118 protein-coding genes, 1 tRNA gene and 1 pseudogene are annotated in these 104,489 nt (G+C 63.4%); 87 read left to right on the top strand and 33 right to left on the bottom strand.

Going from position 1 to position 104,489, the window contains the following annotated elements; genetic code table 11:
* The first annotated feature begins 408 nt into the window (after nt 1-408).
* The 5 genes from BW994_RS02880 to BW994_RS19025 all read left to right on the top strand — a co-directional run bounded on the left by BW994_RS02880 (nt 409) and on the right by BW994_RS19025 (nt 4,766).
* Entirely contained in the window at nt 409-822 is a 414-nt protein-coding gene (locus BW994_RS02880) for a hypothetical protein (protein ID WP_029312035.1), read from the top strand.
* Between the two features lie 131 nt (nt 823-953).
* The gene (locus BW994_RS02875; RefSeq protein WP_051657365.1) at nt 954-2,021 is read left to right on the top strand and encodes a methyltransferase; all 1,068 of its coding nucleotides are present in this window, start codon (nt 954-956) and stop codon (nt 2,019-2,021) included.
* A 177-nt stretch (nt 2,022-2,198) separates the two neighbouring features.
* Nucleotides 2,199-2,549, top strand: coding sequence for a hypothetical protein (locus BW994_RS02870; RefSeq protein WP_217696427.1), 351 nt, complete (start codon nt 2,199-2,201; stop codon nt 2,547-2,549).
* On the top strand, nt 2,546-3,124 hold the full coding sequence (locus BW994_RS02865) for a hypothetical protein (RefSeq protein ID WP_029312038.1): 579 nt from the start codon (nt 2,546-2,548) through the stop codon (nt 3,122-3,124). Before BW994_RS02870 ends, BW994_RS02865 begins: the two co-directional genes overlap by 4 nt.
* A 1,144-nt stretch (nt 3,125-4,268) precedes the next feature.
* Nucleotides 4,269-4,766: a hypothetical protein gene (locus tag BW994_RS19025; protein ID WP_139333950.1), complete on the top strand. Its 498-nt coding sequence runs from the start codon at nt 4,269-4,271 to the stop codon at nt 4,764-4,766.
* Here the strand turns inward: BW994_RS19025 and BW994_RS02860 are convergent.
* Both BW994_RS02860 and BW994_RS19020 read right to left on the bottom strand, forming a co-directional pair.
* Nucleotides 4,681-5,307 (bottom strand): REP-associated tyrosine transposase, encoded by a 627-nt coding sequence (locus BW994_RS02860; protein WP_076454340.1) that lies wholly within the window; start codon nt 5,305-5,307, stop codon nt 4,681-4,683. The genes BW994_RS19025 and BW994_RS02860 overlap by 86 nt on opposite strands.
* A 166-nt stretch (nt 5,308-5,473) precedes the next feature.
* Nucleotides 5,474-6,034, bottom strand: a complete 561-nt coding sequence (locus BW994_RS19020) for a hypothetical protein (protein ID WP_029312040.1) — start codon at nt 6,032-6,034, stop codon at nt 5,474-5,476.
* Between the two features lie 331 nt (nt 6,035-6,365).
* On the opposite strand from BW994_RS19020, the gene rplK reads away from it, so the two are divergent.
* From rplK to rpoC, 6 genes are all read left to right on the top strand, one after another.
* Nucleotides 6,366-6,800: a 50S ribosomal protein L11 gene (gene rplK, locus BW994_RS02855; protein WP_029312041.1), complete on the top strand. Its 435-nt coding sequence runs from the start codon at nt 6,366-6,368 to the stop codon at nt 6,798-6,800.
* Between the two features lie 2 nt (nt 6,801-6,802).
* Nucleotides 6,803-7,495, top strand: coding sequence for a 50S ribosomal protein L1 (rplA, locus tag BW994_RS02850; protein ID WP_029312042.1), 693 nt, complete (start codon nt 6,803-6,805; stop codon nt 7,493-7,495).
* Between the two features lie 424 nt (nt 7,496-7,919).
* The gene (gene rplJ / locus BW994_RS02845; RefSeq protein WP_029312043.1) at nt 7,920-8,456 is read left to right on the top strand and encodes a 50S ribosomal protein L10; all 537 of its coding nucleotides are present in this window, start codon (nt 7,920-7,922) and stop codon (nt 8,454-8,456) included.
* Nucleotides 8,457-8,678: 222 nt separating this feature from the next.
* Nucleotides 8,679-9,056 (top strand): 50S ribosomal protein L7/L12, encoded by a 378-nt coding sequence (gene rplL / locus BW994_RS02840; RefSeq protein WP_029312044.1) that lies wholly within the window; start codon nt 8,679-8,681, stop codon nt 9,054-9,056.
* Between the two features lie 199 nt (nt 9,057-9,255).
* Complete coding sequence (gene rpoB, locus BW994_RS02835) at nt 9,256-13,437, top strand: DNA-directed RNA polymerase subunit beta (protein ID WP_408734949.1); 4,182 nt, start codon at nt 9,256-9,258, stop codon at nt 13,435-13,437.
* 66 nt (nt 13,438-13,503) lie between these two features.
* Nucleotides 13,504-17,670 carry a DNA-directed RNA polymerase subunit beta' gene (gene rpoC, locus BW994_RS02830; RefSeq protein WP_029312046.1) on the top strand — a complete coding sequence of 1,389 codons (4,167 nt, stop codon included), beginning with the start codon at nt 13,504-13,506 and terminating at the stop codon, nt 17,668-17,670.
* Between the two features lie 114 nt (nt 17,671-17,784).
* Here rpoC and BW994_RS18795 read toward each other — a convergent pair whose 3' ends face one another.
* Nucleotides 17,785-18,759 carry a GNAT family N-acetyltransferase gene (locus BW994_RS18795; RefSeq protein WP_162176799.1) on the bottom strand — a complete coding sequence of 325 codons (975 nt, stop codon included), beginning with the start codon at nt 18,757-18,759 and terminating at the stop codon, nt 17,785-17,787.
* A gap of 353 nt (nt 18,760-19,112) precedes the next feature.
* On the opposite strand from BW994_RS18795, the gene rpsL reads away from it, so the two are divergent.
* From rpsL to BW994_RS02645, 36 genes are all read left to right on the top strand, one after another.
* The gene (gene rpsL / locus BW994_RS02820) at nt 19,113-19,484 is read left to right on the top strand and encodes a 30S ribosomal protein S12 (protein ID WP_029312048.1); all 372 of its coding nucleotides are present in this window, start codon (nt 19,113-19,115) and stop codon (nt 19,482-19,484) included.
* Nucleotides 19,485-19,496: 12 nt separating this feature from the next.
* Nucleotides 19,497-19,973 (top strand): 30S ribosomal protein S7, encoded by a 477-nt coding sequence (gene rpsG, locus BW994_RS02815; RefSeq protein ID WP_029312049.1) that lies wholly within the window; start codon nt 19,497-19,499, stop codon nt 19,971-19,973.
* Nucleotides 19,974-20,037: 64 nt separating this feature from the next.
* Complete coding sequence (tuf, locus tag BW994_RS02810; protein WP_029312050.1) at nt 20,038-21,225, top strand: elongation factor Tu; 1,188 nt, start codon at nt 20,038-20,040, stop codon at nt 21,223-21,225.
* Nucleotides 21,226-21,326: 101 nt separating this feature from the next.
* Nucleotides 21,327-21,635, top strand: coding sequence for a 30S ribosomal protein S10 (rpsJ, locus tag BW994_RS02805; RefSeq protein ID WP_029312051.1), 309 nt, complete (start codon nt 21,327-21,329; stop codon nt 21,633-21,635).
* A 17-nt stretch (nt 21,636-21,652) separates the two neighbouring features.
* The gene (gene rplC / locus BW994_RS02800; protein ID WP_029312052.1) at nt 21,653-22,327 is read left to right on the top strand and encodes a 50S ribosomal protein L3; all 675 of its coding nucleotides are present in this window, start codon (nt 21,653-21,655) and stop codon (nt 22,325-22,327) included.
* 4 nt (nt 22,328-22,331) lie between these two features.
* Nucleotides 22,332-22,991: a 50S ribosomal protein L4 gene (rplD, locus tag BW994_RS02795; protein ID WP_029312053.1), complete on the top strand. Its 660-nt coding sequence runs from the start codon at nt 22,332-22,334 to the stop codon at nt 22,989-22,991.
* Between the two features lie 41 nt (nt 22,992-23,032).
* Nucleotides 23,033-23,329, top strand: a complete 297-nt coding sequence (locus BW994_RS02790) for a 50S ribosomal protein L23 (RefSeq protein ID WP_175612079.1) — start codon at nt 23,033-23,035, stop codon at nt 23,327-23,329.
* 10 nt (nt 23,330-23,339) lie between these two features.
* Complete coding sequence (gene rplB / locus BW994_RS02785) at nt 23,340-24,173, top strand: 50S ribosomal protein L2 (RefSeq protein WP_029312055.1); 834 nt, start codon at nt 23,340-23,342, stop codon at nt 24,171-24,173.
* A 3-nt stretch (nt 24,174-24,176) separates the two neighbouring features.
* Nucleotides 24,177-24,455 carry a 30S ribosomal protein S19 gene (rpsS, locus tag BW994_RS02780; protein ID WP_029312056.1) on the top strand — a complete coding sequence of 93 codons (279 nt, stop codon included), beginning with the start codon at nt 24,177-24,179 and terminating at the stop codon, nt 24,453-24,455.
* A gap of 1 nt (nt 24,456) precedes the next feature.
* Entirely contained in the window at nt 24,457-24,936 is a 480-nt protein-coding gene (rplV, locus tag BW994_RS02775; RefSeq protein ID WP_051657367.1) for a 50S ribosomal protein L22, read from the top strand.
* Complete coding sequence (rpsC, locus tag BW994_RS02770) at nt 24,936-25,613, top strand: 30S ribosomal protein S3 (protein ID WP_029312058.1); 678 nt, start codon at nt 24,936-24,938, stop codon at nt 25,611-25,613. Before rplV ends, rpsC begins: the two co-directional genes overlap by 1 nt.
* A gap of 15 nt (nt 25,614-25,628) precedes the next feature.
* Nucleotides 25,629-26,045, top strand: a complete 417-nt coding sequence (rplP, locus tag BW994_RS02765) for a 50S ribosomal protein L16 (protein ID WP_029312059.1) — start codon at nt 25,629-25,631, stop codon at nt 26,043-26,045.
* 1 nt (nt 26,046) lies between these two features.
* On the top strand, nt 26,047-26,253 hold the full coding sequence (gene rpmC, locus BW994_RS02760) for a 50S ribosomal protein L29 (protein WP_029312060.1): 207 nt from the start codon (nt 26,047-26,049) through the stop codon (nt 26,251-26,253).
* A gap of 13 nt (nt 26,254-26,266) precedes the next feature.
* Nucleotides 26,267-26,542 (top strand): 30S ribosomal protein S17, encoded by a 276-nt coding sequence (rpsQ, locus tag BW994_RS02755; RefSeq protein WP_029312061.1) that lies wholly within the window; start codon nt 26,267-26,269, stop codon nt 26,540-26,542.
* 1 nt (nt 26,543) lies between these two features.
* Nucleotides 26,544-26,912, top strand: a complete 369-nt coding sequence (gene rplN / locus BW994_RS02750) for a 50S ribosomal protein L14 (protein WP_029312062.1) — start codon at nt 26,544-26,546, stop codon at nt 26,910-26,912.
* A gap of 1 nt (nt 26,913) precedes the next feature.
* Nucleotides 26,914-27,234 (top strand): 50S ribosomal protein L24, encoded by a 321-nt coding sequence (rplX, locus tag BW994_RS02745; RefSeq protein WP_029312063.1) that lies wholly within the window; start codon nt 26,914-26,916, stop codon nt 27,232-27,234.
* A gap of 10 nt (nt 27,235-27,244) precedes the next feature.
* On the top strand, nt 27,245-27,799 hold the full coding sequence (gene rplE / locus BW994_RS02740; protein ID WP_029312064.1) for a 50S ribosomal protein L5: 555 nt from the start codon (nt 27,245-27,247) through the stop codon (nt 27,797-27,799).
* A gap of 118 nt (nt 27,800-27,917) precedes the next feature.
* A complete protein-coding gene (gene rpsN / locus BW994_RS02735) occupies nt 27,918-28,223 on the top strand; it encodes a 30S ribosomal protein S14 (protein ID WP_029312065.1) in 306 nt (101 codons plus the stop codon).
* Between the two features lie 12 nt (nt 28,224-28,235).
* Nucleotides 28,236-28,634 (top strand): 30S ribosomal protein S8, encoded by a 399-nt coding sequence (gene rpsH, locus BW994_RS02730; protein ID WP_029312066.1) that lies wholly within the window; start codon nt 28,236-28,238, stop codon nt 28,632-28,634.
* A gap of 12 nt (nt 28,635-28,646) precedes the next feature.
* The gene (gene rplF / locus BW994_RS02725; protein WP_029312067.1) at nt 28,647-29,180 is read left to right on the top strand and encodes a 50S ribosomal protein L6; all 534 of its coding nucleotides are present in this window, start codon (nt 28,647-28,649) and stop codon (nt 29,178-29,180) included.
* The gene (gene rplR, locus BW994_RS02720; RefSeq protein WP_029312068.1) at nt 29,180-29,542 is read left to right on the top strand and encodes a 50S ribosomal protein L18; all 363 of its coding nucleotides are present in this window, start codon (nt 29,180-29,182) and stop codon (nt 29,540-29,542) included. The genes rplF and rplR overlap by 1 nt, the downstream gene beginning before the upstream one ends.
* 12 nt (nt 29,543-29,554) lie before the next feature.
* Complete coding sequence (gene rpsE, locus BW994_RS02715; protein WP_035228985.1) at nt 29,555-30,127, top strand: 30S ribosomal protein S5; 573 nt, start codon at nt 29,555-29,557, stop codon at nt 30,125-30,127.
* Complete coding sequence (gene rpmD, locus BW994_RS02710) at nt 30,120-30,329, top strand: 50S ribosomal protein L30 (RefSeq protein WP_029312070.1); 210 nt, start codon at nt 30,120-30,122, stop codon at nt 30,327-30,329. Before rpsE ends, rpmD begins: the two co-directional genes overlap by 8 nt.
* On the top strand, nt 30,326-30,811 hold the full coding sequence (gene rplO, locus BW994_RS02705) for a 50S ribosomal protein L15 (protein ID WP_029312071.1): 486 nt from the start codon (nt 30,326-30,328) through the stop codon (nt 30,809-30,811). The genes rpmD and rplO overlap by 4 nt, the downstream gene beginning before the upstream one ends.
* A gap of 165 nt (nt 30,812-30,976) precedes the next feature.
* Complete coding sequence (secY, locus tag BW994_RS02700) at nt 30,977-32,326, top strand: preprotein translocase subunit SecY (protein WP_029312072.1); 1,350 nt, start codon at nt 30,977-30,979, stop codon at nt 32,324-32,326.
* Nucleotides 32,323-33,006, top strand: coding sequence for an adenylate kinase (locus BW994_RS02695; RefSeq protein ID WP_029312073.1), 684 nt, complete (start codon nt 32,323-32,325; stop codon nt 33,004-33,006). Before secY ends, BW994_RS02695 begins: the two co-directional genes overlap by 4 nt.
* A gap of 231 nt (nt 33,007-33,237) precedes the next feature.
* Nucleotides 33,238-33,615 (top strand): 30S ribosomal protein S13, encoded by a 378-nt coding sequence (gene rpsM / locus BW994_RS02690; protein WP_029312074.1) that lies wholly within the window; start codon nt 33,238-33,240, stop codon nt 33,613-33,615.
* A gap of 80 nt (nt 33,616-33,695) precedes the next feature.
* Complete coding sequence (gene rpsK, locus BW994_RS02685; protein ID WP_029312075.1) at nt 33,696-34,088, top strand: 30S ribosomal protein S11; 393 nt, start codon at nt 33,696-33,698, stop codon at nt 34,086-34,088.
* Between the two features lie 110 nt (nt 34,089-34,198).
* Entirely contained in the window at nt 34,199-35,218 is a 1,020-nt protein-coding gene (locus tag BW994_RS02680; RefSeq protein WP_029312076.1) for a DNA-directed RNA polymerase subunit alpha, read from the top strand.
* Nucleotides 35,219-35,252: 34 nt separating this feature from the next.
* A complete protein-coding gene (gene rplQ, locus BW994_RS02675) occupies nt 35,253-35,687 on the top strand; it encodes a 50S ribosomal protein L17 (protein WP_029312077.1) in 435 nt (144 codons plus the stop codon).
* A 256-nt stretch (nt 35,688-35,943) separates the two neighbouring features.
* Nucleotides 35,944-36,261, top strand: coding sequence for a hypothetical protein (locus BW994_RS02670; protein ID WP_029312078.1), 318 nt, complete (start codon nt 35,944-35,946; stop codon nt 36,259-36,261).
* A 455-nt stretch (nt 36,262-36,716) separates the two neighbouring features.
* Entirely contained in the window at nt 36,717-38,396 is a 1,680-nt protein-coding gene (locus BW994_RS02665) for an ABC transporter ATP-binding protein (protein WP_342667842.1), read from the top strand.
* 14 nt (nt 38,397-38,410) lie between these two features.
* On the top strand, nt 38,411-40,072 hold the full coding sequence (locus BW994_RS02660) for a M3 family oligoendopeptidase (protein ID WP_029312080.1): 1,662 nt from the start codon (nt 38,411-38,413) through the stop codon (nt 40,070-40,072).
* Nucleotides 40,073-40,114: 42 nt separating this feature from the next.
* Entirely contained in the window at nt 40,115-40,510 is a 396-nt protein-coding gene (locus BW994_RS02655; protein WP_029312081.1) for an MAPEG family protein, read from the top strand.
* A gap of 216 nt (nt 40,511-40,726) precedes the next feature.
* Nucleotides 40,727-42,982, top strand: coding sequence for a heavy metal translocating P-type ATPase (locus tag BW994_RS02650; RefSeq protein ID WP_029312082.1), 2,256 nt, complete (start codon nt 40,727-40,729; stop codon nt 42,980-42,982).
* Entirely contained in the window at nt 42,979-43,671 is a 693-nt protein-coding gene (locus tag BW994_RS02645; protein WP_029312083.1) for a DUF4396 domain-containing protein, read from the top strand. Before BW994_RS02650 ends, BW994_RS02645 begins: the two co-directional genes overlap by 4 nt.
* A gap of 13 nt (nt 43,672-43,684) precedes the next feature.
* Here BW994_RS02645 and BW994_RS02640 read toward each other — a convergent pair whose 3' ends face one another.
* Together BW994_RS02640 and BW994_RS02635 are read right to left on the bottom strand one after the other, a co-directional pair.
* On the bottom strand, nt 43,685-44,908 hold the full coding sequence (locus BW994_RS02640) for a DUF1501 domain-containing protein (RefSeq protein ID WP_245594129.1): 1,224 nt from the start codon (nt 44,906-44,908) through the stop codon (nt 43,685-43,687).
* A 6-nt stretch (nt 44,909-44,914) separates the two neighbouring features.
* Nucleotides 44,915-46,246 carry a DUF1800 domain-containing protein gene (locus tag BW994_RS02635; RefSeq protein WP_029312085.1) on the bottom strand — a complete coding sequence of 444 codons (1,332 nt, stop codon included), beginning with the start codon at nt 46,244-46,246 and terminating at the stop codon, nt 44,915-44,917.
* A gap of 180 nt (nt 46,247-46,426) precedes the next feature.
* Between BW994_RS02635 and BW994_RS02630 the strand changes: the two genes are divergently transcribed.
* The gene (locus BW994_RS02630) at nt 46,427-46,795 is read left to right on the top strand and encodes a hypothetical protein (RefSeq protein ID WP_029312086.1); all 369 of its coding nucleotides are present in this window, start codon (nt 46,427-46,429) and stop codon (nt 46,793-46,795) included.
* A gap of 37 nt (nt 46,796-46,832) precedes the next feature.
* Here the strand turns inward: BW994_RS02630 and BW994_RS02625 are convergent, their stop codons facing one another.
* The 4 genes from BW994_RS02625 to BW994_RS02610 are packed head-to-tail and all read right to left on the bottom strand — an operon-like array spanning nt 46,833 to nt 50,775.
* The gene (locus BW994_RS02625; RefSeq protein WP_245594130.1) at nt 46,833-47,792 is read right to left on the bottom strand and encodes a sterol desaturase family protein; all 960 of its coding nucleotides are present in this window, start codon (nt 47,790-47,792) and stop codon (nt 46,833-46,835) included.
* Nucleotides 47,792-48,862, bottom strand: a complete 1,071-nt coding sequence (locus tag BW994_RS02620; protein WP_029312088.1) for a YncE family protein — start codon at nt 48,860-48,862, stop codon at nt 47,792-47,794. The genes BW994_RS02625 and BW994_RS02620 overlap by 1 nt, the downstream gene beginning before the upstream one ends.
* The gene (locus tag BW994_RS02615; protein WP_051657368.1) at nt 48,859-50,184 is read right to left on the bottom strand and encodes an O-antigen ligase family protein; all 1,326 of its coding nucleotides are present in this window, start codon (nt 50,182-50,184) and stop codon (nt 48,859-48,861) included. The genes BW994_RS02620 and BW994_RS02615 overlap by 4 nt, the downstream gene beginning before the upstream one ends.
* Before the next feature lie 24 nt (nt 50,185-50,208).
* Nucleotides 50,209-50,775, bottom strand: a complete 567-nt coding sequence (locus BW994_RS02610; protein ID WP_245801498.1) for a class I SAM-dependent methyltransferase — start codon at nt 50,773-50,775, stop codon at nt 50,209-50,211.
* 250 nt (nt 50,776-51,025) lie between these two features.
* Here BW994_RS02610 and BW994_RS02605 point away from each other — a divergent pair, with 250 nt between their 5' ends.
* Nucleotides 51,026-51,784, top strand: a complete 759-nt coding sequence (locus BW994_RS02605; RefSeq protein WP_029312091.1) for an alpha/beta fold hydrolase — start codon at nt 51,026-51,028, stop codon at nt 51,782-51,784.
* A gap of 174 nt (nt 51,785-51,958) precedes the next feature.
* Here the strand turns inward: BW994_RS02605 and BW994_RS02600 are convergent, their stop codons facing one another.
* Both BW994_RS02600 and BW994_RS02595 read right to left on the bottom strand, forming a co-directional pair.
* On the bottom strand, nt 51,959-52,387 hold the full coding sequence (locus BW994_RS02600; protein WP_029312092.1) for an EVE domain-containing protein: 429 nt from the start codon (nt 52,385-52,387) through the stop codon (nt 51,959-51,961).
* An 8-nt stretch (nt 52,388-52,395) separates the two neighbouring features.
* The gene (locus BW994_RS02595) at nt 52,396-52,689 is read right to left on the bottom strand and encodes a YciI family protein (protein ID WP_029312093.1); all 294 of its coding nucleotides are present in this window, start codon (nt 52,687-52,689) and stop codon (nt 52,396-52,398) included.
* A 140-nt stretch (nt 52,690-52,829) separates the two neighbouring features.
* Here BW994_RS02595 and BW994_RS02590 point away from each other — a divergent pair, with 140 nt between their 5' ends.
* From BW994_RS02590 to BW994_RS02545, 10 genes are read left to right on the top strand one after another with little or no spacing between them, the layout of a single operon-like run.
* Entirely contained in the window at nt 52,830-53,642 is an 813-nt protein-coding gene (locus BW994_RS02590) for a heme ABC transporter permease (protein WP_051657369.1), read from the top strand.
* Nucleotides 53,639-53,812 carry a heme exporter protein CcmD gene (ccmD, locus tag BW994_RS02585; RefSeq protein WP_139333949.1) on the top strand — a complete coding sequence of 58 codons (174 nt, stop codon included), beginning with the start codon at nt 53,639-53,641 and terminating at the stop codon, nt 53,810-53,812. The genes BW994_RS02590 and ccmD overlap by 4 nt, the downstream gene beginning before the upstream one ends.
* Nucleotides 53,809-54,330, top strand: a complete 522-nt coding sequence (ccmE, locus tag BW994_RS02580) for a cytochrome c maturation protein CcmE (RefSeq protein WP_051657370.1) — start codon at nt 53,809-53,811, stop codon at nt 54,328-54,330. The genes ccmD and ccmE overlap by 4 nt, the downstream gene beginning before the upstream one ends.
* 33 nt (nt 54,331-54,363) lie before the next feature.
* Nucleotides 54,364-56,337 (top strand): heme lyase CcmF/NrfE family subunit, encoded by a 1,974-nt coding sequence (locus BW994_RS02575; protein WP_029312096.1) that lies wholly within the window; start codon nt 54,364-54,366, stop codon nt 56,335-56,337.
* Nucleotides 56,338-56,344: 7 nt separating this feature from the next.
* Complete coding sequence (locus tag BW994_RS02570; protein ID WP_029312097.1) at nt 56,345-56,905, top strand: DsbE family thiol:disulfide interchange protein; 561 nt, start codon at nt 56,345-56,347, stop codon at nt 56,903-56,905.
* A complete protein-coding gene (locus BW994_RS02565; protein ID WP_029312098.1) occupies nt 56,902-57,366 on the top strand; it encodes a cytochrome c-type biogenesis protein in 465 nt (154 codons plus the stop codon). Before BW994_RS02570 ends, BW994_RS02565 begins: the two co-directional genes overlap by 4 nt.
* Nucleotides 57,363-58,115 (top strand): c-type cytochrome biogenesis protein CcmI, encoded by a 753-nt coding sequence (gene ccmI, locus BW994_RS02560; protein ID WP_051657371.1) that lies wholly within the window; start codon nt 57,363-57,365, stop codon nt 58,113-58,115. The genes BW994_RS02565 and ccmI overlap by 4 nt, the downstream gene beginning before the upstream one ends.
* A complete protein-coding gene (locus BW994_RS02555) occupies nt 58,112-58,246 on the top strand; it encodes a DUF1674 domain-containing protein (protein ID WP_076454336.1) in 135 nt (44 codons plus the stop codon). The genes ccmI and BW994_RS02555 overlap by 4 nt, the downstream gene beginning before the upstream one ends.
* A gap of 10 nt (nt 58,247-58,256) precedes the next feature.
* The gene (locus BW994_RS02550; protein WP_051657372.1) at nt 58,257-58,766 is read left to right on the top strand and encodes an OsmC family protein; all 510 of its coding nucleotides are present in this window, start codon (nt 58,257-58,259) and stop codon (nt 58,764-58,766) included.
* A 2-nt stretch (nt 58,767-58,768) separates the two neighbouring features.
* Nucleotides 58,769-59,638 (top strand): NAD(P)-dependent oxidoreductase, encoded by an 870-nt coding sequence (locus BW994_RS02545; protein WP_029312101.1) that lies wholly within the window; start codon nt 58,769-58,771, stop codon nt 59,636-59,638.
* Between the two features lie 2 nt (nt 59,639-59,640).
* Here the strand turns inward: BW994_RS02545 and BW994_RS02540 are convergent, their stop codons facing one another.
* Nucleotides 59,641-59,838 (bottom strand): EexN family lipoprotein, encoded by a 198-nt coding sequence (locus tag BW994_RS02540; protein ID WP_029312102.1) that lies wholly within the window; start codon nt 59,836-59,838, stop codon nt 59,641-59,643.
* 137 nt (nt 59,839-59,975) lie between these two features.
* Between BW994_RS02540 and BW994_RS18790 the strand changes: the two genes are divergently transcribed.
* From BW994_RS18790 to rlmN, 4 genes are all read left to right on the top strand, one after another.
* The gene (locus tag BW994_RS18790) at nt 59,976-60,764 is read left to right on the top strand and encodes an OmpA family protein (RefSeq protein WP_162176800.1); all 789 of its coding nucleotides are present in this window, start codon (nt 59,976-59,978) and stop codon (nt 60,762-60,764) included.
* A gap of 106 nt (nt 60,765-60,870) precedes the next feature.
* The gene (locus BW994_RS02530; protein ID WP_217696426.1) at nt 60,871-61,113 is read left to right on the top strand and encodes a hypothetical protein; all 243 of its coding nucleotides are present in this window, start codon (nt 60,871-60,873) and stop codon (nt 61,111-61,113) included.
* A 47-nt stretch (nt 61,114-61,160) separates the two neighbouring features.
* Nucleotides 61,161-61,694, top strand: a complete 534-nt coding sequence (locus tag BW994_RS02525; RefSeq protein WP_029312104.1) for an invasion associated locus B family protein — start codon at nt 61,161-61,163, stop codon at nt 61,692-61,694.
* Nucleotides 61,695-61,697: 3 nt separating this feature from the next.
* The gene (rlmN, locus tag BW994_RS02520) at nt 61,698-62,858 is read left to right on the top strand and encodes a 23S rRNA (adenine(2503)-C(2))-methyltransferase RlmN (RefSeq protein ID WP_029312105.1); all 1,161 of its coding nucleotides are present in this window, start codon (nt 61,698-61,700) and stop codon (nt 62,856-62,858) included.
* A 99-nt stretch (nt 62,859-62,957) separates the two neighbouring features.
* On the opposite strand, the gene BW994_RS02515 is transcribed toward rlmN, so the two are convergent.
* From BW994_RS02515 to BW994_RS19535, 3 genes are all read right to left on the bottom strand, one after another.
* Nucleotides 62,958-63,914, bottom strand: coding sequence for a LysR family transcriptional regulator (locus BW994_RS02515; RefSeq protein ID WP_245801496.1), 957 nt, complete (start codon nt 63,912-63,914; stop codon nt 62,958-62,960).
* Entirely contained in the window at nt 63,841-64,491 is a 651-nt protein-coding gene (locus BW994_RS02510) for a peroxiredoxin-like family protein (RefSeq protein WP_029312107.1), read from the bottom strand. Before BW994_RS02510 ends, BW994_RS02515 begins: the two co-directional genes overlap by 74 nt.
* 102 nt (nt 64,492-64,593) lie before the next feature.
* The gene (locus tag BW994_RS19535) at nt 64,594-64,830 is read right to left on the bottom strand and encodes a hypothetical protein (RefSeq protein WP_035228988.1); all 237 of its coding nucleotides are present in this window, start codon (nt 64,828-64,830) and stop codon (nt 64,594-64,596) included.
* Between the two features lie 195 nt (nt 64,831-65,025).
* Between BW994_RS19535 and BW994_RS02500 the strand changes: the two genes are divergently transcribed.
* The 4 genes from BW994_RS02500 to BW994_RS02485 all read left to right on the top strand — a co-directional run bounded on the left by BW994_RS02500 (nt 65,026) and on the right by BW994_RS02485 (nt 68,813).
* A complete protein-coding gene (locus BW994_RS02500; RefSeq protein WP_029312108.1) occupies nt 65,026-65,649 on the top strand; it encodes a cytochrome b/b6 domain-containing protein in 624 nt (207 codons plus the stop codon).
* 4 nt (nt 65,650-65,653) lie between these two features.
* Nucleotides 65,654-66,376 carry a molybdopterin-dependent oxidoreductase gene (locus tag BW994_RS02495; protein WP_029312109.1) on the top strand — a complete coding sequence of 241 codons (723 nt, stop codon included), beginning with the start codon at nt 65,654-65,656 and terminating at the stop codon, nt 66,374-66,376.
* Nucleotides 66,373-67,080 (top strand): DUF1223 domain-containing protein, encoded by a 708-nt coding sequence (locus BW994_RS02490; protein ID WP_029312110.1) that lies wholly within the window; start codon nt 66,373-66,375, stop codon nt 67,078-67,080. Before BW994_RS02495 ends, BW994_RS02490 begins: the two co-directional genes overlap by 4 nt.
* A 134-nt stretch (nt 67,081-67,214) precedes the next feature.
* Entirely contained in the window at nt 67,215-68,813 is a 1,599-nt protein-coding gene (locus BW994_RS02485) for an L-lactate permease (RefSeq protein WP_029312111.1), read from the top strand.
* A gap of 79 nt (nt 68,814-68,892) precedes the next feature.
* Here BW994_RS02485 and BW994_RS02480 read toward each other — a convergent pair.
* Nucleotides 68,893-68,978, bottom strand: a tRNA-Tyr gene (locus BW994_RS02480).
* 198 nt (nt 68,979-69,176) lie between these two features.
* Here BW994_RS02480 and rlmB point away from each other — a divergent pair.
* Entirely contained in the window at nt 69,177-69,980 is an 804-nt protein-coding gene (rlmB, locus tag BW994_RS02475; RefSeq protein ID WP_029312112.1) for a 23S rRNA (guanosine(2251)-2'-O)-methyltransferase RlmB, read from the top strand.
* On the opposite strand, the gene pqqE is transcribed toward rlmB, so the two are convergent.
* The 8 genes from pqqE to BW994_RS02435 form a co-directional block, all read right to left on the bottom strand.
* Nucleotides 69,962-71,050, bottom strand: a complete 1,089-nt coding sequence (gene pqqE / locus BW994_RS02470; RefSeq protein ID WP_051657375.1) for a pyrroloquinoline quinone biosynthesis protein PqqE — start codon at nt 71,048-71,050, stop codon at nt 69,962-69,964. The two genes, rlmB and pqqE, sit on opposite strands and share 19 nt — an antisense overlap.
* Entirely contained in the window at nt 71,047-71,322 is a 276-nt protein-coding gene (gene pqqD, locus BW994_RS19860) for a pyrroloquinoline quinone biosynthesis peptide chaperone PqqD (protein ID WP_029312114.1), read from the bottom strand. Before pqqD ends, pqqE begins: the two co-directional genes overlap by 4 nt.
* Nucleotides 71,319-72,059, bottom strand: a complete 741-nt coding sequence (gene pqqC / locus BW994_RS02460; RefSeq protein WP_029312115.1) for a pyrroloquinoline-quinone synthase PqqC — start codon at nt 72,057-72,059, stop codon at nt 71,319-71,321. The genes pqqD and pqqC overlap by 4 nt, the downstream gene beginning before the upstream one ends.
* On the bottom strand, nt 72,056-72,979 hold the full coding sequence (gene pqqB, locus BW994_RS02455; RefSeq protein ID WP_029312116.1) for a pyrroloquinoline quinone biosynthesis protein PqqB: 924 nt from the start codon (nt 72,977-72,979) through the stop codon (nt 72,056-72,058). The genes pqqC and pqqB overlap by 4 nt, the downstream gene beginning before the upstream one ends.
* Before the next feature lie 59 nt (nt 72,980-73,038).
* Nucleotides 73,039-73,116 carry a pyrroloquinoline quinone precursor peptide PqqA gene (gene pqqA, locus BW994_RS02450; protein ID WP_076454351.1) on the bottom strand — a complete coding sequence of 26 codons (78 nt, stop codon included), beginning with the start codon at nt 73,114-73,116 and terminating at the stop codon, nt 73,039-73,041.
* A 142-nt stretch (nt 73,117-73,258) separates the two neighbouring features.
* Nucleotides 73,259-74,002, bottom strand: coding sequence for an FkbM family methyltransferase (locus BW994_RS02445; RefSeq protein WP_029312117.1), 744 nt, complete (start codon nt 74,000-74,002; stop codon nt 73,259-73,261).
* 67 nt (nt 74,003-74,069) lie between these two features.
* Nucleotides 74,070-74,477, bottom strand: a complete 408-nt coding sequence (locus BW994_RS02440) for a type II toxin-antitoxin system VapC family toxin (protein ID WP_029312118.1) — start codon at nt 74,475-74,477, stop codon at nt 74,070-74,072.
* The gene (locus BW994_RS02435) at nt 74,474-74,713 is read right to left on the bottom strand and encodes a type II toxin-antitoxin system VapB family antitoxin (protein ID WP_029312119.1); all 240 of its coding nucleotides are present in this window, start codon (nt 74,711-74,713) and stop codon (nt 74,474-74,476) included. Before BW994_RS02435 ends, BW994_RS02440 begins: the two co-directional genes overlap by 4 nt.
* Before the next feature lie 120 nt (nt 74,714-74,833).
* On the opposite strand from BW994_RS02435, the gene BW994_RS02430 reads away from it, so the two are divergent.
* The 3 genes from BW994_RS02430 to BW994_RS02420 are packed head-to-tail and all read left to right on the top strand — an operon-like array spanning nt 74,834 to nt 77,272.
* The gene (locus tag BW994_RS02430; protein ID WP_029312120.1) at nt 74,834-75,547 is read left to right on the top strand and encodes an SDR family oxidoreductase; all 714 of its coding nucleotides are present in this window, start codon (nt 74,834-74,836) and stop codon (nt 75,545-75,547) included.
* The gene (locus tag BW994_RS02425; protein WP_051657376.1) at nt 75,537-76,028 is read left to right on the top strand and encodes a PRC-barrel domain-containing protein; all 492 of its coding nucleotides are present in this window, start codon (nt 75,537-75,539) and stop codon (nt 76,026-76,028) included. The genes BW994_RS02430 and BW994_RS02425 overlap by 11 nt, the downstream gene beginning before the upstream one ends.
* The gene (locus tag BW994_RS02420) at nt 76,025-77,272 is read left to right on the top strand and encodes an MFS transporter (protein WP_076454332.1); all 1,248 of its coding nucleotides are present in this window, start codon (nt 76,025-76,027) and stop codon (nt 77,270-77,272) included. Before BW994_RS02425 ends, BW994_RS02420 begins: the two co-directional genes overlap by 4 nt.
* Here BW994_RS02420 and BW994_RS02415 read toward each other — a convergent pair.
* Entirely contained in the window at nt 77,218-79,335 is a 2,118-nt protein-coding gene (locus BW994_RS02415) for an amylo-alpha-1,6-glucosidase (RefSeq protein ID WP_035228991.1), read from the bottom strand. The two genes, BW994_RS02420 and BW994_RS02415, sit on opposite strands and share 55 nt — an antisense overlap.
* Before the next feature lie 378 nt (nt 79,336-79,713).
* Here BW994_RS02415 and rpmB point away from each other — a divergent pair, with 378 nt between their 5' ends.
* The 3 genes from rpmB (at nt 79,714) to proC (ending at nt 81,513) form a co-directional block, all read left to right on the top strand.
* Nucleotides 79,714-80,016 (top strand): 50S ribosomal protein L28, encoded by a 303-nt coding sequence (rpmB, locus tag BW994_RS02410; protein ID WP_029312124.1) that lies wholly within the window; start codon nt 79,714-79,716, stop codon nt 80,014-80,016.
* A gap of 181 nt (nt 80,017-80,197) precedes the next feature.
* Nucleotides 80,198-80,701, top strand: coding sequence for a type III secretion system chaperone family protein (locus BW994_RS02405; protein WP_029312125.1), 504 nt, complete (start codon nt 80,198-80,200; stop codon nt 80,699-80,701).
* Entirely contained in the window at nt 80,698-81,513 is an 816-nt protein-coding gene (gene proC, locus BW994_RS02400) for a pyrroline-5-carboxylate reductase (RefSeq protein WP_029312126.1), read from the top strand. Before BW994_RS02405 ends, proC begins: the two co-directional genes overlap by 4 nt.
* A 282-nt stretch (nt 81,514-81,795) precedes the next feature.
* Here the strand turns inward: proC and BW994_RS02395 are convergent, their stop codons facing one another.
* Entirely contained in the window at nt 81,796-83,088 is a 1,293-nt protein-coding gene (locus BW994_RS02395) for a hemolysin family protein (RefSeq protein WP_029313456.1), read from the bottom strand.
* Nucleotides 83,089-83,293: 205 nt separating this feature from the next.
* On the opposite strand from BW994_RS02395, the gene BW994_RS02390 reads away from it, so the two are divergent.
* From BW994_RS02390 to serA, 4 genes are all read left to right on the top strand, one after another.
* Nucleotides 83,294-86,020: a glycosyltransferase family 2 protein gene (locus BW994_RS02390; protein WP_029313455.1), complete on the top strand. Its 2,727-nt coding sequence runs from the start codon at nt 83,294-83,296 to the stop codon at nt 86,018-86,020.
* A 119-nt stretch (nt 86,021-86,139) separates the two neighbouring features.
* Nucleotides 86,140-87,309, top strand: coding sequence for a phosphoserine transaminase (locus tag BW994_RS02385; protein ID WP_456303716.1), 1,170 nt, complete (start codon nt 86,140-86,142; stop codon nt 87,307-87,309).
* On the top strand, nt 87,306-88,196 hold the full coding sequence (locus tag BW994_RS02380; RefSeq protein ID WP_029313452.1) for a PhzF family phenazine biosynthesis protein: 891 nt from the start codon (nt 87,306-87,308) through the stop codon (nt 88,194-88,196). The genes BW994_RS02385 and BW994_RS02380 overlap by 4 nt, the downstream gene beginning before the upstream one ends.
* A 28-nt stretch (nt 88,197-88,224) precedes the next feature.
* Entirely contained in the window at nt 88,225-89,811 is a 1,587-nt protein-coding gene (gene serA, locus BW994_RS02375) for a phosphoglycerate dehydrogenase (RefSeq protein ID WP_029313451.1), read from the top strand.
* A 242-nt stretch (nt 89,812-90,053) separates the two neighbouring features.
* Here serA and BW994_RS02370 read toward each other — a convergent pair whose 3' ends face one another.
* Together BW994_RS02370 and BW994_RS02365 are read right to left on the bottom strand one after the other, a co-directional pair.
* Entirely contained in the window at nt 90,054-90,863 is an 810-nt protein-coding gene (locus BW994_RS02370; protein ID WP_029313449.1) for a transglutaminase-like domain-containing protein, read from the bottom strand.
* 27 nt (nt 90,864-90,890) lie between these two features.
* Complete coding sequence (locus tag BW994_RS02365; RefSeq protein ID WP_029313448.1) at nt 90,891-91,814, bottom strand: transglutaminase family protein; 924 nt, start codon at nt 91,812-91,814, stop codon at nt 90,891-90,893.
* Between the two features lie 235 nt (nt 91,815-92,049).
* On the opposite strand from BW994_RS02365, the gene BW994_RS02360 reads away from it, so the two are divergent.
* Both BW994_RS02360 and BW994_RS02355 read left to right on the top strand, forming a co-directional pair.
* Nucleotides 92,050-92,916, top strand: coding sequence for a transglutaminase family protein (locus BW994_RS02360; RefSeq protein WP_051657593.1), 867 nt, complete (start codon nt 92,050-92,052; stop codon nt 92,914-92,916).
* Between the two features lie 260 nt (nt 92,917-93,176).
* The gene (locus BW994_RS02355; RefSeq protein WP_029313445.1) at nt 93,177-96,473 is read left to right on the top strand and encodes a transglutaminase family protein; all 3,297 of its coding nucleotides are present in this window, start codon (nt 93,177-93,179) and stop codon (nt 96,471-96,473) included.
* A gap of 271 nt (nt 96,474-96,744) precedes the next feature.
* Here BW994_RS02355 and BW994_RS02350 read toward each other — a convergent pair whose 3' ends face one another.
* The 5 genes from BW994_RS02350 to purQ all read right to left on the bottom strand — a co-directional run bounded on the left by BW994_RS02350 (nt 96,745) and on the right by purQ (nt 101,460).
* On the bottom strand, nt 96,745-97,827 hold the full coding sequence (locus BW994_RS02350; protein WP_245594207.1) for a glycosyltransferase family 4 protein: 1,083 nt from the start codon (nt 97,825-97,827) through the stop codon (nt 96,745-96,747).
* 115 nt (nt 97,828-97,942) lie between these two features.
* A complete protein-coding gene (gene grxD / locus BW994_RS02345) occupies nt 97,943-98,293 on the bottom strand; it encodes a Grx4 family monothiol glutaredoxin (RefSeq protein ID WP_029313442.1) in 351 nt (116 codons plus the stop codon).
* Between the two features lie 29 nt (nt 98,294-98,322).
* A complete protein-coding gene (locus tag BW994_RS02340; RefSeq protein WP_029313441.1) occupies nt 98,323-98,556 on the bottom strand; it encodes a BolA family protein in 234 nt (77 codons plus the stop codon).
* A gap of 19 nt (nt 98,557-98,575) precedes the next feature.
* Nucleotides 98,576-100,768, bottom strand: a complete 2,193-nt coding sequence (gene purL, locus BW994_RS02335) for a phosphoribosylformylglycinamidine synthase subunit PurL (protein ID WP_029313440.1) — start codon at nt 100,766-100,768, stop codon at nt 98,576-98,578.
* Nucleotides 100,768-101,460 carry a phosphoribosylformylglycinamidine synthase subunit PurQ gene (gene purQ, locus BW994_RS02330; protein ID WP_029313438.1) on the bottom strand — a complete coding sequence of 231 codons (693 nt, stop codon included), beginning with the start codon at nt 101,458-101,460 and terminating at the stop codon, nt 100,768-100,770. Before purQ ends, purL begins: the two co-directional genes overlap by 1 nt.
* A 187-nt stretch (nt 101,461-101,647) precedes the next feature.
* On the opposite strand from purQ, the gene BW994_RS02325 reads away from it, so the two are divergent.
* The 7 genes and pseudogenes from BW994_RS02325 to BW994_RS19530 form a co-directional block, all read left to right on the top strand.
* Nucleotides 101,648-101,899, top strand: a complete 252-nt coding sequence (locus tag BW994_RS02325) for an AbrB/MazE/SpoVT family DNA-binding domain-containing protein (protein WP_029313436.1) — start codon at nt 101,648-101,650, stop codon at nt 101,897-101,899.
* Nucleotides 101,890-102,273 carry a type II toxin-antitoxin system VapC family toxin gene (locus BW994_RS02320; RefSeq protein ID WP_029313435.1) on the top strand — a complete coding sequence of 128 codons (384 nt, stop codon included), beginning with the start codon at nt 101,890-101,892 and terminating at the stop codon, nt 102,271-102,273. Before BW994_RS02325 ends, BW994_RS02320 begins: the two co-directional genes overlap by 10 nt.
* A 183-nt stretch (nt 102,274-102,456) precedes the next feature.
* Nucleotides 102,457-102,636: a type II toxin-antitoxin system HicA family toxin gene (locus tag BW994_RS02315; RefSeq protein WP_029313434.1), complete on the top strand. Its 180-nt coding sequence runs from the start codon at nt 102,457-102,459 to the stop codon at nt 102,634-102,636.
* Nucleotides 102,637-102,645: 9 nt separating this feature from the next.
* Nucleotides 102,646-103,038, top strand: a complete 393-nt coding sequence (locus tag BW994_RS02310; RefSeq protein WP_029313433.1) for a type II toxin-antitoxin system HicB family antitoxin — start codon at nt 102,646-102,648, stop codon at nt 103,036-103,038.
* A gap of 146 nt (nt 103,039-103,184) precedes the next feature.
* A complete protein-coding gene (locus tag BW994_RS02305; protein ID WP_029313432.1) occupies nt 103,185-103,658 on the top strand; it encodes a nuclear transport factor 2 family protein in 474 nt (157 codons plus the stop codon).
* Between the two features lie 3 nt (nt 103,659-103,661).
* Nucleotides 103,662-104,231: a TetR/AcrR family transcriptional regulator gene (locus BW994_RS02300; RefSeq protein WP_029313431.1), complete on the top strand. Its 570-nt coding sequence runs from the start codon at nt 103,662-103,664 to the stop codon at nt 104,229-104,231.
* 68 nt (nt 104,232-104,299) lie between these two features.
* Nucleotides 104,300-104,489, top strand: a pseudogene (locus BW994_RS19530) (hypothetical protein); the annotation flags it as partial.

Here is a 104,489-nt window from a genome sequence, read left to right as displayed (position 1 = left end):
AGCGCTCGGACGGGTCGGCGGGCATGAAGGGCGCGTTCGAGATCATGGGGGGAGATAAACATAGAGGGTGGGGGGTGAGAAAGGGTTTTGTTAGGCGGCGCGTTAGAATTTAGGTTGTTGGGTGTGGCGGGGCTGGATTGCCGCGCTGCGCTCGCAATGACGTTGTGGGGTTGGGGGCTGGGGTGATGGGTATCGGGGGATGCAAATCCTGCACGCGCTGCGCTTGCGGGGGCGGGGTGGTTGGATTGGGAATATGAGATTGGATGTTTGGGTGTTGAGACGTTGTAATTTCGGGGACAGGACTGTGTGGTTGTAATGGATGGGTGGCACTCCGAACTCGGTATTCCTAACAGTTGCCTGTGAGAGCAACGGTTTTATGGAAAACGCAGTTTTTATACGGAGAGTAGAATGAACAGGATTGTCAAAACCGGAATTCTGGCCGGCGCGGTACTTTTGGGTAGCTATGGCGCTGCCATGGCCGACAGCGGGACTGGCAGCCACAAGCTTGGTGGCATGCTGACGATGACGCACGGGATGTTGCGGACATCGGGGCTCGATGGCGCCACGATTTACAACGACAAAGGCAAGGATCTTGCGACGTTGAAGAACATTCTGGTCAGCGACAGCGGCGGACCGACGACGGTGGTGGCTTCGGCGGATGGGCGGATGGTTTCGTTTCCGCTGAGCAAGCTGAAATTCCAGAAGAGCGACCCGAACTCGACCGCCAAGCAGCCGGATTACAGCGTGGTTTATCCGGGTGCATCGGAATCGACGTTCAAGACGATGCCGAAGTTCCATTACGATAGCGGCAACCAGGGCTGAGTTTGGCCTCGGCCGGTGGGTATGCCACCGGCCGATGGTTTGTTGTGCTGAGATAATTTGTTCGATTGTGCTTTGCTTTTGCGGTCGCTGGTTTATTCGAGAGTATCGATTGAACGGGAGCGGGCAGGGCGATGGACGAGGCGACGGGCGGTGCGGATGAGGCCGGGCATTCAATTGGGGATGCGCGGCGGTTGTTGTTTGGCGCGGTCGATGGGTTGATCCTGGCGCAGATGGTCGGGGCGGCTTGTGAGGTTGGGCTGGCGGATGCGCTGGGGGCTGATGAACTGGCGCCGGTCGGGGCGCTCGCGCCGCGGCTTGGCTGTGACGAGGGGGTTTTGTTCCGCCTGGTGCGCGCGCTGGCGGCGCAGGGTATTTTCACGATCGATGCGGGGCGGATGGTGGGGCATTCCGAGGCGTCGCGCTTGTTGCGGCGGGATGATGCGCGCTCGCTCGCCTGGTTCATGCGGTATTGGACGATGCCTTCGATCTGGGCGGCGTGGGGTGGGTTGAGCCATTGTGTGCGGACGGGGGCGGCGAGCTTTCCGGTGGCGAACGGGCGCGGGTTTTTCGAGCATATGGACGCGCATGCGGAGGATCATCGGGTGTTTTCGTCGCTGATGAGCGTCGGGTTCGCGGGGCGGCATGCGGCGCTGGCGGCGGGGCTTTCGTTTGCGGATGGGGAGGTTGTTGTCGATGTCGGCGGTGGGGCGGGGGCGCTGCTGCGGGAGATTTTACTGCGAAACCCTGGCGTGCGCGGCGTGTTGTATGATCTGCCGAGTGTGGTGGCGGGGGCGGGGCAGTGTATCGATACGGAGGATTTGCGGGCGCGGTGCGTGGTCGAGGGGGGTAGTTTTCTGGAGCGCGTGCCGCAGGGCGGGACGAGTTATGTTCTGTCGTGGATTTTGCACGATTGGCCGGATGCGGGGGCGATTGCGATTTTAAAGGCGGTGCGGGCGGCGATGACGCCGGGGGCGCGGTTGATCGTGATCGAGGAGGTGCTGGCGGCGGAGGTCGGCGCGGGGGATGCCGGCACCTATGTCAATGATTTGAATATGCTTGTGCTGTTCGGGGGTAGCGAGCGGACGATGGCGGGGTTCAATGCGCTGATGGCGGCGGCGGGGTTTGGGGATGTGACGCGGATTGGGGATGCGGGGGGGATGGCGGTGCTTGAGGCGCGGGGCGTTGATCGGGTTGGGTGATGGCGTTGGGCGCGATGGGCGGGGGGGAACACAAGAGTGATGGGCATCAAGGGATGCCAATCGTAAGATTGGTGAGCTGATACGACGACGAGCACGAACATGCTTTGGCCAGCGGGCCAACTCAGCTTTGTTCACACGAAGTTGATGGGCTTCGCGAGGGCTCTGCCCATCCTACGCTTGCTGATGGGATATCTTGCCAATCCGGCCAATCGATGGAGCAAAGTCCGGGATTACGCTGAGGCCTCGGCTCTGGCTGATCGTGGCGTGGTGGTGGTAGGCGGTTTGGCGGAACCCGGCGGGCATGGCCATGTTATTGTTGTTTTGCCGGGGCGTTGGAGGCCGAGCGGTGGATATAAAGTGGATGGCAGGATGATGCCGTCGCACGGGATGTTTCCGCCGGCGATGTCGACATCGCTCGGGCCATGGCCTGGTGCGGTTAGCGATGGCGACAAGACGGTGTTTGACCCTTGGGATAATGTGCAGGTGTTTAAGCATGTTACTTTCTGGGCGTGGCAGAAAAAATCATGATTTCGCGGATCGTTTTGTTCGGTGTTGCATGGCTTGCTCTGAGCGGTTGGGCGGTGGCGTCTCCGCCGGTTAAGTTAGCGCTGGCCGATTGCGGTGCGATTTCTGGGGGGGTGAGCGCGAAAGCGGAGGTTTGGTTTGGTGCTCATGCGGGGGCGTATCGGCCGTATTTGACCGAGTGCCGGGTGCGTGATGGGCGGGGGCGAGTTGTTTTGAAAATTGTGGCGTTGCGCCAGGATGCGGCGGCGCGACATCACCGTCTCTATTTTTATCATGGTAAGCCTTGGGATGGGCAGGACAGCACGGCGCTGATGAACGCCGACCCGGTTCCGTTGCCGGTTATTCTGACGCCGGGTGATCGGGCTGTTGGGCATCTTCAGGAAGGATTGTTTGGCGAGGGGCCTGGGACGAAGTCGGTTTCATTCGAGGATTGGCGGGGTGACTGGCCGCGGCGGATTGTGATGCGGGTGGCGGGTGCGGCGGTGCTGGGCACGTATTGTACGCCGCCGTTGATTTGGAACGCTGGTCAGGATGAATTCGTGCAGTCGAAGGGGCCTGCTTACACGGGATGTAAGTGAAGGGGGATGGGGGGTGGACGACGGGCGTTGTGTGTTCGGCGGCGGATATTGGCAACCGTTATTGGTCGATCAAGTGTGGGGCGTTCGTTTATGGCGGCTGTGGTGAAGGTTGTTGCTTGCGATCGGCTGGACAATTTGCCGGGGTGAGGGATCGGGTGGGGTGAGCGCGTTGGTGGCGTGTTGTTGTGATCATCGCGGCGGCAGAGGCTGGGGCACGGAAAGATGGCGGATTGCGCTGCGCTTATCCGCCCTACGGTTCACTCCCATCGTCGCGGTTTTAGCCGTTCCGGCAACGGCGGCCCGTGCGTCGGCCTCCGCCCCGACGCTCGATGCGATCGCTGCTGCTGCCAAGATTGCGCAAGCGACGCATTGCACGACGGATGGTTGTGTTGCCGATATCACCATCGACAGGGCTATGAATATTTTTCTGGATTCGCAGAGTACGGACCAGGGATTGACGAGCCCAGCGACAAAGGATCGTGACGTGGTTGCGTCCGGTCGGCTGCGATCGGTCCTGCTTGGGCATCGGCACATGTTTTCGGTTGTTTGCCATCGGTTAAGGGGGCTTGCGGCGCAGTATCCGCCTGGGGATTTGTTTGTGGCAGTTGGCGTCATTCATCTTGCTTTGTTGATGGATCGGCCGTCGGGTGGGTGCTTGCCTGCGGTACTGGCTGCGTTTCCGCCATCGGCGCCGGGGCGGACTGCGATCGGCAATGCGCGGATACTTTGTTTGAACGAATGGCGGCTTGGTGCGCGGTATTGTGCTCGGATTGAGCAGAAGCCTTAGTTGCGCGTTGGTGGGGTCATCGAGATCGAGGCGGATGGGGTCGATGTGTTCGGTTAGGAGCGTCAGCCGGCGGTCGTGGAGGTTTATCGTGAAGACATAGGTGGCGCTGGGGACGCGGTTGCGGTGAATTTGGTGGGGTGGTGCGGATCGTGTGTTATTGGTTTGGTTGATGGTGTTTGGGTGATGTGGCGGGGGAGACGATACGTATGATGGCTATCGAGGATACCGAACATACGATTGATGTGCTGATACGACGACGAGCATGAACATGCTTTGGCCAACGGACCAACGCAGCTTTGTTCACACGAAGTTGATGGGCTTCGCAAGCGCTCTGCCCATCCTACGCTTGCTAGGCTGATGAAGATTTTTGTTTTAGTGGCCGGGCTGGTTGTACTTTTTGCACAGGTTTCATGGGCTGAATCACATTCGTCGGCTCCGAAATGGCTGATTGGCAAATGGGTTGTTACTAAAGTTTTAGAGGTGAGCCCTTCCGGGGGATATGTCGATCCGCCGGTCGAGCCGAAAGTCGCTTATGCCGGGAGGGTTATGACAATCTGTGCCGATGCGCTCAGCCTGACCGACGAGACGTGCAAAATGCCGGTGTTTGACAGTGAAACGGGGCGTTTGTCGAATGCGATTGATATGATTATGCCTTTCAACACTCTGCACGCGCTGGGCATGCATGATAAAATTATCCATTATTGGTCGATCAAGTGCGGGGCGTTCATTCATGGTGGTGATGATATCGGCAGTGATTATCGATGGGTGATTATTCCGAAAAATGCTGATCGCATCGATCTGCCGTTTCTGGCCGGGGGGTATCTGGAGCTTTCACGGGTTGGTGGTACGTCGTGACGGTTGCGTGAGTGGTTCGAGTGAGGGGGCGGGCGGTGTTTGCGGCGGGGTGCCAGGTTGCGGGGTACAGGCCTTTGGCGACCGCTTGGTGGAAGGTTGAGTAGGGCCATGCGGCGGGATTGGCCGCGTGGCCGTGTTTGACCGGGTTGAAGTGGATGTAGTCCATATGGGCGGCGTAATCGGTATCGTCGCGGATGGTGTGTTCCCAGAAGCGGCGTTGCCAGATGCCGCGTTCGGCTTTGGCGGTGCGGCTTGCGGAGCGGGGTTCGGATTTCGGGATGGTTCGGGAGAATTCGGCTTTGATGATTTGCCAGCGGGTGGCGAAGTTGGAGTCGCCTTCGGGCAGGGTCCAGAGGCAGTGCGTGTGGTCGGGCAGGACGACCCAGGCGTCGATGTGGAAGGGCAGCCGGGCGCGGGTTTTGCGGATGGCGGCGCGGAGGGATTCGATGTTCTCGGTTAGCAGGTTTAGCCGGCGGTCGTGGAGGTTGACCGTGAAGAAATAGGTGCCTCCGGGGACGCGGTTGCGGCGGTAGTCGGTCATGATGGGGAGGATAGGTGGGAATGTTGGGGAAGGGTAGCGGGAAATTTTGTGGGGTGGCGCGGGTTGTGTGTTATTGTTTTGGTTGATGGTGTTGGGGTGGTGTGGCCTTGTGTTGTTGGATGGCCGGGTGGGAGAGAAGAATGATGGGTATCAAGGGATACCCATCCTACGATTTATTGTTATTCGACGGGTCGGGCTTAATATTATTGAGGGCGCAATCCTTTGTAACCGTCGACATTGCAGCAGTCGAGCCCGAGACGCCAAATGTGTCGCTTTGCTTGCTTCCCATGAGGTCGGCGCCGACACTCACATTTGTCTTGGCCGTAGCGAGTGATTTTATGATATCGAATAATTTTGTTCGTCGACCGCTAGTTACGATACCGAGGTAAGTATTATTCCACATCTTCAATTCAGCTTTGAATTTAACTACAGGGTTACTGTCAATTTTCATCAGCAGTGTCACCGGTATACCACTGTCCGCCTGCGACATTTCATTTAGTTCGGACTTCCTACCGGGTATGATGTAGGCGATGTAGAGTGAATGCTTGTTGTCACACTGAATAACTAGACCGTCTTCGGAGCTGTTTCCGGTCGCCGCGACTACAGTAGTTGCACCAAATACGTCAGGTCCTTGAACCCTCGCGCCCCATTGTGCGAGTGCAACCTGGGACGAAAACAAGTAAAATCCCGCAATCAAAGTTGCCTTTTTTAAGAATGCGTGCCTCATTAAAAATCCTCCCTGATTTTCGTAAATCAAAATTTGCAATTATTTGTTATTGCTAAAATAAATTGGCAGGAATGTAAATCGTTTTCATAACGAACTCCTTCGGCCATTTCTAAACACGTTGTTCTCAAAAAACAGCTTGCCTCATGAAAGTTTTTTGGTTCTTTTTTTCAAAAAAGAACGGCTTGCTTCCTTTCGGCTTCCCGACTCGACAATTCGGGCGGGGGGCGATATAGGCGGGGTACACAGAACGCGGGAGGCTGGGGCGTGGTGCTCTGGCCGGTTGGACCGCGGTCTATTGGCGTTTTTGCGTCAGCGGATGGGAGTGCGCCTTATGGCGAAGAAGATTGTTGGCTATATCAAGTTACAGATACCGGCGGGCAAGGCTAATCCGTCGCCGCCGGTTGGGCCTGCTTTGGGGCAGCGCGGGTTGAATATCATGCAGTTCTGCAAGGATTTCAATGCGGCGACGCAGGGTATGGAAGTGGGCATGCCGGTGCCGGTGGTGATTACCGCGTTTGGCGATCGGACCTTTACCTTTATCACCAAGACGCCGCCGAACACGTATTTTCTGAAGAAGGCGGCGGGGATTACCAAGGGGTCCACGACGACCGGCAAGGGTGCGACCGTGGGTAAGGTGACCATGGCGCAGTTGCGGGAAATTGCGGCGACGAAGATGGTTCATATGAACGCCAATGATGTCGATGGTGCGGTGCGCATGTTGATCGGGTCGGCGCGGTCGATGGGTCTTTCGGTGGTGGAGGGCTGATCATGGCGAAGAACAAGCGTTTGGTTAAGGCGACGTCCGCGGTCGAGGCGAACAAGGCCTATGCGTTGGACGAGGCGATGGCGTTGGTGAAGACCAATGCGACGGCGAAGTTCGATGAGACTGTGGAATTGTCGTTGAATCTCGGCATCGATCCGCGTCATGCCGATCAGATGGTGCGTGGGTTGATTTCGTTGCCGAACGGCACGGGCAAGACGCTGCGGGTTGGCGTGTTCGCGCGCGGGCCGAAGGCGGATGAGGCGCGGGCGGCGGGTGCGGATGTGGTGGGTGCCGATGATCTGGCCGAGCAGGTGCAGGCGGGCAACATTGCGTTCGATCGTTGCATCGCGACGCCGGACATGATGGCGTTGGTCGGGCGGCTGGGGAAGATTCTTGGGCCGCGCGGGCTGATGCCTAATCCGAAGCTGGGCACCGTGACGATGGACGTCAAAGGTGCGGTGACGGCGGCGAAGTCGGGCCAGGTGGAGTTTCGGGCGGAGAAGGCCGGGATTATTCATGCGGGGATCGGCAAGGCGAGTTTTGATGCCGGGTTGCTGATCGAGAACGCGAAGGCGTTGGTCGATGCGATTCAGAAGGCGAAGCCGGCCGGGGCGAAGGGGACTTATTTGCAGAAGGCGGCGTTGTCTTCGACGATGGGACCTGGGGTTCGGGTTGATGTGAGTACGCTTTCGGCTTGAGGGAGTTAGGGGAAGGGAAGGCTTCTTTTTTGTAAAAAAGAAGCAAAAAACTTTTTGACTCTGGGGCACGGGCGTTTTCAAAGGCGCGGGCCTAGATTATCAAAGTTTTCTTGCTTCTTTTTGTTCACAAAAAGAAGACCTTACCTGCCTTTGGTGAGTTTTTGAGAATGTGCCGGGCTTCAGTTCGGCCATGACGGGATTGCCGGCTATGCTGGCGGTTCCGGACCTGTCCAAGACGGTTTGTAGTCCTTTCGGACTTTAATGGGTGTGAGCCCGCAGGCCGTAGATGGGGTGTCGGAGGTGTTGAGGCACCGATGGTTCCAATCACGGACAGGCGAACATGCGGCTGGGATGGTCCTTGCCGCTTTGGGAAAACCGGTGTTGCGCGGTCCAAACGCGTGATGCCTGACGAGTGGAGACCGAATTGGATCGCGCACAGAAGCGTGAGTTCGTGGACTCGCTTGCGACCGTGTTCGCTGAGACGTCGATGATCGTGGTGACCCGCAATGACGGGTTGACGGTTGCCGATGTGACGGCGTTGCGCGTGCGGATGCGGGCGGCGGGCGCACAATATAAAGTGGCGAAGAACCGTTTGGCCCATATCGCCTTGGAAGGCACCAAGTTCGACGGGCTGGTGCCGCTGATGAAGGGTCCGACCGCGTTGGCGTGGTCGCATGATCCGGTAGCGGTGGCAAAGGCTGCGGTCGAGTTCGCCAAGACCAACGAGAAGTTCGTGCTGGTCGGTGGCGCGTTGGGGACTCAGATGCTCGATGCATCGGGTGTTCGCGCGCTGGCCGAACTGCCGTCGCTCGATCAATTGCGTGGCAAGCTCCTGGGTCTGATCCAGGCGCCGGCGACGCGGATTGCGGGTGTGCTGCAGGCTCCGGCTGGGCAGCTTGCGCGGGTTTTCGCGGCTTATGCCAAGGCGAATGGGGCTGAGGATAGCGCTGAGGCGGCGTGAGGGGAGGAAGAAGGCTTCTTTTTTGTAAAAAAGAAGCAAAAAACTTTCTTGAATTTGGTGCACGGGCGTTTCAACGGTACGGGCTAGATTCATAAAGTTTTTTTGCTTCTTTTTGTTCACAAAAAGAAGACTTCTTTTACGCCTTCAGCGTCGCCGTGAGCGAGCCCGAACGGTTCGGGCTTGCATGGAACCATCACAACGACTATTATAGGAACTGACGAAATGGCTGATCTCGCAAATTTAGTTGACCAACTCTCTTCCCTCACTGTCCTCGAAGCAGCGGAGCTTTCCAAGCTGCTCGAAGAGAAGTGGGGTGTTTCGGCTGCGGCACCGGTTGCGGTCGCTGCTGCGGCGGCGCCAGGCGCTGCTGCGGCTCCGGTTGAGGAGCAGACCGAATTCACCGTCGTGCTGAAGGCCGCCGGGGACAAGAAGATCAACGTGATCAAGGAAATCCGGACGATCACCGGTCTCGGGCTGAAGGAAGCCAAGGACCTCGTTGAAGGCGCGCCGAAGACCGTGAAGGAAGGCGTGAACAAGGACGAGGCCGAGAAGATCAAGAAGGTTCTGGAAGAGCAGGGCGCATCTGTCGGCATCGAATGATTTACCGCGACGCCGCGTGAGGCAACTCACCGCGGCGTTTTCGACCTGACTTCGGCGGAGTGCCCTCGGGCACTCCGCCCGTTTGCTGTTGCGCCTGATGGGCGAGATTTGGACTGATACGATACGGCATCGCTGTCGGGCGATGGTTCGTTACTGAATTATTGATTGGGGTATGGGCATGAATGCGATTTCGGGTGGCATGAACAAGATTTCCTTTACCAATCGCAAGCGCATCCGCAAGAGCTTCGGGAGAATTCCCGAAACCACGCCGATGCCCAACCTGATCGATGTGCAGCGCGCGAGCTATGACGCGTTTCTGCAGATGAACGTGTCGCCGGATTCGCGTTCGGTGTCGGGTTTGCAGGAAGTGTTCAAATCGGTGTTCCCGATCGATGATTTCGCCGGGCGGGGCCGGTTGGAGTTCGTTTATTACGAGCTCGAAGACCCGAAATATGATGTGGAAGAGTGCATTCAGCGCGGGATGACGTATGCGGCGCCGCTGAAGGTGGTGCTGCGGTTGATCGTGTGGGATCTGGATGAGGATACCGGGGCGCGCTCGATCCGCGACATCAAGGAACAGCCCGTTTATATGGGCGACATGCCGCTGATGACGGATAACGGCACGTTCGTGGTCAATGGGACCGAGCGGGTCATTGTCAGTCAGATGCATCGCAGCCCGGGCGTGTTTTTCGATCACGACAAGGGCAAGACCCATGCTTCGGGCAAGTTTTTGTTCGCGGCGCGGGTGATTCCGTATCGCGGATCGTGGCTGGATTTCGAGTTTGATGCCAAGGACCTGGCGTATGTGCGGATCGATCGGAAGCGCAAGCTGCCGATTACGACGTTGCTGTATGCGCTGGAGAGCAAGGCGACCGAGGCGCTGCGGGCAGCGCGGACGGCCAAGGGCGAGACGCTGGAAATCGGTGAAATCAAGGGCATGGATGCCGAGGAGATCCTCAGCACGTTCTATGGCCAGGTGCCGTTTACCCGGACCAAGGATGGGAACGGCGAGAGCGCGTGGGCGCGGCCGTTCGAGCCGGAACTGTTCCGTGGCGCGAAGCTGGTTGAAGATCTGGTCGATGCCGAGACGGGCCAGGTGGTGGCCAAGGCCGAGGAGAAGCTGACGGCGCGGGCGGCGCGCAAGATTGGCGAGACGACCAAGCATGTGCTGGTCAGCCGGGCCGATCTGGTCGGGCGGTATGTTGCCGAGGATTTGTACGATCCGAACACCGGCGAGATTTTCGCCGATGCCGGCGAGGAGATCGCCGAGGCGAAGCTTGCGGTGTTCGAGGCGGCCGGGCTGGATGTGATTCCGACGCTGGCGGTGGATCAGACCAAGGGGCCGTGGATTCGCAATACGCTGGCGGTGGACAAGAATTCGAACCGCGAGGATGCGCTGGTCGATATCTATCGGGTGATCCGGCCGGGCGAGCCGCCGACGAGCGAGACCGCCGAGGCGTTGTTCCGCGGGTTGTTCTTTGATTCGGAGCGCTATGATCTGTCCGCCGTGGGGCGGGTGAAGATGAACATGCGCCTGGGCATCGAGTGCGATGACCAGATGCGGGTGCTGCGCAAGGAGGATATTCTGCGCACGATTCAGATCATGTGCGATCTGAAGGATGGGCGCGGGCAGATCGACGATATCGATAATCTCGGCAACAGGCGGGTGCGTTCGGTCGGTGAGCTGATGGAGAATCAGTATCGGGTCGGGCTGCTGCGGATGGAGCGTGCCATTCGCGAGCGGATGGGCTCGGTCGATATCGACGGGGTGATGCCACATGATCTGATCAATGCGAAGCCGGCGGCGGCGGCAGTGCGGGAGTTTTTCGGCAGCTCGCAGCTGAGCCAGTTCATGGATCAGACCAATCCGCTGTCGGAAGTGACGCATAAGCGGCGCCTGTCCGCGTTGGGACCGGGCGGGTTGACGCGCGAGCGGGCCGGGTTCGAGGTGCGCGACGTGCATCCGACGCATTATGGCCGCATCTGCCCGATCGAGACGCCGGAAGGGCCGAACATCGGGTTGATCAACTCGCTGGCGACGTTTGCCAAGGTGAATAAGTACGGATTTATCGAGACGCCGTACCGGATGGTAACCAACGGTAAAGTTTCCGATGACTATAAGTATTTGTCGGCGATGGAAGAGGAGCGGTTGACGGTGGCTCAGGCGGATGCGCCGAAGCTGGAAGACGGCACGCTGACCGAGGATTTGGTTTCGGTGCGGCGGAACGGCGATTTCCGGCTGGTGCGGCCGGAGGAAGTGACGGCGATCGACGTGTCGCCACGCCAGCTGGTTTCTGTTGCTGCGGCGTTGATTCCGTTTTTGGAGAACGATGACGCCAACCGCGCGCTGATGGGCTCGAACATGCAGCGTCAGGCGGTGCCGTTGATCCGTTCGGACGCGCCGCTGGTCGGCACCGGGATGGAAGCGGCGGTGGCGCAGGATTCGGGTGCGACCATCGTGGCGCGGCGCGCCGGTATCATCGACCAGATCGATGGCGCGCGGATTGTTGTGCGGGCGACCAATGATGATGGCACGACGATGGGTGTCGATATCTATCGGTTGCGCAAGTTCATGCGGTCGAACCAGTCGACCTGCATCAACCAGCGGCCGCTGGTGCGGGTGGGCGACCGGGTTGGCGCGGGGGATATCATTGCCGATGGGCCGTCGACCGAGTTGGGCGAATTGGCGCTGGGGCGGAACATTCTGTGCGCGTTCATGCCGTGGAACGGGTATAATTTCGAGGATTCGATCCTGATTTCGGAGCGGATTGCGCGCGAGGACATGTTCACTTCGATCCATATCGAGGAATTCGAGGTGATGGCGCGCGACACCAAGCTGGGGCAGGAGGAAATCACGCGTGATATTCCGAATGTCGGCGAGGAGGCGTTGCGCAATCTGGATGAGGCTGGGATTGTCTATATCGGCGCCGAGGTGAATCCGGGCGATATTCTGGTGGGCAAGGTGACGCCGAAGGGCGAAAGCCCGATGACGCCGGAAGAGAAGCTGCTGCGGGCGATTTTCGGTGAGAAGGCATCCGACGTGCGGGATACCTCGCTCAAGCTGCCGCCGGGGGTTTCGGGCACGATTGTCGATGTGCGGGTCTTCAACCGGCGTGGTGTTGATAAGGACGAGCGCGCTCTGGCGATCGAGCGGTCGGAGATCGAGCGGCTTGCCAAGGATCGGGATGACGAGCGGGCGATTCAGGAGCGCGCGTTCCTGAACCGGTTGCGCGAGAAGCTGCTCGGGCAGCTTGCCGGGTCGGGCTACAAGGGCGTGCGGTCGGGCAGCGAGATCAATGCCGAACTGCTCGCCGAAGTGCCGCGCAATGCCTGGCGGAATCTGACCGTGCAGGACGATCATGTGATGGCCGAGATCGAGACGCTGAAGCGCGAATTCGATGCGGCGGTGCATAAATTGCAGGCGCGGTTCGAGAGCAAGGTTGAGAAATTGCAGCGCGGCGACGAGATGCCGCCGGGCGTTATGAAGATGGTTAAGGTCTTCATCGCGGTGAAGCGCAAGCTGCAGCCGGGCGACAAGATGGCCGGGCGCCATGGCAACAAGGGTGTGGTCTCGAAGGTCGTGCCGATCGAGGACATGCCGTTCCTGGAGGACGGCACCGCGGTCGATATCGTGCTCAACCCGTTGGGTGTGCCGTCGCGCATGAATGTCGGTCAGATTCTCGAGACGCATCTGGGATGGGCGTGCGCCAATCTCGGGCGGCAGATCGGTGAGCTGGTCGATAACTACCGGCGCACCGGGCAGGAGCGCGAGCGGCTGCATGCCATGCTCAAGGATGTGTATGGTGAGGAGATCTACACCAAGCAGATCGAGATCATGGACGATGCCGATGTTGCCGAATTGTGCGGCAATATCCGCAAGGGCGTGCCGATCGCGACGCCGGTGTTCGATGGCGCGCGCATCACCGATATCGAGGATATGCTGGCGAAGGCCGGTGTCGATATTTCGGGCCAGATGACCCTGGCGGATGGGCGGACCGGCGAGCAGTTCGAGCGCAAGGTGACCGTGGGCTATATGTATATGCTCAAGCTCGGGCACATGGTGGATGACAAGATCCATGCGCGCTCGATCGGGCCGTATTCGCTGGTGACCCAGCAGCCGCTGGGGGGCAAGGCGCAGTTCGGTGGGCAGCGGTTTGGCGAAATGGAAGTGTGGGCGCTCGAGGCTTATGGTGCCGCCTATACCTTGCAGGAAATGCTGACCGTGAAATCGGACGACGTTTCGGGCCGCACCAAGGTTTATGAGGCGATCGTGCGCGAGCAGGATAATTTCGAGGCGGGTGTGCCGGAGAGCTTCAACGTGTTGACCAAGGAATTGAAATCGCTTGGTCTCAACGTCGATCTGACGCTTTCGGCTGAGTGAGTTTTGGCGGTTTGATCATGGCGCGGGGTGGGGTTGCCACGCCGCGTCGATGAAAGGGATTGTTGCATGAACGACTTGATGAAGATTCTGGGCCAGACCGGCCAGGCCGCGACTTTCGACCAGATCCGCATTCAGATCGCCTCGCCCGAGCAGATCCGCTCGTGGTCGTTCGGTGAGATCAAGAAGCCCGAAACCATCAACTACCGTACCTTCAAGCCGGAGCGGGACGGGTTGTTCTGTGCCCGTATTTTCGGGCCGATCAAGGATTACGAGTGCCTGTGCGGCAAGTACAAGCGGATGAAGTTCCGTGGCATCATCTGCGAGAAATGCGGCGTCGAGGTGACCTTGGCCAAGGTGCGGCGCGAGCGGATGGGGCATATCGAGCTTGCCTCGCCGGTGGCGCATATCTGGTTTTTGAAGTCGCTGCCGAGCCGGATTGCCACCATGGTCGAGATGACCCTGAAGGATCTGGAGAAGGTTCTGTATTTCGAGAGCTATATCGTGCTCGATCCGTACACCACGGATCTGAAGCGCTATCAGCTGCTGTCGGAAGATGATCTGTACGCCAAGCAGGACGAGTTCGGCGATGACGGGTTCAAGGCCGGCATCGGCGCGGAGGCGATCAAGTCGATCCTCGCACAGGTCGATCTGGAGACCGAGCAGGTCACCATGCGGGCGGATTTGAAGGAAGCGACGTCCGAGGCGAAGCGCAAGAAGCTGGTCAAGCGGTTGAAGCTGGTCGAGGCGTTCATTGAATCCGGCACGCGGCCGGAGTGGATGATTTTGGACGTGGTGCCGGTGATTCCGCCGGAACTGCGGCCCTTGGTGCCGTTGGACGGCGGGCGTTTTGCGACCTCTGATTTGAACGATCTGTATCGCCGGGTGATTAACCGCAACAATCGTTTGAAGCGGCTGATCGAATTGCGTGCGCCGGATATTATTGTCCGCAACGAGAAGCGCATGTTGCAGGAAAGCGTGGATGCGCTGTTCGACAACGGGCGGCGCGGCCGGGCGATTACCGGGACCAACAAGCGGCCGTTGAAGTCGCTGTCGGACATGTTGAAGGGCAAGCAGGGGCGGTTCCGCCAGAACCTGCTGGGCAAGCGCGTCGATTACTCGGGCCGTTCGGTCATCGTGGTCGGGCCGGAGCTCAAGCTGCACCAGTGCGGCCTGCCGAAGAAGATGGCGCTCGAATTGTTCAAGCCGTTCATCTACGCCAAGCTCGAGAAATACGGGCTCGCCACCACCATCAAGGCGGCGAAGCGGATGGTCGAGAAGGAGCGTCCCGAGGTGTGGGACATTCTCGAAGAGGTGATCCGCGAGCATCCGGTGATGCTGAACCGCGCGCCGACCTTGCATCGCCTGGGCATTCAGGCGTTCGAGCCGATTTTGATCGAAGGCAAGGCGATTCAGCTGCATCCGCTGGTCTGCACCGCGTTCAATGCCGATTTCGACGGCGATCAGATGGCGGTGCACGTGCCGCTGTCGATCGAGGCGCAGTTGGAAGCGCGCGTGCTGATGATGAGCACGAACAATATTCTGAACCCGGCGAACGGCAAGCCGATTATTGTGCCGAGCCAGGACATTGTGCTCGGGCTGTATTATCTGTCGCTGGAGACGCCGGAGTTTTCGGGTGTTGCCGATAAGGATGCGCCGGCGTTCGGCAATGCCGGCGAGATCGAGCACGCGCTGAGCGCCAAGCGGATCAAGCTGCACGACCGCATCCGCGCGCGCGTGGCGGTGACCGCGGCGGATGGCACGGTTTCGTATCAGGTGGTGGCGACCACGGCGGGGCGCACGATGATCGGTAATTTGCTGCCGAAGCATCATGAAGTGCCGTATGCGCTGGTGAACCGCCAGTTGACCAAGAAGACCGTGTCGGACGTGATCGATGCGGTGTATCGCCATACCGGCCAGAAAGAGGCGGTGATTTTCTGTGACCGGCTGATGGCGCTCGGGTTCACCCATGCGGCCAAGGCGGGCATTTCGTTCGGCAAGGACGACATGGTGATTCCGGCCGAGAAGCAGGATCTGCTCGAGAAGACGCAGGCCGAGGTCAAGGAATTCGAGGCGCAGTATCATGACGGTTTGATCACGGCGGGCGAGCGCTACAACAAGGTGATCGATGCGTGGTCGCGTTGTAACGACACGGTTGCGGCCGCGATGATGCGCGAGATTTCCAAGCAGGAGCCGGGCAAGCAGACCAATTCGGTGTGGATGATGAGCCATTCCGGCGCGCGTGGGTCGCCGACCCAGATGCGTCAGCTGGCGGGTATGCGCGGGTTGATGGCCAAGCCTTCGGGCGAGATCATCGAGCAGCCGATTTTGTCCAACTTTAAGGAAGGCTTAACTGTTGCCGAGTATTTTAACTCGACACATGGAGCGCGTAAGGGGTTGGCGGATACTGCGTTGAAGACGGCGAACTCGGGCTATCTGACCCGGCGACTGGTCGATGTGGCGCAGGATTGCATCATCATCGCGCATGATTGCGGCACCGAGCGCGGCTTGACCGTGCGGGCCGTGATGGATGGCGGTGAGGTGATTTCCGGCCTCGCCGAGCGGACCCTGGGGCGGACCACGGCCGAGGACGTGTTCGATCCGACTGACGGTTCGCTGATCATTGCGGCGAATACGCTGATCGAGGAGATCGAGGCGGACCGGATCGACAAGACCGGCGTCGAGCAGGTGAAGATCCGCTCGGTGCTGACCTGCGAGTCGAAAGTCGGCGTCTGCGCGATGTGCTACGGGCGTGATCTGGCACGCGGCACGCCGGTGAATGCCGGCGAGGCGGTGGGTGTGATCGCGGCGCAGTCGATCGGTGAGCCGGGCACGCAGCTGACGATGCGCACCTTCCATATCGGTGGGGCGGCGCAGCGGGGTGCCGAGCAGTCGAACGTCGAGGCGAGCCATGACGGGACGGTGACGGTGAAGAACCGCAACGTGGTGGCCAATTCGGCCGGCGTGCCGGTGGTGATGAGCCGCAACTGCGAACTTGCGATTACCGATGCGGCCGGGCGTGAACGCGCGAAGTTCCGGGTGCCGTACGGTGCGCGGTTGCTGACCGAGGAAGGCCAGAGCGTGACGCGCGGCGAGAAACTCGCCGAGTGGGACCCCTACACCCTGCCGATCATCACCGAGCGGGGCGGCGTGGTCGAATTCGCCGATCTGCTCGAAGGTGTGACCTTGGTCGAACGGGTCGATGACGTGACCGGGCTGACCTCGAAAGTGGTGGTCGATTACAAGCAATCGGCCAAGGGTGCGGATTTGCGGCCGCGCCTGCTGCTGAAGGACGAGAAGGGCGAGATCGTGCGCCTGGCCAACGGCGCCGAAGCGCGTTCGTTCCTGCCGCCGGATTCGATCCTGTCGGTTGAGAACGGTGCGACGGTGCAGGCTGGTGACGTGCTGGCACGGATGCCGCGCGAAGGTTCGAAAACCCGTGACATCACGGGCGGTCTGCCGCGTGTGGCGGAATTGTTCGAGGCGCGGCGGCCGAAGGATCACGCGATCATCGCGGAAATCGATGGTCGGGTGGAAATTGGCAAGGATTACAAGGCGAAGCGCCGCATTCTGGTCAAGAACGACGAGACCGGCGAGGAGACCGAGTATTTGTTGCCGAAGGGCAAGCACATGTCGGTGCAGGAGGGCGATTACGTGCACCGGGGTGATCCGCTGGTCGATGGTCCGCGCGTGCCGCATGATATTCTGCGGGTGCTCGGCGTCGAGGCGTTGTCGGACTATCTGGTCAACGAAATCCAGGATGTCTATCGACTGCAGGGCGTGAAGATCAACGACAAGCATATCGAAGTCGTGGTGCGCCAGATGCTGCAGAAGATCGAGATCACCGAGCCGGGGGATACGACGTATCTGATCGGCGAGCTGGTCGACCGGATCGAGTTCGAGACGGAGAACGAGCGGCGGGTGAAGCTGGACGAACGGGCGGCGAGCGGGCTGCCGGTGCTGCAGGGTATTACCAAGGCGAGCCTGCAGACGCTGAGCTTTATCTCGGCGGCCTCGTTCCAGGAAACCACGCGGGTGCTGACCGAAGCGGCGACCGCGGGCAAGACCGATCATCTGCTCGGGTTGAAGGAGAACGTGATCGTCGGGCGGTTGATCCCGGCGGGTACCGGCAGCGTGATGAGCCGGTTGCGCGCGATTGCCGCGGGGCGGGACAAGACGACGCTGGCGCAGACGCGCACGGCGCTGCCGTCACGCCGCGAGGTTGCGGCGGAGTAACGGCGGCGTTTGGTGGAACGAAGAAGCCGGCATCCTTCGGGGTGCCGGTTTTTTTTAGGTTCAGGGAGGCAGGCTTCTTTTTTGTAAAAAAGAAGCAAAAAACTTTTGGGAACCTCAGATTGGTGCGGCTGCTGCGCTATCGTCCGCGGCACGGCTCCAAGGTTTGCGGTAGGTGATGAATCGGTCGAACGTATCTGCGAAACCGCTCGATCGATGGAGTTTTATGGAGGGGTCGTTGATCAGATCGACCATGGCTTTGAATTGCAGTCCTGGGACGTCGTGATCGGCGAGACAGCGTTCAATCAGCGCTGTGCCGACACGTTTGCCCCTATGGGATTTGGTCACACCCACGTAGGCGATCCATCCTGACCGTGTTTCACGATCAATCTGGGGGATGAGGAGCCCGATGGGCTTGTCGCCCTCGGTTGCGACCAGCCAGATGGTACGATCGGCGCTGGGTTCGGCAGGATCGAGAAATTCCGCCATATCAGCTCGCAAGTCGATCAGGGGGTCATTATCGGCTCGGTCCATCGTATCGGTTTGGCATGCGAGGTAAAGATCAAGCAGATCGGTTTCTGTGAAATGACCCCCGCCAGTGATGCTGCGGGCGATTGAACTCTTTCGCGTCGTTGCTGAGCGTCGATGGGTCAGGATAGCGGCTGCCGCAGTGAATTCAAAGCGGTCAGCGACCACGGCATCAAGCCAGACTGACGCAGCAGGGTGACTCTCGAGAAAGCGAGTCTCACTATATTTGATTTCAACTTCGGAAAATAGTTCCAGTGTTCGGTTCAGTATCAAACCGGCGAGATTTTTTTTGTGGCACATTGATAACGTATCAGCGAAGACAGGCGGCCAGACCTGAAACCGACCCCGGGAATCGATTTCGGTTGCAATTCTCGCGTATGTCTCAAATCCCTGATGTGCGACGAGGCGGACTACGTTGTGAGGTGTGTTTGAGGAGATGTTAGCCAACACTCGGTTCCGTGCTGCTTGAGCTTTTGCAGGCTTCGGGCCGATTTGGAACCATAAGTCGATATTTCGACGGTCGATCACGCTGATTTCGAGCGATGGTGGAAATGCCTGGGTCACCGGCCATACCCTTCCATGCCCCCGGCATCGGCGCAACAAAATCATTCTCTTTCCAGTGGGGTCTGGGGCCTAAGGCCCCAGCGGGTCCAGGGCAGAGCCCTGGCCTTTTTCGGGGGAATCGACTTGACTCTGGGGAGCCTGGCTCTTAAGGGTGGCGCCTCAGCGAGACGCGGGGAATTCCTGGTCGCGCCGTTCATTATTCTCACGCTTGCGGCGCCGTCGTCCCTTGGGGTTGACTTAGGTTGCGGGTCTGGGTTGCCGCAGGTGGAGTGTTCTCCGCCCTGCGGTGTTTGTATGAGCGCGTGACGGGTGATCCCGGCGAGACGGATTTAGGCCAGAAGGACGACGAGTGCATGCCGACTATCAATCAGTTGATCGCCAAGGGGCGTGAAGTTCGGGCCAAGCGCAACAAGGTGCCGGCGCTGCAGAACTGCCCGCAGAAGCGTGGTGTTTGCACCCGCGTTTATACCACGACCCCGAAGAAGCCGAACTCGGCGTTGCGTAAGGTTGCCAAGGTGCGCCTCACCAACGGCTACGAGGTGGTGAGCTACATTCCGGGTGAGGGGCATAATCTGCAGGAGCACTCGGTGGTGTTGATCCGTGGTGGCCGCGTGAAGGATTTGCCGGGCGTGCGGTACCATATTCTGCGTGGCGTTCTCGATACCCAGGGCATTGCCAAGCGTCGTCAGCGTCGTTCGCTGTATGGCGCGAAGCGGCCGAAGTAAGGAGATCAGATTGTGAGCAGACGTCATTCCGCGACCAAGCGCGAAGTTTTGCCCGATCCGAAATTCGGTGATGTGGTGATCAGCCGTTTCATGAACGTGCTGATGTATGATGGCAAGAAATCGGCCGCTGAGACCATTGTTTATGGTGCGCTGGACAGTTTGAAGAAGCGGGGCGGCAACAATGCCGATCCGGTTCGGATGTTTCATGAGGCGCTTGATAATGTGAAGCCGGCGATCGAGGTGCGGTCGCGCCGGGTTGGTGGTGCGACGTATCAGGTTCCGGTCGAAGTGCGGACCGAGCGGCGCCAGGCTTTGGCGATTCGCTGGATCATCGAGAGTGCACGCAAGCGGGGCGAGCACACGATGGAGGACCGGTTGTCGAACGAGCTGCTGGACGCGGTGAACAACCGTGGTGCGGCAGTGAAGAAGCGTGAAGACACGCATCGCATGGCCGAAGCCAACAAGGCGTTCAGCCATTATCGCTGGTAGACGGAAACTCATCTGACGCCGGTTTTGAGTGCGGCGCTGAACCAAATACGAGACGGAGATACCTATGGCCAAGGCTAAATTCGAGCGGAACAAACCGCACTGCAACATTGGCACGATCGGCCACGTCGATCATGGCAAGACGTCGCTGACCGCGGCCATCACCAAGGTGCTGGCAAAGTCGGGCGGTGCGACGTTCCGCGCCTATGACAGCATCGATGCGGCGCCGGAAGAACGCGCTCGTGGCATCACGATCGCGACCGCGCATGTCGAGTACGAGACGGCGAACCGGCATTATGCCCATGTCGATTGCCCCGGCCATGCTGACTATGTGAAGAACATGATCACCGGTGCGGCGCAGATGGACGGCGCCATTCTGGTGGTTTCGGCCGCCGACGGCCCGATGCCGCAGACCCGCGAGCATATCCTGCTCGCCCGTCAGGTTGGCGTGCCGGCGCTCGTCGTGTTCCTGAACAAGATGGACATGGCCGATCCCGACCTGGTTGAGCTGGTCGAGATGGAAGTGCGCGATCTGCTGAACAAGTATGAATATCCCGGCGATGATATCCCCATCATCAAGGGTTCGGCGCTGTGCGCGCTGGAAGACAAGCAGCAGGAAATCGGCGAGCAGGCCGTGATCGAGCTGATGGCGGCGGTCGATGCGTATATTCCGCAGCCGGAACGCCCGATCGACAAGCCGTTCCTGATGCCGGTTGAAGACGTGTTCTCGATCTCGGGTCGTGGCACCGTGGTGACCGGCCGCGTCGAGCGTGGTATTGTCAAGGTTGGCGACGAAGTCGAGATCGTGGGTCTGAAGGCCACCGTGAAGACGATCGTCACCGGCGTTGAAATGTTCCGCAAGCTGCTCGATCAGGGCCAAGCCGGCGACAATATTGGCGCGCTCTTGCGCGGCACAAAACGTGAAGATGTCGAGCGTGGCCAGGTTCTGGCGGCTCCCGGCTCGATCACGCCGCACACCAATTTCTCGGGCTCGGTGTATATTCTGAATAAGGAAGAGGGTGGCCGTCATACGCCGTTCTTTACCAACTACCGCCCGCAGTTTTACTTCCGCACCACCGATGTGACCGGTGTGGTGACCTTGCCGGATGGCGTCGAGATGGTGATGCCGGGCGACAACGTGACCGTGGATGTCGAGCTGATCGCGCCGATCGCGATGGATGAGGGCTTGCGTTTCGCCATTCGTGAAGGCGGCCGGACCGTTGGTTCGGGCGTCGTCGCCAAGGTCACGAAGTAGACTTCGGTTTGATATAGCCCCGCCTTCCGGTTCATGCCGGTGGGCGGGGTGGTTTTTTGACTTTCTACCCCCGCTCTTTGTAACGACTATAGGTTTTGACGATGGACAATCAGAATATCCGTATTCGCCTCAAGGCGTATGATCACCGGGTGCTCGACAACAGCACCAAGGAGATCGTGAACACCGCACGGCGGACGGGCGCGCAGGTTCGGGGGCCGATTCCCCTGCCGACGCATATCGAGCGTTTCACCGTCAACCGTTCGCCGCATGTCGATAAGAAGAGCCGTGAACAATTCGAAATCCGCACTCATCTGCGGCTGCTCGACATTGTCGATCCGACCCCGCAGACGGTTGACGCGCTGATGAAGCTCGACCTTGCGGCCGGCGTCGATGTCGAAATCAAGATCTGATATCTGGAAGTAGTGTGATGCGCACCGGTATTATTGCAAAGAAGCTGGGGATGACCCGGTTGTTCAGGGATGACGGCACCCATGTGCCGGTCACCGTTCTGCACATGGACGACGTGCGGGTGGTGATGGCGAAGACTGTGGAATCCGACGGCTATGCGGCGGTTCAGCTGGGTTTTGGCCATGCCAAGACCAAGAATGTGTCGAAGCCGATGAAGGGTCATTATGCGAGCGCGAAGGTCGAACCGGCGATGAAGCTGGTTGAGTTCCGCGTGGCGGATGATGCCGTGCTGGAGACCGGTGCGGTTCTGTCGCCTACGCATTTCGCGGCGGGCCAGAAGGTGGATGTCGCGGGCATCAGCAAGGGCAAGGGGTTTGCCGGCGGCATGAAGCGCTGGAACTTTGCTGGTCTTGAAGCCTCGCATGGCGTTTCGATCAGCCATCGTTCGCTGGGCTCGACCGGTAATCGCCAGGATCCGGGCAAGACCTTCAAGAACAAGAAGATGGCGGGTCATCTGGGTGACAAGCGGATCACCACGATGAATCTCGAGATCGCGGCGGTCGATGAGGCGCGCGGGCTGATCATGATCAAGGGCGGCATTCCCGGTGCGAAGAACGGCTATGTGTTCGTGCGTGACGCGGTGAAGAAAGCCCGTCCGGCCGATGCGGCCTATCCTGCCGCGTTGAAAGGCTGAGACGATGGAATACGATATTTATAATCTGCAAGCCGAGACCGCCGGCAAGATCGAGTTGCCGGAAGAGTATTTCGGCATGGCGCCGCGGCCGGATATCATGGCGCGTGTCGTGCATTGGCAGTTGGCGAAGCGCCGCGCCGGCACGCACAAGACCAAGGGCATGGGCGAGGTGCAGGGCACCACGAAGAAGCCGTTCCGCCAGAAGGGTACTGGTAATGCGCGCCAGGGTTCGTTGCGCGCGCCGCAGTTCCGCACCGGTGGTGTGGTGCATGGTCCGGTCGTGCGGGATCATGGGTATTCGCTGAACAAGAAGGTACGCCGGCTTGGGTTGATTTTTGCGCTGTCGCAGAAGGCGCTCGAGGGCAAGCTGGTCGTGCTGGATACGGTTGCGGGTGTCGCCAAGACGTCCGAGCTGAGCAGCAAGATCAAGAAGCTCGGCTGGGGGCGGACTTTGGTGGTCGATGCGGTGGTCGATGACGGGTTTGCCCGGGCGAGCCGCAATCTGGTCGGGATCGATGTGCTGCCGGTGGTGGGGGCGAATGTGTATGACATTCTGCACCACGATATTCTGGCGATCACGACGGCCGGTCTTGAGGGTTTGAAGCTGCGCCTGGCGGAGAAAGTTCCGGCTGGCGAAGCCTCGCATGAGGAGATCGCGGCATGAGCACCAGTGTGAGCAAGGCACCGGCGGCAAAGAAGCCCGTGTTGTCGCGCGAGGCGATGTTTGATGTGATCCGCGGACCGCTGATCACCGAGAAGGCGACCGCCCTTTCGGAGCGGAACCAGGTCGGGTTCAAGGTTGCGATCGATGCGACCAAGCCGATGATCAAGGCCTCGGTCGAGGGGTTGTTCGGCGTGAAGGTGACCGGCGTGAACACGCTGATCCAGAAGGGCAAGGCGAAGCGCTTCAAGGGTCGGCCGGGCAAGCGATCTGATCTGAAAAAAGCGTTCGTGACGCTGGCCGAAGGCCAGTTGATCGATTTCACGACGCGTCTGGCGTAAGGCGAAACCGATGGCATTGAAACATTTCAAACCGGTCACGGCGAGCCTGCGCGGCACCGTCCTGATCGATCGCTCGGAATTGTGGAAGGGCAAGCCGGTCAAGGGTTTGACCGAAGGCAAGCACTCCACCGGCGGGCGCAACAATCATGGCCGTACCACCAGCTATTTCCGGGGCGGCGGACACAAGCGGACTTACCGGTTGGTCGATTTCAAGCGCCGCAAATTCGATGTGGCGGCGATTGTCGAGCGGTTGGAATACGATCCGAACCGGTCGGCGTTTCTCGCGTTGGTAAAATATGCCGACGGGGAGTTGTCGTATATTCTGGCGCCGCAGCGATTGAAGGTTGGCGATCAGGTGGTGTCTGGCCTGAAGGTCGACATCAAGCCGGGTAATGCGATGCCGCTGTCGGCGATTCCGGTCGGCACGATCATTTGCAATATCGAGATCAAGGCAGGGGCCGGCGGTAAGATGGCGCGCTCGGCGGGCACGTTTGCGCAGCTGGTCGGCAAGGATCAGGGCTATGCCCAGGTCAAGCTGATGTCGGGCGAGCTGCGGTTGATCCGGGGCGAGTGCATGGCGACGATCGGTGCGGTGTCGAACCCGGACCATTCGAACCAGGAACTCGGCAAGGCCGGGCGCAATCGCTGGCTGGGCCGGCGGCCGCATAACCGTGGCGTGTCGATGAACCCGGTCGATCACCCGTTGGGTGGTGGTGAAGGCCGGACCTCTGGCGGTCGTCATCCGGTGACGCCGTGGGGCAAGCCGACCAAGGGTTACAAGACACGTTCGAACAAGCGGACGGATGATCTGATCATCCGGCGCCGTAAGGTCGGGAAGGGCTGATCGATGACACGCTCCGTATGGAAAGGCCCGTTCGTTGACGGGTATATGCTGGCCAAGGCCGAGACCTCGCGCGCTTCGGGCCGCAACGAGATCATCAAGATCTGGTCGCGCCGCTCGACCATTTTGCCGCAGTTCGTCGGTTTGACGTTCGGCGTTTACAATGGCCGGAAGTTTCTGCCGGTTCAGGTCAACGAGAACATGGTCGGCCACAAGTTCGGCGAATTCTCGCCGACCCGCAGTTTCACCGGCCATTCGGCCGACAAGAAGGCGAAACGAGGCTGATATGAGCAAGCCCAATCATCCCCGCATGCTGGCGGAAACCGAAGCCGAGGCGGTGTTGCGCAATATTCGCGTCAGCCCGCGCAAGCTCAACATCGTTGCGACCTCGATTCGCAACCTGCCGGCCGGCCGCGCGATTGCCGAACTCACGTTCAGCAAGAAGCGGATCGCCCAGGACGTGAAGAAGCTGTTGCAGTCGGCGGTGGCGAATGCCGAGAATAATCATCAGCTCGATGTCGATCGTTTGGTCGTCACCACGGCGGAAGTCGGCCGCGGCATCGTGATGCGCCGGTTTCAGGCGCGTGGTCGCGGCAAGGCGGCGCGGGTCGAGAAATGGTTCAGCCATTTGCGCATCGTGGTCGCTGAACGCGATATCATCACGAAGGCGGAAAAGCGTGCGAGCAGCGCGCGCGGCGTGAGTGCGGCGGGTCGTAACCGGCCGGTTGGCGCAGAAGGTCCGGTCATTGAAGGGGCGCAGGCGTAATGGGTCACAAGGTCAATCCGATCGGGCTGCGGCTCGGCATCAACCGCACCTGGGACAGCCGGTGGTTTGCGGGCACCGATTATGCCAAGCTGCTGCATGACGATTTGAAGCTGCGCGAGCATCTGATGACGCGGCTGTCGGGCGCGGGCATTTCCAAGGTGCTGATCGAGCGCCCGGCGAAGAAACCGCGCGTGACGATTTACGCGGCGCGCCCTGGCGTGGTGATCGGCAAGAAGGGCCAGGATATCGACGTTCTGAAGAAGGAATTGTCGGTGATGGCGAAGGCCGAGGTGTCGCTGAACATCGTCGAAATCCGCAAGCCGGAAATCGATGCTGTGCTGGTCGCACAGAACATTGCTCAGCAGCTCGAGCGCCGGGTGGCGTTCCGCCGGGCGATGAAGCGGGCGGTGCAGTCTGCGATGCGGCTGGGTGCGCAGGGCATTCGGATCAATTGCGGTGGCCGCCTCGGTGGTGCTGAGATTGCGCGGATGGAATGGTATCGCGAGGGCCGGGTGCCGTTGCACACGTTGCGCGCCGATATCGATTTCGGCACCGCGACGGCCAAGACGACTTATGGCACCTGCGGCGTGAAGGTGTGGATCTTCAAGGGCGAGATCATGGGTCATGATCCGCTTGCGCAGGACCGCCGGGCCGCCGAACAAGCGCCGCAGCGTTAAGCGAGGATTGAGACTATGCTGTCACCAAAGCGAACCAAGTTCCGCAAGGCGCACAAGGGCCGTATCCACGGCCTGGCCAAGGGGAATACTCAGTTGAACTTCGGCACGTTCGGGCTGAAGGCGATGGAGCCGGAGCGGATTACCGCGCGGCAGATCGAATCGGCGCGTCGTGCGATCACCCGCCAGATGAAGCGTGCGGGCCGCGTGTGGATCCGGATTTTTCCGGATCTGCCGGTTTCGACCAAGCCGGCCGAAGTGCGTATGGGCTCGGGCAAGGGTAGCCCGGAGTTCTGGGTGGCGCGGGTGCATCCGGGCCGCATCATGTTCGAGATCGACGGCGTGGCCGAAGGTATTGCGCGCGAGGCGTTGACGCTGGGTGCGGCGAAACTGCCGATCAAGACGAAGATTGTTACCCGCATCGGGGAGGCGTGAGATGACCAAGGCAGCTGATATCCGGGTCAAGACGCCGGATGAGACGAATGATTTCCTGCTCGATCTGAAGCGTGAACAGCTCAATCTGCGGTTCCAGAGGGCCACCGGCCAGCAGGAGAATACCAGCCAGATGCGCAAGACGCGCCGTGACGTGGCACGGGTGAAGACGATTATGGCTGAGCGCCTTCGCGCTTCGGCCAAGGTTTGAGGGGTTACGAGTTATGCCGAAGCGCGTCCTGACCGGGCGGGTCGTGAGTGACAAGATGGACAAGACCGTGACGGTTCTTGTCGAGCGTCGCATCATGCATCCGCTGTACAAGAAATTCATCCGCCGCTCGAAGAAATACGCGGCGCATGACGAGGCAAACATCTGCGCCACCGGTGATCTGGTGCGCATCGAGGAATGCCCGCCGATCAGCAAGCGCAAGGCGTGGCTGGTGACCGCACGAAATGGCGAGTCCCTGACCCCGGCCTCAGCCGAAGCACAGGTGGCCTGATATGATTATTGTTGAATCCAATCTGGATGTTGCTGACAATTCCGGTGCACGCCGGGTGCAGTGCATCAAGGTGCTGGGCGGTTCCAAGCGCCGGATCGCCTCGGTCGGCGATGTCATTGTCGTGTCGATCAAGGATGCGATCCCGCGCGGCAAGGTCAAGAAGGGCGACGTGCATCAGGCCGTGGTGGTGCGAACCGCCTATCCGGTGCGCCGGGCCGATGGCAGCGTGATCCGGTTCGACCGCAATGCGGCCGTGCTGATCAACAAGCAGATGGAGCCGATCGGCACGCGTATTTTTGGGCCGGTGACGCGTGAACTGCGCGCGCGCAAGTTCATGAAGATCATTTCTCTGGCACCGGAGGTGCTGTAATATGGCCGCACGTATCCGCAAGGGCGACCAGGTGGTCGTGATTTCCGGCGCCAGCAAGGGCCGCCAAGGTGAAGTGCTGCGCGTGCTGCCGACCGTGAACAAGGCTGTGGTTCAGGGTGTGGCGGTTGCGAAGAAGCATACCAAGGCGCGCGGCATGGGCGAGCCGGGCGGCATTATCAGCAAGGAAATGCCGATCCATTTGTCGAATATCGCATTGATCGATCCTGAGACGAAGAAGGCCACGCGTATCGGCTTTCGCACGCTCGAGGACGGTCGCAAGGTCCGGGTCGCGCGCAAGAGCGATTCCGTGATCGACGGTTGAGGGTAGTATCATGAGCGAGGCCAGTGCCAAGACGAGGCTGCACCAGCATTACCACGATGTGGTGCGCGAGGCGTTGCAGAAGGAATTCGGCTACACGAATGTGATGCAGGTTCCGAAATTGGAAAAGATCGTCATCAACATGGGTGTTGGCGAGGCGGCTGCCGATCAGAAGAAGCTCGACCAGGCGGTGGCCGAGTTGACGCTGATTGCCGGGCAGAAGCCGGTCAAGACCGTGGCGAAAAAGGCGATCGCCGGGTTCAAGATCCGCAAGGGTCTGCCGATCGGGTGCAAGGTGACGCTGCGCCGGGCGCGGATGTATGAGTTTCTGGACCGTCTGGTCACGATCGCTCTGCCGCGCGTGCGCGATTTCCGCGGGATTTCGGGCAAGGGTTTCGATGGCCGGGGCAATTTCGCCATGGGCATGAAGGAACAGATCGTGTTTCCGGAAATCGAATACGACAAGGTCGATACCGTGCGCGGTATGGACATTGTGTTTGTCACCACGGCTAAGAACGACGCCGAGGCGAAGGCACTGCTCAAGGGGTTCAGCATTCCCTTCGTTTGAGCGGATCGCCCGGGTTGGTGCCCGGGGGAGATGTTTCGGCGATTGTGGGTTGGACGCGTACACAGTTTTTAGGGAAAACCGTTGGCAGGTGCTGACAGGTTCCGGAGGATAGAAGACGATGGCGAAGACCTCTCAGGTCAATCGGAATAAGCGGCGGGAAAAGATGGCGGCGCGCGACAAGGGCAAACGCGCGGTGCTGAAGGCGATCGTGATGGATCGCACCCTGCCGGTCGAGGACCGTTTCGATGCGACGATGAAACTGGCCCAGCTGCCGCGCAATGGTGCGGCGGTGCGGGTTCGTCTGCGTTGCGAGCTGACCGGCCGTTCGCGCGGTAATTATCGTAAATTCAAGCTTTGCCGCATCGCGTTGCGCGACTTGGCCAGTGCCGGGCAGATCCCCGGCATGGTCAAGGCCAGCTGGTAAGGAGGGCAAGCCATGTCGATGTCTGATCCGTTGGGTGACATGCTCACCCGTATCCGTAATGCGCAGCGCGCGCGCCACACGATGTGTGTCGCTCCGGCCTCGCATCTGCGGGCCAATGTGCTCGAAGTGTTGAAGCGCGAGGGGTTCATTCGCGGGTTCTCGAAAGAGGATCTGCGCCCTGGTGTGGCGCAGCTGCGCATCGAACTGAAGTATAACGAGGGTGAACCGGTGATCAAGGAGATTACCAGGATCTCTCGCCCGGGCCGCCGGGTGTATTCGAAGATCAAGGAGCTGCCGCGGGTTTATGCCGGGTTGGGGATATCCATCCTGTCGACGCCGCGCGGCGTGATGAGCGATGTCGAGGCGCGCACTGCCAATGTTGGTGGTGAAGTGCTCTGCCGCGTATTCTGAGGAGGCAGCATCATGTCACGTGTAGGTAAATATCCGGTTCCGCTGCCGCAGGGCGTTTCGATCACCGTGGTCGATGGGATTCTGACCGCCAAGGGCAAGCTGGGCGAGTTGACCATGCCGGTGTCCGAGCGGGTCGAGGCGAAGCTCGAGGACGGCAAGCTGGCGGTGATTCCGCGCAACAAGGAAGCCGCATCTCGCATGATGTGGGGCACCACGCGCGCGAATGTGGCCAATATGGTCGAGGGTGTCTCGAAGGGCTATGCGAAGGTTCTGGAAATCACCGGGACGGGTTTCCGCGCTTCGGTGCAGGGCTCGAATCTGGTGATGAACCTGGGGTTTTCGCATGATGTGGTGTTTGCGGTGCCCCCCGGCATCAAGATATCATGCGAGAAGCCGACCTTGATCAAGGTCGAGGGGATCGACAAGCGGCTGGTGGGTCAGGTTTGTGCCGAGATCCGCGCCTTCCGTCCGCCGGAGCCTTATAAGGGCAAGGGCGTGAAGTTCGAGGGCGAGGCGATCCGGCGTAAGGAAGGCAAGAAGAAGTAATGACCGCGACATATGACAATGAAGTGCGGCGCCGGCAGCGCCTGCGCTACCAGCTGAAGCAGAAATCGGGCGGAAGGCTGCGGCTTTCGGTGTTCCGGTCGGGCAAGCATATTTATGCCCAGGTGATCGATGATGCGGCCGGGCGTACCCTCGCCGCGGCATCGTCGCTGGATGCCGGGTTGAAGGCCGATCTGAAGACCGGTGCTGACCGGGCTGCTGCGGCGGCGGTGGGTAAGCTGGTTGCCGAGCGCGCCAAAGAGGCCGGGATCACCAAGGTCGCATTCGATCGTGGTGCGTATAAATATCATGGCCGGGTGAAAGCCTTGGCCGATGCCGCTCGCGAGAGCGGTTTGGACTTCTGAGGAGCATAGCGCATGGCACGTGAAGCACGAGACGGCGGTCGTGGCCGCGAGCGCGAGCGGGACCGGGACGGCGATGAGCTGATCGACAAGCTCGTCACCATCAACCGTGTCGCCAAGGTGGTGAAGGGCGGACGCCGGTTTGCGTTCGCCGCCCTGGTGGTGGTTGGTGACCAGAAGGGTCGCGTTGGTTTCGGCGCCGGCAAGGCGAAGGAAGTGCCCGAGGCGATCCGCAAGGCGACCGAGCGTGCCAAGCGCGGCATGATCCGGGTGCCGATGAAGGAAGGCCGCACGCTGCATCATGACATCGAGGGCCATTACGGCGCCGGTCATGTGGTGTTGCGTTCGGCGCCGGCGGGTACCGGGATTATTGCCGGTGGGCCAATGCGCGCGGTGTTCGAGACGCTGGGGATTGGCGACGTGGTTGCCAAATCGCTCGGCAGCCGGAACCCGCACAACATGGTGAAGGCCACGGTCGCGGCGCTGGCGAATTGCGCGAGCCCGCGCACGGTTGCGGCGCGGCGCGGCAAGAAGGTGGCGGATCTGTTCGGCACCAAGCGTGAGAAAGAGGTGGCGGCCGATGTCTGATCCGATCAAACGCGTTCGCATCACCCAGACCGGGTCGGCGATCGGGCGCAAGCCGGGCCAGAAGGAAACTCTGGTCGGGCTCGGGCTGCGCCACATGCATTCCACGCGCGAACTGGCGACGACGCCCGAGAACATGGGGCGGATCAAGAAGGTCGCGCATCTTTTGAAGGTCGAGGAATTGACCCCAGGGACTGAGCCATGAATCTGAATGAACTGCGCGACAACCAGGGTGCGCGCCTGAAATCGAAGCGGCTTGGCCGTGGCATCGGGTCGGGCAAGGGCAAGACCTCTGGCAAGGGGGTCAAGGGTCAGAAGGCGCGTGAAGGCGTCTCGCTGAACGGGTTCGAGGGTGGTCAGCTGCCGATCTATCGGCGTATGCCAAAGCGCGGCTTTACCAATGTGAACCGCAAGGATTATGCGCCGTTGAACGTGGGCACGCTGGCGATGTTGATCGCGGCGGGCAAGCTAGATGCTTCGGCGCCGATCACCGAGGAAAACCTGCGGGCGGCGGGCGTGTATGCCGGTTCGAAGCTGTCGGGCGTGCGGCTGCTCGGGCGCGGCGAGATTTCGACCAAGGTCGAGATCGTGGTGTCGGGTGCGTCGGCCACAGCGATCGCGGCGATCGAGCAGGCCGGCGGCACGGTAAAAACGCTGGTGGCGAAAGCCGAAGCGGCAGCTGCCTAAATTATCGAGCGTTTTTTGGTTCTTTTTTACAAAAAAGAACGGCTCTTTCTCGCGAAGGGCAGCGAAAGGCGGCGAGTGCATTTGGTTCTTGCCGTCTCTAGTGCAACGCATATAAGCAACGGCGTCTCATCCGCATGAGGCGCCGTTGTTATTTGGGGATCATTCATGGCTTCCGCTGCTGAACAGCTTGCATCGAGTTTCAATCTCGAAACCCTGTCGAAGGCGACCGATCTCAAAAGGCGGATCTGGTTTACGCTGGGTGCGCTGATCGTGTTCCGGCTGGGGACGTATATTCCGATCCCCGGCGTCGATCCGACGGTGATGGAGCACATGCTCGCGCAGAACGGCGGCGGCGTGCTGGGCATGTTCAACATGTTCACCGGTGGCGCGCTCGGGCGGATGACGGTGTTCGCGCTGAACATCATGCCGTATATTTCGGCCTCGATCATCATGCAGTTGTTGCAGGCGGCGGTGCCGACGCTGGAGACGCTGAAAAAAGAGGGCGCTTCGGGGCAGCAGAAGCTCAATCAATATACGCGGTATCTGACGGTGTTCATCGCGCTGGCGCAATCCTATGGCATTGCGCTCGGGCTTGAGCATATCACCAGCGCGGTCGGGCCGGCGGTGATCGAGCCGGGCGGGTTCTTTTTGGTGACGACGATCATCACGCTGACCGGCGGCACGGTGTTTTTGATGTGGATCGGTGAGCAGATCACCTCGCGCGGGATCGGCAACGGGTCGAGCCTGATCATTTTTTCGGGGATTGTCTCGGCGTTTCCGGGCGCGATTGCCAGCGTGTTGCAGTTGGGTGCGACGGGCGGGCTTTCGACCGGGTTCGTGATCGGGTTTTTCATCATGGCGCTGGTTGTCGTGGCGTTTGTGGTGTTCATGGAGCGTGCGCAGCGGCGGGTGCTGATCCAGTATCCGAAACGCCAGGTGGGCAACCGGATGTTTGGTGGCGATGCCTCGCATCTGCCGATGAAGGTGAACACCTCGGGCGTGATTCCGCCGATTTTTGCAAGCTCGCTGTTGTTGATTCCGGCGACCATCGTGGGGTTCAGCCATGGCACCGGGCCGGCGTGGTTGCAGTTTCTGGCGCGGCAGCTGTCAAACGGGCAGCCGGGTTATATGATTCTGTACGCCGGGCTGATCATCTTTTTCTCGTATTTCTACACCGCCGTGGTGTTCAACCCTGAGGAGACCGCGGATAATCTGAAGAAATACGGCGGGTTCGTGCCGGGGATCAGGCCGGGGGCGAATACCGCGAAGTATTTCGATACCGTGCTGACCCGGCTAACCACGATCGGGGCGGGGTATCTGGTGATCGTGTGTCTGATTCCACAATTTTTGATCGGGCAGTTCGATCTGGCCGCGGGCTATTATTTTGGTGGCACATCGCTGCTGATTGTGGTTTCAGTGACGATGGATACGGTCGCACAGATCCAGTCACATTTGCTTGCACATCAATATGAAGGCCTGATCAGAAAAGGCCGCGGAAGGACACGAACCAGATGAACATCATTCTCCTCGGCCCGCCTGGCGCCGGCAAAGGGACCCAGGCGAAGATTTTGCAGGAGCGCTATCACGTCGGGCAGATTGCCACGGGTGACATGCTGCGCGGCGAGGTCAAGGCCGGGACCGAATTGGGCAAGATCGCGAAATCGGTGATGGAGGCTGGCGAGCTGGTTTCGGATGATCTGATCATCAACATGCTGCGCAACCGGTTGGCGCAGGATGACTGCCGGCATGGTTTTATCCTCGATGGGTTTCCGCGCACGGTTCCGCAGGCCGAGGCGCTCGATGCGATGCTCGCGGCGGAGAAGCAGGATCTGCGGGCGGTGATTCTGCTCAAGGTCGATGAGGACGTGCTGGTCGAGCGGATTGCCGGGCGGTTTACGTGTGCGCAATGCGGCACCGGGTACCACGACTCGATGCACCCGACCGCGAAGGCCGGCGTGTGCGACAAATGTGGCTCGACCGAGTTCACCCGGCGGCCGGATGACAACCCGGTGACGGTGAAGCAGCGGTTCACCGCGTATAACCGCCAGACAGCGCCGATCGTGCCGTATTACCAGGGTCGTCACATCTATTATGAGGTGGATGGCATGGCTGATATGGATGACGTGACGGTCGCGATCGAGGCGGCATTGCGCGCGGCGGGGATTCCGGCGCCGGTTGCGATGTCTGCGGACTGATCGGAACAGGTATCGCGGGGACATCACGAAAAATTGATGTCATTTGATTGACTCGCATCGCCCCCGGCGATAGAGACAGCCATCTGCGGCGCTCCCTGGTGGAGTGCCGCACTTTGTTCAGATGATGATTTTCGGAATTGGGTTCTGCCCATTGGGCGGGCCGGGTTTCGTGATTGTCATTATCCATTCGACGATTTCAATCCGCATCTGCGGAGACCAAGGAGCAGCTTCGTGGCGCGTATTGCCGGCGTAAACATCCCATCGAACAAGCGCGTGCTGATCAGCCTGCGTTACATCTACGGTATCGGGCCGACCAAGGCTCGTGACATTTGCACGACGCTGAATATCGGCGACGACAAGCGGGTCAACCATCTGTCGGACGACGAGATCGGCAAGATCCGTGAATTGATCGACAAGGATTTCCGCGTCGAGGGTGATCTGCGTCGTGAAGTGGCGATGAACATCAAGCGGCTGGTCGATCTGGGTTGCTACCGCGGCCTGCGCCACCGCAAGGGTCTGCCGGTGCGTGGTCAGCGGACGCATACCAACGCGCGTACCCGCAAGGGTAAGGCCGTGGCGATCGCCGGTAAAAAGAAGGTCACGAAGTAACCCTTCGGTTCTTCGCATCGATGCAGTGATCCGCGCCGGGCTTGGCTTGGCGGCGGGTCGAGAGAAAGACAGGATTTTCCATGGCCAAACCAGCCGCCGCGCGTCCCCGCCGCAAGGAACGCAAAAATATCAGTTCAGGCGTCGCGCATGTGCTCGCCAGCTTCAACAACACGATGGTGACGATCACCGACGCGCAGGGTAATGCGATTTCGTGGTCTTCCGCCGGGAGCCAGGGTTTCAAGGGCAGCCGCAAGTCCACCCCGTACGCCGCGCAGGTTGCCGCCGAGGACGCCGGCCGCAAGGCGCGCGAGCACGGCATGGAGACGCTGGAGATCGAAGTGAGCGGTCCGGGTTCGGGCCGTGAGAGTGCGCTGCGTGCGTTGCAGACCGTCGGGTTCTCGATCACGGCGATTCGCGATCTGACGCCGATTCCGCACAACGGTTGCCGCGCCCGCAAGCGCCGCCGGGTGTAATCTGCCGGGTGTTACGGGCTTGCGTCGCGTGCCTGGCGGACGATGCGTTTTTGGAAGGTGAGGGCGGATTTTTCGCCTGACCGGAGGATTTGATGCTGAAAGATACCAATTTGGCGATGCAGCGGAACTGGCAGTCCCTGCGCAAGCCGGAGAAGCTCGATATCGAGCCTGGCGCCGATGACATGCGGATGGCGACGATCATTGCCGAGCCGCTGGAGCGTGGCTTCGGCGTGACGTTGGGCAATGCGTTGCGGCGGATTTTGTTGTCCTCGCTGCATGGCGCGGCGGTGACCGCGGTGCGGATCGATGGCGTGCTGCATGAGTTTTCCTCGATCGCCGGTGTGCGCGAGGACGTGACCGACATCGTGCTGAACATCAAGCAGATCGCGGTACGGATGCATGGTGATGGCCCGAAGCGGATGACGCTGAGCGCCAAGGGTCCGTGCGAAGTGACCGCCGCGATGATCCAGTCCGGCCATGATATCGAGGTGATGAACCCCGAGCTGGTGCTGTGCACGCTGGATGACGGCGCGACGCTGGGCATGGAATTCACCGTCGATTCCGGCCGTGGCTACGTGGCGGCTTCGGCCAACCGGCCGGAAGACGCGCCGATCGGGTTGATTCCGGTCGATTCGATCTATTCGCCGGTGCGCAAGGTTTCCTATCGCGTCGAGCCGACCCGCGTTGGGCAGGTGACCGATTACGATCGGTTGATCATCGCGATCGAGACCAACGGTGCGGTGACGCCTGAGGATGCGGTGGCTCTGGCCGCGCGCATTCTGCAGGACCAGCTGGGCATGTTCGTCAATTTCGAGGAGCCGCAGCGGCTGCGCTCGGAAGAGCCGCGCCCGGAACTGCCGTTCAACCCGAATCTGCTGCGCAAGGTGGACGAGCTGGAATTGTCGGTCCGTTCGGCCAACTGCCTGAAGAACGACAATATCGTCTATATCGGCGATCTGGTGCAGAAATCCGAACAGGAAATGCTGCGCACGCCGAACTTCGGCCGTAAATCGCTCAATGAAATCAAGGAAGTGCTGACCGCCATGGGCCTCGGCCTGGGCATGTTGGTGCCGGACTGGCCGCCTGAGAATATCGAAGATCTGGTCAAGCGTTCCGACCAGCCGTTCTAACTCGTCATTTTTTTTCTGATCTGGAGTAACCCCTATGCGTCACGGAATTGCTGGACGTAAACTCGGCGTCACCACGTCCCACCGTGCGGCCATGTTCCGCAACATGGCGGTGGCCCTGCTCAAGCATGAGCAGATCACCACGACGTTGCCGAAGGCCAAGGAACTGGCACCGGTGGCTGACCGGTTGATCACGCTGGGCAAGCGTGGCGGGCTGCATGCGCGCCGCCAGGCTCATGCGGTGCTGCGCGATGAGGTGATCGTGTCCAAGCTGTTCGCGGCGCTGGCCGACCGGTACAAGGAGCGCCAGGGTGGTTATACCCGCGTGCTGAAGGCCGGGATGCGCTATGGCGATGCGGCGGATATGGCGGTGATCGAACTGGTCGATCGTGATCTGGCGGCGAAGGGGCTCGATAGCGGTCCGAAGCCTGAGGTCAAGGATGATGAGGACGATACGGCTGAGGCGGCTTGAGATCGCGTTAGATTAAGGAAGCACTTCTTTTTTGCAAAAAAGAAGCAAAAAACTTTTTTGAATCTTGGTTGTGGGCGGGTTTGCTCATCAAGTTACGGGTCTATTGCTCACGTTTGCTTGAGGTTAAGGAGGGGCGCTGCTGTTGCGGCGCCTTTTTCGTTGCAAAATCGTGGTCCGCGGTTATTTTCGCGGCATGAAAACAATCACGCTCGTCTCACTTCCAGTCCTGTTGGGTCTCGCTTCATGCTCGGGTGGCATGAGTTCCGGGCCTCTGACCGCCGCTCAGGCAAAGGCCGATAACGCGACGTTCTTGTCCGGCCTGTCGCCCGCCGCGCGGCAGACGGCGATGTTCTGCCAGGTGCAGATGCAGAACAAGCTGGGCGGTACGGTTTATCTGGTGGCAGCACCCTCGTTGCAGGCGAGTGACATCACCGCAAATGCGTCGACCAACGCGATCGCGCAGGGGCTGACCGTGGTTTATGACCGCATCGATAACGGTGCCGTGACATCGGCAGCGCGGAAATGCAAGCTGAGCTCGGAAAACCTGGTCGTTCGCCCGTCGCACGCGGAGTGAGTGTGGCAACAGCCTCACCGTCCCCCCGATCCCAAACGAATAAAAGTTTTTTGCTTCTTTTTTACAAAAAAGAAGCCTTCCCTTCCTTGGCGTGCTGCCCCCATCCCGAGACGCAAGCATTTTATGCTGGACATCGGCGACCGGCCCCGCTACTCAAGGGTATCGGTCAACACTCTTGAAGGGGGCTATGATGTATTTTAACGCAGATGCTTCCTTTAGCGGATTCCCGTTCGGGCCAGCGCGCGCCGCGAACTAGGTTTTCCGCCCGGCACTTTCTGGTGCCTGTTCGATCGTTTTCAACATTGATATATCAGAGGTGACCTCGCGTCAGCGGGGTCGGTCAATTCATGTCCTCCTTGGATCTTAAGATCGCATCGCCGTTTCGCGCGGTGTTTGGTTTTGTTTTTCGGCGGTGGCGGGCTCATCCGGGGCTGTTTGCTGGGACGGTGATTGCCATGCTGCTGGCGACGCTGACAGATGTGTTCATGCCGCTCTATGCCGGTGATCTGATCAATGCGGTCGCGACGCGCAGCGGCGCTTCGTTGCGCGCTGCGGTGATGGCGCTGGCGATGATTGCCGCACTCGGCGCCGCACAGACCCTGCTGCGCTACATCGGGTTTCGCTCGATCGTGGGATTGACCCTGAAGATCATGGGGGAGATGGCCAGCGATTCCTTTTATCGGGTGCAGCGCTTTGCCTCGGACTGGCATGCCAATAATTTTGCCGGTGCGATCGTGCGGAAGATCACCCGTGGCATCTGGGCGCTGGATTTGCTGAACGATACCGTGCTGATCGCGATGCTGCCGGCGCTTGCCGTGCTGATCGGCACGTCGATCATGTTGGGGCTGCAATCGCCGTCGATCGGTGCGCTGATCGCCGTGGGTGCTGTTTTATATGTCGGCGCGACGGTGTGGTTGCAGACGCGTTACGTGTCGCCGGCGTCGCAACTGTCGAACCGCTGCGATACCGCGATGGGCGGGGCCTTGGCGGATGCGGTGTCGTGCAACGCCGTGGTGAAGGGGTTTGCCGCCGAGGCGCGTGAGGATGCGATTCTGGCCCGGGTGATCGACAAATGGCAGCGCCGGACCCGGCGCTCGTGGTTCCGGGGCAACTGGGTCGGCACCGGGCAGGGTGGCGCGCTGATGGTGCTGCGGGTCGCGATCATCGGGCTTGCGCTGTATTTGTGGTGGATCAGGCGGGCGACGCCCGGTGAAGTGGCGACCGTGATCACCGCCTATCTGATCGTGCTCGGCTATCTGCGCGACGTGGGTTATCACATCGCGATGCTGCAACGCGCGGTGAACGAGATGGAGGACATGGTGCGGATGGAGGCGCAGCCCTTCGCGATCGCTGATCGGCCCGGGGCGATGCCGGCGCAGATACTGCGTGGCGAGATCGTGTTCGATCATGTCGATTTTGCCTATGGCAAGCATGTCGAGCCGCTGTTCCGGGATTTGTCGGTGACGATCGCCTCGGGTGAGCGGGTCGGCCTGGTCGGGCATTCGGGCTCGGGCAAGACCAGCTTCGTCAAGCTGATCCAGCGGTTGCATGACGTGACGGGCGGGGACATCCGGATCGATGGGCAGAGCATCGGGCAGGTGACGCAGGAATCGCTGCGGGGTTCGATCGCGATCGTGGCGCAGGAACCGATCTTGTTTCATCGCTCGCTGGCCGAGAACATCGCCTATGGCAGGCCCGATGCGACGATGGCGGAGATCGAGAACGCGGCGATGCAGGCGAACGCGCATGATTTCATCATGAACCTGCCGAACGGGTATCGCACGCTGGTCGGTGAGCGGGGGGTGAAGCTTTCGGGCGGCGAGCGGCAGCGCGTCGCGATCGCGCGGGCGTTTCTGGCCGATGCGCCGATTTTGATTCTCGATGAGGCGACGGCGAGCCTCGATTCGGAATCCGAAGCGCTGATCCAGCAGGCGGTCGAGCGGTTGATGACCGGGCGCACCGTGATCGTGGTTGCTCACAGACTCTCGACCGTGCGGGCGCTGGACCGCATCCTGGTTTTCGATCAGGGTTCGATCGTGGAGCAAGGCACGCATGAGGCGCTGACGGCGCGGCAGGGTGGCATTTATCGCCGGCTGTTCGAGCGGCAGGCGCTTGGGTTGATGACGCAACAATAAAGAGGACGCTGACAATGAAGTTCGATGATATCGAAGCGGTGACGCCGACGCGCGACAGCCTGGCGGCGGCGTATGCCTCGCTCAACGGATTGCTCGACCGCGATGCGGTGCGCGAGGCGCTGGCCGAGTGGGAAGGACTGCGCCGCGCGACCGGGACCTGGTCGGCGCTGGTGCATCTGCGGTTTTCGCAGGATACCGCGAACGAGGAGTATAAGGCGGCGCGGGAGTATGCCGATGCGCTGGGCCCGGTGATCGCCGATCATGAGACCAGTTTCAAGAACCGGTTGCTCGCACTCGATCCCGCGCTGATCGAGGCGCAGTACGGCAAACATGCGGTGGATATCTGGCGCAACGACGTGACGACGTTCGCCCCGGTGATCGCCGATGATTTGGAGGAGGAGTCGAAGCTGGAGGCGCGCTATACCGCGCTGCTGGCCTCGGCGACATTCGAGTTCGATGGCGAGACGGTCAATCTGGCGGGGCTGACGCCGTATACCGAAAGCCTGGATCGGGACACGCGGCATCGTGCCGCCGCGGCGCGCTGGGGGTTTTTCGCGGAGCATGGCACCGAGCTCGATGAGATTTACGACGAATTGGTCAAGCTGCGGCACAAGATGGCGCGGGCGTTGGGCGATGAGAGCTTCACGGCGCTGGGATATCGGCGGATGGGGCGGCTGGATTACGGGCCGGCGCAGGTCGCGACCTATCGGGCCGAGGTGCTCAAGCATGTGACGCCGCTGGTGGCAAAACTGATCGAGCAGCGGCGGATCGCGAACGGGTTGGACACGCTCTATGCGTGGGATGAGCCGTTGACCGACCCCAAGGGCAATCCGAAGCCGCAGGGCGATCATGATGAGTTGGTCGCCAAGGCCAATGCGATGTTCGAGGCGATGGACCCGCGGCTGGCCGGGTTCTACCGGCAGATGAACGAAGGCGGCTTCATGGATTTGAAGAACCGGCCGACCAAGGCGGGCGGCGGGTTCTGCACCTCGTTTCCGGCGGTCGGGATGCCGTATATTTTCGCCAATTTCAACGGCACGCATCACGACGTCGATGTGTTCACCCATGAGATGGGCCACGCGTTCCAGAACTATCAGAGCCGCAATCAGCCTTCGGTCGATTATTTGTGGCCGACGTCGGAATCGGCGGAAATTCATTCGATGAGCCTGGAGTTTCTGGCCTATCCGCATATTGCGCCGATGTTCGGTGACCAGGCGGCGCGGTATCAGCGGATGCATCTGATCGGCGCGCTGGAGTTTCTGCCGTATGGGGTGTGCGTCGATCATTTCCAGCATGAGGTCTATGCCAGGCCCGAGGCGACGCCGGCCGAGCGGCATCAGATGTGGCGGCGGCTGGAGGCGATGTATCTGCCGTGGCGCAACTGGGGCGATCTGGCGTATCCGGCGATGGGCGGGCGGTGGCAGGCGCAGCTGCATATTTATCGCGCGCCGTTCTATTACATCGATTACACGCTGGCACAGTGCTGCGCCTTGCAGTTCTGGGTGAAATCGCAGCAGGATTACCAGGCGAGTTTTGACACCTATGTCGATCTCTGCGGCCTGGGTGGCTCAGCACCATTCGGCAAGCTGGTGGAGGCAGCCAAGCTGAAATCGCCGTTCGAGGCGGGTGCGTTGCAGGCGGTGGTGGAGACAGCCGAAGCGACGCTGGCGCTGTGAGGTGAGGCGTTTTTCGATGGTGTGCGGTGGTACGGGGTGCCGATGATTTTCCCGCACATCACGGCGATTTATGCTGCGATCCTGGCCTTGATCTATCTGGCGATCACCGGCTGGGTCGTGGCGGGCCGGGGTAAGTTCAAGGTGCTTCATGGCGATGGCGGCAATGACAATCTGAACCGGCGCATCCGCGCGCATGCGAATTTCAACGAATACGTGCCGCTGATTCTGGTGCTGGCGGCACTGCTCGAGGCGCGCGGGGCGGGGACGGTGACGATGAACGCGTTGCTGCTGCCGCTGGTGGTGGCGCGCGTGATTCATCCGTTCGGGATGATGGCGCGCGAGAACTCAACGCAGCAATTCGCGCTGCGGGCGCCGGGGGCGTTTATCACCTGGGTGGTGCTGGCGGTGGTGGCGGTGATGCTGCTGCTGGGTGGGTAGGAAGGCTTCTTTTTTGGAAAAAAGAAGCAAAGAACTTTCTGATTCAGGGGCACGGGCCGTTTCACCGGCACGGGCCTAGATTAACAAAGTTTTTTTTGCTTCTTTTTTGTTCACAAAAAAGAAGACACTTCCTGCCTCGCCTTGCGTTTGATGTCGCAGGCTTGACCTTCCCATCGTGGGAATCACCATATCCACGGTGATGGCAAGGATTTTCCCATGAACATGCTCACGCCGATGCCCAACCGGGCCGCAGCCGACGAAATCAGTGTGGATCTGGCGATCGAGGGGATGACTTGCGCCTCGTGCTCCGGGCGGGTCGAGCGGGCGTTGCGAAAGCTGGACGGTGTTGGGCTTGCCGAGGTCAATCTGGCCAGTGAAACCGCGCGCGTGGTAGCGCGCGGGGTGGATGCGGCGGCGATGATCGCGGCGGTGGAGCGGGCGGGGTACGGCGCGCATGTGATTGATCCGGCGGGCGATGCCGATGAGGCGGCGCTGCGCGATCGGGCGGCGCGGCGGGATTATGCGGTGCTGGCGGTCTCGGCAGTGCTGACGGCGCCGCTGGTAATTGGGATGATCGCGGATCTGGCCGGGGCGCGGTTCATGCTGCCGGGATGGCTCGCGCTGGCGTTGGCGACGCCGGTGCAGTTCTGGATCGGCGCGCGGTTCTATCGGGCCGGGTACAAGGCGCTGCGTGCGGGCAGCGCGAATATGGATGTGCTGGTCGCGCTCGGCACCTCGGCCGCTTATGGCATGAGCCTGTATTTGCTGGTGCGGTCCTGGATGATCGGCGGGCGGCCGGTGCTGTATTTCGATTCATCGACCGTGGTGATCACGCTGATCCTGTTCGGCAAATTGCTGGAGCAGCGCGGCAAGCGCCAGACCGGGGCGGCGCTGCAGGCACTGACCGCGCTGCGGCCGGAGCGGGCGACGCTGCGGGCGGCGGATGGCACGGAACGGCAGGTGGCGGTGAGCGCGATCCGGCTGGGTGATCTCGTTGTGGTCAAGCCGGGCGAGCGGATCGCGGTGGATGGCACGATCCGCGCGGGGGATAGCGCAATCGATCTGTCGATGCTGACCGGCGAGAGCGTGCCGGTGAGCAAAAGCGTCGGCGATCCGGTGACGGGCGGGGCGATCAACGGCGATGGGGTGCTGCTGGTCGAGACCACGGCGGTCGGCGGCGAGACGACGCTGGCGCGGATCATTCGGCTGGTGGAAAGCGCGCAGGCCGGCAAGGCGCCGATCCAGGCGCTGGTCGATCGGGTGGCGGCGGTGTTCGTGCCTGCGGTGCTGGTCGTGGCACTGATCACGTTGGTCGGTTGGCTGATTGTGGGCGCAACGGTGGAGCACGCGGTGCTGACCGCCGTCGCGGTGCTGGTGATCGCCTGCCCGTGCTCGCTCGGCCTTGCGACACCGACGGCGGTGATGGCGGGAACCGGTGTGGCGGCGACGCATGGTATTCTGATCAAGGATGCGGAAACCCTGGAGCGGGCACGGTCGATCGATACCGTCGCGTTCGACAAGACCGGCACGTTGACCGAAGGCCAACCGGCCGTCGTGGCGCTGGAAGCGGCGCCGGGGGCTGATCCGGTTGCGCTGTTGCGAATCGCCGCTGCATTGCAGCAGGGTAGCGAACACCCGCTGGCGCGTGCCGTGCTGGCGCGCGCGACGGCGGATGGTGTTCAGGCGCCGCATGCGCAGGCGGTGAAGGCGTTGCCCGGGCGAGGGATCGAGGGGCAGGTCGAGGGCCGGCGCGTCGTGCTCGGCAGCAGTCGGTTGCTCACTGAAGCCGATCTCGATGCCGGGGCGCTGGCCGATCGCGCCGCCGCTTTGGAAGCCGAAGGTCGCACGATCGCGTGGTTGATCGATCGTGGCGGGGTCGATGTGGCCGATGCTGCCAAAATTATCGGCCTCATCGCGTTCGGCGATGCGGTAAAACCGACAGCGCGGGCGGCCGTCGCGGCGTTGCGGGCCCAGAATATTCGAGTCGTGCTGCTGACCGGCGACAATCAGGGGGCCGCTGCAGTTGCGGCGGCGGCGCTCGGAATCGATGAAGTCATGGCCAATATCCTGCCGGAGCAGAAGGCGGCCCACATCAAGCGTCTGCGCGGCGACGGGCGGCAGGTCGCGATGGTCGGCGATGGTGTGAACGATGCGCCGGCACTGGCCGCGGCCGATCTTGGTATCGCAATGGCGACCGGGTCCGACATCGCGATGCACACCGCCGGCATCACGTTGATGCGCGGCGATCCTGCTTTGGTTGCCGGGGCGCTGGATGTGGCGCGCAAGACCTTCGGCAAGATCCGCCAGGGGCTGGTCTGGGCGTTTGCGTTCAACGTCATCGGCATCCCGCTGGCCGCGTTCGGCTTGCTCAACCCGATGATCGCGGGGGCGGCGATGGCGGCTTCGAGCGTGATCGTGGTGACCAACTCCTTGCTGCTGCGGCGATGGCGACCGGCGGCGGTGCAATCATGATCGCGTCGTGGTTGACCTGGCTTTCCATAGTGTCGCTGGTGGTCGCCGCCGTTACGGCCGTCGTCATCGCGCTCGATCTGCGCCGGCATCCACAATCGATGGCGGTGATGAACCCGGTGTGGCCGATCACGGCGCTGTATTTCGGGCCGTTGGCGCTATGGGCGTATTGGACGATGGGGCGGCAGGCCAGCCCTGCCATGTCAGGCCACGACCACGCGCATCATCATGAACACAAGGAGGCAAAGCCGTTCTGGATGCAGACCTTCGTGGGCTCCACCCATTGCGGCGCCGGCTGCACGCTGGGTGATATTTTCGCGGAATTTCTGGTGTTTTTCGCGGGCATCACCATCGCCGGCTCGACGTTCGGGGCGCAACTGGTGCTCGATTACGCGTTTGCGTTCCTCCTTGGCGTCGGGTTTCAATACGCCTCGATCGTACCGATGCGCGGGCTGAAACCGGTGGCCGGCGTGATCGCGGCATTCAAGGCCGACGCGCTCTCGCTGACCGCATTCGAGATCGGGTTGTTCGGTTGGATGGCGCTGATGCAGTTCGGGTTTTTCACGACGCCGCCGAAACCAGACACGCCGGTATTCTGGTTCATGATGCAGATCGGCATGATCATCGGGTTTGCCACGGCGTATCCGATGAACTGGGTGCTGGTTAAAACCGGTATTAAGGACGCGATGTAGCCGCTCCTACGGTTCAGACCCGCAGCAATCCGGCCATCGGTGCCGCATCGCTGCTGTTGGGGAAGACGCGGGCGAGGGCGGTGGGGGTGAGGTGGAACTGGGCCTGGATCACGCCTTTGGCGAGGCTGCGGATATCGGCGGTGGGGGCGAGGTCGCGGTTTTGGAAGAGCTGGGTGGGGTTGAGGCCGGGCCAGGTGGTGCGGATTTTGCCGCCGGCGACGCAGCCGCCGGCGAGGAACGCGACGGTTGCGGTGCCGTGATCGGTGCCGTGGGTGCCGTTGATGCGGGCGGTGCGGCCGAATTCGGTGATGACCAGGATTGTGGTGTTGGCCCAGGCCGGGCCCATGGCGGTGCGCAGGGTTGCGATACCGGCATCGAGATCGGCGAGGGGGGGGTGGAGCAGGTTCATCTGGTTGCCGTGGGTGTCCCAGCCTTCGAGTTGGAAGGCGGCGATGCGCGGGCCGCCGGGGGCTGCGAGCAGGGTGCCGGCGGCGCGGGCGAGGGCGGGGAAACCGTAGGCCTGGGGTGGTGCTGCCATGGTGTGGTCGGCGGCGTCGTCCATCGAGGGGTCATCGAGGGTGGCGTGATCGAAGCGGGCGGCGCGCAGGCCTTCGGCGATGGCGGGGCCGAACATGGGGTCAGGCCGGTTGAGGGCGGCGATGTTGGCGTAGAGTGCGGGTGAAGGTTTGGCGAACCCGGCCGGGGCGTAGGAGGCGACGGGGGTGGGGCCGCGCAGCAGCAGCGGCATGCCCATGCCGACCGCGAGGCCCTGGCCGGTGACGCCGCCGGACGGGAGTTCCGCGATCAGGCGGTTGAGCCAGCCGGAGGTGATGCCGACCTGATCGATACCGGTTTGCAGGAAGTCCTGCGCTTCGAAATGGCTGCGGGTGCGATAGGGGCCGGCGATGGCGTGGACCGGCAGGACCTCGTTTTGCTGATAGAGTGCGTGCAGGTTTTTCAGCGCGGGGTGGAAGGCGAAGAAGCCGCCGAGGTCGAGCAGGGTGGATTGCGGCGGCACCAGGGCGGCACGCAGGGATTGCAAATTGGGATCGCCGTAGGGCACGACGGCGGCCATGCCATCGAGCGCGCCGCGCAGGAGGACGACGACGAGGCGTTGCTCGGTAGGCGCGCTGGCGAGGGCGAGTTTGGCGCGGCCGGCGACGGCGATGGTGGCGAGGCCGAGCAGGCTGGCGCGGCGGGTGAGGGCGATGTTCATGGAATCCTGGGCGATCTTCATCGCGGCCTATCTCCTTTGGAATTCGGGGGCGGCGAACAGCATGGCCAGGGCTTCGCGCGGCGAACCGGCGGTGGCGATGGCGGTTGCGGTGGCCGGGTGCAGCAGGGGGCCGAGCGATGAGCGGGCGACATCCATCGGCGTGGTGCTTTGCGCGCGGGCGGCGGCGGTGAAGCCGAAATCGACCCTTGCGAGCACCGCGTCCGACCCGGTCCAGTCCGCACCGTGATCGGACCAGCCGTTCGGCAGCGGGGCGGCCCAGAGCGGCTGGCCGAGTTTGCGGAGCGTGCCGAGATGAAAGCCGACCGGGGCGTTGGTGATGCCGGCGGCGCGGGCGAGCGAGATGGTGTAGTCGAACGGGGTTTTGATTTTGGTCAGCGGTTGCCAGGCGGCGGGCAGGTCGATCAATGCGGCGGCAGCGGCACCGAGGTTGCCTTTGGTATCGGTGAGCACGGTGGCGAGATGGTCAACCGCGGCTTGGGGTGGATGATCGCCGCAGAAATGCCAGGCGAGTTTGCTGGCGAGGGATTGGTAGGTGGTGGGGTGGGTGGCCAGGAAGCGCAGGGCGGCGATGCCGCCGGCCTCGCCGGGCGGGAATTGACGACCGAGCACGGTTTGCGGGCCGGGTTCGTGTGCGAAGGGGCGAAACATGAAGCCGGTGGGTTGGTTTTGCGGATTGACCGACCAGCCGGTGAGCAGCTTGGCCATGTTGGTCACGTCGGTCTGGGTGTAGCCGGCGCGCAGGCTGACGGTGTGGAGTTCCATGCATTCGCGGCCGAGGTTTTCGTTCAAGCCACGATGAAAGCGCAGGCCGGCGGGGCTGTTCGGGCCGACCGAGAAAGCGTTGGCGAGGTAGAGCAGCATGGCGGGGTGGCGTTCGGCGGCGAGCACCATATTGGTGAAGTTGCCGGTCACGTGCGGGCGGATCGCTTCACGGATGAAGGGGCCGACCAGGGCTTCGATGCCGCCCTGGCGGATCGAGGTGGTGAAGTGATTGGCCCAGAACCAGACCAGGCGCTCGCGGAACGGGGAAGGGGTGTCGATCGTCCAGTCGAGCTGGGCTTTGGCGTCGCCGAGGAACATCGCGCGGCTGAGCGGTTTGAAATTGCCCTTGAGGGGCTGGCCGGCGGCGAGGATGCGTTTGCGTTGCATCGCGTCCGTGCGGCGGGCCTGCAGCGCATCCGCCCCGCTGGGCAGGTTGGCGAAGGAGGGATCGGCGAGGGCCGGGTCTGGTCCCTTGAGCTGGGCGTGCAGCCAGTCGCGCGCATTGGTGGCGGCCGGTGCGGTGCCGCCGGCACCGAAGCCGAAGCGGATCATGGCGTGGGTGATGTCGCTGTCCATGAACTGGGTATTACCAGGGTGGCGCGTAGCGAAGTGTTGCAAACTGCGACCGGGCGGTATCGGCCTTGTCGGCTGATTGGACGCAGGGGAATTTTTTGGTCCTGTTTTTGAAAAAAGAAGGCCTTTCTTAACCTTTTCGTGTCTTTATCAGGGAGCAGCAGCAATGATACGAGCTTGCGCATGACGATTGCCCTGGTTTTCCTGCTCCTGGCCGCCACACTCGGCGGTTATCTGTCGATTGGCTATCTGCGCGGCACACCGCCGCCGGCCGCGGGGTGGATGTTGGGGCTGGTGCATGGCGTGGTGGGCGCGGCCGGGCTGCTGGAGCTGGTGATCGGGCTCGAACGGCATCCGCCGCCGGCGTCCGCCGGGGTGGCGGGGTTTGGCGTCGGGGCGGAGGTGTTGCTCGGGCTTGCGATTTTGCTGGGGCTGCTGGTGATCATGGCGGCGTGGCGGGGCAAGCGTTTGTCGGGCGTGGTGATCGGCGCGCACGCAAGCGTGGCGATCACGGCGATCGCGCTTGTGTCAGCGATCGTGGCGCTGGGATGAGGTTTACCAGGCGGATTTGCGGTTGGCGCCTGGCGGCTTAGCCGCGCAACGCCCGGACGGTGTGGGCGATGCCGGACCATTGCTGGGCCAGATAGGTACCGGTGGCCATGGCTTCGGGGGCGGTGGGGTCGCCGGTCGGGGTTGGGGTTCGGGTGAAGTCGGCGGTTTGGAAGATGATATCCCAGAGCGGGAAGACGGCGCCGTAGTTGCAGGATTTCTGGCCGGCGGCGAGGATGCCGTGGTGGGTGCGGTGGAAGCGTGGCGAGACGAGCAGGCGGTCGCCGATTTTACCGAACGAGAGTGTGGTGTTGGCGTGGCTGAGGCTTTCGACGAAGCGCAGCATCAGGATCAGGATGGGAAATTGCAGGGGTGGGATGCCGATGAGCAGGCCGATCAGCATGAACCAGAGGAAGCTCAGGATTTCATCGATGATGTGGTTCCGGTCGTCGGACCAGAAGGTCATCTGGCGCTGGGCGTGATGGACGGCGTGGAGCGCGTACCAGATCGAAAACCGGTGCGACAGGCGGTGGCGCCAGTAATCGGTGAAGTCGAGGATGAGGGCGTAGATGGCAAAGGTGATGATCGGGTGGCCGAACAGGGCGGGGATGATGGTTTCGAGCATCGGCGGGACGTAGCCGCGGTCGGCGAGGAAGCCATCGAGTTGAACCTGGGCGGCGTAGAACAGCACGAAGGTCATGATCGGCAGCACGCCGACGCGCGCGAGGAAGGTGTAGAACACGTCGACCAGGATGGGTTTGCTTGTGGTCCAGCGTTCGAGCGGGCGGAGGCGTTCGAGCGGGACGCAGACGGCGTAGGCGAGGATCATCTGCGTGATGCCGTAGACCGCAACGAGGGTCCAGCCGAAGGACAGCTCGCTCCATTGCATGAGACCGGCGCGGTAAAGGATGGGCAGGACGGCGATCTGCTCGATCCAGCCGGCGATGTCGTTGAACGGGTGGGCCGGTATGTGCGAGAGCACATGTGCCATGATCAGCATCAGGCGAGGCGCATGGCGGCGAGGGCTGGCCGGTCGGTCAGCAGGGTGGAGATGAAGATGCCATGGGGCGAGCGGCCGACGGTGATATGGTCGGTGGCGCCGGTGACGGGGTCGTGGATGGCGACGCGCGAGGCGAAGCGCAGCGCAATCCAGAGTTTGCCGTCGGGCGCGAAGCAGAGATCATCCGGGCCGCCGGGCATGGCGATGCGTTTGACGAAGCCGAGGGTTTTGGCATCGAGCACGGTGAGGGAGCCGGCGACGCGGTTGGTGACGTAGAGCTGGGTGCGATCGGGGGTGAGGAAGATGTTGTGGGCACCCTTGTCGGTCAGGATGGTGCGGGTGATGCGGCCGGTTGCGGGGTCGAGCACGGCGACATGGTCGCTGCCCATGATGGCGGTGAGGACGACGCCGTCGTGCCACATGACGCCGGCGGGGGTTTTGCCGACTTTGGTGGTCCAGCGCGGGGTCATGCTCGCGAGGTCGATCGCGACCAGGGTGCCGCTGTCCTGCATCGAGACGAAGACGGTTTTGGAATCGGGCGTGTAGCTGAGGTGCGAGGGCATCGAGCCGAGTTTGAAGCGGTGCGCCAGGGTGAGGCTGGCGGCGTGGTAGACATCGACGTGGTTGAGGCGGAGGCAGGTGATGGTGAGGTAGGTGCCATCCGGGCTGAACCAGAGCTGGTAAGGGTCGGGGATGAGTTTATGGCCGAGTTCGGTGCCGGTTGCGGGGTCGAGGAAGAAGATGGCGTTGCCGGCGGAATCGGCGATCAGAAGTTTTTTGGCGTCCGGCGTGAGGGCCCAGTGGCTCGGTTCGCGGAAAGTGGGTTCGTCGCGCAGGATTTTGCGGGTGGCCATGTCGATGATCGAGACGGTCGCACCGCCGGAATTCAGGACGATCGCGATGGGCGGCTGTGCCGCGGGCGCGATGGGCGGCTGTGCCGCGGGCGCGATAGGCGGCTGTGCCGCGGGCGCGATGGACGGTTTGGCGGCGGCGCGCGCGAGCGCGGGCAGGGCGAGCAGGGACGGTGCGGCGAGCAGGGTGCGGCGGGGGAGCGAGGCTGAACCGGTCATGCGGGTGGTGGGCTTTCATCGGGGTTCACGAAGACCGCGCGCGCCCAGGTGAAGAACACGAGGCTAGTCGTTGCGATCAAAGTATTGTCGGTGAAGGATTGCACGGCAAACGCGAGGAAGACAAGCCGGATGATGCGGCGCTGGGCGGTGGGCAGCGCAGCGCTGCCCCGCCATAGCCACAGGGTGAGCATGGCGAACAAGAGGAGCGCGCCGATCACGCCGCCTTCGACGGTGATGCGCAGATATTCGTTATGGGCGGCGTTGGTGCCGAGCAGGCGGCCGATGTGGGATTTCATCGAGACGACGACCTTGCCGGCGCCGACGCCCCAGCCGAGCCAGGGGGATTGGCGGGCGGCGGCTTCGAAGAAGGGCCAAATGAGCTGGCGGTTGGACAGGCTGCCGGCGTCGCCGAGGTTGATCAGATCGACCACGCGGATGACCCTCAGGGCGGAGGCGGCCATCAGCACGATGCCGAGGCTGGCGCTGCCGAGGGCGAGGATTGCGAAGCGGCGGGCGGGGGTGAGGAAGGGTGAGGGTGTGATCAGCAGAGTGGCGAGGGTGATGAAGCCGGCCATGGCGAGCGGCGAGCGCGCGCCGGTGGCGATCAGGATGATATAGTTCAGGCCGATCCAGGCCAGGTTGCGCGGCCGGCCGGTGCGCAGATATTCGAGCAGGCCGGCGAAGATGGCGATCATGGCGAAGCCGCCGAGAAAGGCCGGGGCGCTGGAGGCGGCGAGGCGGATGGCGCCGAGTTGGGTACCGTAGAGTGGGCGGATGCCGGGGGCGGCGAGGGCGATGCCGAAGCCGACCGTGATGGCGGGGCCGATGATGGTGCAGCGGATGATGGTGGCGCGCATCGCCGGACTGAGGCGGAGGTAGCCGGCGGCGAAGGGGGCGGCCGAGCCGATCAGCGAGCGGAGCGAGGCCATCGGGGTCAGGCCGGGCCAGAGGCCGTGGATCGCGCCATCGATGAACATGACGATGAAGGCGTAGGAGGGGTTGAAACGGTCGGCGCGCGGGGCGGTGCGCAGGGCGGCGAGGGCGATGATCAGCAGGCCGGCGGATTTGAGCAGGGCGATGATGAGTTCGTGCGCGCCGATCAGGTCCGACAGCCACATTTCCGGCGTGGTTTCGACCAGGATGAGCCAGAGCGCCATGGCGGCGACCGGGCGGGCGTAGGCGATGGTGGCGGCGACGGCGAGGGCGAGGGCGAACAGGAGCGGGATGATCAGCGGCGGCATCAGCCAGGCGATGGCGCCGACGCCGAGCAGGGCGGTGATGGCGGCCGTGGCGATCGGGTCGCGCCGGGCGATTGTGATCATGGTGGGGCGATCATGGTGGGGCGATCATGGGATGGCAGTGATGGTGTAATGCTCGTCGGGTGCCGCGGCCTGGGCCTGGATGGTGAAGCCGGCGGCGGCGAGCAACGCGGCGACGGTGGCGGGGGCGGTGCGGCGGCTGAGTTTCGCACCCATGGCACCGGCACCGGCGGGGTCGTATTCCGCGATGAACAGGATGGCGTGAGGCGGCATGATGGCGTGCAGGCGGCGCAGGGCGGTGGTCGGGTCGTTCATGTGGTGCAGCGCGTCGGTCAGCATGACGCGATCGGGGGGTGCGGGTAGGGGCGGCAGGGCTTCGGCGGTGCCGGTGATGGCGTGCAGTGGCAGCGCGCGGTTGGTGGCTTGTTCGTTGATGTGGGCGATGCATTCGGCATCGGGGTCGATCGCGATGATCCGGCCGCCGGGGGCGACCAGGGCAGCGTATTCGAACGAGAGCGCGCCGGAGCCGGCACCGATGTCGAGCACGATCATGCCCGGGGCGATGCCGGCGGCTGCGGCCCAGAGGGCGGCGAGGTGACGCTTCTGAGCCTGGCGGGTGATCAGGCGTGTGAGGCGGGTGTCGTCGGCTTGCATTGCGGGGTTCATGGGGTGACTCTAGCTTGGTGGGGATTAGTTTCAAGCGAATTCAACTTTAAGGCGAGGGTAAGGATGAGAAAGGATCGGGGTAGACTTCTTTTTTTGAAAAAAAAGAAGCAAAAAAACTTTATTTGTCTGGGCCCATGCCGGTGAAACCGCCCATGCCCCCGAGGCAAAAAGTTTTTTGCTTCTTTTTTCCAAAAAAGAAGTCTTTCGCTTGCCTTTCTTGCCGCTGGACGCACGCCTGATGCGCCTCCAGGCAACCATCACCGGCACCGGCCCGGATGTGGTGTTGTTGCACGGGCTGTTCGGCTCGGGCCGCAATCTGGGTGTGATCGCGCGCGGTTTGGCGGGGCGGTTTCGGGTGATTGCGCTCGATGCGCGCAATCATGGTGCGAGCGGTCATGCCGCGGACATGCGGTATGCGACGATGGCGGCGGATGTGGCGGAGACGATGGCGGCGCTGGGGGTGGGGCGGGCGCGGGTGGTCGGGCATTCGATGGGCGGCAAGATCGCGATGATGCTGGCCTTGGTGGATCCGGCGCTGGTCGAGCGGTTGGCGGTGCTGGATATTGCGCCGGTCGCGTATGGGCATGAGCATGATTTGTTTGTCGCTTCGATGCGGGGCTTGGCGTTATCGCCGGATTTGACCCGGCAGCAGGCCGATGCGGCGTTGGCGGGGGCGATCCCTGATCCGGCGTTGCGGGGGTTTCTGCTGCATAATCTGGTGTTGGGTGCCGCGCCGCGCTGGCGGTTGGGGCTGGATGAGATTGCCGGGGCCATGGGCGATCTGGTTTCGTGGCCTGAGGGGTTGTCGGGGTCGTATCAGGGGGGTGCGCTGTTCTTGCGGGGGGCGCTGTCGTCTTATGTGCCGGAGTCGGCGTATGGCGCGATTCGGCGATATTTTCCGGCGGCGGTGATCGAGACGATCGAGGAGACCGGGCATTGGCTGCATGCCGAGAAGCCACAGGCGGTGGTGGCGGCGTTGGAGGGGTTTTTGGGGTAGGTGCGCGCGATTCCAGCCGAGGCATGGTATCGTGCGCACCGCCTGGGCATCTTGCGTGTAGTTCCTGCCTGTTGATGGAAAGGCTGCCACGGCGCCGGCGCCAAATGCGGTTGAGTGGGTGGTGCGGCTTGCGAGTGGTGGATGCGCCGAGGCGACGTTCGGCGGCTGGCTGCGTCAGGCGCCGTAGCCGCCCAGTGTGCAGATATGCGCCCAGTGTTCGGGGCTGATCGGGCAGACCGACAGGCGGGACAGGCGGATCAGGGCGATGCCGGTGAGGGCGGGGTCGGATTTGATGGTGGCCAGGGTGACCGGCTGGGGCAGCGGGGCGCGGGCCTGCATATCGACGGCGACCCAGTCCTGCGGTTTGGGCCCGGGCTCCATGCTGGGGTCGGGGTAGGCTTCGCGCACGATCTCGACCACGCCGACGATCTCGCGGCCGATGTTGGAGTGGTAGAAGAACGCGAGATCGCCCAACCGCATGGATTTGAGGTTGCTTTTCGCCATGTGGTTGCGCACGCCGGTCCAGGGCTCGATGCGGTTCGCGACCTGCTGGTCCCACGAGAAGGCGTCGGGCTCTGATTTGACCAGCCAGTAGTTGGGCATCGGGCGGCTCAGGGTGTGATGGCGCCGTCGCGCACGACGGTGCGGAACGCGCGGATTTCGACGCGATCGAACAGGCCGGCGCGGGAATAGGGGTCGTTGGCGACCAGCGTTTCGGCCATCGCGCGATCGGGTGCTTCGTAGATGATGGTCGAGCCACAGGGATTGCCGTCGTCATCGAGCAGAGGACCGCCGAAGACGATGTTGCCGGCGATTTCGGTGAGGTAGGCGATGTGGTCCGGCCTGGTCTGTTTGCGGATGGGCAGACCATCGGCGCGGTCGTGGGCGATCAGGATGAATTGCATGGCGATCTCCTTTTATTTTCGGTCACGCCGTGTCTGCCACGATTGTATGATATATAACAACGCCAAGATGTGATCGGCGTGGCCGGCGCAAACGCGGCAAAGGGGATGGCAAAGCGTCGATTTCGTATTAGACCTTGCGCATGGGACGGACAGGAATGCCGGATTACACCGGGGATATCGATGCCAGACCGATCGGTGCACCGCAGTCGAAGGCGGGGGCGTGGCTGCATCGCTTCGCCAATCCGGGGCGGTTCCAGCGCCTGGTGCAGCCGATTCTGCCGTGGCTGACAATGGTGGCATTCGTGACCACCGTGGTCGGGCTGGTGTGGGGGTTTTTCTACGCGCCGGCGGACTGGCAGCAGGGCATCGCTTCACGCATCATGTATGTGCACATCCCGGCCGCCTGGGTGGCGATGAACGGGTATGCGGCGCTGGCGATCTGTTCGCTGCTGTCGATCGTGTGGCGGCATCCGTTGGCGGATATCGCGGCCAAGGAGATCGGGCCGGTGGGTGCGGGGTTTACCGCGCTCTGCCTGATTTCCGGCTCGCTGTGGGGGCGGCCTGAATGGGGCACATACTGGGTTTGGGATGCGCGGCTGACCTCGGTTCTGATTTTATTGTTTTTGTATCTTGGGCATATGGCGCTGATCCGCGCGTTCGATAATCCGCAGCATGGCTATCGGGCGGCGGCGATTCTCGGGCTGGTGGGTGCGGTCAATCTGCCGATCATCGTGTTCAGTGTTTACTGGTGGAACACGCTGCATCAGGGCAATTCGATTTCGGTAACCGGGCCATCGAAGATTTATGTGACCATGCTGTATCCGCTGATCATCTGCACGGTCGGGTTTTATCTGGCGTTTGCGGCGATGTGTCTGGGGCGGATTTCGAGCGGGATCATGGAGAACCGGGCGCGCGCGCTGCTGCTGGCGCGGGCCGAGCGGGGTGGGGCGTGATAAAACATGTTATGCCCTACGTGGTTGGTAGTTATGGCGCCACGATCGTGATTCTCGGGGTTTTGTCGCTGACATCGCTGCTGCGTTATCGCGCGGCGCGGCGGCGGTTGGCCGCGGTGGAGCCACGCGGGCGGCGGGGGCGGGATGCGATGCAGGGTGAACAGTCATGATGAGTCGCAAGACGCGCCGGTTGTGGCTGGTGGTGGCGTGCGGCGCGGGGGTTTCGTGCGCGACGGCGCTGATGCTGGTCGCGTTTCGATCCAGCCTGTCGTTTTTTCTCTCACCGCAGGAGGTGATCGCCAAGCATCCCGCGCCGGGCATGGTATTCCGGCTGGGCGGGGTGGTGCAGGCCAATACCGTGGTGATGGGCACGCGCGATAGCCGTCCGTACACGACATTCCGGATTACCGATGGCCAGGCCTCGATCCCGGTGGTGTTTACCGGCGTGCTGCCCGGGCTGTTCCGCCAGGGGCAGGGGGTGGTGACGGTGGGGACGATGGCCAAGGGCGATCGGGAGTTCATGGCCGATACCGTGCTGGCGAAGCATGGCGCGAGCTATATGCCGGCACCGGTCGAGCAGGCGTTGCGCAAGGCGGGCAAGTGGAACCCGAAATTCGGGCCGGCGCCCAATGCGGCGACCTGGGATGATAAATCACCGCGCACCATCGAGGCTGATAACAATGGATGATCGATCGATCGTAGTGACCCGCAGGTTGGCCGCATGATTCCCGCGCTGGGTCATTTTGTCCTCGCGCTCGCGCTGGCGATCGCCGCGGCGCAGGCGGTGATCGGGTTGTTCGGGCCGATGCTGCGGGACCGGCTGGTGCTGCGGGCGGCGCCGGCGCTGGCGATCAGCCAGTTCATCATGCTGGGCTTGGCGTTTGCGGCGCTGGTGTGGTCGGGCGTGGTATCGGATTTCACGGTGCGTAATGTCGCCGAATTTTCATCGAGCACGACGCCGCTGTTTTACCGGATCACCGGCACCTGGGGCAATCATGACGGCTCGATGCTGCTGTGGTGCCTGATATTGTCGCTGTGCGGCGCGACGGTGGGGGTGTTCGGCAACAATATTCCGACCAGCCTGCGCGCCCGCGTGCTGGGCGTGCTCGGGCTGGTTTCGGGCGGGTTTTTGCTGTTCACGCTTGCCGTGTCCGACCCGTTCCGCCGGATCTGGCCGCCACCGCTGCATGGCGCGGGGGTGAACCCGATTTTGCAGGACCCGGGGCTCGCGGTGCATCCGCCTATTCTCTACACCGGCTATGTCGGCTTTTCGATCGCGTTTGCCTTTGCGGTGGCGGCGTTGATCGAGGGGCGGGTCGATGCCGCCTGGGGGCGCTGGGTGCGGCCGTGGACGCTGGTGTCGTGGATTTTCCTGACCTGCGGGATTTGTTTCGGGTCGCTCTGGTCGTACTACACGCTGGGCTGGGGCGGGTTCTGGTTCTGGGACCCGGTTGAGAACGTGGCGTTGCTGCCGTGGCTGACCGGCACCGCGCTGCTGCATTCCGCGATCGTGGTCGAGAAGCGCGAGGCGCTGAAGACCTGGAGCGTGCTGCTCGCGATCGCGACGTTTTCGCTCAGCCTGTGCGGCACCTTCCTGGTGCGCTCGGGGCTGCTGAATTCGGTGCATGCGTTTGCGGCTTCGCCTAATCAGGGTCTGTTCATTCTGGTGCTGCTGGCGCTGACCATCGGCGGGTCGTTGCTGTTGTTTGCGATCCGCGCGCCGGTGCTGGCGGCGACGGGGATGTTCGCGCCGGTTTCGCGCGAGGGCGCGCTGATTTTGAACAATGTGTTCCTGTGCATCATCGCGGCCGTGGTGTTCACCGGCACGATGTATCCGCCGTTCGTCGATCTGGCGTTCGGGATGCAGATTTCGGTGGGCGCGCCGTTCTATGACCAGGCGGTGTTGCCGATGGTCGCACCGCTGATCCTGGCGATGGCGGTGGGGCCGATGCTGCCGTGGAAGCGCGGCGCGATCGGGCCGGCGCTGGTCAAGGTGTGGTACGCCGCCGTCGCGGCGCTGATTGTGTTCGCCTATTACGCGTTCCAGCGCCATTTCATCGCCGCGCTCGGGCTGGCCGGTGCGGTGTGGGTAATGATCGGCGCGTTGATCGATATCGGTGAGCGGGTGCGGTTGTTCCGCGTGCCGCTCGGGCAATCGTTCGCGCGGCTGGGCACGATCCCGCGGGCTTCGGTGGGTGCGGCGCTCGGCCATTTCGGGTTCGGGGTGGTGGTGCTCGGCATCGCGGGGATGACTTTGCGGGTGCATGACGTGACGGTGCTGCATCCCGGCCAGTCGGTCGCGCTGGGCGGTTTCAACTGGAAGCTCGATTCGATCGTGCCCGCCACCGGGCCGAATTATACCGCGCGCAAGGCGACGATTACCGTGACGCGGCATGGCAAGCTGGTGATGGTGCTGAAACCCGAGCGGCGCTATTTCACGGCGCAGAAGGTCAAAACCGTGGCGGCGGCGATCCGCACCAATGGCGTGCGCAACATGTTCGCGACGTTTGCCGGCGAGGATAATTCCGGCGGCGGCGAGTTCCGGTTCAATGTGCATCCGTTCGCCCCCGAGATCTGGCTGGGCGGGTTCATCATGGCGCTGGGCGGGGCGATTTCGTTGAGCGACCGGCGGTTCCGCATCGGGGCGCCGGCGCGGGTGAAGCTGCGCAAGCCGGCCGGTTCGGCCACGGTCTAGCAGCGTCATGGCCACGATGCTGACCCGACGGCTGATGTTCGGCCTGCCGCTCGTCGTGGTGGCGGCGGGGGGCGTGGCATCCTACGCGCTGCTGGAGCGGATGGGCCGGGGGACGTATAATCCGCAGGCGTTCAACAATCCGCTGGTCGGGCACAAGGTGCCCGAGTTTGCGCTGCCGGGGCATGACGGGCATGCCGGGTTCGATCAGGCGGCGATCATGGGGCAGAAGCGCCCGTTGCTGGTGAATTTTTTCGCCTCCTGGTGTGTGCCTTGCGTCGAAGAGGCGCCGTATCTCGATGCGATCGCCAAATCGGGGCTGGATATCTGGGGCATTGCCTATCAGGACAAGGCAGCGCCGCTCGATTTGTATCTGGCGAAGAACGGCGATCCGTACCGGCGGCTCGCGAGTGATGCCGAGGGGCGGGTTGCGATCAACTGGGGGGTTTATGGCGTGCCTGAGAGTTTCCTGATCGCGCCGGGCGGCGAGGTGCGCTGGCATACCGCCGGGCCGTTGTTTCCGGAGATCATCGAGGATCAGCTCAAGCCGGCATTGCAGCGGCTGACATGAAGCGCCTGGTGGTCATGGCGCTGGTCGGGCTGGGTCTGGCGCTCGGGATTGCGGCGGCCGATACGCCGACCACGATCCGGCGCGACGGGGTGGTGCTGACGATTCCGCAGGAAAAGCGCGCCGAGGTGATCGGCGATCGGCTGCGGTGTCTGGTGTGCCAGAACGAGACGGTGGAGAATTCACAGGCCGGGCTTGCCAAGCAGTTTCGCGGCATCATCCGCCGGCGGGTGGTGAAGGGCGAGACCAACCAGCAGATCGTCGATTTCATGGTGCATCGCTATGGGATTTTTGTGCTGCTGAAGCCGCCGTTGATCCCGCTGACCTGGCTGCTGTGGTTTTCGCCGGTGATCGCGCTGGCGTTGGGCCTGCTGGTGCTGCTGCTGGCGCGGCGGCGCAAACAACAGGGGGCACCCCCGCTTTCGCCCGACGAGCGTGATCGTCTGAAGGAATTGCTGTCGTGATCTGGCTATGGATGACGGTGCTGTCGCTGGTGGCGGTGGCACCGGTGTTGGTTGTGTGGCTGCGGCGCGGCACGATCCGGTATCGGCGGGATACGGCGGTGGCGCTGCATCGGTCGCAGCTCGAAGAAATCGAGCGCGACCGGGTGGATGGGCGGCTGCCGGAGGCCGAGTTCCAGGGTGCGAAGCTCGAGGTGCAGCGCCGGCTGCTGGTGGCGGATTCGATTCCCGAGCCGGCGGCGGATGGGCGGGCGCGTGGTCTGCTGATCGCGACGCTGGTGGCGATTCCGGTTGCCGCGGTTGCGCTGTTCGTGCCGGGCGGCTTGCCGTTCGTGCCATCGGAGCCGCATTCGGCGGTGCTGCACGCGCAATCGGCGGCGCGGGCGCAGGATGATGCGCTGATTGCGAAGCTGGAGCAGAAATTATCGCAGATTCCGCCGCATTCCGAGCAGGCGCGGCAGGGGTATCTGCTGCTGGGCCAGGCGCTGGTGAGCCAGAACAAACTGGCGGCGGCGGCGAAGGCGTGGACCGTCGCGTTGGGGTTGAAGTTCAACGCGACCCTGGCGGCGGAGACCGCCGAGGCGGAAACCGAGGCGGCCGGCCATGTGACGCCGACGGCGCTGACCCTGTTTCATCAGGCGCTGGACAAGGCACCGGCGAATGCGCCGTGGCGCTCGCTGGCCGAACAGCGGCTGCGCGAGGCGGCGGTGACCTTGCCGGCGCCGCAGGGCGATGCCACATCAAAACCATGACCGAAACGACGAAGCCGACCGAGACCAAACCCGAACCGAAGCCGATGCCCAAGGAGATCGGCGGCCCGAAAGGCCCCGAGCCGACGCGGTACGGCGATTGGGAACGCAACGGGCGGTGCACGGATTTCTGAGCGTTCGTCGATGAGCCGGGCGCATCAGTATCGCACCCGCCTGCGCTGGACTGGTAACGCCGGTTCCGGCACCAGCGCCTATCGCGCTTACGGACGTGATCATGCGGTGGGGGCTGCCGGGCGGCCTGACCTGTTGCTGTCGTCCGACCCGGCGTTTCGGGGTGATCCGGCACGGTGGAACCCGGAATTGCTGTTGCTGGCGGCGATATCGTCGTGTCATCAACTCTGGTATCTGCATCTGTGCGCGGAGGCCGGTGTTGTCGTGCTGAATTATCAGGACGATGCCGAAGCGATCTTGACCGAGGAGGCGTCCGGCGCGGGGCAGTTTACTGCCGTGACGCTGCGGCCGCGCGTGACGATCGCTGCGACATCGGATGCGGCGGCGGCACTTCGATTGCACCATGATGCCAATGCGATGTGCTTCATCGCGCGCTCGCTCAACCTGCCGGTGCATCACGAACCGTGCATTGTGCGGGCGGATGCAACGGATATTCATGAAACTTTAACTTCTAGGATTTAGACATGGCTCAAGTGGCGTTCATCGGCCTCGGCGTGATGGGATTTCCGATGGCGGGGCATCTGGCCGCCGGTGGCCATGACGTGACGGTGTATAATCGCTCGGCGGCGAAGGCCGAGGCGTGGGTGGCCAAGCACGGTGGGCGGGCGGCGGCGACGCCGCGTGCGGCGGCCGAGGGGCAGGAGTTCGTGTTTGCCTGCGTCGGCAACGATGACGATCTGCGCTCCGTCACGATCGGGGCAGATGGCGCGTTTGCGGGCATGGCGGCGGGGGCGTTGTTCATTGATCACACTACCGCTTCGGCGACCGTGGCGCGGGAATTGGCGGCGGCGGCGGACGGAAAATTCGGCGTGCTGGATGCGCCGGTTTCCGGCGGCCAGGCCGGGGCGGAGAACGGCCGGCTGACCGTGATGATCGGCGGCGGTGCTGATGATTTCGCGCGCGCGAAGCCGGTGATCGGGTGCTATGGCGCCAATATCAGCCATATCGGCGCGGCCGGTGCCGGGCAGTTGGCGAAAATGGTCAATCAGATCTGCATCGCCGGCGCGGTGCAGGGATTGGCCGAAGGGCTCGCCTTCGCGCAGGCGGCGGGGCTCGACCCCGAGGCGGTGATCGGCGCGATTTCGAAGGGTGCGGCGCAAAGCTGGCAGATGGAAAACCGCTGGAAAACCATGGTTTCCGGCACATTCGACTTCGGTTTTGCGGTGGACTGGATGCGCAAGGATCTGGGCATCTGCCTGGAACAAGCGAAGGAGACCGGAGCGCGTCTGCCGGTGACGGCGCTGGTCGATCAATTCTACGCCGATGTGCAGGCGATGGGCGGCCGGCGGTGGGATACTTCGTCGCTGATCGCGCGATTGGGTGCGTCGAAATAATATCAAAACAATTGGGCGTTGATCGCCAGCGCCTTGCGGCAGCGGGGCGTGTTGGCCAACGCGCCGCCATTGTTCTCACAATTGACGATTTCCCGCATCAATTGATGCGGATGCTTGTGGTAATAAGTGGTGGTGCTGTCGGCGCAGCCGGACAGGATCAAACTCGTGAACAACGCCAGAATAAAAACAAGCGGTTTCATGGTTCTAACGGTAACACTTCATGTGGCAGCGGCGCAATCGTTACGATTCGGGCGACAGGGGCGGTCATCGCGGTTTGATCTTGTTTTGCGACGGTGAAGGCGTGCTAAATGTTGACCTCTGATTTGCGGAAATGCTGATGGTCCGTTTGTTTCTACGACGTTGGGGTATTTTTGTTCTTGCCGCCTTTCTTTTATCGGCTTGCGCGGCGTCCCAAGTCGTTCACATCGATCCGGCGTCGCCGCGATCCGGCTATGTTGGCGGCACTGGCCGCCTCGAAAGTTCAATTTTCGGCGACCGGATTGGTCTTCATCTTGTACTTTCGCCGGTCGGTGCTGGGCCACGTCGCGTCGCTTGTGCTGGACCCTATGACTTCAATCCGGTTCCGGTGAAAATCACCGTTCCGTTGCACTGTAGCGACGGGACGACAGGGTTTATCATCGTGGATCGACTGCATAACGATGCAAAATCCGGTATTGCTCATTTTCGTCTTGCCGATGGTGCAAACGGCTATTTGTATTTTGGGTCGGTCGGGCCGCCTCCCGTATCTTGCGGATGCGCATCGCCACCGGCGCACTATTGGCTCGTGTTTTTTTCGACGGATTCTTCGAGTCTGAGCCAGGTTGCGCGAAGTACTTTGAGTAATTGTGTTCGAAGGATCAAACAGCACCATTCTGCGCCGATCTCGATTGCTGGCAACACAGATCGGGCCGGGAGTGCAGCATTCGACCGTGCACTCGGCCTTCGGCGGGCTGAGGCGGTGGCGGATTTTCTCGCGGCGCACGGTGTTGATCGATCGCTGATGAAGGTCGTGTCTCACGGTAGCACTCAACCATTGGGAGGAAAGCCCTCGCCGCCATTGCATGAAAAGATCAATCGCAATGTGATCGTTACGATTCAGTTCCAGCACTATCGGGGTCAGCATTAAGCGTCCCATGACGGCGTACTTGCACTTTGTTACTTCGTTGCCCGAACGTAGCCATGATCGGGCTCGATAAAATCTCCGTGCGTTCAACAACCAACGGAGATCGATGATGAATTTGGGCAAGACGCGTCTGGCGGCGATTGTCGGGGCGACCCTGATGGCCGGCGGTCTGATGGGCGGCGTGGCGATGGCGTATCAGAGCCATATGTTCGCGGCGCGCAACGCGCTGTATGCCGCACGGTCGCAGCTTCAGGTATCGCGGATGAACAAGGGCGGGCACCGGGTTGCGGCGTTGCAGGCGGTGAATGCGGCGATCCGGCAGGTCGATCTCGGCATTCGGGTCGGCCGATAAGCGGGCGACGCTTGTCGCGGCGGGGCGGGGCGCGTATTTTAGCTGTTATGAAACACGCCCCCGCCCTTGTCCTCGCCCTGACGGTTCTGGCCGCCCCCGGCTGCGCGCTCGCCGCGACCACGACCGCTCCCGCCACCGATGCACCGAAACCGCTCGGTGTCTTCAAATCCTGGACCGCCGCGACCTATGGCAGCGGTGCGGATCGGGCCTGTTACGCCTTCACCACCAGCAAGTTGCCGAAAGGCAGCAAGGCCACGCCCGCGATGCTGACGGTGACCGAGCGTACCGGGTTTCGCGATGAAATCTCGCTCAGCCAGGGCATCACCTACACCAAGGACGCCAAGGTGACGCTCGCGGTCGGCAGCAACAAGCTGGCGTTCTTCACCAAGGATAATATGGCCTACGCCATGAAGGGTGCCGCGACCACGCAGGCGTTTCTCGGCGGTTCCTCGGTGTTGGCAACCGCGACCGCGCCGGCAGGCAAGCCGGTGACCGATACATTCGGCCTCGATGGCTTCTCCGACGCCTATAAGGCGATCGAGAAGGCCTGCCCGGCGAGCGCCGCGCCGAAAAAGAGCTAGATCATGTCGATCACGCTCGATCTCGACGAGGCCGAGCGCACGCGCATTCTGGCCAAGGCCGCCCTGTTCGCGCCGCCGCCGGCCTTGCTGGCGGATGGCCGGCGTGACCTGGTTGGACTGTCACGCGCAGAGCTTGGCGAGGCGGTCGCCTCGATCGGCGAGGCGGCGTTTCGCGCCAAGCAATTGTGGCACTGGATCTATCACCAGGGGGTGACCGATTTCGCCGCGATGGCGAATATCGCCAAGCCGCTGCGTGAAAAACTCGCGGAGCATTTCGTGATCGGCCGGCCATCGGTCGCGGCGGATCAGCTCAGCACCGATCAGACGCGCAAAATGCTGTTCCGGTTTCGCGATAACGAGGCGGTCGAGACCGTCTATATCCCCGATGTCACCGAGGATCGGGGGGCCGTGTGCATTTCATCGCAGGTGGGCTGCACATTGTCGTGCCGGTTCTGCCATACCGGCACGCAGCGGCTGACGCGCAATTTGTCCGCGGCCGAAATCGTCGGCCAGTTCATGGCGATGCGCGATGCCTATGGCGAGTGGCCGAGCCCGAAAGGCGAAACGCCGCGCCTGCTCTCGACCATCGTGCTGATGGGCATGGGCGAGCCGCTGTATAATTACGAGAACGTCGCCGCCGCGATGAAGATCATCATGGACGGCGAAGGCATCGGCCTGTCGCGTCGGCGGATCACGCTTTCGACCTCCGGCGTGGTACCGATGATGGATCGGTGCGGTGCGGAACTCGGCGTGAACCTTGCGGTGTCGCTGCACGCCGTGCGCGATGAGGTGCGCGACGTGATCGTGCCGCTCAACCGCAAATACAATATCGCCGAACTGATCGCCGCCTGCCGGCGCTATCCCGCCGCCTCGAACGCCAGACGCATCACGTTCGAATACGTCATGCTCAAAGGCATCAATGACAGCGAGGCCGACGCGCATGAACTGGTGCGATTGATCGCGGGGATTCCCGCCAAGGTGAACCTGATTCCGTTCAATCCATGGCCGGGGTCGACCTATGAAACTTCGAGCGGCAACGCGATCCACCGCTTCGCCGATATCGTGATGAACGCCGGCTATGCCGCGCCGGTGCGCACACCGCGCGGCCGCGATATTCTCGCCGCCTGCGGCCAGTTGAAATCGAGCGTGGCGGCGGGTTGCTAGAGCGATATGCGATTAAGTTGACGCGACAGCGTTAACATCATCGCATGAAATCGATCGACAAAATACAGCCCTAGAGCGTTAAGCTGAAAGCATAACGCCCTAGGGGCCGTCCGGACCGCGCCGGGCACGGCATAATTTCACGAACCCGGACACCGCGGCCCCCTGCGGCCGGCCGGCGATGGCGACCAGCCGGACCCGCCGGGTCAGCGTGGGTTCGATAATCGGCAGCGCGACCAATCGTGCAGGCAGGACGATGCGTTCGGAGAGCAGGGCGAGGCCGAGCCCCGCGTCGACCAGGTCCAGCAGATGGCCGATCGCGCCGTCGCAGCGCCGCAGCCGGGCCTGCCCTTGCCACGTGGCATCGAACAGGCAAGCGAAGCCGCCGCAGCGTTCGCCGTGCAGCAGGGTCTCGCCGCGCAGATCATCGGCGGTGATCGTGGTGCGGTCGGCCAGGGCGTGGCAGGCCGGCAGCACCGCCACGGCGCGATCATCGTACAGCGGCCAGTGGTTGAAACGGTCGGGCAGATCGCAATCCTGGGGCAGCAAGGCGCAATCCAGCATGTCGGCCAGCATCGACTCGATCAGCATGGCAGCCGCCGCCTCATCGAGCCGGATCATCAGGTCGGGCAGGATTGCGGCGACTTCGCGCACCGCAAAGGCGATCGCGGCGCAGCCGATGCCCGGTGCGAGGCCGATTTTCAGGCTCGCCACCGGCTGGCGCCTCCGCGCATCGGCCAGGGCGGCCGCGCTGTCCGCAGCCATCAGCATCGCATCGAGATGTGGCAGCATGGTGCGGCCGAGTTCGGTCAACTGTGTCGTGCTGCGTTCACGATACAGCAGCGGGCCGCCGAGTTCCTCCTCGAGCCGCTGGATCGCGCGGGTCAAAGCTGGCTGGGTGACGTTGCACGCCTCGGCCGCGCGGGTAAAGTTCAGCGAGCGGCTGAGCGCGACGAAATAGCGGACCTGGGTGAGTTCCACGGCGCTAATCCGGCGCGGCCAACTGGCGTAATGCCGCCAAGATCCGTTCTGGCGCGGCGCGGCGCGTGAAATCGACATCGGCGAACCGCCAGGCAACGCGCCCGTCACGATCGAGCACGAAAGTGGCTGGGATCGGCAGGAACCAGGAATCATTGCCGTGGCGGCTAGGCACGTCGGTCCCGACGGCTTGCATTCGCGCCCGGTAGAGCGGCGGGAGACGAAATACGACACCTGCGGCCAGCCCGACTCCACAATCGATATCTGATAACACCTCGAACGTGGCGCTATGGTTGACTTTGGCGTCGCGCGCAGGAGGACCGGTGTCGGGCGTCAGCGCGACCAGCGACGCTCCCTGAGCCTCGATTTCCGGGAGCGCGGCTACCAGCGCGTCAAGCATCAGGCGGCAATAGGGGCACCATTCGCCGCGAAAAAACTGCACGATCACCGGACCGCGCGCGAGCAGGGCGGATAGGGAGACCAGTTTTCCCTCGATGTTTGGCAGAATGAAGTCGGGAAACGGCGCTTCCTCGACCAATACGCCGGGCATCAAGCCGTTGCGGCCGAGCGTCGTGATGGTCTCTTCATAGGCCGCGCGCAACGCCTCGTTGACGAGACGGAGGGTGCGTTCGGCATCGAGCTTGTCCTGGAGGCTCATATCCTGATCATACGCCGTTCTGAAATTCTGCCATAGTTCGCCCTCCGGGTAGGAAGGTGCCCCGATCGCCGGGATGACGCTCGGTGATCGGGGTAGAGGGGGTTACTGCGCGGCCGTGTGGCCCATCGCGCTGTGCTTCATCGTTGAGTGCTTCATCGTTGAGTGTTTCATCGTCGAATGTTTCATCGTCGAGTGCTTCATTGTCGAGTGTTTCATCGTGCTGTGGCTCATCGTGTCCGGCTTGGCCATGCTGCTGGCGGTTTGGGCGTGGGCGACGCCGCCGGCGGCGAGGATAAGTGTGCCCAGCGTCAGAGCGCGAGCGAGCAGAATTCGGTTCATGACAGTCTCCGTGCGGTTGATGATCGGGTCCGATGCGGCGGCGACCGCTGGGGCCGTCCGACGCCTTGATGATGTGCCGCAGCGACGCGCTGACGGCCAATGCCGATTGGGCATGGTTTCGATACCTCGACGCGGGCAGTCCGCCGCGCGCATGAAGGGCAGGCAGACATCGTCACGATTGCAGGAGACCGACCCATGGTGCACCGCCGACCGATCCACCCGCTTGCCCTGCGGGTGATGCACTGGCTCAACGCCATCGCCATCGTCACCCTGATCGGCAGCGGGTGGGAGATTTACGACGCATCGCCCTTCCTGCCCTTCACCTTCCCTCAATGGGCCACGATCGGCCAATGGCTTGGCGGCGCGATCGCCTGGCATCTGGCCGCGATCTGGCTGCTGATGCTGAACGGTGCACTGTATCTCGGCTGGGGGCTCGCGACCGGGCATTTCCGGCGCAAGCTGCTGCCGCTGACCCCGCGCGCGGTGCTGCGCGATGCGATCGCGGCGGCGCGGTTTCATCTGCCGCATCGGCCGGGCGTCTATAACGCGGTGCAACGTCTGCTCTACCTCGGCGTGATCGGGCTCGGCGTGCTCGCCGTGCTGAGCGGGCTCGCGGTGTGGAAGCCGGTGCAACTCTGGCCGCTGTCGGACCTGTTCGGCGGGTTTTTCGTCTCGCGGGTGATCCATTTCATCGCCATGGCCGGGATTGCACTGTTCCTGGTCGTTCATCTGTTGCTGGTCGCCCTGGTGCCGCGGGTCCTGCCCGCGATGATCACCGGCGGCCGCCTGCCGACCCCTGAATCCGAAGCCGCGGAGTAGCCCCATGCCCGTCCTCAATCTCAACCGCCGCAATCTGCTCGGTCGCGCCCTCGCGCTTGGCGCCGCCACCACGCTGACCGGCTGTGATTTCGACGATCCGTCGCACCCCGACGTGGTGGATCGGGTGCTCAACGCCATGTCGCACTGGAACGACGAGGTGCAGGCCGCCCTGTTCAACCCGCACACGCTGGCGCCGACGTTCCCGGCCTCGGCCATCACGCGGCCGGCACGGTTCAATGCGTTTTATGATATCGACAAGGCACCGCAGGTTGACCTTGCGACCTGGCGGCTGGGTCTGACCGGGCGGATCGGCAACAAGCAGCCCTGGCGGATCGCGCAGCTGCGCGCCCTGCCGCAGGAAAGCCAGATCACCCGGCTGATCTGCGTCGAAGGCTGGCGCGTCGTCGGCCAGTGGAGCGGCGTGAGGCTGGGCGACTTCCTGCGCCGGATCAATGCCGATACCAAGGCGCGCTATGTCTCGTTTCAATGCGCCGATGGGTATTTCGAGAGCATCGACATGGAATCGGCCCTGCATCCGCAAACCATCCTTGCGCTCGATTTTCTGGGTGCGCCGCTCACGGCGCCGTTCGGCGCACCGCTGCGGCTGCGGATTCCCACCAAGCTCGGCTACAAGAACGCCAAATCGATCGTCGCCCTCGGTGTCACCAACCAGTTCGCCAGCGGTTATTGGGAAAAACAGGGCTACAACTGGTTCGGCGGATCATGAGGCTCCCGCGCGCTTTGCTGGCCATCGCGGCGGCAGCCGCGTTTGGCGCGCCGGCCGCCGCCGCGTCGGGCGCAGCCCGTCCCGTGGTGGTCGAATTGTACACCTCGCAATCCTGCTCCGACTGCCCGCCGGCGGAGGCGCTGATGGCCCGCCTGCAGGCGGCCGACCCCGCCATTCTGGTGCTCACGGAGCATGTCGGCTATTTCGATGGTCCGCGCTGGACCGATCGGTTTGCCCTGGCGGCCGCAACCGCACGGCAGAAATGGTATGCAGCACTGCATGGCGCGCATGGTATCTACACGCCGCAGGCGATCATCGATGGTCGCAGCGTGGCGGTCGGCTCGGACCGGCCCGCCGTCACCGCCGCCATTGCCAAGAACCTCGCCCGCGCGGCGCACCCGGCGGTTCACATCGCGATCCATCGCCTCGGCACTGGCTGGGACCTGTCGATCACTGGCGCGATGCCCGATCATCCAGCGCAAATCGAGGTCTTTCACTATGACGCGGCTGACCGTACCGCGATCGGCGGCGGTGAAAACCGCGGCGCCGATCTGCGCCAGATCCACGTCGTGCGTGCCATCACCACGCTCGGCGCATGGACCGGCCGGACGTTCGAACACCCGATCGCCCCCGGTTCTGCCGCCCATATCGCGGTGGTGGTTCAGCAGGACGACGGCACGATCCTGGGTGCCGCCGCGCAATAAAGCTTCTGGCGGCCGCACCCTGACCGACGGCACGGCCGGTTTTTCGAGCTCTGCCGATCACGAGGTAGTGTAAAGCCGCGCCGAATCGCCTATCACCCCGAGCGTCCGTGAATTAATTCGTCTTGGGAGATATTATGTTTCATCAGCTACTAACCCCGGTCGGGGGCAGCCTCGGGCTGTCCTTCGTCGTCGCGGCCGTGCCCATCGCCGTGGTGCTGGTCATGCTCGGTGTGCTGCGCCGCCCGGCCTGGCAATCATCGCTGGGTGGCCTGATTACCGCTCTGGTCATCGCAACTGTCGTCTGGCGCTTTCCGGCTTTTCTAGCACTCAACAGCGTCGCCGCCGGCGTGGTGTTCGCCCTCTGGCCGATCATGTGGATCGTGGTCAACGCGCTGCTGCTCTATAACATTGCGGTCGCCTCCGGTCATTTCGATGCATTCCGCGAATGGATCATCGAGCATCTGCCGAACGATCGCCGCGTGGTGCTCGTGGTGGTGGGTTTCTGCTTCGGCTGTCTGCTCGAAGGCATCGCCGGCTTCGGCACGCCGGTCGCCATCACCAGCGCGTTGCTGATCATGGTCGGCTTCCCGACGCTGGAAGCGCTCACGTTCACGCTGATTTTCGATACCGCACCGGTCGCGTTCGGCGCGCTGGGCGTGCCGATCACGGTGCTCGGTCAGGTGACCGGGCTGCACGCTGTCACGCTGGGCCAGATGGTCGGCCGCCAGCTGCCGTTCTTTGCCTTCCTGCTGCCGTTCTATGTGATCGGCGTGTACGGCGGCATGCGCTCGGTCAAGGCGCTGTTCCCGATGCTGCTGGTCGCCGGCGCGAGTTTTGCGATCACGCAGTTCGTGACCTCGAATTACATCAGCTACGCGCTGACCGACGTGCTGGCCTCGCTGGTGTCGCTGGTCATCACCATCGGGTTCCTGCAGGTCTGGCGCCCGGCGCCGGACGCGCAATTCGCGATTCGCGCCGAAGCGCTCGCGGGCCATCGCGCCAGCGGCATTCCGAGCTGGCGCGGCTGGATCCCCTGGGTGGTGGTGTCCGCCGTCGTCATCATCTGGACCGATCTGAAAATCTTCGCGATCGGCCAGCAGGTGATCAAATGGCCCGGGCTGAACAATGCCGTGTTCATCACGCTGTATCATAAGCCTTATGCCGCGCTCTGGGTGTTCCAGCCGCTGGCAACCGGCACGGCCATTCTGCTCGCCGCGGTGATCACCGCCGCCCTCGTCGGCGTCGGGCCTGCCGGCTTCATCAAGGCGATCGGCACCACCTGGCGGCAGAGCCGCATCGCGATCTTCACCGTGGCGCTGATCATCGGCCTTGCCTATCTGATGAACTACTCGGGCATGAACTACACCCTCGGCCTCGGCGTTGCCTCGATCGGCGTGCTGTTTCCGCTGGTCTCCCCGTTCCTTGGCTGGGTGGCCGTGTTCCTGTCCGGCAGCGATACCTCGGGCAATGCCTTGTTCGGCAATTTGCAGGTCGTCGCCGCCAATCAGCTTCACCTCAACCCAGTCCTGATCGCCGCGACCAACTCTTCCGGCGGCGTGATGGCGAAAATGATCTCACCGCAGAACATCTCGACCGGCGTTTCGACCACCGACCTCAAGGGCAAGGAAGGCATCGTCTTCGCCCGCACGTTCAAGCACAGCGTCATCCTGACCGCTTTGCTCGGCGTGATGGTGATGGCACAACAATATCTGGTGCCATGGATGATCCCGTAACACGGGAGCGCGAAACCCGGCCCATCACGATGGGCCGGGATATCGGCGCCGGCAGCTTGATGTTTCAAGATTTCGGTGATGGTGGAAGGGGTTGGATTCGAACCAACGTAGGCGTACGCCAGCGGATTTACAGTCCGCCCCCTTTAGCCACTCGGGCACCCTTCCGCCGCCCGTAATCTGCGATCAGCGCAGCCTTGTCAACGCCGCCGTACGCATTGATGGGGGCCACGCGTTGAAAGCACGGGGCCGGTATTCCAAAAAAGTTTCGGCTCGTTTTGACTGAAATTGGTGCGGACCTGTCTGCATTGAAGCGGGCGGGGCAGCATCGTTGTCAACGCGGCGATCCACAGGCTAGACAGCCGCATGGACCAGCGCGACCCCCACCGTAAACCGAAGCCACGCCACTCTGGCCCGCCGCCGCAGCGCGGCCGCCACGAGGGCGAACGCCGCCCGGCTGCCGCTGCCGGTCTGTGGCTCTACGGGATGCATCCGGTCGAAGCAGCACTTGCCAACCCTGCCCGCCGCCTGCGCCGCCTGGTGCTGACCGAGGAGGCCGAGGCCGCACTGGCCGCGCGCCTGCCGAAACCCTGGGCGATCCAGGCGGAGCGGATCGATCGCGACCGGCTCGATGCGATGCTCGGACGCGGCATCGTGCATCAGGGCATGGCGCTGCAGACCGACCCGCTGGCCTCGCCCAGCCTGGCCGACGCGCTCAAGCGCCCCGGCCCGGTGCTGGTGCTCGATCAGATCACCGATCCGCGCAATGTCGGAGCGATCATGCGCTCCGCCCAGGCGTTCGGTGCGGCGCTGGTGATCGCGCAGGAACGCAACGCGCCCGAGGAGGGCGGCGCACTCGCCAAGGCCGCGTCCGGCGCGCTCGAACGGATTCCCCTGTTGCGCACGGTGAATATCGCGCGCGCGCTGATCGCCCTGAAAGCCGCCGATCTCTGGGTGATGGGGCTGGATGCTGCCGGCAGCACCCGCTTGTCCGGCCCGTCGCTGGGTGGGCGGCGCGCGGCTTTGGTGCTGGGGGCTGAGGGCGAGGGCCTGCGCCGCCTGACGCGGGAGACCTGCGATGAGCTGGTTTCGCTCGCCATGCCGGGTGGCATGGAGAGTCTGAACGTTTCAGCCGCCGCCGCCGTCGCGCTTTACGAGATCATTCGATAGGCGAAGTCATCGACCGCGGCGCCGCTTTCGGCGATCGCGAGCGCCGCCATCATGGCGTGATCGGGCGAGAGGCCGCAGGCCGGGTCGGTCGCGCCGGCATCGCCGGTCAGGGCGAGCGCCTGGCAGCGGCAGCCGCCCCAGTCGATTTCGGCGCGGGCGCAGCCCTGGCAGGGTGGTGCCATCCAGCCGGTGCCGCGATATTTTTCGAACGCGGATGAGTGCGCCCAGATTTCACCGACGCTGCGCTCGGTCACCCGCTCGAACACCAGACCTGGCAGCGTTTCCGCCGCGTGGCAGGGTAGCATCTTGCCGGAGGGGGTGATGTTGAAAAACTGCCGCGCCCAGCCGCCCATGCAGGCTTTCGGCCGCGCCGCATAGTAATCGGGCACCACGTAATCGATCGTCAGCGTGCCGGCGAGGTTCGCGCGCGCCGCCGTGACGATACGGGTCGCCTCGTCGAGCTGCGCCCGCGTCGGGATCAGCGCGGCGCGATTTTTCAGCGCCCAGCCGTAATACTGGACGTGGGCAACCTCGATCCGCTGCGCGCCGGCATCGACCGCGAGATCGATCATGGCGCTCAGCTGATGCAGGTTCTGGCGGTGCACCACGGCGTTCAGGGTCAGCGCCAACCCCGCGTCGCGCACCAGTTGCGCCGCGGCCAGTTTTTTTTCATGGGCATCGCGAAACCCGGCGACATGGTCGGCCACCGCCGCATCGGCGCCCTGGAAACTGATCTGCACATGGTCGAGCCCGGCCTCGGCCAGTTCGGCCATCCGCGCCGGGTTCAGCAGCACCGCCGAGGTGATCAGATTGGTGTAGAGCCCTTCGGCGCGGGCGTGGCGCACGAGCTCCGGCAGGTCGGACCGCACCATCGGCTCGCCGCCGGAAAAATGCGCCTGGAGAATGCCGATGCCGGCGGCCTCGGTGATCACGCGCTTCCAGGTCGCGGTATCCAGCTCGTCGCGCGCCCGCTCCAGCGCGAGCGGGTTGGAACAATAGGGGCATTTCAGCGGACAGCGATGAGTCAGTTCCATCAGCATTGCCAAAGGAGGTGAAAGCGGAGCGTTCATGATGCGATCATACTCTTGTCGGCAAGGTCGTTGAGCATTTCGAGGCAATCGGCCAGCACCGCATCGCGTGGCGCTTCGTAACGCGTGGCGAGACGATCGGCGATCTCGGCCACGTTCACCACGCCATCGCAGCATTCGAGCACCGCAACCGCGATCGCATCCGGCATGATCACCCGTTCCGGCGCCAGCAGCACGTGGCAGTTGCGCGCGGCATCGAATCGGAAACGCACATGCCGCGCGAGACGTGGAACACTGGCCGCGGTCAGGCTCACGACCAGTCGCCGCCATGGCCGAACGCGCCCGGCGGGATCATGCCGGGCAACACATAGGCATGGTGCAATGCATCGAGCTGCGCCCACAGCACATCGCATTTGAAACCCAGCGCCGCGATCACCGCGCGCTGCTGCTCGGGCGTCCGGGCGTGGCGCTTGACGTAATCGAGCGCGAAATCCGCATCGCGCGGCGCCTGGTCGAGCCGCGCGTTGAAATAGGCCAGCGTTTCCTTGGTGATGAACGAATAACTTGCCAGCATGCCGGAGACCCGCTCGGAGATGATGCCGGGCGAGAACATTTCGGTGAGCGACGAGGCGACCGCTTCGAGCAGCGGTTTGTCGCGCACGAAATCGATATAGGCCTGCACCGCAAACCTTGTTGCCGGCAGGGCGCGGTGCCGGCTGGTCACCATGTCCCGATCGAGGCCCAGCCCTTCGGTCAGCGCGATCCAGCGCACGATGCCGCCCTCGCCTTCGGCCATCCCGTCGTGATCGACCAGCCGCTGGCGCCACAGACGCCGCAAATCAGCGTCCTCGGTGCGGGCGATCAGCGTTGCGTCCTTGATCGGGATCGCCGCCTGATAGCAATAGCGGTTGAGCGCCCAGGCCTGCACCTGGCGCTTGTTCAGCGCGCCGCCATGCAGCAACTGGTGAAACGGATGGCGATTGTGGTACCGCGCCGCACCGAGGGCGCGGAGTTCGGCTTCGAGTTCGTCGGGGCTCATCAGCACGGTCATAGGCTCAGTTCCAGTCCGTCATGGGCGATGGTCCATCCGGCGCGTTCCGCCTGCTCGCGCTCGGGCGAATCATCCAGGATCATCGGGTTGCTGTTGTTGATATGGACGAAAATCTTGCGGCCGATGCCGAGCCCTTCCATTGCGGCGAGCGTGCCGTCCGGCCCGCTGACGCTGATATGCCCCATGCGGCGGCCGGTTTTCGGCAGCAAACCGGCATCGATCATCTCGTTGTCGTGCCAGAGCGTGCCATCGAACAACACGACCGGCGCGCCGCGCAGGCGGGCTGCCAGATCCGGGGTCACCGCGGCACAGGCCGGGATGTAGTAGAGGCAGGCACCGTCGGCGCCGGTGATTTTCACCCCCAGCGTATCGCCTTCCGATGAGCCCAGATCGGCGCGGCTGGTATCCTCGGCATAGAGTGCCACTTTGCCGGGCACCGCGAACGGCTCGACCGTGATGCCCAGATCCTGTCCCGCCGCATCCTGCAAGGGCGTCGTGTGGTTCTGATCGAGCCGCCGGCGCGGCACCAGATCGGGGGCAAGCACCCGAAAGATCACGCTGGCATCGAGCAGATCGAGAATCCGCTGCCCCGCGTACAAGGCGAATCGCTGGCCCTCGCGCAGATTGAGCAGCCCTGCCGTGAAATCGACATCGCCGCCGGTCAGCACGACCGCGGCAATCGGGCTGTCGCGCAGGCCCTGGCGCGGGTGCAACACCTTGGTGGCCAGAATCTGCTCGCGCAGATCGGGCGAGGCGTTGAAAATCACGTAATCCGAACCGTTGCCGCTGACCGCAATGGCCGCTTGCGTGCGCGGCCGCGCGGCCGGATCGCCGGAGCGCGCACGCGCGCAGTTCCGGCATGCGCAATTCCATTGCGGAAAACCGCCACCTGCGGCCGCACCAAGGATGATCAGTTTCATGGTTGGTTGAAAATTGCCGGAACCGGTGGCACGCACCGGTCCCGGCGCCTGTCAGTCAATCAGTCGATGTCGGCGCAGGCGTAGCAGTTGATCTCGGTGCCAACGGCGATTTCGACCAGCTTCGGTTTCGTCCACATGGTTGTTTCTCCTAGTTGTTGCGTTAGCGGCGGTGTTGCCCACCTTGTCCCCACGTATGCGGAGATATTCAACCATAAGACGACAATTTTTCTATGCAAGCCCCGGTCGCGGCCCCAACAATGGCCAAGTTTGCCGCGAGGTTTACCGGTGGCTGGTGTTGACCATGCAGCAGGTGAAGTGGGTGGGTTGGGTGTTGGTTTCGGCGGCGGTGGGAAAGAACTGGTTCGGGGTGAAATGCTTCGCCTGAAAATAGGAGAGCAGCCCGAGATAGTGGGGCAGATCTTCGAACTGGCGATCGGTGTAGAGTTCAGTCTGGATGGCGGCGATGGTACCGAGCGCGTGCTCGCCACCGTGTAATATGGCGCGATCGCGCGCGTTGGTATCGAGTTTCAGGAAAATATGTCGTGCTCTGGTGCGTGTCCGCAGCGCGGGAACGATGTCGTCGAGCGTGCGGACCGGGATTGTCTGGCGTTTGATCTGGGCCGTGTGACGGGCGGGAAGCCGTTGCGTGTTGGGCGGGGGCGCCGGGCGAAAATTCTGGAGGTCGATCACGTTGAGCGGCAGGTCGCCGAGGGCCTCGCCGAGTGCGGCATGTTCGACCTGCCACATTGGGTCGATGCTGGCGCGGTGCTGGAGGGTGGCGAAGGATGCGGGGATCGGCTCGAACGAGGCGATCGGGCCGGTGTAGCCGACGTGATCGCGCAAGAGCGTGCCGAACTGGCCCTGATCCGCCCCCACATCGATCACGAGGTCGATCTTCAGGGATTTGAACAGCGCGGCGAGGTGCGCGGCCATGGCAATGTCGCCGGACGGCGGGGTGGTGGCGCGGTGTGTGCCGAAACTGTCGAGCATGGCGCCGATGGTAGATTTCAGGGTCGGTCTCATCTGCACAGAATGACCGTAATTGATGAAGATTTCGTAAAGATCCGTGCTCGAATTTGCGAAATTGCGGTCAGATCGGTGCAGCGGCGATGTCGGTATGGGTGAAGCCCTCGCCCAGGAACAGAAGTTTGGCGTCGTTGCTGCGCGCACAGGCATAGGCGAAGCAATCGCCCATGGTGAGGCCGGCTTTGTGGCGACCCGTGCCGAACCGCGCATAGGCTTCGGCGGCGAGGGCGAATTCGGCGGCGGCGATGGGCACCATGCGCAGGCTGAGGCGGGCGAGAAAGTGCTCGACGCGGTTGCGCGCCAGATCGGGCGGCATCGCGTAACTGCGGCACAGGGCGGCGGTGGTTTCCCATGCCGAAACGGCGGAATACAGCCGGTCCTGCGCGGCCTCCAGCCGATCTGCCAGAGCGATGGCATCGGGCTCGCGCGCGAGGATTGCGACCAAAGCGGAGGCGTCCGCAAAGATTTTCACGGCTCGCCCGACAGATCGTCGAAGAATGCCTTATCGGCCGCCAGGCCGGTTTTCGGCGGCAACGGAAATTCCGCCCAGAGTTGGCGTAGCTGGTCGCGCAGCGGAATCGCTGCCCGATCGTGATCGAGCGCGGCGCGGACGGCTTGTTTGACCGCGTCCTGCTTGGTGCAGCCGCGTGTCCGCGCAAGTTCGGCGACCAGGGCGGCGGCTTCGTCATCCTTGATATAGAGCGGCATCGGGAGTCCTGACCGGTTGAATATCCGATTTAGAGTAATTGGATATTCTGACCGGGACAAGAGTTGGAAACGCCGCCGCCGCTGGCCATGTCGTGCAGGAACCACGAGCGGGGATGAGCCATGGATGAAGCACGGCGGGTTGCATTGGTCTCGGGTGGCGGGCGCGGCATCGGGGCGGCGATCGCGGCGCGCTTGGCGGTGTCGGGCCATGCGGTGATTACGGCGGATCGCGATATCGCCGGCCTGACGGCACCGGATGGTGTGCGCTTGGTGGCCTGCGATGTCGGCGATGAGGCGGCGGTGGCGGCGTTGCTCGATCGCGTGCGCGCCGAACACGGCCGGCTCGATGCGCTGGTGTGCAATGCGGGGTTCATGATCCGCAAGCCGATCGGCCAGTTGAGTCTGGCGGAATGGCGATCGGTGATCGATACGCATCTGACCAGTATTTTTCTGCTGGTGCGGGCGGCCGAGCCGCTGCTGCGCGCGGCAAAGGGTGCCGTGGTCACCATGGCCTCGACCCGGGCACGGATGTCCGAGCCCGACACGGAATCCTATGCGGCGGCCAAGGGCGGCATCGTCGCGCTGACCCATGCGCTGGCGATGTCGCTGGGGCCGGACGTGCGGGTGAACTGCATCAGCCCCGGCTGGATCGACACGCAGGGCCATGCGTTATCCGCGCGCGATCATGCGCAGCACCCGGTCGGGCGGGTCGGCACGGTCGATGATATCGCCGCGCTGGCGGCATTTCTGCTCGGGGCCGAAAGCGGCTTCATCACCGGGGCCGAATTCGTCGCCGATGGCGGCATGACGCGCAAGATGATCTATGCGGAATAGCCTGGTGGTGGCCTTGATGCTGGCGTCCACGCTGCCCGCGGCGGCACAGACGCCCTATGGCGCCGGGCCGACCGCGCAACTGCCGCCGCCGCCGCCGATCGTGCTGCCGCCGCAACCCAAGCCGCCGAAGCTCGAGCATCTGCCCAAGGTTCATGCCGAGGGCCTGCTCGGCCAGCCGGTGGTGGATGCGAAAGGCGCGGTGATCGGCCACGTGGTCAATGTGCTGATCGATCAGTCAGGCAAGCCGAAGGCAGCGGTGGTGGAGTTTGCCGGGTTTCTCGGCGTTGGCGATCGCAAAATCGCGGTGGCGTGGAGCGCATTGCATTTTTCCGTGGTCAAGGAGCAGATCGCGATCGTGGTGACGCTCGACGCCGCGAAGCTCAAGGCGTTGCCGGAATATCAGGCGACCGACCGTTCTGTGCCGGTCGCCGTGGCCAGGTCCCAAAAACCGCCCCCATCTGATACCAAAGCGGCCCCTTGAGCGAGGCCCAGGGTTCGCAACGCAGCCTGCGCGGGCTGGACTGGCTGAATTTTTGCGTGGCCGATGTCCAGACCGGCTTCGGCCCGTTCATCGCGATCTATCTGACCACCCAGCGCTGGACTGATCTCGCGATCGGCAGCGTGCTCTCGCTCGGCACGCTGGTCGCCATGGCCAGCCAGTTGCCGGCCGGCGCGCTGGTGGACTGGATGCCGAGCAAACGGCTGGCGGCGGCCATGGCGATCGGCGCCATCACCGCGAGCGCCCTGCTGTTCGTGCTGATGCCGAGCCATTTCGGCATCGGCCTGGCCGAGGTGATGCACGGTTTCGCCAGTTGCATGCTGAACCCGGCGATCGCGGCGGTGACCATCACGATGGTCGGCTCCGCCGCGCTCGGCGAGCGGTTGGGGCGGAATGCGCGCTATGCCTCGCTCGGCAACGGCGTCGCGGCGGCGGTGATGGGCGCGTGCGGCTATTATTTCGCACCGGGCTCGGTGTTCTGGCTGACCGCGCTGCTCGGCGCGCCCTCGCTGTTCGCGCTGTCGCGGATCGAATCGCAGCGCACGGTGCGAGCGCGGATGGTGGCGACGCAGCCGCAGCGCGGCACGATTGCCGAGTTGCGCGCCTTGTTCCTTGATCGGCGGTTGCTGGCATTCATGGTCTGCGTCGTGATGTTTCAGATGGCGGATGCGGCGATGCTGCCGTTCGTCGGCAGTGAACTGGCGGCGAAGGCGGGCAATGTCGCCAATCTGGTGATCGCGGCATGCATCGTGGCACCACAGGCGGTGGTGGCGCTGATGTCGCCCTGGGTCGGCCGCGCGGCGCAGCGCTATGGCCGGCGGGCGGTGCTGCTGCTGGGGTTCGGCGCCGAACCGGTGCGCGCCGTGCTGTTCGGCCTGGTCGCGGCGCCGGTGCCGGTGGTGCTGATCCAGTCGATCGATGGGATCAGTGCCGCGGTGATCGGGGTGTTGCTGCCGTTGATCGCGGCGGATATCGCGCGCGAGCGGGGGCATTTCAACCTGATCATGGGGGCGATCGGGCTGGCGGTCGGGCTGGGGGCGACGGTAAGCACGGCGGCGGCCGGGGCAATCGCCAGCCGGATCGGCGATCACGCGGCGTTTTTCGCGCTCGCCGCGGCCGGGTTGATCGCGACTTTGCTGGTGTGGTTGCTGATGCCCGAGACCGAGCCGGCTCAGCCGACGATGATGCCGCCTTCGGTGCGGATGAACGACAGCGCGACCGGCTGACCGCCGAGGCCGAGGTTTTCGATCGTCAGCCGGTCGATCCCGGCGGGCAGTACCGGGCTATCGGCGGTCGCGCGACCGCTGGCCGGATCGAGCCTGATGCCGAGGCAGGCATCGAGCAGGGCGGGCAGCGTGCCCGCCGCCCAGGCCTGTGGCGCGCAGGCGACCGGGTAAGCGGTTGGCGCATGGCCGGGCTTGCGCGGAAAGCCGCAGAACAATTCGGGCAGCCGGTAGCGCTCGGCCCAGGCACTGGTCGCGAGCATGGCATCGAACAGATGCGCCGCCGCCGCCCGGTAGCCATAACGGGCGAGGCCAAGGCCGATCAGCGCGTTGTCGTGCGGCCAGACCGAGCCGTTGTGATAGGACATCGGGTTGAAGCGGGGCTGGCCGCGCGCGAGCGTGCGGATGCCCCAGCCGGAGAAGAAATCGGGCCCCATCAGCCGAGTAGCGACGGCTTCAGCACGGCCGGGCAGGGCGATGCCGGTGAACAGCGCGTGGCCGGCGTTGGAGGCAAGCACGCGGCAGGGGCGTTTCGCGCCATCGAGGGCGAGGACGTAAAACTGTTGTTCATCGTCCCAGAACAGCTCATCGAACCGGGCACGCAACCCGGCGGCCTGGGTGGTAAGAAATGTCGCGCGGTCCGCATCACCCAGCGCGGCGGCCATGCCGGCGGCGGCGGTTTTCGCGCCATAGACGTAGGCCTGCACTTCGCACAGCGCGATCGGGCCGGTGGCGAGCGTCCCATCCGCGTGGAAAATGGAATCACGGCTGTCCTTCCAACCCTGGTTGGCGAGGCCGTGGCCTGTCTTGCGGCCGTATTCGACGAAACCGTCGCCGTCTTCATCGCCCGGCCCGTCGATCCAGCCCAATGCGGCTTCGATGTTCGGCCAGATGCTGCGGATGAACGCGGTATCACCCGTGCGCGCATGGTAGGCGCCTGCGAGCATGACGAACAGCGGCGTGGCATCGACCGAACCGTAATACCGGCGGAACGGCACTTCGCCGAGCCGGGCCATTTCACCATCGCGGCATTCGTGCAGGATTTTGCCGGGCTCGGCATCGGCGCTTGCATCGGTGGTCGTGGCCTGGTTGGCGGCGAGGAAGCCGAGCACGCCGCGCGCGAGGCCGGGGGCCAGCCAGAGCACCTGCAGCGCGGTGATGATCGCATCGCGGCCGAACGCGGTGGAGAACCACGGCACGCCGGCATAGGGGTAGGGGCCGTATTCGGTCGCGGTGGTCAGCATGATCAGATCATCGCGGGCGCGCAGCAGGGCTGTGTTGACCAGCGCATTGCCGGTGATCACGCTCGCGGCCTGCCGGCGCAGCGCGCGCCGGCCGCGCGCGGCGGCCTTATGGGCGGCACGAAAGTTTTCGATGCAGGCCTGATCGTCATCGGCACCGCATTGCGCGGCGATCGCGATGCGCGCGGTCGCACCCGGCGCGAGGGTAAGGCGGTACTGCGCTTCATCGCCCTCGATCCGCGCCGGTTTCGGGTCGAAATCGAGCCGGGTCCAGCGGCGCACGCCATCGAGGCCCCGGCAGGCGAGCGTCGCGCAATGGGCGCTGGTGCTCGGCGCCTCGAGCATACCATGGCGGGCGCGCTTCGTGCCGCGGATTTCGAACAGATCGGCAAAATCGGCCGCGAAACCGATCCCGACAGTAAGGGTCTGGGGTGTGCGCGACCAGTTGCCGAGCGTGAGCGCATCGTGGCGGGTGCCGCGCCAGAGAAAGGTTTCGCGCCGGAGCGAAATTTCATTGGCATCGTCGCCCATATCGGTCACGCCATCGGGCGCGGCGGCGGCCAGATCGCAGACCAGGGTCGCGTTGTCGGTGCTGATCGCACCGCTCAGCAGGCGCGGCCGCGCGCCGTTCAACGTCACGGTAAGGCGCGAAAGATGGCGCGTGTCGTGGAAATAGACGCCTTCGCTGCCGGCGCTCATGTCGCCGGTGATGCCGAGAATGGCGAAGCAATCGTCCGATTTCAGCGTATAGGGGCGATCTTCGGCATGAATGGCATCGGCCGCGACGGGGAAAGTCTTGTCGTCCAGCGGGTTAGGATTGGTCATGCGCAACTCCTGTGACGGGGGTTGAGCGTGTAGTCTATCACGCATCGACGGCGAGGCCGATTCTGGTAAAAGCAAGGTGAAGTGAAGCGCTTCTTTTTTGAAAAAAAAGAAGCAAAAAACTTTCTGAATCTGGGGCACGGGCGGTTTCACTGGCACGGGCCCAGATTGATAAAGTTTTTTTTGCTTCTTTTTTTGTTCACAAAAAAGAAGACCTTACTCCTGCCCTGCCTTACCCCTTTTTCGCCGGGCGCTTGACCCGCGCGGCGGATTTGGCGATATAGCGGCGCAACACCGCGTCACGGGGTCCGTAGCGCGGCTGATCTTGTATTATCTATCACCGACCCGGCGTGAGCTGGGCATTGGATCGAGGCCTGCGTTATGACCCGTCGCTGCGAAATCACTGGCAAGAGCGTGCTCACCGGCAACAATGTCAGCCACGCGAACAACAAGTCGCGCCGGCGGTTTCTGCCGAATTTGCAGGACAGCTCGGTGCAGTCCGAAGCGCTGGGCCATTCGGTGCGCCTGCGGGTCACGCCGCGCGGGCTTTCGACTATCGAGCACAAGGGCGGTCTCGATGCGTTTCTGTTGACCACGCCGAACCGCAAGCTCACCGACGAGGCGCTGACGCTGAAGCGCCGGGTGATCAAGGCGGCCGCGAAGCGGGAGGCGAAATCCGCCTGATCTGCCGATTGCCCCGGTCGGACTCGCGAAAAGACCCGTCCTTTGTGGCGGGTTTATTGTTTTGTAACTTTTACCTGACATACGGTGATTGCGGTGCGGCGCAAAATTCCGGTAGACTCCGATTCGGCGCCGGCGATCCCGCCGTAAGCTTGACTTCCGCACTCAGGAGGAGACCCCGCGTATGACCTCCCTGGCCTCCCAGACCGCCGATCCGGTCGGCAACCCCCTCGATATCGTCGAACAAGTCATCGCCGCCAATGATTGGGCGTTCGATCGCCGCAGCGACAGCGAAATCGCCGCCGAAGCGCCCGGCCGCTGGTGCGACTACGGGCTGTATTTTTCCTGGTCACACGAAATCTCCGTGATGCATTTCTCCTGCGCCTTCGATTTGAAAGCGCCGGAACGCCGCCGCAAGGCGTTGTACGAGTTGCTGGCGCGCGCCAACGAAAAACTCTGGATCGGCCATTTCGGCATGGATCAGGACGACGGCATGCCGGTGTTTCGCCACTCCGTCCTCCTGCGCGGTGCCACCGCCGCCTCGGCCGAAAGCGTCGAAGACATGGTCGATATCGCCGTCACCGAATGCGAGCGGTTTTTCCCCGCATTCCAGTTCGTGCTGTGGGGCGGCAAATCACCCGATGACGCACTGGCCGCCGCAATGCTGGAGTGCGTCGGCGAAGCATGATAACCCGATTGCCGCCGCTGCTGCTGGTCGGCGGCGGTAAAATGGGCGCCGCAATGCTTGCCGGTTGGCGCGAGCGCGGCATCACCCGCGTCGTCGTGCTCGATCCCGGCGCCGGTGCCCAGGCGCTTGCGGGGGATGGCGTGGACATCGTTGCGTCGCTTGCCGATGTGCCGGCGGATTTCGCACCACAGGCCATCGTGCTCGCCGTTAAACCGCAAATCGCAGCCATCGCCGTGCCGCCGCTGGCACGGTTCGCCGGCAGCGCCCTGTTCGTCTCGATCATGGCCGGCAAAACCATCGATTGGCTCGCCGCCCACCTGGGCGGCAACGCCGCGATCGTGCGGGCCATGCCCAATACCCCCGCCGCGATCCGCCAAGGTATCACGGTCGCCTGCGCCGGCCCCGCCGTCGCGCCCACGCAACGCGATCTGGCCGAAACACTGCTCGCAGCCGTCGGTGCCATCGAATTCGTCACCGCGGAAAAATTGCTCGACCCCGTCACCGCCGTCTCCGGCGGCGGCCCCGCCTACGTGTTCCTGCTGGTCGAACTGCTCGAAGCCGCCGCAATCGACCAAGGAATCCCGCCACAACTGGCCACGCAACTGGCGCGCCAGACCATCATCGGCGCCGCCGGACTCCTCGCCGCCAGCCCCGAATCCGCTGCCGACCTGCGGCGCGCCGTCACCAGCCCCAACGGCACCACCGAACGCGCCCTGGCAATCCTGATGGCACCCGACAGCTGGCCACACGCAATCAACACCGCCATCGACGCCGCAACCGCCCGCTCCCGCGCCCTCGGGCAGGAGGGTTAGATCGATCGCTGGTGGTGGGGGCTTTAGGAGCAAGGAAGGCCAGGGGCTCTGCCCCTGGACCCCGTTAAAGGCGGAGCCTTTAAAATCCATTAGTTTTAGGCAAGGGGAGGGCGACACAGGCCAGATCGACGGAAAATCCGAGGCAGCGCCCTCCCCTTGCCTAAAACTAGCGGGTTCTAAGGGCTCCGCCCTTAGTGGGGGTCGAGGGGGCAAAGCCCCCCGCCTTGCTTCCTCCAAGAGCCCCACCCACCCGCGATCAGTCCAACTCTCCTGCCCGAGGGTTCAGGGAACGACGGTAGGGTCGCGGCTGATGCGGACGCGTTCGACGCGGCGGCCGTTCATGGCGAGGACTTCGAATCGCCAGCCGCCGTAGGCGATGGCGTCGCCTTGGCGGGGCACGCGTTTCAGCAGGGCGAGCAGGAAGCCGCCGAGTGTGTGGTAGGAGCCGTGGGCCGGCAGGTCGCCGAGTTTAAGGCGGTGTGCCACTTCATCGACGGGTTCCAGCCCGTCGAGGTCGAAGCGGTCGGGCACGTCTTCGCCGGTTTCGGTGAGGGAGGGTTCTTCGACGTCGCCGACGATGGCTTCGAGCAGGTCGCCGACGGTAACCATGCCTTCGAAGCTGCCGTATTCATCGAGCACGAAGGCGACGCCGAGCGGGTCGGATTTCAGGCGTTCGAGCGCGTCGAGTGCCGAGATGGCATCGGGCACGGCGAGGGGTTGGCGGAGCGAGGTGGCGATCGAGATGTCTTTGCCGTCGAGCATGCGGTCGAGAATATCCTTGGCTTGGACGATGCCGACGACGTTGTCGATGCTCCGGTCGCACACCACGAAGCGGGAGTGGGGGGCCGATTTGAGGGCGGTGATGACCTGGCCGCGCGGGGCGGTGCGGTCGAGCCAGGCGATGTCCTGGCGAGGTGTCATGATGGCGCGGACCGGCTTGTCGGCGAGGCGCATGACGCGTTCCATCATGTCGCGCTCTTCGGACTCCAGCATGCCGGATTCAGTACCTTCGGCGAGGATGGCTTTGAGTTCCTCTTCACTGACGGCCCGGCGATGCGGGTCGACCGGGCCGAACGCCCGCAGCACGACATGGGTGGTACCGCGCAGCACCAGCACCAGCGGGGCGGCGGCGCGCGCGAACAGGTCGAGCGGCAGGGCGACGAGGCAGGCAATGCGTTCGGCGTTGCGCAGGGCGAGTTGTTTGGGCACCAGTTCGCCGAACACCAGGGTCAGGAACGTCACGGTCACGACGGTGATGATCAGCGACAGTGTGCTCGCGATCGGTGCGATGGTCGTAATGTGCTTGAGTTCGGGGGTGAGTGCCTGGGCGAGTTGCGCGCCGCCGACCACGCCGGTCAGGACGCTGATGGCGGTGATGCCGATCTGCACGGTGGGCAGGAACCGGTCCGGCTTGTCGGCCAGCGTGCGCGCACGAGCGGCGCCGGAAATTTGTTTTTGCGCCATCAGCGCGAGCGCGGCCCGGCGGGACGACACCAGCGCCATTTCGGCCAGGGAAAACCCGGCGTTCAGCAGGATCAGAAAAAATAAAAGACCAATTTCAGCAATGATTTGCATGAAGACCTTGAGATGAAACGATAAGTCGTACATAGCATAGACGATCTAAGCCACGTCATAACACAAGGCCATGCTAGCACGGCAGACACGCCGAAACCGTTATAAATGCCAAGGTTTCGCCACAATCCGGCCCGTGCGATGCCGCACTGCACACGCATCTGGTGTCCAACGCAGGATGGTTCTGCGCCTAACCGGATGATGGTTCATGACGCATCAATCGCAGCTTCGCCCTCTCGCTCCCCAGGTCAGCCGGCCGCGTGCCCGCTCGGGCTGGCGCAATCCCGCTTCGTGGCTGGCAGCTTTTGCCACCGCCGGAGCGACCTTCGGCATCTGGGCTGCGCTGAACCGGCCGGTGACCAATCTGCCGGGCTACAGCGGTGAGATCGGGGGTTTTGCGTTCTCGCCGTTCCATGCCGGCGAAAGCCCGCAGAGCAATGTCTACCCCAGCGTCAAGCAGATCAACGCCGACCTCGCGCTGGTGGCGACCAAGACCCATAATATCCGCACCTATACTGTGCAGAACGACCTGGGTGACATTCCGGCACTGGCCGCGAAATATCACCTGAATGTCACGCTCGGCGCGTGGCTCGACCAGCACCCCAAGGCCAACGAGGCCGAGTTGCAGAAGGTGGTGAAAATCGCCAACGCGAATGCCGACGTTAAATCCGTCATGGTCGGCAACGAGGTGATCCTCCGCCGCAATCTCACCGTCGCCGAACTCGCCGCCGACATCGATTACGTCAAATCCCGCGTCCATGTGCCTGTTTCGACCGCCGAGCCGTGGCACACCTGGCTGCATCATCCCGAACTCGCCAAATCGGTCGATTTCATCACCGTGCATCTGCTGCCCTATTGGGAAGGCGTGCCGGAGAAAACCGCCGTGCAATATGCCTTGCACCGTCTGCATCAGGTCCAGCGCGCCTTCCCGGGCAAGCGCGTCGTGATCGGTGAGATCGGCTGGCCGTCCGATGGCATCGACATCGGCGGTGCCCGGGCCTCGCGCGTCTATCAGGCGGCGTTTCTGCGCGACTTTTTCAACATCGCCCAGAAAGAGCATCTCAATTATTTCGTGATGGAAGCGTTCGACCAGCCCTGGAAGACCAGCTTCGAAGGCCGTGCCGCCGGGTATTGGGGCATGTGGTCGCAGTCGCGTCAGCCGAAATGGTCGCTGACCGGCCCGGTCCTGCAGAACCGCGCATGGCTGCCCTGGGCGGCCGGTGCATCGCTGCTGGGTCTGCTGATCACCATCGGCCTGCTCTCGCGCCGGCCGGATATGCGGGTTGCCGGCAAGCTGATCTTCGCCGTGCTGGTGCAGGGCTTCGGCACCGCGCTCGCCATGCTGCTGATGACGATGGGCGAGACCTATCTGTCCTGGTCGGCCGCCGCGGTGTGGTCCACCCTCGCCCTGGGCCAGGCGCTGCTGCTGTTCCTGCTGATCGCCGATAGTTTCGACTTGACCGAGACGCTGTTCGGCCGGGTGCGGAAACGCCATTTCGAGCCGGTGCCGGCGCCCCATGGCATGAAGCTTCCGAAAGTCTCGCTGCATCTGCCGATCTGCAACGAACCGGCCGACATGGTGAAACAGACGCTGAACGCGCTCGCCGCCCTCGACTACGAGAACTACGAAGTCCTGGTGATCGACAACAACACCAAGGACAGCGCGGTGTGGGAGCCGGTGGCGGCGCATTGTGCGCGGCTGGGTGCGAAATTCCGCTTCTTCACCCTCGGCCAATACCCCGGCTTCAAGGCGGGCGCGCTCAACTTCGCCTTGCGTGAAACCGCGCCGGATGCCGAGATCATCGGTGTGCTCGACAGCGACTACATCGTCGATCCCGACTGGCTGCGCTGCATGGTGCCGGCCTTCGCCGACCCCGTGGTGGGCTTCACCCAGTCACCGCAGGATTATCGCGACAACGACGGCTCGATCTTCAAGCGCATGATGTTCTGGGAATACGCCGGCTTCTTCCAGATCGGCATGGTCAATCGCAACGAGCGCAACGCGATCATCCAGCACGGCACGATGACGCTCGTCCGCAAGGACGCACTGCTCAAGCCCGCGGGCGATCAAGCGGGCGGCTGGGCCGAATGGTGCATCACCGAAGACAGCGAGCTTGGCATGCGCCTGTTCCGCGATGGGTATGAGGCGGTCTATTCCAAGCGCAGCTTCGGCCGCGGTGTGATGCCGGATGATTTCAACGCCTTCCGCAAGCAGCGCTATCGCTGGGCCTATGGCGCCATGCGCATCACCCGCAAGCATTGGAAAGCCCTGCTCTCGCCGTTCGACCGCACGCTCACGCTCGGCCAGCGCTGGCATTTCGTGACCGGCTGGCTGCCCTGGATGGGCGATGCGCTGGGCCTTGCCTTCCTGTTCCTCGGCCTCGCCTGGTCGGCCGGGCTGATCCTCGACCCCGTGCGCTTCGAATTCCCGATCATCCTGTTCATGTTGCCCTCGGTCGGTCTGTTCGGCTTCAAGATCGTGCAGATCCTCGCGCTCTATTCGGCGCGGGTGAACTGCGGCCTGCGCGACCGGATCGGCGCCGCCGTCGCGGGCCTCGCCCTGTCGCACACGATCGGCAAAGCCGTCTGGAAGGGCCTGTTCACCAACAAACTGCCGTTCCTGCGGACGCCGAAAATGAAGGACGCCCCCGCTTTGGTGCAGGGATTGGTGATGGCGCGCGAGGAACTCGTGCTGCTGGCCCTCACCTGGGGCGCGCTGCTCGGCGTTGGCATCGGGCATCACTGGGCGACGCCGGAAAGCAAATTGTGGTGCGTCGTGCTGTTCACCCAGTCGCTGCCCTACCTTGCTTCGGTCGGCGTCTCGATCGTGGCGGCGCTGCCGGCCAAAGTCGTCAAGGCCTTGCCGGCCCCGACGCCCGCGCTGCTCCCCGTGTCACGCATGCCGATCTCGGCCCGCACCGCGGCGGGCGACTGATCGAAGGCCAGGGGGCTCGGCCCCCTGGCCTTGTTGCGTTCCCCACCATCATCGGCTAATGCCCGCAGCGGGTCACGTCCCCCCACCGGGACGCTTTTCTTCTGCAAGGGAGACCGATGATGGATATGTCCGTGCCGGCAAAGCCTGCTGTGCGTCCTGCCAACCCCAATTTTTCGTCTGGCCCGTGTGCCAAGCGCCCTGGTTATGCGCTGGAGGCGCTGAGCGGTGCGCTGCTCGGCCGCAGCCACCGGGCGAAGGAGCCCAAGGCGAAGCTCGCCGAGATCATCACGCGGTCGCGCGCCGTTCTGGGCCTGCCGGCCGATTGGCGCCTCGGCATCGTACCCGCTTCGGATACCGGGGCGGTCGAGATGGCGCTGTGGTCGATGCTGGGTGCCCGCCCGGTCGATGTGCTGGCGTTCGAGAGTTTTTCCGAAGCCTGGGCCACCGATGTCATCAAGCAGTTGAAACTGGCCGATGCGCGGGTGCTGACGGCACCCTATGGCCAGCTACCCGATCTGGCCGCGGTCGATTTCAGCCATGACATCGTGCTCGCCTGGAACGGCACCACCTCCGGCGCCCGCATCCCCAATGGCGACTGGATCGCCGATGACCGCACCGGCCTGGTGATCGCGGATGCCACCTCGGCCGCGTTCGCGATGGACTTGCCGTTCGCGAAACTCGATGTGGTGACCTGGTCATGGCAGAAGGTGCTGGGCGGCGAGGCGGCGCACGGCATGCTCGCGCTGAGCCCCCGCGCTGTCGAGCGGCTGACCACCTACAAGCCCGCATGGCCGCTGCCGAAAATCTTCCGCATGACCTCCGGCGGCAAACTGACCGAGGGCTTGTTCGTCGGCGAAACCATCAACACGCCCTCGATGCTGGCGGCCGAGGATGCGCTCGATGGGCTGCGCTGGGCCGAGGGCATCGGCGGTCTGCCGGCCCTGATCGCGCGCAGCGAGGCCAATCTCGCGGCGGTCGCGGCGTGGGCGGCGGCGAACGACCGGGTTGCGTTCCTCGCGACCGACCCGGCGATCCGCTCCTGCACCTCGATCTGTCTGACCATCGCGGCACCCTGGTTCGCCGCCCTCGCTGCGGAGGACCAGGCCAAGGCGGCGAAACGGATCGCCGCGCTGCTGGAAGCCGAAGGCGTGGCCTACGATGTCGCCGCCTATCGCGATGCACCGCCCGGCCTGCGCATCTGGGGCGGCGCGACGGTCGATACCGCCAATATCGAGGCGCTGCTGCCCTGGATCGACTGGGCGATCGATCAAGCGGCGGGCGCGCGATGAAACGCCGCTTCGCGACGGTCGATGTCTTCACCGATCGGGTGTTCGGCGGCAATCCGCTGGCGATCGTGCTCGATGCCGAAGGGCTGAGCACAACGACGATGCAGGCGATTGCCAAAGAGTTCAATTATTCCGAAACCACCTTCGTCCTGCCGCCCGCCGATCCGGCAAACACGGCCAACGTGCGCATTTTCAACCCGGTGATGGAAATGCCCTTCGCCGGGCACCCCAATGTCGGCACCGGATTCTGGCTCGCCCGCCAGGGCGAGGCGTTCGGCCGGCCGCTGGGCGATCGCCTGGTGTTCGAGGAACTGGCAGGACTGGTGCCGATCACGGCGATCCACCACGAGGGCAATGTGGTCGGCGCCGATGTCACCGCGCCGAAGCGCCTGATGCGCGGTGAGACCATCCCGGTCGACGCCATCGCCGCCTGCCTTGGGCTCGACCACAGCGACATCGTCACGAAGACCCATGCGCCCTGCATCGCCTCGGTCGGCGCCGATCTGGTGTTCGCGGAACTGCGCGACCGGGCCACGCTCGACCGTATCACGATGAACACAGCTGCATTCCACGCCTTCCCGCCCCTCGCGCGCGGGCTGCATGTGTATGCTTGGGACCCGGACGCCGCGACCACCGGCCTCGACATCCATTGCCGGATGTTCGCGCCGCTCGATGGCATTGCCGAAGATCCGGCCACCGGTGCCGCCAACGCAGCACTCGCCGCATTGATCGCCTCCACCCGTCCGCCCGGCGATCTGGTGCTGCGCATCGCCCAGGGCGATGCGATGGGCCGGCCCAGCCGCCTGCGCGCCACCGTGGACCCCGCCGGCACCGTCACCATCGGCGGCACCTGCGTCGTCATCGCCGAAGGCCATCTCTCGATCGATTGAGACTCTCCCTTTCCCCCGAGGATTTCCCATGCCCAAAGTTCTGATCAGCGACAAATTGTCGCCCGCCGCCATCGACATCTTCAAGCAGCGCGGCGTCGATGTCGTCGTCAAACCCGGCCTCACACCCGCCGAACTGCGCGCGATCATCGGTGAGTTCGATGGTCTGGCGATCCGCTCCGCCACCAAGGTGACCCGCGAATTGCTCGATGCCGCCACCAACCTGAAAGTCATCGGCCGCGCCGGCATCGGCATCGATAACGTCGATGTCAAATCCGCCACCGCCCGCGGCGTGGTCGTGATGAACACGCCCTACGGCAACGCCATCACCACCGCCGAACACGCGATCGGCCTGATGTTCGCGCTCGCCCGGCAACTGCCCGAAGCCTCCGCCTCGACCAAGGCCGGCAAATGGGAGAAAAACCGCTTCATGGGCGTCGAACTCACCAACAAGACGCTCGGCCTGATCGGCGCCGGCAATATCGGCTCGATCGTCGCGGACCGCGCGGTCGGGTTGAAAATGCGCGTCGTCGCCTACGATCCCTACCTCACCGAAGCCCGCGCCACCGTGCTCGGCATCGAGAAGGTCGATCTCGACACCCTGCTCGCCCGCGCCGATTTCATCACGCTGCACACCCCGCTCACCGAACAGACCCGCAACATTCTCTCGCGTGAAAACCTCGCCAAAACCAAAAAAGGCGTGCGGATCGTCAACTGCGCCCGCGGCGGTTTGATCGACGAGGTCGCACTCTACGACGCCCTGCAATCCGGCCAGGTCGCCGGCGCCGCCCTCGATGTGTTCGAGGTCGAACCCGCGACCGAAAGCCCGCTGTTCACGCTCGACAACGTCGTCTGCACCCCGCATCTTGGTGCTGCCACCACCGAAGCACAGGAAAACGTCGCCCTCCAGGTCGCCGAACAGATCAGCGACTTCCTGCTCACCGGCGCCATCACCAACGCCGTCAACATGGCATCGGTCTCCGCCGAAGACGCGCCCAGGCTGAAACCCTACATGCAACTGTGCCAGTTGCTCGGCAGCTTCGCCGGGCAACTCACCGAAGCGCGCCACGGCGTCATCACCAAGGTCGGCATCGAATACGAAGGCGCCGCCGCGCACCTCAACCACCGCCCGCTCTCCGCCGCCCTGTTCGCCGGCCTGCTCGCGCCGATGATGGAAGGCGTCAACATGGTCAACGCGCCGGTCTTCGCGCGCGATCACGGCATCGACATGTCCGAAACCGTCCACGACCGTGACAGTGAATACCAAACCCTCGTGCGCATCTCGGTCACCACCGGCGAGCAGACCCGTACCGTCTCCGGCACGCTGTTCGGCGGGGCCAAACCCCGCCTCGTCGAAGTCAAAGGCATCAAGGTCGAAGCCGATTTCGGCCGCCACATGCTCTACGTCACCAACCAGGACAAACCCGGCTTCATCGCCAAATGCAGCGCCATCCTGGCCGATCAAGGCATCAACATCGCCACCTTCCACCTCGGCCGCGCCACCCAGGGCGGCGACGCCGTCTGCCTGATCTCGATCGACGAAACCCTGCCCGACCCCGCCCTCACCGCCATCCGCCACCTGCCCCAAGTCATGCAAGCGACACAGTTGGCGTTCTGAAATCGGGGGTGGGACTTGGGTCAAAAAGGCCAGGGGGCTCTGCCCCCTGGACCCCCGTTAAAGGCGGAGCCTTTAAAATCCATTAGTTTTAGGCAAGGGGAGGGCGACCCAGGCCAGATCAGCTGAAAGTCCGAGGCAGCGCCCTCCCCTTGCCTAAAACTAGCGGGTTCTAAGGGCTAGCCCTTAGCGGGGTCCAGGGGCAGAGCCCCTGGCCTTTTTGACCCAAGTCCCACCCCCCGAAATCACGACGCCACTTCGTCGGTTACGACTGTGAAGCCGGTCAGGGTGCATTGGCCGAAGGTGGTGGTGATGGCGACGTCGGTGGCGTCGCGGCCGCGGGCCATCAGGATGCGGCCGATGCGGGGGTGGTTGTGGCGGGCGTCGCAGGTGTACCAGCGACCGCCGAGGTAGACGTCGAACCAGCCGCTGAAGTCCATCGGGTCGGGCGAGAGTGGTACGCCGATATCGCCGAGGTAGCCGGTGCAGTAGCGGGCGGGGATGTTCATGCAGCGGCAGAACGTGATGGCGAGGTGGGCGAAGTCGCGGCAGACGCCGCGTTGTTCCATGAAGGCGTCCCAGGCGGTTTTGGTCGGGCGGGCGCTCTGATAATCGAAGGTGATCCGGTTATGGACGTATTCGCAGATCGCCTGCACGCGTGACCATCCGGGTTCGACGTGGCCGAACAGTGATATCGCGGTATCCGAGAGCCGGTCGGTTTCGCAGTAGCGGCTGCCCAGCAGGAACACCAGGATATCGGTCGGCAGGTGTTCGACGGCGATTTGCGGCGCGCCGTGGGGCTGCACATCGGGGTCGCCGTAGTCGCGGATCAGGAAGTCGCTGCGCATGGTCTGGCGGCCCGGCATGGCGACGATCCGGCTGCAGCAATTGCCGAACCCGTCGATGTAGTGGGTGACGGGTACGGGCGGGTCGAGCATCAGGCGGCTCTCGGTCAGTAGGTCCGGCTCGCGCGAGGGGTGCAGGTTCAGCATCAGCAGCATCGGGATCGGGGTGGGGCAGTCGAACGAGATTTCAAAGCCTGCGCGAATTTTCATGATGGAGTAGGTCCTTGCGAAATGGGGTCAACGAGGCTGCGGGCTTGGATCGGAGGGCGGCAGGTCGGTTCTGGTGACGGTCACGGCGACGTTCATGGCGAGGTGATCGGACGGTGCGCCGACCCAGGTGCCTGAGAGCGGCACGGCCTGTGCGGGCTCGCGGACGACGGCAACGCGGATCAGATCGCGATTGCCGACGATGCCGTTGGTCGGATCGAATTCAACCCAGCCGGCGCCGGGCAGGAACACCTGGAGCCAGGCGTGGGTGGCGCCACCGCCGATGTTGGAGCGATTGCCGCGGGCGGGCACGTGCAGGTAGCCCGATACGAAGCGGGCAGCGAGGCCGAGCGCGCGCACCGCTTCCATCATCAGCAGGGCGAAGTCGCGGCAGCTGCCGCTGCCGAGTTTCAGCGTGGTGGTCGGTTCCTGCAGGCCTTTTTCCTCGCGCGCAACGTAGGTGAACCCTTGCCAGATCGCCTGGTTGATGCCGCGCAGCAGCGCGCTGGTGCTGGTCGGCCCGTTCGGTGAGAGGAAGCGACGCGCCCAGCGATCGACCTCGTGATGCGGGTCGCGGTTATGCCGCTCGATCAGGCGCATCAGGTCCGGCATTTCATCGCCGCCGTAGGTGAAGGGGTAGGTGAGCGCGTAGTCTTCGAGGGTCAGGTCCGGCAGCGTGCCGTCTTCGGCGTGGCTCGGGTTGTGTTGCAGCGTCACGGAGCTGTCGAAGCATAATTCGGTGGTGCGGGCCCCGAAGCTTGCATAACCCACGTGATTGCCGAACACATCGAGCATCCAGCGCTGGCGGATCGGCGCGGGGTTGATGATGAGGTTGGCATTCAGAACGCGCTGATCATGGCCTTCGCGCGGGCGAAACATCATGCGGTGTTCGCCCAGCGCGACCGGCTGGCGGTAGCGATAGGTGGTGATGTGGCGAACTTCGAGAACGGGCAAGATCAGGCGCGACCGTACCGTGCGCCGTCGCGTCGCACGATCGTGGCACATGATGCGCCGGTTCCCCTGATCATGGGTCGGGTAAGGGTCGTCTGCATGGGGTCCTGCCGGTTACGCCAGCACGGTATATGTGGCGCTACGGTGCGGGTTTCCACCGGAATCGGCGGTAAAATTCGGCTATCGGCAGGCCGGACGCAATGATACTGTCATCAAACGAATCGTCTGGACGAGTTGAATGATCCGCTACCGGCTGACCCATCGCACCACCTACACGTACCAGACACCGGCGATCCGCGCGCGGCATTTTCTGCACCTGCTGCCGCGGGTGCGACCGGGCCAGGTGCTGGCAGCGGCCACGCTGGCAATCGAGCCGGCACCGTCGAGCCGGTGGGACGAGGTCGATTATTTCGGCAACCATATCACCTCGGTCGAGCTCGATCTGCCGCATGATGAATTCATCGCCACGCTCGAGGCCGACATAGATGTGACACCACCGCAGCCGATCGCTCATGCCGGCATCACGTGGGAGGCGGTGGCGGCGGCGGCGGCGAGCGCGGCCGGAATCGCCGAATTCCGGCTGCCGACCAAACTGACCGGCACGGATGATGCGGTGCTGGCCTATGCCCACAGCCATTTCACCCCCGGCGCCGACATGATGGAGGCGACCACGGCGATGATGCGCGATCTCTACGCGCGTTTCCGCTATCGCCCCGGCTCGACCACGACAACGACCACCGGCCCGGCCGCGTTGGCGCGGCGTGAGGGCGTCTGCCAGGATTACAGCCACGCGATGCTGGCCAGCCTGCGCGCGCTGAAGCTGCCGGCGCGCTACATATCGGGTTATCTGCGCAGCCAGATCGTGGGCGGCGAGACCGCCTATTCCGGCGCCGAGCAGACCCACGCCTGGGTTTCGGTCTGGCTCGGCTGGCGGCACGGCTGGGTGGATTTCGACCCGACCAACGATCTGATCGTGTCCGACGAACACGTGACCCTCGCCTGGGGCCGCGACTTCACCGATGTCAGCCCGACCTGCGGGATCATTCTCGGCGGGCGGCGGCATACGCTCAAGGTGAGCGTCGTGTTGGCACCGGCAGAGCCTTAGCGTGAAACATAGGAAAGCGCTTCTTTTTTGTAAAAAAGAAGCAAAAAACTTTCTGACTCTGGGGTATGGGCGTTTTGGCGGGCACGGGCCCAGATTAGCGAAGTTTTTTTTGCTTCTTTTTTGTTCACAAAAAAGAAGACCTTCCTTTCCCTTGCTCATCTCGGCCCCATCGGCACCAGCTCTCGGATTGTCAGGCGTACCGCAATGCGCCATGCGATAAATCAGGAACTCCCGATCCCCTTGCGTTGCGAAGGACCCTTATGTCGATCCATGTCGCGCTGACCCACCGCACCAGCTACCAGTACGATCGGCCGATCCGCCTCGGGCCGCAGACCATCCGGCTGCGCCCGGCGCCCTACACGCGCACGCCCATCCTGGCCTACACGCTCAAGGTCGAGCCGAAGCCGCATTTCCTGAACTGGCTGCAGGACCCGCAAGGCAATTTCCTCGCGCGCGTGGTGTTCCCCGACCCCGTGACCTCGTTCGTCGTCACGGTCGATCTGATCGCGGATATGGCGACGATCAACCCGTTCGATTTCTTCCTCGAGCCCGAGGCGGAAACCTGGCCGTTCACCTACGACCCGGTGCTGGAGCAGGAATTGGCCCCGTTCCGCCGCACCGAGGCACCGGGACCGCTGCTTGCGGCGCTGATCGAACAGGGACGCGCGATCGAGGCGACCACGGTCAACAAGCTGGTCGCCCTCAACGCTTTGGTGCAGTCGCGCGTCGCCTATGTGGTGCGGATGGAGCCGGGCGTCTGGGCGCCGGACCACACGCTGGGCGAGGGCAGGGGGTCCTGCCGCGATTCCGCCTGGCTGCTGGTGCATCTGCTGCGACATCTGGGCTTCGCCGCCCGGTTCTGTTCCGGCTACCTGATCCAGCTGGTCGCCGATGTGAAGCCGGTCGAAGGCCCGGCCGGCCCGACCCAGGATTTCACCGATCTGCACGCCTGGGCCGAGGTCTATCTCCCCGGCGCCGGCTGGATCGGGCTCGATGCCACCTCCGGCCTGCTGACCGGCGAGGGTCATATTCCGCTGGCGGCAAGCCCGGACCCGATTTCGGCGGCACCGATTTCCGGCGGGGTCGAGCCCAGTGGCGTCGATTTCGATTTCTCGATGGAAATCCGCCGCATCGAACAAACGCCGCGCGTGACCAAACCCTATAGCGAGGCGGTGTGGCAGGATATTCTCGCAACCGGCGCGCGGGTCGATGCCGCGCTGCTGGTCGGCGACGTGCGGCTGACCATGGGCGGCGAGCCGACCTTTGTGTCGGCCACCGATATCGATGCGCCGGAATGGAATATCGACGCACTCGGCCCGACCAAGCGCACCATGGCCGGCCGGCTGCTCCGCCGGCTGGCACCGGCCTGGGCACCGGGCGCCGCGCTGCAATACACCCAGGGCAAATTATACCCCGGCGAGCAATTGCCGCGCTGGGCGCTGCACGCCTATTGGCGGGCCGATGGCGAGCCGGTCTGGCAGGATCAGGCGTGGCTCGCGAGCGATGACGACACCGACACCGCAACCGCCGACGATGCCGCGCGCTTCTGCGCCGCCCTGGCCGAGACGCTGCACATCGACCCCGCCCTGGTGATGCCGGCCTATGAGGATGTGCATTACTATCTCTGGCGCGAATCCCGCCTGCCGGCCAACGTCCGCGCCGAGGCGAGCAAGATTACCGACCCGATCGAGCGCGCCCGCCTCGCCCGCCTGTTCGCCGGCGACCTCGGCCAATCCGCCGGCAGCGTGCTGCCGCTGCGCCGGGTGCCCGATGACGCGGGGCGCCAATGGCAATCGGCGCGCTGGAATTTTCGCGGCGGCGACCTGGTGCTGGTGCCCGGCGATTCACCGATCGGGCTGCGCCTGCCGCTCGACAGCCTGCCCTGGGAAGACCCCGCCGCCACCGAAATCGACTCCCCGCCCGATCCGTTCGCCCCGCACGAAGCATTGCCGAGTGCCGCCGCCCTGCGCGAATTCGTCCCACCCAACGGCCGCGTCGCCGCCCAACGCGCCGGTACTTCGGGCGCAAAATTGCTGGGCGAAGCGCCCGGCATCGTCCGCACCGCCCTGGCGGTCGAGGCGCGCGGCGGCATGCTGCATGTGTTTCTGCCACCGCTCTACGAGGTCGAGGATTTCCTCACCCTCGTCGCGGCGATCGAACGCGTCGCTGCCATGCAAAGCCGCAAGATTTTCCTGGAAGGCTACCAGCCGCCCGACGATCCGCGCCTGCTGAGCTTTTCCGTCACCCCCGACCCCGGTGTGATCGAGGTCAATCTGCCGCCCGCCGCCACCTGGGCCGAGCACGTCGGCCGCACCCTGCAACTCTACCAACTCGCGCGCGAAACCGGCCTCGCCGCCGAGAAATTCATGCTCGATGGCCGCCACGTCGGCACCGGCGGCGGCAATCACGTCGTGATGGGCGCGGCCGAAGCGACCGACAGCCCCTTCCTCCGCCGCCCCGATCTGCTGAAATCCCTGCTCGGATTCTGGCACAATCACCCGAGCCTGTCGTATTTGTTCTCCGGCCTGTTCATCGGCCCCTCCAGCCAGCACCCCCGCATCGACGAGGCGCGGGAGGACGCGCTGCTCGAACTCGAAACCGCCTTCCGCCAGATCAAGCCCGGCACCGAAACCCCGCCCTGGATCATCGACCGGCTGCTCCGCAACATCCTGACCGACATGACCGGCAACGGCCATCGCACCGAATTCTGCATCGACAAGCTCTACGCCCCCGGTTCCGCCTCCGGCCGGCGCGGCCTGGTCGAATTCCGCGCCTTCGAAATGCCGCCGGATGCGCGCATGTCGGTCGCACAGGCCCTGCTGATGCGCGCCTGCGTCGCCGCCTTCTGGCAGACCCCCTACGAGCGCCGGCTGATCCGCTGGGGCACAAGGCTGAACGATCAGTTCATGCTCCCGCATTACGTGGCCGCTGATCTGCGCGACGCGCTCGAGGAGCTGGCCGCCCGCGGCTTCCCGATCGACCCGGCCTGGTTCGTGCCGCATCAGGAGTTCCGTTTCCCGAAATTCGGCGCCGTCACCGTCGCCGGCATGGAACTCGAACTACGCCACGCGCTGGAGCCCTGGCACGTGCTGGGCGAGGAACAAACCATCGGCGGCACCGCCCGCTACGTCGATAGCGCGGTGGAACGCGTGCAGATCGCGGTCTCCGGCTGGGTCGATGAACGCTTCGCCCTGACCTGCAACGGCATCACCGTGCCGCTCACGCCCACCGGCGCGGTCGGCGGCTTCATCGCCGGCGTCCGCTTCAAGGCATGGTCGCCGCCCTCCTCGCTGCACCCGCTCATCCCGCCCCAAACGCCGCTCGTGTTCGACGTGATCGACCGCTGGTCCGCCCGCGCGCTCGGCGGCATGACCCACCACACCATCCACCCCGGCGGCCGCGGCTACGAGACGTTTCCGGTCAACGCGAACGAAGCGGAAGCCCGTCGCCGCTCCCGCTTCTTCGCCTTCGGCCACACACCAGGACCGGTCGACCCCGCAACCCCCAGCACCAGCCTCGAACATCCCAGCACACTCGACCTGCGCCGGTTTGTGTGACGCTGGCAGGGAACCAAGGCCATGGGGTCTCCCTCCGAAGCCATTTCAGCCATGACGAGCGTCGCTGGAACCTTCGGCGCCTCCGCCCTTGAACCCCGTTGAAGGCTCCGCGGGCAAGATCCCCGCTGTCTTATGGTAATGCGCGCGACGCGCGCCGGGCATATAACAAAGCGCGCGACGCGCGCCGGGACGGCGACATAGGCCAGGTCGACCGAAAGTGCCAGGCAGCGCCCTCTCCCTGCCTTGCCCCAACGGCCACCCACCCCCAGCCCTAAGCCTCCAGCAGATCGGTCAGCGGTGCAAAGACCTGAGCAGCGGCGTAATGGCGGCTGATAAAGGCGAGCGCGTCGTCTTCGACCGGCTGTTGTGCCAACGCGGCAAGGATGGTGGCGCCGAAGGTCGCGGGCTGATCCGCAACGAAAATCGGCGGGCGGCTGTCGGAGGCAAGGCCGGTGCGAGCCTCGTTGGTGGCGACGGTCCAAAGCCCGTGTCGCGCGTAATCGAGCAGTTTTACCTTCAACCCAGACCCGGTGCGCAGCGGCGCGATCGCCAGGGCCGCGCCGTGCAGCGCGGGGGCCAGGTCCGCCACGCGCCCGAGGCGCCGCACACCGGGCGGCATCCGCCCAATGGCGATGCCGCAATCCCCGGCGAGATCGAGCGCGATCTGCGGCCGTGCGGCGCGCAATCCCGGCCAGATCGCATCGAAAAACCAGCGCAGCCCATCGAGATTCGGGAGCGTATCGCTGCCGACGAACACCAGCCGATCAGGATCGCGCCGCACGCCCTGCGGCCGCGGCTGCGTGGCGGCGGGCATCGGCACGGTAATGACCGGCCGATCCGGGCACATGTCGCGCAGAAACTCGGCCTCTTCGGGCTGAATCGCAACGATCGCCCCGGCCCGGTCGAGCAGTGCGGCCTCATCCTGACGGGTCAAAGTCGCAGGTTCGACCCGATAGCCCGCCATTTTCAGCGCGGCGTGCCGGCGGTGGAACAGATCATGCGTCACCACGACCGCGCGCATACCGTGCAGTTCCGGCCGATCCAGCAGGCGGGTGCGGAACATGGTGTCGATCAGGATAAAATCCGGCGAGGCCGCGGCAATCCGCGCGCCGATCCAGGCGGCCTCATCATCGGATATGAAAGCCCCGAGCACCACATCATTGCCCCGCGCCTGCCGGCCGCCGCGCCACAGCCGGCCCGGCAGAACCGCCCGGGCCAGGGCGGCACCGGCGGCGCGCGGTTCCGCCGCGGTCAGAAACCGCCCGGTCTGCACCAGGCGCGGGCCCGAAACGCTGGCAAACGGCCCGCCTTTGGCCAGCCGCATCACGGGCAGCGGCAAGCGCGGCCGGGTCAAATACAAATCCACCCGATGCCCGCGCGCGCTTAAATGGCTGATCAGCGCATGATTATAGGCAAGATGCCCGGCCGTTCCCGGTCGCGGCAGCTCATCGGTAACGAAGCTGAAGCGTCTAGGTCGCAGCGGTCTTCGCGATCCCGTTCTGCTCGAACAGCGTCTGCAACTCGCCGGACTGGAACATCTCGGTCACGATGTCGCAGCCACCGACGAACTCGCCCTTGACATAAAGCTGCGGAATCGTCGGCCAGTTCGAAAACGCCTTGATCCCGTCACGCAATTCCGCATCTTCCAGCACATTGGCGGTCTTGAACGGCACGCCGCTATGCGTCAAAATCTGCACCACCCGCGCGGAGAACCCGCACTGCGGAAACATCGCGGTGCCCTTCATGAACAGCATGACCGGATTTTCGGTAATGCTGGCCTTGATCGCGGTGAAGGCGGGGTTGTCGGTCGTCTGGCTCATGAAAATTCTCCTGAAACGCGTTGTATCGGCTATTCGGGTGCCGAGGTCTGCAGCGCCAGCGCGTGCAACGCGCCGCCCATCCGGCCCTGCAACGCGGCATACACCATCTGATGCTGGCGCACCCGCGGAATGCCCCGGAACTGTTCGCTGGTTACTGTCGCGGCGTAGTGATCGCCATCCCCCGCCAGATCCTCAACCGTGATTTTCGCGTCCGGCAGGGCGGATTTGATCAATTGTTCAATTTCAGCGACCGACATGGCCATGATGCTATCCTTGGTGGCGTCAGGCGAACCAGCGCGCAAAGAAGTGTTCATGCGCTGTTCGCATTTCTGCCACAGATATGGCGGTGCCGTCATGCAGTGTCAATCGATCGCCGCCGCTCCGTCCCAGCATGACAGCGGGTACGCCGGCGCCCTGCGCTGCCTGCATAACCGCCGCGCCATCAACCACCGCGAGCACATACCGCGCCTGATCCTCACCGAACCAGAACCCATGTGCTCCAACCTTGGGCGCCGTACCCTCAGGTGCCAGGCTCAACGCCGCCCCGACATCCCCGGCCAGCACCATCTCCGCCACCGCCACCAGCAACCCGCCATCCGAAACATCATGACATGCCGTAACCACACCATCGATGATCAACCCGCGCACGAACTCCCCGTTGCGCCGTTCCACCGCGAAATCGAGCGCGGGTGGCGCGCCATCCTCCCGCCCCAGCACCTCGCGCAACCACAGCGACTGGCCAAGCTCGCCGCGCGTCGCCCCCACCACGACCAGATCCAGCCCCGGCGCCAGCGCAATCCCCACCGCCTGTGCCGCATCCGCGATCACGCCCAACCCGCCGATCGCCGGCGTCGGCAAAATCCCCGACCCTTCGGTCTCATTATACAAAGACACATTCCCCGAAACGACCGGGAAATCCAGCGCGGTACACGCCGCCCCCATGCCCCGGATCGCCGCCACGATCTGCCCCATGATCAACGGCTTCTCCGGATTGCCGAAATTCAGATTATCCGTCACCGCCAGCGGCACCCCGCCGGTCGCGGTGATGTTCCGCCACGCCTCCACCACCGCCTGCGCGCCGCCCGCCTCCGGGTCCGCCGCACAATAGCGTGGCGTGCAATCCGTGGTCAGCGCCAGCGCCCGCGCGCTCCCCGGAATCTTCACCACCGCCGCATCCGCCTGGCCCGGCCGCTTCACCGTCTGCCCGCCCACCGTTCCGTCATACTGATCCCAGATCCAGCGCCGCGAAGCGAGATCAGGGCACCCGATCAACCGCAGCAACGCTGGCCCGATCCCCACCGGATCATCCACATCCCCCAACGCCGCCGGCTTCGCCGCCTCGGTGTACGGCCGCTCATACAACGGCGCCTGTTCCGCCAGCGGATCCAGCGCGATATCCGCCTCCACCACACCCCGATGCTTCACAACGATCCGCCCGGTATCGGTAATATGCCCGATCACCGCGAAATCCAGCTCCCATTTCTCGAAAATCGCCCGCGCCATATCCTCCCGCGCCGGATCGATCACGATCAACATCCGCTCCTGGCTTTCCGACAGCATCATCTCATACGCCGTCATCCCCGCCTCGCGCTGCGGTACCGCATCAAGGTCGAGTTCAATCCCCACCCCGCCCTTGCCCGCCATCTCCACCGAGGACGACGTCAGCCCCGCCGCCCCCATGTCCTGAATCGCAACGATCGCATCCGTCGCCATCAATTCGAGACACGCCTCGATCAGCAGTTTCTCGATGAACGGGTCCCCCACCTGCACGGTCGGCCGCTTCTCCTCGGAATCCGCGGCAAACTCGCTCGATGCCATGGTCGCGCCATGAATCCCGTCCCGCCCGGTCTTCGAGCCCACGTACACCACCGGATTCCCAATCCCCGCCGCCGCCGACAGAAAAATCCGGTCCTGTGCCGCAATCCCCACCGTCATCGCATTGACCAGCGGATTGCCATTGTACGAGCGATGAAAATTGGTCTCACCCCCCACCGTCGGCACGCCCACGCAATTGCCATACCCGCCGATGCCGCGCACCACGCCATCCACCACCCGCTTGGTCACCGCGAGCGACGGGTCACCAAACCGCAGCGCGTTCAAATTCGCGATCGGCCGCGCCCCCATGGTGAACACGTCGCGCAAAATCCCGCCCACCCCGGTCGCAGCACCCTGAAACGGCTCGATGAAACTCGGGTGATTATGGCTCTCCATCTTGAAAATCGCGGCCAACCCCTCGCCGATATCCACCACACCAGCGTTCTCGCCCGGCCCGTGAATCACCCAAGGCGCGCTCGTCGGCAGCGTCTTCAGCCACACCCGCGATGATTTATACGAGCAATGCTCGGACCACATCACCGAAAATATCCCCAACTCCGTCAGGCTCGGCGTGCGCCCCATAATGGCCAGCACCCGATCATACTCCTCACCCGACAGCCCGAAACTCCGCCCCAGCGCCGCATCGACCAATTGATCCATCACGCCACTCCAATCGCGGCCAGACTGTCGAACAATGGCTTGCCATCCACCCCGCCCATCAACGGATCGACCAGATTCTCCGGATGCGGCATCAACCCCAACACCCGCAAATTCGCCGACAACACCCCGGCAATATTCCGCGCCGACCCGTTCAAATTCGCCGCACCCGAAACCGCGCCCGAAGCATCGACATACCGAAACGCCACCAACCCCTCACCCTCCAGCCGATCCAGCGTGTCCGCATCCGCGAAATAATTGCCATCGCCATGCGCCATCGGTGCGCGAAACACCTGCCCGCGCTGATACTGCCCACTAAACACCGTATCCGCCCGCTCCACCCGCAAATGACAATCCATCGATAAAAACCGCAGCCCCGCATTGCGCAGCAACGCCCCCGGCAACATCTGCGCCTCGGTCAAAATCTGAAACCCGTTGCAAACCCCGAGCACATACCCACCCCGCGCCGCATGCGCCGATACCGCCCGCATCACCGGCGACTGCGCCGCCATCGCCCCGCACCGCAGATAATCGCCATAGGAAAACCCGCCCGGTATCACCACCAGATCAACCCCGGCCAAATCAGTCTCCCGATGCCAGATCATCCGCGGCCTGCGCCCCAAACTCCCCTCCAACGCCATCGCAATATCGCGCTCGCGATTGATGCCGGGAAAAACAATGATGCCTGCTTGCATGAATAAGGGCCTCCGTTCCGCGCGTCTTGCCCTGCCCGCCGGCTCAGGGCAAGCGGAAGGAAGCAAGCCGTTCTTTTTTGCAAAAAAGAACCAAAAAACTCTCTTTAGCTATAGGGCCATGAAGGTCTTGAACCAGCATCCACCACGCATTAAAGTAAGGCAGTACTAACCTTACCAATCGGTCCCCATGTCGCTCCAACTCACCATCACCGCCAAAGGCCAGGTCACCCTCCGCACCGCCGTCCTGCAACACCTCGGCGTCCGGCCCGGCCAGAAAATCGACGTCGCCTTGCTCCCGGACGGCAAGGTCGAACTGCGCACAATCGCCACCGCCCCCACCATCACCCACCTCAAAGCCGCCCTGCAACGCCCCGGCCAACGCCCGATCACCCTCGCCGAAATGCAAAACGCGATCGAACAGCACGACCCGTGCGACTAGCCCTCGATACCAACGTCCTCGTCCGCTACCTCACCTGGGACGATCCACACCAATCCCCACGCGCCGCAAAACTCATCGAATCGGCCGATACCATCATCCTCTCCACCATCGTGCTGTGCGAAACCGTCTGGGTCCTGCGCCGCGCCTACAAATTCCAACCCGCCGCCATCATTCCGATCCTGCGCGACCTCACGACCATGCCCACCATCGAACTCGATCGCCCCCTCATCGAAGCCGGCATCGAATGCCTCGCAACCGGCAGCGACTTCGCCGACGGCGTCATCCTCGCCGAAGCCGAACGCGCCAAAGCCGACCACCTGGTCACATTCGACGAAACCCTGGCCAAACACACCAACAAAATCCGCCTGCTCTGAACCCATCCCGCCCCACAGCCAGTATCTCGGTAGGATGGGTCTCCCTTGAGACCCATCACCTCACCACCCCACCAAAGCAAGCCGTTCTTTTTTGCAAAAAAGAACCAAAAAACTCTTGGTAATCAGGGCCGCCGCCTTGGCAACGCCTTGGAACCGCGCGAGTAAATGTGTATGATGCGCATTGTGAAGAGCGCCGATCTCATCCGCGAATTGAAAAGCGCCGGTTGGGTGCTTAATCGCGTGCGCGGCTCCCACCATGTCTTCAAACACCCCACGCGTCCCGGTCACATCGTGGTGCCACACCCGAAAAAAGACCTCGGCACCGGCCTGGTCGCCGCCATCCGCAAACAGGCCGGCCTATAGGAGATCACCATGCGCTACCCCATCGCCATCGAACCCGGCACCGATCAAACCGCTTTCGGCGTCGCCATCCCCGATCTTCCCGGCTGCTTCTCCGCCGGCGACACGCTGGACGAAGCCCTGACCGCGGCCGAGCAAGCCGCCGCCGCCTGGATCGACGCCACACTCGACGCGGGCGGACCCATCCCGAAACCCACCAGCCTGGATGCGATCCGCACCAACCCCGATTACGCCGGCTGGACCTTCGGGATCATCACGATCGACCCCGCCCTGCTCGATGACACGATCGCCCGCGTCAACATCACATTGCCCCGCCGCATCCTGAAACGCCTCGACGCCCTGGCCGCCGCCGCCGGAGAAACCCGCTCCGGCTTCATCGCGCACCTGACCCTGGAAGATCACTAACCCCGTCGAATCGGGTCTCTCTGGCAACCCATCCCCGCCCTCAACGTCCGCAACCTCCCCGAAGCCGTCCCCCACGCGCGCCGCCTTCCGCAACGCCACTTGACCAATTCTGTACCAATCGGTACAAACCCAATCGGAGCCCGTCGATGTCTGAAACCCGCCCCCCGCTGCCGCCCTTCACCACCACAACCGCCATCCAGAAAATCCGCGCCGCCGAAGATGCCTGGAACACCCGCAACCCCGCGCGCGTCGCCCTTGCCTACACACCGGACAGCATCTGGCGAAACCGCAGCGAATTCCTCAAAGGCCGCCCGGCCATCGTCGAATTCCTGACCCGGAAATGGGCGCGCGAACACGACTACCGCCTGATCAAGGAACTCTGGGCCTGCACGGAAAACCGCATCGCCGTGCGCTTCGCCTACGAGTTTCACGACGATCACGGCCAATGGTTCCGCGCCTACGGCAATGAAAACTGGCTGTTCGACCCGTCCGGCCTGATGGCGCAGCGCCACGCCTCGATCAACGACGCCCCGATCGCCCCGGAAGATCGCCTGTTTCATTGGAACAATTCAGCCCCCCGGCCACCCGACCACCCCGGCCTGACCGACCTCGGGCTCTAACCCATGCCCCGCATCGTGGCCGAAAAATCGGACGTGGTGGCCGCAATCGCGGAGGTCTTTCGCGAACACGGCTACGAGGGCGCAAGCCTCTCCCAGATCACGGCAACCACCGGCTTCGGCAAAGGCAGCCTCTATCATTTCTTCCCCGGCGGCAAGGAAGACATGGCAAGCCACATCCTCGCCCATATCGATCACTGGTTCGAGATCGAAATATTCGCCCCGCTGGGCACCGGCGATGCCGCCACAGCCATCGCCCGGATGATGCGGTCGGTCGAGACCTATTTCCAATCGGGCAACCGCATCTGCCTGGTCGGCGCCTTCACCCTGACCGGCACGCGCGACCGCTTCGCAACCCCGATCGCCATCTACTTCCGCCGCTGGATCAGCGCGCTCGAAGGCGCCCTGCACCGCACCGGCCTCAACCAGTCCCAGGCAAGCCAGCGGGCCGAAACCGCCGTGCTCGCCATCCAGGGCGCCCTCGTCCTCGCCCGCGCCCTGAACGACGCGGCGGTCTTCACCCGCGCCCTGCACCAGATCGAGGCCGATCTCCTACGCCCCGACCCGCAATCCTGAACCATCGCCCACGCAATCCCGAAAAAACCGCTTTCTCACCCCCCACCCTGGCGGGTTATGCTACCAACGTGTCAGCAACCCCAACCCCGCCCCCGTTCGTCATCCGCTGCTTCATCGTCATGATGAACGCGCTGTGCGACGCCGTGGCCGAACACGGCCCCGCCGGTTACGTCCCCGTCCCGATGGTCAATCTGATCTGGACCCGCCTGCAAAACCTCACCACCCGCTTCCTCGCCGCCCTCGCCCGCGGCCCCATCC

The sequence above is a fragment of the Acidiphilium rubrum genome (genome assembly GCF_900156265.1).
Classification (GTDB): domain Bacteria; phylum Pseudomonadota; class Alphaproteobacteria; order Acetobacterales; family Acetobacteraceae; genus Acidiphilium; species Acidiphilium rubrum.
This window is presented reverse-complemented; position numbering and strand designations above follow the sequence as displayed.

Coding starts and splice junctions, on each gene's coding strand:
- BW994_RS02880 (WP_029312035.1), top strand. CDS start 409: ATGAACAGGATTGTCAAAACCGGAATTCTGGCCGGCGCGGTACTTTTG.
- BW994_RS02875 (WP_051657365.1), top strand. CDS start 954: ATGGACGAGGCGACGGGCGGTGCGGATGAGGCCGGGCATTCAATTGGG.
- BW994_RS02865 (WP_029312038.1), top strand. CDS start 2,546: ATGATTTCGCGGATCGTTTTGTTCGGTGTTGCATGGCTTGCTCTGAGC.
- BW994_RS19025 (WP_139333950.1), top strand. CDS start 4,269: ATGAAGATTTTTGTTTTAGTGGCCGGGCTGGTTGTACTTTTTGCACAG.
- BW994_RS02860 (WP_076454340.1), bottom strand. CDS start 5,307: ATGACCGACTACCGCCGCAACCGCGTCCCCGGAGGCACCTATTTCTTC.
- BW994_RS19020 (WP_029312040.1), bottom strand. CDS start 6,034: ATGAGGCACGCATTCTTAAAAAAGGCAACTTTGATTGCGGGATTTTAC.
- rplK (WP_029312041.1), top strand. CDS start 6,366: ATGGCGAAGAAGATTGTTGGCTATATCAAGTTACAGATACCGGCGGGC.
- rplA (WP_029312042.1), top strand. CDS start 6,803: ATGGCGAAGAACAAGCGTTTGGTTAAGGCGACGTCCGCGGTCGAGGCG.
- rplL (WP_029312044.1), top strand. CDS start 8,679: ATGGCTGATCTCGCAAATTTAGTTGACCAACTCTCTTCCCTCACTGTC.
- rpoB (WP_408734949.1), top strand. CDS start 9,256: ATGAACAAGATTTCCTTTACCAATCGCAAGCGCATCCGCAAGAGCTTC.
- rpoC (WP_029312046.1), top strand. CDS start 13,504: ATGAACGACTTGATGAAGATTCTGGGCCAGACCGGCCAGGCCGCGACT.
- rpsL (WP_029312048.1), top strand. CDS start 19,113: ATGCCGACTATCAATCAGTTGATCGCCAAGGGGCGTGAAGTTCGGGCC.
- tuf (WP_029312050.1), top strand. CDS start 20,038: ATGGCCAAGGCTAAATTCGAGCGGAACAAACCGCACTGCAACATTGGC.
- rpsJ (WP_029312051.1), top strand. CDS start 21,327: ATGGACAATCAGAATATCCGTATTCGCCTCAAGGCGTATGATCACCGG.
- rplC (WP_029312052.1), top strand. CDS start 21,653: ATGCGCACCGGTATTATTGCAAAGAAGCTGGGGATGACCCGGTTGTTC.
- rplD (WP_029312053.1), top strand. CDS start 22,332: ATGGAATACGATATTTATAATCTGCAAGCCGAGACCGCCGGCAAGATC.
- rplB (WP_029312055.1), top strand. CDS start 23,340: ATGGCATTGAAACATTTCAAACCGGTCACGGCGAGCCTGCGCGGCACC.
- rpsS (WP_029312056.1), top strand. CDS start 24,177: ATGACACGCTCCGTATGGAAAGGCCCGTTCGTTGACGGGTATATGCTG.
- rplV (WP_051657367.1), top strand. CDS start 24,457: ATGAGCAAGCCCAATCATCCCCGCATGCTGGCGGAAACCGAAGCCGAG.
- rpsC (WP_029312058.1), top strand. CDS start 24,936: ATGGGTCACAAGGTCAATCCGATCGGGCTGCGGCTCGGCATCAACCGC.
- rplP (WP_029312059.1), top strand. CDS start 25,629: ATGCTGTCACCAAAGCGAACCAAGTTCCGCAAGGCGCACAAGGGCCGT.
- rpmC (WP_029312060.1), top strand. CDS start 26,047: ATGACCAAGGCAGCTGATATCCGGGTCAAGACGCCGGATGAGACGAAT.
- rpsQ (WP_029312061.1), top strand. CDS start 26,267: ATGCCGAAGCGCGTCCTGACCGGGCGGGTCGTGAGTGACAAGATGGAC.
- rplN (WP_029312062.1), top strand. CDS start 26,544: ATGATTATTGTTGAATCCAATCTGGATGTTGCTGACAATTCCGGTGCA.
- rplX (WP_029312063.1), top strand. CDS start 26,914: ATGGCCGCACGTATCCGCAAGGGCGACCAGGTGGTCGTGATTTCCGGC.
- rplE (WP_029312064.1), top strand. CDS start 27,245: ATGAGCGAGGCCAGTGCCAAGACGAGGCTGCACCAGCATTACCACGAT.
- rpsN (WP_029312065.1), top strand. CDS start 27,918: ATGGCGAAGACCTCTCAGGTCAATCGGAATAAGCGGCGGGAAAAGATG.
- rpsH (WP_029312066.1), top strand. CDS start 28,236: ATGTCGATGTCTGATCCGTTGGGTGACATGCTCACCCGTATCCGTAAT.
- rplF (WP_029312067.1), top strand. CDS start 28,647: ATGTCACGTGTAGGTAAATATCCGGTTCCGCTGCCGCAGGGCGTTTCG.
- rplR (WP_029312068.1), top strand. CDS start 29,180: ATGACCGCGACATATGACAATGAAGTGCGGCGCCGGCAGCGCCTGCGC.
- rpsE (WP_035228985.1), top strand. CDS start 29,555: ATGGCACGTGAAGCACGAGACGGCGGTCGTGGCCGCGAGCGCGAGCGG.
- rpmD (WP_029312070.1), top strand. CDS start 30,120: ATGTCTGATCCGATCAAACGCGTTCGCATCACCCAGACCGGGTCGGCG.
- rplO (WP_029312071.1), top strand. CDS start 30,326: ATGAATCTGAATGAACTGCGCGACAACCAGGGTGCGCGCCTGAAATCG.
- secY (WP_029312072.1), top strand. CDS start 30,977: ATGGCTTCCGCTGCTGAACAGCTTGCATCGAGTTTCAATCTCGAAACC.
- BW994_RS02695 (WP_029312073.1), top strand. CDS start 32,323: ATGAACATCATTCTCCTCGGCCCGCCTGGCGCCGGCAAAGGGACCCAG.
- rpsK (WP_029312075.1), top strand. CDS start 33,696: ATGGCCAAACCAGCCGCCGCGCGTCCCCGCCGCAAGGAACGCAAAAAT.
- rplQ (WP_029312077.1), top strand. CDS start 35,253: ATGCGTCACGGAATTGCTGGACGTAAACTCGGCGTCACCACGTCCCAC.
- BW994_RS02670 (WP_029312078.1), top strand. CDS start 35,944: ATGAGTTCCGGGCCTCTGACCGCCGCTCAGGCAAAGGCCGATAACGCG.
- BW994_RS02665 (WP_342667842.1), top strand. CDS start 36,717: ATGCTGCTGGCGACGCTGACAGATGTGTTCATGCCGCTCTATGCCGGT.
- BW994_RS02660 (WP_029312080.1), top strand. CDS start 38,411: ATGAAGTTCGATGATATCGAAGCGGTGACGCCGACGCGCGACAGCCTG.
- BW994_RS02655 (WP_029312081.1), top strand. CDS start 40,115: ATGATTTTCCCGCACATCACGGCGATTTATGCTGCGATCCTGGCCTTG.
- BW994_RS02650 (WP_029312082.1), top strand. CDS start 40,727: ATGAACATGCTCACGCCGATGCCCAACCGGGCCGCAGCCGACGAAATC.
- BW994_RS02645 (WP_029312083.1), top strand. CDS start 42,979: ATGATCGCGTCGTGGTTGACCTGGCTTTCCATAGTGTCGCTGGTGGTC.
- BW994_RS02640 (WP_245594129.1), bottom strand. CDS start 44,908: ATGAAGATCGCCCAGGATTCCATGAACATCGCCCTCACCCGCCGCGCC.
- BW994_RS02635 (WP_029312085.1), bottom strand. CDS start 46,246: ATGGACAGCGACATCACCCACGCCATGATCCGCTTCGGCTTCGGTGCC.
- BW994_RS02630 (WP_029312086.1), top strand. CDS start 46,427: ATGACGATTGCCCTGGTTTTCCTGCTCCTGGCCGCCACACTCGGCGGT.
- BW994_RS02625 (WP_245594130.1), bottom strand. CDS start 47,792: ATGCTGATCATGGCACATGTGCTCTCGCACATACCGGCCCACCCGTTC.
- BW994_RS02620 (WP_029312088.1), bottom strand. CDS start 48,862: ATGACCGGTTCAGCCTCGCTCCCCCGCCGCACCCTGCTCGCCGCACCG.
- BW994_RS02615 (WP_051657368.1), bottom strand. CDS start 50,184: ATGATCACAATCGCCCGGCGCGACCCGATCGCCACGGCCGCCATCACC.
- BW994_RS02610 (WP_245801498.1), bottom strand. CDS start 50,775: ATGCAAGCCGACGACACCCGCCTCACACGCCTGATCACCCGCCAGGCT.
- BW994_RS02605 (WP_029312091.1), top strand. CDS start 51,026: ATGCGCCTCCAGGCAACCATCACCGGCACCGGCCCGGATGTGGTGTTG.
- BW994_RS02600 (WP_029312092.1), bottom strand. CDS start 52,387: ATGCCCAACTACTGGCTGGTCAAATCAGAGCCCGACGCCTTCTCGTGG.
- BW994_RS02595 (WP_029312093.1), bottom strand. CDS start 52,689: ATGCAATTCATCCTGATCGCCCACGACCGCGCCGATGGTCTGCCCATC.
- BW994_RS02590 (WP_051657369.1), top strand. CDS start 52,830: ATGGGACGGACAGGAATGCCGGATTACACCGGGGATATCGATGCCAGA.
- ccmE (WP_051657370.1), top strand. CDS start 53,809: ATGATGAGTCGCAAGACGCGCCGGTTGTGGCTGGTGGTGGCGTGCGGC.
- BW994_RS02575 (WP_029312096.1), top strand. CDS start 54,364: ATGATTCCCGCGCTGGGTCATTTTGTCCTCGCGCTCGCGCTGGCGATC.
- BW994_RS02570 (WP_029312097.1), top strand. CDS start 56,345: ATGGCCACGATGCTGACCCGACGGCTGATGTTCGGCCTGCCGCTCGTC.
- BW994_RS02565 (WP_029312098.1), top strand. CDS start 56,902: ATGAAGCGCCTGGTGGTCATGGCGCTGGTCGGGCTGGGTCTGGCGCTC.
- BW994_RS02555 (WP_076454336.1), top strand. CDS start 58,112: ATGACCGAAACGACGAAGCCGACCGAGACCAAACCCGAACCGAAGCCG.
- BW994_RS02550 (WP_051657372.1), top strand. CDS start 58,257: ATGAGCCGGGCGCATCAGTATCGCACCCGCCTGCGCTGGACTGGTAAC.
- BW994_RS02545 (WP_029312101.1), top strand. CDS start 58,769: ATGGCTCAAGTGGCGTTCATCGGCCTCGGCGTGATGGGATTTCCGATG.
- BW994_RS02540 (WP_029312102.1), bottom strand. CDS start 59,838: ATGAAACCGCTTGTTTTTATTCTGGCGTTGTTCACGAGTTTGATCCTG.
- BW994_RS18790 (WP_162176800.1), top strand. CDS start 59,976: ATGGTCCGTTTGTTTCTACGACGTTGGGGTATTTTTGTTCTTGCCGCC.
- BW994_RS02530 (WP_217696426.1), top strand. CDS start 60,871: ATGAATTTGGGCAAGACGCGTCTGGCGGCGATTGTCGGGGCGACCCTG.
- BW994_RS02525 (WP_029312104.1), top strand. CDS start 61,161: ATGAAACACGCCCCCGCCCTTGTCCTCGCCCTGACGGTTCTGGCCGCC.
- rlmN (WP_029312105.1), top strand. CDS start 61,698: ATGTCGATCACGCTCGATCTCGACGAGGCCGAGCGCACGCGCATTCTG.
- BW994_RS02515 (WP_245801496.1), bottom strand. CDS start 63,914: ATGTCGATTTCACGCGCCGCGCCGCGCCAGAACGGATCTTGGCGGCAT.
- BW994_RS02510 (WP_029312107.1), bottom strand. CDS start 64,491: ATGAGCCTCCAGGACAAGCTCGATGCCGAACGCACCCTCCGTCTCGTC.
- BW994_RS19535 (WP_035228988.1), bottom strand. CDS start 64,830: ATGAACCGAATTCTGCTCGCTCGCGCTCTGACGCTGGGCACACTTATC.
- BW994_RS02500 (WP_029312108.1), top strand. CDS start 65,026: ATGGTGCACCGCCGACCGATCCACCCGCTTGCCCTGCGGGTGATGCAC.
- BW994_RS02495 (WP_029312109.1), top strand. CDS start 65,654: ATGCCCGTCCTCAATCTCAACCGCCGCAATCTGCTCGGTCGCGCCCTC.
- BW994_RS02490 (WP_029312110.1), top strand. CDS start 66,373: ATGAGGCTCCCGCGCGCTTTGCTGGCCATCGCGGCGGCAGCCGCGTTT.
- BW994_RS02485 (WP_029312111.1), top strand. CDS start 67,215: ATGTTTCATCAGCTACTAACCCCGGTCGGGGGCAGCCTCGGGCTGTCC.
- rlmB (WP_029312112.1), top strand. CDS start 69,177: ATGGACCAGCGCGACCCCCACCGTAAACCGAAGCCACGCCACTCTGGC.
- pqqE (WP_051657375.1), bottom strand. CDS start 71,050: ATGAACGCTCCGCTTTCACCTCCTTTGGCAATGCTGATGGAACTGACT.
- pqqC (WP_029312115.1), bottom strand. CDS start 72,059: ATGACCGTGCTGATGAGCCCCGACGAACTCGAAGCCGAACTCCGCGCC.
- pqqB (WP_029312116.1), bottom strand. CDS start 72,979: ATGAAACTGATCATCCTTGGTGCGGCCGCAGGTGGCGGTTTTCCGCAA.
- pqqA (WP_076454351.1), bottom strand. CDS start 73,116: ATGTGGACGAAACCGAAGCTGGTCGAAATCGCCGTTGGCACCGAGATC.
- BW994_RS02445 (WP_029312117.1), bottom strand. CDS start 74,002: ATGAGACCGACCCTGAAATCTACCATCGGCGCCATGCTCGACAGTTTC.
- BW994_RS02435 (WP_029312119.1), bottom strand. CDS start 74,713: ATGCCGCTCTATATCAAGGATGACGAAGCCGCCGCCCTGGTCGCCGAA.
- BW994_RS02430 (WP_029312120.1), top strand. CDS start 74,834: ATGGATGAAGCACGGCGGGTTGCATTGGTCTCGGGTGGCGGGCGCGGC.
- BW994_RS02425 (WP_051657376.1), top strand. CDS start 75,537: ATGCGGAATAGCCTGGTGGTGGCCTTGATGCTGGCGTCCACGCTGCCC.
- BW994_RS02415 (WP_035228991.1), bottom strand. CDS start 79,335: ATGACCAATCCTAACCCGCTGGACGACAAGACTTTCCCCGTCGCGGCC.
- rpmB (WP_029312124.1), top strand. CDS start 79,714: ATGACCCGTCGCTGCGAAATCACTGGCAAGAGCGTGCTCACCGGCAAC.
- BW994_RS02405 (WP_029312125.1), top strand. CDS start 80,198: ATGACCTCCCTGGCCTCCCAGACCGCCGATCCGGTCGGCAACCCCCTC.
- proC (WP_029312126.1), top strand. CDS start 80,698: ATGATAACCCGATTGCCGCCGCTGCTGCTGGTCGGCGGCGGTAAAATG.
- BW994_RS02395 (WP_029313456.1), bottom strand. CDS start 83,088: ATGCAAATCATTGCTGAAATTGGTCTTTTATTTTTTCTGATCCTGCTG.
- BW994_RS02390 (WP_029313455.1), top strand. CDS start 83,294: ATGACGCATCAATCGCAGCTTCGCCCTCTCGCTCCCCAGGTCAGCCGG.
- BW994_RS02385 (WP_456303716.1), top strand. CDS start 86,140: ATGGATATGTCCGTGCCGGCAAAGCCTGCTGTGCGTCCTGCCAACCCC.
- BW994_RS02380 (WP_029313452.1), top strand. CDS start 87,306: ATGAAACGCCGCTTCGCGACGGTCGATGTCTTCACCGATCGGGTGTTC.
- serA (WP_029313451.1), top strand. CDS start 88,225: ATGCCCAAAGTTCTGATCAGCGACAAATTGTCGCCCGCCGCCATCGAC.
- BW994_RS02370 (WP_029313449.1), bottom strand. CDS start 90,863: ATGAAAATTCGCGCAGGCTTTGAAATCTCGTTCGACTGCCCCACCCCG.
- BW994_RS02360 (WP_051657593.1), top strand. CDS start 92,050: ATGATCCGCTACCGGCTGACCCATCGCACCACCTACACGTACCAGACA.
- BW994_RS02355 (WP_029313445.1), top strand. CDS start 93,177: ATGTCGATCCATGTCGCGCTGACCCACCGCACCAGCTACCAGTACGAT.
- grxD (WP_029313442.1), bottom strand. CDS start 98,293: ATGAGCCAGACGACCGACAACCCCGCCTTCACCGCGATCAAGGCCAGC.
- BW994_RS02340 (WP_029313441.1), bottom strand. CDS start 98,556: ATGGCCATGTCGGTCGCTGAAATTGAACAATTGATCAAATCCGCCCTG.
- purL (WP_029313440.1), bottom strand. CDS start 100,768: ATGGATCAATTGGTCGATGCGGCGCTGGGGCGGAGTTTCGGGCTGTCG.
- purQ (WP_029313438.1), bottom strand. CDS start 101,460: ATGCAAGCAGGCATCATTGTTTTTCCCGGCATCAATCGCGAGCGCGAT.
- BW994_RS02325 (WP_029313436.1), top strand. CDS start 101,648: ATGTCGCTCCAACTCACCATCACCGCCAAAGGCCAGGTCACCCTCCGC.
- BW994_RS02310 (WP_029313433.1), top strand. CDS start 102,646: ATGCGCTACCCCATCGCCATCGAACCCGGCACCGATCAAACCGCTTTC.
- BW994_RS02305 (WP_029313432.1), top strand. CDS start 103,185: ATGTCTGAAACCCGCCCCCCGCTGCCGCCCTTCACCACCACAACCGCC.
- BW994_RS02300 (WP_029313431.1), top strand. CDS start 103,662: ATGCCCCGCATCGTGGCCGAAAAATCGGACGTGGTGGCCGCAATCGCG.